The organism is Brevibacillus sp. HD3.3A (genome assembly GCF_013284375.2).
Taxonomy (GTDB): domain Bacteria; phylum Bacillota; class Bacilli; order Brevibacillales; family Brevibacillaceae; genus Brevibacillus; species Brevibacillus parabrevis.
In genome coordinates this window covers 2,090,587-2,187,500 of the sequence record NZ_CP085874.1, presented here as the reverse complement: position 1 = coordinate 2,187,500, position 96,914 = coordinate 2,090,587, and the positions used below count along the sequence as shown (strand labels likewise).

Below are 96,914 nucleotides of genomic sequence, written 5' to 3'. Positions count from 1 at the left end.
TGCTTCCTGCTTCCGACTATACCCGCAACAAAACGGTGAGACGTTTTTCACAGAAAAAAACAAGCCTTTGCTGCAATCAACAGCAACGGCTTGTCTTTTTACTAGGAAGTATAGGTCAAGAAGTGGAATCCACCCTTGCTTTGCACTTTCAGGGCAGGGTGCTTTTTCAAATAAGGAGCAAGCTCCACGTATTCATTCTCGCCGATGGCCGGATCTTTCAATAAGTGCGACAAAATAGCTGCCCGGACTTGCAGCCCTCCTGTTCCTTGTTTGAAAAGCGGTTCGACTGTCGGGAACGGGATGCCGTTGATTACAGTATCCCCATCCTCATCGCTCAGTTCCCAAGCGCGCACATTCAAGGATTGCAGAGCTTCGACCACTTGTGCGCCGTAATCTTCCACGACCAAGTCTGGCGTAAGACCGATATGGTTGACGACCGTATGCTTGGGGGTGAAATATTCGTTCAGTGTCAGCTTGAGCGCATCCCCTTCTGACAAAGGGATCACTTGCTGTGCGCTGCCTTTGCCATACGTCTTCGTTCCGACCAGCTTGGCAATGCCGTGATCGCGCAAAGCGCCGGACAGAAGCTCGGAAGCAGAAGCGGTTCCGCCATTCACCAAAATGCGTACAGGAATGCCGATGTCCCGGCCGTTGCGTACCCATGTCTCCACTTCCACACCGTTGCGGTTTGTCGTATACATGAGCAGTCCGTCTTCCATGAACAGGCTTGCGATGTCTCGCGCCGTACTCAAATAGCCGCCGCCATTGTCACGCAAGTCCAGGACAAGCCCGGTCAGCTGCTTTTGGGAGCGTGCAAATTCAAGCAGTTTGTCGCGCATTTGCACAGCGCCATCAGACCCGAACGTTTCCAGACTGATGTAGCCGACCGACCCTTTGTCAAACAACTGACCTTCCGCTTCCGGAAGTGTCATCAGCGCTCTTTTCAGCTTGACCTGAAGCTCACGCTTTTCGGAAGGGCGATATACGACCAATACGGCTTCGGTTCCTTCTGCACCTTTCAAGTAAGCATACGATTCCTCAAAGCTTTTCCCCACCAGGGAGACATCTCCCACCTTCAGCAACTGGTCGCCACGCTTGAGGACAGATGCTGCGGCCGGAGAACCGGAGACGATTTCGCGAATGATGATGTGGTCGTTTTGCATCCGCAGACGGAAGCCGAATCCGACAAACTGATTTTCCACATCAGACTGGAACAGCCGCAGTTCATCTGCTGTAAAAAAGACGGTGTGCGGATCGTCGAGCGTGGAGAGCATCCCGTCGATTGCCCATGTGTTCATCGAAGCGGCATCAAATCCACCTTTTTTCTGCCACTCAGCCAACCGTTGGACGAGTTCTCCAAATGTATCATCCTCGGCGGATACGACAAGCGGCAAATCCTTGCGCTCCTTCGCCTGTTCACTGACGGATTCGAGCGCACCTTTGACCAGCTTTGCCGCTTGCGGCTTGCTTAAATGGCTCTCCATGACGTATCGGAATACTTCTTCTGTTTCCACATAAGGATTTTCTGCTGCCTGGGCTGGCACCTGTTGCCATACCGATACAGCAAGCAGGGCAGTCAGTATCCATCGACTAAACCGCTTCATGGAGTCACCCCTTTTCGTACTTCCTCTGGAATCGACAGCTTGATGCTTTTTGCGTAATCGTATTGATCTGTGCCCGAATAGGCCACGTACTCATCGCTCGAATAAATCTCCTCGTATCGCCACGTATGCTTGACAACGCGATCAGTAGATTTGTCGATGTAGTATTTGTTCATGAACAGTGGCACATCTTTGACTTTGCCACGCTCCAGCAGCAAAGAGGCCGATTGTTCTGCAAGCACACTTCCCGGAATCCATTCCGTAATCACTTCCATCTCGCCGAAAGTCTGCTTGAAGTAGCGCGCGTGCAGCTTGTTCGCCCGCTCTGCAACCGGCAAGGCACCGACCCACTCATGCAAAAAGTCGAGATTGTTCGTGCTATGCCGATCCCATCTCTGCTTTTCGGAGTCGTACGAGTATTGGATATGTTTGCTGCCGTCTGTATAGGTAGCAAGCTTGTCCGATACCAACTTTTGCGGCGATTGATAAAATCCGTTGAGCCTGCTGCAAAGAAGTCAATTCCTGGCGCAACAGCTTGCCCAACTGAACCATTCGACTGTCGGAAGCATTCGGCTTTACGGTCGCAAGCAGGGCACTCGCCTCTTCCAACCTGCCTTCCTGGTACAAGTAATAGCAAGCGTTGAGCAGCGCTTCCGGATTGTTGGCGGAAAATTGCTTGTAGCGCTCCAACGCTTTTTCCGTTTGCCCGCTCTTGATCTCCAATGCACCGAGATAGATGGCCAACGCTTCCCACTCTTTTGAATTTGGCTTCACTTTTTGTTCATAGGTGCTTAACCGCTCCAGCACCTTCGCGAATTGCTTCTGGTCTTTCCCGGCTTGCTGCAAAGCCAAATCATACACATTGGCACTCAACAGTCTGAGCGTGTCCGGCAAAATGATTTTGTTGGCGAAATACGCGTCAATGGCACTCATCGCTTCATCCAGATTGGTGGAAATCTCTGTGCCCGGGTCCCAGCTCAAATAAAAATGAAGCCCGATCCGATTCGCAAATGTCGTGTCCGCAAGCGCTCGCAGCAATTCAAAAGTCGCTTCGGAGTCTTCATGGTTGCGAATCGCGTCAACAGCGCTGACATATGCTGCTTCCTGCTTTGACTTTGGAGCGGTGTACGTTTCGAAATAAGGGAAAAGTTCCTCAATCTCCGGAACCATCGGAAACTTCGTACCATCATAATCCAACAGCGGCAAAATCGTATCCTGCACCAAGTAAGTAATCATGCGGTCGGCAGCCGCTGCTGCCTCTCCCCGCTTCAATTTGTCCGTTCTGTCTCCTTCAAGCCACTTCCAAGCCTTGACTTCTTCCCACGCTTTGCTGCTGTCGGGCGACATCGTGAACATTTGCATGAGCTTTGCCGCTTCTTCTTGCGTAATCGGCTGGTCCGGCTTCATTTCTTCCCCCGGAAAAACTTGCTGGATCGCATTCGGGCCATACAGCCTGTCCAGTACAATCGCTACACGCAAAGTCGGATTGTACACCCACGTCAGACGATCGACGTCTTTATAAGGAAGATACGGTTGGTCAAAGCCTTCCCCTTTTGACCATTCCGCATGTTCAGACAAAAACGTCAACGGGTAGAGCTGATACTGTCCCCCGTTGTACAACCGATCCATCAACGCCAAAAATTCAGCGCGCGACATATCGCGATTCGGGTAAAAGTGCGGAGCGTCAGTACCAGCTGCAAAAAGTCCAGCCTGTACACCTCGAATAATAGACGCTTTGGCCCAATGGTTGCTAATGTCCGAATAGGGCAGAAAGCCCCCAGCCGCAGAAGCGACGCCGGGGGTGAGCAAGGCAGCGACAAGCAACCCGCTTGAGAGCGTTCGAATTAGTTTTTGCACACGAAATCCTCCTACACTTCAGCTAGACGGCAACAAAACGTTTGTGCCGACGTTTGCACTATACAAATTGAAACGGGTCCGTGTGCACAGAGGAAGCAACCACTTTTGTTTCGTAGCCATTTGCTTTCAACTGTTCCAGCAAGTAATCCGCCAGTTTTTGCTTCATGATTTTCTCGATATTGTGGCCGGCATCAATGATGGAAAGCCCGTCCGCCTGCGCATCGTGGGCGATATGGTAGCCGATATCTCCCGTCAGGAGCACATCTGCGCCTTTGAAAATCGCCTTGGAAGCAAAAGAACTGCCATCCCCGCCTACAACAGCCACCTTTTTGACCGTTTCATCGAGATTTCCAACGACGCGAAGCCCTTGCAGCGAAAAGCGTTCTTTCACCAGTTGGGCCAAATCACGCAAGGTCAGCGGAGTCGGCAAATAGCCGATTCGACCAATGCCGTACGCCTGGCCGGATTGGTCCAGCGGAATCACATCATAAGCCACTTCCTCGTAAGGATGAGCGGCTTGCATCGCTTTGATGACAGCCGCTTGTCGGGAAGCAGGCACTACCATCTCGATCCGCACTTCCTCGACATGCTCCAGCTTGCCTTGCGAGCCGATATGCGGATTGGTTTCGTCTCCTGGCAAAAAGGTTCCTGTCCCTTCCACCTGGAAGGAGCAATGGCTGTAGTTGCCGACGTGTCCTGCACCCGCCTCGGACATAGCGGTAAACACAGCCTCTTTGTGTGTCGCCGGAACGAAGACGACGAGCTTTTTCCACGCTTCTTTTTGCAGCACATCCAAAACGTCCAGGTCGACCAGTCCGATGGCTTCAGCCAGCCAATCGTTCATGCCTCCTACTGCCACATCCAGATTCGTATGAGCGGTATAGACGGCGATGTCATGTTTGATCAACTTTTCAAAAACGCGCCCTGCCGCCAGGTCTGTCCGCAAATGCTTGAGCGGGCGATAAATGACGGCGTGGTGAGCGACGATCAAGTCTACCCCTTCGGCAATAGCTTCATCCACTACGGATTCGAGCACGTCAAGCGCGACCATGACTTTTTGCACTTTCTTTTGCAGCGTGCCTACGTGGAGACCGATTTTATCCCCTTCCATCGCCAACGATTTTGGCGCCAAACGCTCTACGTACTGAATTACGGTTTGTCCGTGTGCAAGCATGCGATCACCTCATCTATCCATTTGACTTCTTGTTCGATTTCCGCAATTCTCTGGGCGGCTTCCGGCTTGTCCGACCGCTTCAGCTGGCCCAGGACCTTTTGCCACTTTTCTCTTTCATGCTGCCATTTTTCCGCGAGAATGGGCGACTTTTCTTCCCAGAGGAACGGACCGATGCGGATGAGGTCTTCTTGCGGACGATCTTTGTTTTCGTAAGGAAAAAGGGGCGCTCCCCGTTCTGCCACCAATATCTCGTAAATGATGCCGTCTTCTTGCAAAATCGTCTCGGCAACCAATTGCCAGCCTTGTTTCAGCATCCAGCGACGCACGATCTCTTCCCCTACATTCGGTTGCAGAATCAGGCGCTGGACCCCTTCCAGCTTAAGAAGTCCTTCCTCCAAAATGGAAACGATCAGTTGTCCGCCCATTCCGGCAATGCAGACGACGTCAACTTCGCCCGGTTCGAGCACGGCAAGGCCGTTTCCTTTTCTGACTGCGGCACGATCTTTGAGTTGCAGCGTATGTATTTGCTTTTTGGCTGCCTGAAAAGGACCTTCGTTCAACTCTCCGGCAATTACGAACGAGGCAATTCCTTTTACAAGCAAATAAGAAGCCAACAACGCATGATCCGACCCGATGTCGGCGACGCGGGCTCCTTCTGGACAGTAGCGGGCAATCGTTTGCAGCCGCTTGGAAATTGTTAATGATGTCATTTATGTCTTCACCTTCCGTTGCCTCTATTCTACCCTATTTGGCAGCAATTGCGAAATGCAAAATCGCTGACAGCCGTCGCGCAAAGAACGACAAAATCCTCGCCGGACGAGCAGCGAGGATTCCAGATTGTCCAAATAATGTTAGCAGCCGATTTCTCTGGCGATGACGTTGCGCAAAATTTCTGACGTACCTTCTCCGATTTCCAGCAAGCGGGCATCGCGGAAGAAACGCTCCACCTGATACTCGCGCATATAACCGTAGCCGCCGTGAATCTGAATCGCCTGATGGGTAGCGGACATCGCTACTTCCGACGCGTAAAGCTTCGCCATAGCCGCTTCTTTTGTAAACTTGCGCCCGTGGTCCTTGAGCCACGCTGCTTTGTAGACCATCGTTCTCGCCAGGTCGATTTGCATGGCCATATCAGCCAGCTTGTGCTGAATTGCCTGAAACTGGCTCAACGAATTGCCAAAAGCGGTGCGCTGCCTCGCGTATTGCAGGGCTTTGTCGTAGGCTGCCTGCGCGATTCCTACCGCCATCGCACCGATCCCGATGCGTCCGCCATCGAGCGTAATCAAAAATTGCTTGAAGCCCTCTCCGCGTTTGCCGAGTATGTTTTCTTCGGGCACACGGACATTTTCCAGCACCAGCTCTGTCGTATTGGAGCTGTGCAAGCCAAGCTTCTCGTAGTTCGCCAAAACGCTGAAGCCAGGAGCGTCTGTCGGGACGATAAAGGCAGAAATGCCCCGTGAGCCTTTATCCTTGTCCGTCACGGCTGTCAACGCCAGAAACGATGCGTAGGAAGCGTTCGTAATAAAACATTTGGAACCGTTGATCACCCATTCCCGGTCAGACAAAACGGCCGTCGTCTTCGTGCCGCCTGCATCCGAGCCTGCGTTTGGTTCTGTGAGGCCAAATGCCCCGAAGCTCTCACCGGAACAGACTTTGCTCAAATACTTCTGCTTCTGCTCCTCAGTTCCAAACAGATATAACGGAGCGCCGCCAAGCGAGATGTGCGCCGAATACGTAATCCCTGTGGAGCCGCAAGCCCGACTCAACTCTTCGACCACAATCGCAAAGCTTGTGGAGTCGCCCCCTCCTCCGCCGTACTCTTCCGGAAACGGCAGGCCCATCAAGTTCAACTCGCTCATCTGCTTGAATATTTCGACAGGAAATTGCTTGGTGCGGTCCCGCTCATCTGCGCCAGGCGCTACGACTTCATCGGCAAACTCCCGCATCATTTTTTTGAGCATTTGCTGCTCGACAGTCAAATCGAAATTCATGTTTCGCTGCCCCCTTGAAAACGCTTTAGTTAAGAAATACCAAGACAAGCACTATTATGACTGAGCGTTTGTTCAGAATACTCTTTCCATTATACACCACGATTGGCTTGTATGTGTGATTTCCACAAAAAAAACACGCCTATCGCTGGCGTGCTCCTATGAAGATCGCTCCGACAAAAGCAAGAGCGCCCAATATGTATCCGATGCTGTATGTTTTTGCACCCATCAACTGTGCAGCCGTTTCCCCCGCGAGAAAGACGACAGCCAGCAATATGCCGATCAACACCTTCGTTTTGCTCTCCAATTACCCTCACCTCATTTTCTCTCTAACCCAATTGTAACAAATCGGTCAGCCGAAAAAAACGGGAGGATCATCATAAGCGGAGCCAGGTGTACCAATAGCCGCGCGTGAAGAAAAAGAGTGCGGAAGCCAAAAAGACTTTGATGAACAACAAAAGCTGGATCACATCACGCTTCGCTTCCGAAATGTACAGCGCCTGAATCTCTGCGCCAAAGAACGAAATCAGTCCGCACACAGCAAAAACTCCCGCCCACTTCGGATTTCCGCTGTTCATTAAAAAGCCAAGCCCTGTCAGCAGGCAAGCAAGCGGAACCCAGTAAAGCTCCGATTTCCACCACGTGTAGCCTTCCCCGATGCGCTGCACGGTAGCAAAACCGTAAATAAGCGCCAAGCCGAGCATGCCGCAGTAAAGCAAATAGGCGTAGCCAAAAATGAAGGCACTCAGGCACAAAAGCACGCAAACCACGCCTAAATACAAAAGAGTCAGTGCCATGGAGCCGTTCAGTTGCTGAATGCAATAAATTCCTCCCGCGATGAGCAAGACGAAGCAAAACGTTAGAAACAAATGGGTCAGCGGGGGTGCCTGGCGGCGAAATGCGTATCCCAGAATATAGAAAACGAGAGCGAAACAGGCAAAGATGGTAATTTGCATTGGTGTCGTAAAACGGTTAAAATGAAAAGCAAGCAAGATCAAACCAGCAATAACAAAGGCGCCAAGGAGCCAGGCCATCACCATTTTTCCCGTAACCGGAGCAACCGTTCTGGTTGCGTAGGCATACGATGCAGATGGCGATGAGTTGCCTGTCGCAACCCCTGCTCCAGATGCCAGCGCATCCGCTCTCTTCCCTTCTCCCCTGCCCGCGGATGCGGGAGTGCTCGGTCGATCCCCTTCTGTATACAGGTTTAACAGGAAAATGCAGTAATGTTCAGGCAGCAGATGATTGCGCCGCCAGTTTTCAATCTCAGCTATGATGGTTCGCTTGCGCTGGTCGTCCAACGCGGCCCCTCCTTACTCGTGACAGAAAATGATGTAGAAAAAGAAAAGCCTACGTCGGCTAAAACGTAGGCCACATACTTCTTATATCGGCTATTCCAAGAAATCTTTTAAGCGTTTGCTTCTACTCGGATGACGAAGTTTGCGTAGTGCTTTCGCCTCAATTTGACGGATGCGCTCACGAGTGACGCCGAATACTTTGCCCACTTCTTCCAGTGTGCGGGTACGTCCGTCATCCAGACCGAAGCGCAAGCGAAGAACGTTTTCTTCACGATCAGTCAACGTGTCCAGCACGTCTTCGAGCTGCTCTTTCAACAGTTCATACGCAGCAGCATCAGATGGCTCCAGCGCGTCCTGATCTTCGATGAAGTCGCCCAGGTGAGAATCGTCTTCTTCCCCGATCGGCGTTTCCAGCGAAACAGGCTCTTGAGCAATCTTCATGATTTCCCGAACCTTTTCCGGGGTCAGATCCATTTTTTCCGCGATTTCTTCCGGCATCGGCTCGCGTCCAAGCTCCTGAAGAAGCTGACGGGAAACACGAATCAGCTTGTTGATGGTTTCCACCATATGCACCGGAATCCGGATCGTACGTGCCTGGTCTGCAATCGCGCGCGTAATCGCCTGACGAATCCACCAAGTCGCGTACGTACTGAACTTGTAGCCTTTGCGGTAATCAAATTTTTCTACCGCTTTAATCAGTCCCATGTTTCCTTCCTGAATCAGGTCAAGGAACAACATGCCGCGTCCTACATAACGCTTGGCAATCGATACAACCAACCGCAAGTTTGCTTCGGCCAGTCGTCTCTTCGCTTCCTCATCCCCTTGCTCAATCCGCTGGGCCAGTTTGATCTCCTCTTCTGCGGAGAGCAGAGGAACACGACCGATTTCTTTCAGGTACATCCGTACAGGGTCATTGATCTTAATTCCAGGTGGAACGGAGAGATCGTCAAAGTCGAATTCTTCGTTGTCCTCATCCTTCATGATCATTTCGTCGACTTCATCGTCGTCGTCATTCTCATTGTTGTTAATCTCGATACCTTGATCACCCAGGTATTCGAAAAACTCATCCATCTGATCGGAATCCTGTTCAAATGCTGCGAGGCGATCTGTAATTTCCTTGTACGACAAAACGCCGCGTTTCTTGCCTAATTCGACCAACTGCTCCTTCACTTGTTCGATGGACATTGCTTCCATGTCAGAAGTGATATTTTGCTTGTTCATCTACTTTCCCTCCTTCCCCGGGAATGATCTGAAGCTACCCTTCTTTTAAAGCATTTTCCAATTCAAGAATCTTCATCCCTGTTAAGGCAGCTTGAATTTCCAGTTGTTTGCGCGCATCCTCGCTGTCCGCTGCGGCCGCTTGGAGGTGTAAGCTCCGCTGCTCATCGCGCAATCGTTCCAACTCGGCACGCTTCGGGTAGTTATTCACTTGTTTGATGTAGTCACCGATCTCTAAATCGGATACGTCTTCCTTGCACTCCATCATGGCCAATCCCGAGGCTAATTGCTTTAACAAATCGTCTTGCACGTAATGTATGAACCCTCCAGGGTCTTCCGGGTTTCCCTCTGCGTAGTAGGCGTACAGGTAGGCAGCCAGCGCATCGTGTTCGTCCACTTGAAAGTGGGCGCTGCATTCCTCCTGGACGCGGGCGGCGATTTCTTCATTCCGCATCATGTAGTACAGCAGCATGCGCTCAGCCGTGTGGTAAGCGGGTGGCAGTGTTTTCGCGAGCGTAACTTTGCCATTATTTATACTATTATTCCATGCTGACGGCACTTTATCCCTTTGGCGTTCACTTTTTTGCTGTTTATAAACGCGTTTGGACTCCCATTTCAAATCGCCGAGAGTAAGGGAATATTCATCCGCCAATTGCCGCAAATACATATCCCGCTCCACCGGGCTTTCCAGCTCGTTGATGATTTCCACGGCTTTGGCGATCAAGCGGGCCTTGTCCGTCTCATCATGTATTACGATCTGGCTTCGTAAATGTTTCAAGCGAAAAGCCGTAACCGGCATCGCCTGCAGCAGCACTTGCTGAGAAAAGGCTTCAGCACCGTGCTGGCGTATGTAATCATCTGGATCGACACCTTGCGGCAAAGGAGCTACCCGAACGATGAGACCCGCCTGCTGCAGTATGTGGATTGCCTTGCTTGTCGCTTCCTGACCAGCAGCATCTCCGTCGTAGCACAGCACGACCGAATCGACATTGCGGCGAATCATCCGTGCCTGCTGCTCGGTCAAAGCGGTCCCCAGCGTAGCAACTCCTTGGGGAAAACCCGCCTGCCATGCCGAAATGACATCGACATACCCTTCAAACAGTAGTGCCTGCTTCCTCTTTCTAATATACGGACGGGCACGGTGAAGGTTGAACAGGGTAGCGCTTTTGTTAAACAAAAGGCTTTCCGGGCTGTTTAAATACTTCGGTTGAGATTTTGGCTGAGAGCCGGCCAAGAGGCGGCCGCCGAATCCGATGACATTTCCCTGGGTGTCCTGGATCGGGAACATAATTCGTCCCCGGAAGCGATCAAATACTTTTCCTCCATCGCTTTTTGCCAAGAGACCAGCGTCCACCATCAACTCCTGTGAAAAACGCCGTTTTTTCAAAAACTGCGTCACGAAATCCCAGGAATCCGGGGCAAAGCCGATCTGAAACTCGGCAATCGTCTGAGGAGACATTCCGCGCTTGGCTAAATACTTCATCGCCTCCACGCCATATGGCGTCTCCGTCAGCACGTAGTGGTACAGCTTCGCGACAAGCTGATGCGCTTCCTGCATGGCTTGCTTCGAGCGCTTTTCTGGAGATTCCTCTACTTGCTGTGTCTGGGGCACGGCGATCCCGGCACGCTCCGCCAATTTGTGCAATGCCTCTGGGAACGTCAGCTGCTCCAGTTTCATTAAAAAGGAAAAGACATCCCCACCTGCCCCGCAGCCAAAGCAATGAAAAAACTGTCGCTCTGCATTCACATTGAAGGAAGGGCTCTTTTCAGAGTGAAACGGACATAGACCGAGAAAGGCACGACCGCTTTTTCTCAGTTGAACGTACTCTCCTACAACGTCTACGATGTCGACAGCGGCACGCACTTGGTTCACAAATTCATCTGAAGTGGGACCTGTCATGTCTTTCCACCTTTTTAGGAGAATCGCACGATGAGATTATTTAGTTCGTCAAAATTCGTCAAATTCCTTCTTTGTCTTAAACTTCTTTTCTTCTTTTCTACTTTTCCACATTTCCGCGAGCAATAAACGCTCTTGCGGCTCCTGGGGAACAAACCTTTCCTAACTGATTTTCTACAAAAGTCGTCAAATTCCTTCTTTTGACCTATTTCCTTTCACTTCGGAGATTGTTTTTGCGAATGATCTCCAAAATGATGTTGGCTGTTTCCTCTACTGCCTTGTTGGAAACGTCAATGACCTTGCAGCCCAATCGGTCAATAATCCGCTTGGAGTAAGCAAGCTCCTCTGTAATCCGGTCCAGGTTCGCGTAATTGGCTTGCGCCGTCAATCCGAGCGCTTTGAGTCGTTCGGTACGAATGCCGTTCAACTGCTCCGGATTGATGGTCAACCCGATACACCGCTCCTGCGGAAGCTGGAACAGCTCTTCTGGCGGCTCCACTTCCGGGACAAGCGGAACGTTCGCCACTTTCAGGCGCTTGTTTGCCAAGTACATGGAGAGCGGCGTCTTGGAGGTGCGCGATACGCCGATCAGCACAACGTCCGCCCGCAAAAGTCCGCGTGGATCGCGTCCGTCATCGTACTTGACGGCGAACTCGATGGCGTCCACCTTGCGGAAATACTCCTCGTCCAGTCTGCGCACAAGCCCCGGCTTGCCAGTCGGCGGCTCCTTCAGCATGCCTTGCAGCGTGTTCATGAGCGGACCCATGACGTCAATGGCCGGAATGCTGTGGATCGCCGCCTGCTGGGTGATATAGGCGTTCAATTCCGGGATGACCAGCGTAAAGACGATCATCGCCTTCGATTCTTTTGCAGAGGCAATGATTTCGTCGATGGATTCCTTGTCTTCTATGTAGGGATACTTTTGCACATCGAACAAAAAACGGTCAAATTGACTGGCTCCTGCGCGAACGACAAGCTCAGCCGTTTCGCCAATGGAGTCCGAGACCACGTAGATGAGCTGTCCTTGTTGGTTACCTTGCATCCATTCTCCTCCTACACTTTCGGTTCGCTGCCCAATTCAACAAATGCTTTGGCGATCGTCGTCTTCGTAACCCGTCCCATCAATTCCATCTGTCTCGGGTCCTCATCGCTGGGTCGTACGACAGGCAAGGAATCGATCTGAAAATCGATCAGCTTCTTCGCCGCTGCGTACAAGGTTTCCTCCGGGCCACAAGTGATGATATTCGGCATCCTGGACATGATGATGCTGACCGGCACATCTTCCAGCGTCTTGTTGCCGAGCGAAGCGCGCAAAAGGTCCTTGCGGGAGATGACGCCAGCCAAATATCCTTTTTGATTGACGACGAACAACGTTCCGACATCCTCCAGAAAGAGGGTAACGATTGCATCGTAAGCGGAGGCGGACTCGGAAACTACGATCGGCACCGCCTTGTAATCATTGACGATCAGTTTGTGAAGCCGTTCACTAATGACGGAGCTTGCTGGTCTGCCGGCATAAAAATACCCGACCCGAGGTCTGGCTTCTAAATATCCTGACATCGTGAGGATGGAGAGATCAGGGCGCAAAGTAGCGCGAGTCAGATTGAGGCGCTCCGCGATATGCTCGCCCGTAATCGGCCCGTCATCCTTCACTATCTGTAAGATCTGCTCTTGACGCTTGGTAAGCTCGATGACCAATCACCCCGGTTCTGTCTTTACCTCTTCCTAGTATTACTCTATTCGACCGGATATTCCTTCTTTCGCGCGGAAAAAAGGTGCCCCCGTCTCATTATAGGACGGAGGCACCAGCCTATTCGTTGTTAGGCAAATACAATTTTCGCGAAATCGGCATAGGCGTTCAAAAGACGGGAGATGCAAAGAAGCATGCCCAGTCGGTTAGCGCGAACAGCCTGATCTTCCGCCATAACCATGACTTTATCGAAAAACGCCTGAATCGGCTCGCGCAGCGTCGAGAGCGTCGCCAAAATTTTCGCCTGATCGTCCAGCCCTTGCACTTCTTTGGCGACAGACTGGTAAGACTGGTACAGATTGCGCTCGGCTTCTTCGGCGAACAGCGCTTCGTTCACGCTGTCGGATTCCGCTTTTTGCGCGAGGTTGTTCACCCGCGTAAACTGCTCGACGATCAGCTTGAAGTCCTCAGCTGCAACAGTCGCCATCAGCGCCTTCGCTTTTGCCAGCACATCGGGAACTTTGGTCAAATCTGCGCTCAACACGGCGTCGATCACATCGTAGCGCACGTTGTTTTCTTGCAGAACGTTTTTCAGACGAAGGGCGAAGAAATCGACCAGATCCTTTTTCACTTCTTCTGCCGTCCGTTTGCTTACGCCTTGTGCACTGTAGCCTTCGAGCGCTGCATCCCACAGTTCGTCGAGGGACAGCTGCCAGTTGCGTTCCAGCAAAATGCTGACAATCCCCGCTGCCATCCGGCGCAGACCGTATGGGTCCTGGGAACCTGTCGGCACGATCCCGATGGCAAAGCAGCCGACGATCGTATCCAGCTTGTCAGCCATGCTCGCGATTGCTCCCTGTGCGGAAGCAGGCATCAGGTCGCCAGCGAAACGTGGCAAATAGTGCTCGAACACACCGCGCGCCACGAGTTCGGACTCCCCTGCCTTGCGGGCGTAATCCTCACCCATGATGCCTTGCAGTTCAGGGAACTCGCCGACCATGTTGGTCACGAGGTCGAACTTGGCGATTTCTGCGATTCGGTCTACTTGTTTGGCTTCTTCTGCACTTACTCCGAGCTTGCTTGCAATCAGACCCGCTGTTTTGCGCACGCGGCGGACCTTGTCTCCAATCGTTCCCAGCTCCTCGTGGAAAACGATTGTCTCCAGCCGCTTCAGGCAGCTGTCGATGGACAGCTTCTGGTCCTCTACATAGAAGAAACGGGCGTCAGACAGACGGGCGCGCAGCACTTTTTCGTTTCCTTTTGCTACATTTTCCAGAGCGCGGCTGTCGCCGTTGCGCACGGTAACGAAATGATTGAGCAGTTGTCCCTGCGCATTTTCCACCGGGAAGTAACGCTGATGCTCGCGCATGGAAGTGACCAGTACTTCGCGCGGAATCGTCAAAAACTCTGCTTCAAACGTGCCGTACAGCGCTGTCGGATACTCGACCAGATGGACGACTTCATCCAGAAGCCCCTCATCCATCGGGATCGTCCAGCCGTGTTCCTGCTCCAAACGGCGGATTTGCTCCACGATCGTCGCCCTGCGCTCTTGCGGGTCGACCATGACGTGCTGTTCCGCCAGCTTGCTTACGTACTCACTCGGGTGAGCGAGCGTCACTTCCGTCCCGAGGAAGCGATGGCCGCGGGAGATGCGTCCGCTTTTTACTCCTGCGATCTCCAGGTCAATCAATTCATCGCCGAACAGGGCTACCAGCCAGCGAATCGGGCGAACGTATTTCAAGTCTCTCGCGCCCCAGCGCATATTTTTCGGGAAGCTCATGCCTGCAATCACTTCGGAGAGGTGCGGCAAAATTTCTGTCGTCGCCTTGCCCGCTTCCGCTTTTCTCGCGTGCACGTATTCTACGCCGTTCACTTCTTTAAAGTACAAGTCGTTCGGGTCGACGTTGTTGCTGCGTGCGAAGCCAAGCGCTGCCTTGGACCAGTTGCCCGCTTCGTCCTGTGCGATTTTCTTTGCCGGACCTTTTGCTTCGTCGTTGCGATCCGGCTGCTTCTCAGCGAGTCCGGTAATCAGCAAGGCGAATCGGCGCGGCGTCTCCAGCGCAGTAATCTGGTCGAAGGGAACGCGCTCTGCCGTCAGCCACTTCTCCACTTTTTCCTTGAATTGCGTTGCTGCCAGGGCCACAAACCGCGCTGGCATTTCTTCCAGACCTACTTCTACGAGCAAATCGCGTTTACTCATTTGTATCCTCTCCCTTCACCTGTGCCGTTTCTTCCTCGTGTGTACCGTCTTTTTTCAAAAGCGGGAAGCCGAGACGCTCGCGCTCTGCGTAGTACGTTTGTGCCACTTCGCGGGACAAATTGCGGACACGTGCGATGTAGCCGGTGCGCTCTGTCACGCTGATCGCCCCTCTGGCGTCCAGAAGGTTGAACGTATGCGAACATTTCAGCACGTAATCGTACGCCGGATAAACCAGGCGCTCTTTCATCAGCCGTTTTGCTTCTGCTTCGTATGTGTTGTAAAGCGTGAACAGCATGTCTACGTCAGACAGCTCAAACGTGTATTTGGAGTGCTCGTATTCAGGCTGTAAGAACACGTCTCCGTACGTGTAGCCGTTGCACCATTCCAGATCGAACACATTTTCCTTTTCCTGAATGTAAGAAGCCAGGCGTTCCAGACCGTACGTCAGCTCAACGGCAACTGGCTTGCACTCCAGACCGCCGACTTGCTGGAAGTAGGTGAACTGGGTGATTTCCATACCGTCGAGCCACACTTCCCAGCCAAGCCCCCATGCGCCCAGACCCGGATGCTCCCAGTTGTCTTCCACGAAGCGGATGTCGTGCTCCAGCGGTTCAATCCCCAACTGACGCAGACTCTCCAAATACAGCTCCTGGATGTTGTCCGGCGACGGCTTCATGATCACCTGAAACTGGTGGTGCTGGTACAGACGGTTCGGGTTTTCCCCGTAGCGGCCATCCGCCGGGCGACGGGACGGCTCCACGTACGCCACGTTCCACGGCTCAGGTCCGATGGAGCGCAAAAATGTCATCGGGTTCAGTGTACCCGCTCCTTTTTCCACGTCGTACGGCTGCACGATCAGGCAATTTTGCTTGGCCCAAAAGTTTTGCAGCGTCAAAATGATGTCTTGAAATGTCATTTTCATGCTCTTTTCCTCCTCCAAAAATAAAAACCTCCCGCCTCTACACTGTCTGCAAAACGACAGTGTAGGGACGAGAGGATTCTCGCGGTTCCACCCTACTTGGCGAATACGTTCTTCGCCCACCTTCTAAAGACCAAATTGCTCCGGAATGCCCTTCATCAGCGTGGTGACCGGGCTTTCACCTTCCCCGGTTCGCTTTTTGCACACAGTGGCCGACTACTCTTTTCCTTCATGGCAACGTTCGGTATGTAAGTTTGTTCCTTATCATAACGAAAAGAAAATCGAATGTCAATCAGTCACTGTCGGACTGGGCCATCCTTTCCATTCGCTCCAGTTGTTCCAGAAATGCGCGACTTTTCAGCCTCAGATCAAGATGCTCGTCCATGAAGCTGCGAATCACATGCTTGAGCTGGCTGCGCGTCGCCGGCTTCACCTCGATGTCGCCCAAACGTTCCAAATCAAATACCTGGAACAGCCGCAACAGCTTCCAGGTAGAAGGCGTGACCGCCAGTGCATACGGGTCTGATGGCTGGCAAGACGGGCACAGCAACCCGCCCTGCGATACGCTGATCGCATAAGGCTCCCGCTGTTGTCCGCAGTTCGCACAAGCTGACAGCTGCGGCGAAATCCCGGCTACAATCAGCATCTTCACCTCGAAAATCCGGCACAAAATTTCCGGGTCCACCCCTTCGTCCAGATAGCAAAACGTCTGCAGTAATAGCTGGAACAAATACGGATTCGGCTCCCGTTCATGTGTCAATCGATCCAAAAGCTCTGCTATGTAAGCGGCATAAGCCGTCGCAGTGAGGGCTTGCCGCATGTCCCGGAAGGAATCCACGATGTCACCCTGCGACAGATCGGGCATTCCCGCTCCGGGCCCTGCCTTGCACAGAAAATAACCGTGCGAAAACAACTGGGAGACGGCGGCAAGACGGCTCTTGGTCTTTTTAGCACCGCGCGCCATCACGCCTAGCTTGCCGTTCTCCCTGGTAAACAACGTCACCACTTTGCTGGACTCGCCATAGTCCACGCTGCGAATGACAATCCCTTCCCATTTTACAAGCATGCCTGCGAGTCACCCAATTCTTCCTGGGCAAAATCAAGCAGAACGTCTTCTGAAGAGCCTTCCGCCTGATGGTGATCGCGGTAGAGAAGGTAAGCATGGATGTCACCGGTTGAAGCGAAAACTCTCCAAGAAAAGTCACGAAGCATGGAGCATCATCCTTTCCTGTATCGGGTCTATCCACTTCCTTCTTAGAATCACCTGCGCCCGTTATTATATGCCTTGGAAAAATTAACACGAATGAAAACGAAGGACAGCCATCTGCCTATTCTTCGTTGTAAAAGCCGAAGTTGCGCAGCATCCGCTCCTGGTTGCGCCAGTCCTTTTTCACCTTGATCCACAGCTCCAGGAATACTTGATCCCCCATCAGCCGCTCGATATCTTTTCTCGCCCGTCTGCCGATTTCTTTCAGCATCTGGCCTTTTTGTCCGATCAAAATGCCGCGCTGCGAATCGCGTTCCACGTAAATCGCCGCGTAAATGTACAGCGTCTTCCCGTTTTCGCCGCGCTTCATTTCCTCCACGACGACAGCAATCGAATGGGGCACTTCTTCGCGGGTCAAATGCAGAACTTTTTCGCGAATCAACTCGGCCACGACAAAACGCTCCGGATGATCGGTCACCTGGTCGGCCGGGTAGAACATCGGCCCTTCTTCCATTTCCCCCATGATCGCTTCGGTCAAGGAAGCAGTGTTGTTGCCCTCCAAGGCGGAAATCGGAACGATCTGCTTGAAATCGTACAACTGGCGGTAATCGTCGATAATCGGCAACAGCGCTTCCGGATGAACCTTGTCAATTTTGTTGATCACCAAAAATACCGGAGTCTTAACTTGCTTCAGCCGCTCGATGATGTAGTCGTCACCCGCTCCGCGCTTTTCGGTCGCGTCTACCACAAACAGCACGAGGTCGACTTCATTGAGCGTATTTTCAGCCACCGACACCATGTAGTTGCCCAGCTTGGATTGCGGCTTGTGAATCCCCGGCGTATCGATGAAGATGATTTGCCCTGCTTCCGTCGTATGAACAGCGGTGATTTTGTTGCGCGTCGTTTGCGGCTTATTGGACATGATTGCGATCTTGTGGCCGACGACGTGGTTCAGCAGCGTCGATTTCCCTACGTTCGGGCGCCCCACAATAGATACGAATCCTGATTTGAATGATTGTTTGGTCTTGCGGTTATCCACGTAAATCCTCCTTGGAAAATGCCCCCGGCAAAAGGGCAGATACTGTTGTTTCCTCGACGTCGCCTTTCAGGTTGGTCAAGTATACAGGCATGTCCGGCGGGCAAAGCTCAGCCAACACCTGACGGCACGCGCCGCACGGAGACACCGCTCCAGGGGTGTCCGCCGCCACTGCCAGCGCCTTGAACGTGCGGTCCCCCTCCGAATAAGCTTTGAACAGGGCCGTACGCTCTGCGCAGTTGCACAGCGAGTATGCAGCGTTTTCGATATTGCCGCCCAAATAAACCTTGCCGCTCTCACACAGCAGCGCTGCGCCCACCTGAAACTTGGAGTAAGGCACATACGCCAGTTCTCTTGCTTGGATCGCACCAGCAAGCAATGCTTGTTTATCCATTCTCATCATTCCTCTTATGCGTAGTCTCTACTATTTTTTCTGAAGGGGCGCATTATGGTCCATCCTGACGACGGGACGCCAAGAGACCAGACTTTACGGCCTCCCAGTAAGGCCCGTCCGGTCGTTCTCATGGCACAAACTTTGCGTTCCCCCAGTCAAATCGCTGCTTCCGGGCTACCCCGCTATTTTTTGCAACAGCGGCGGCCCGAAGACGATAAACCCGATGATGGCAGACAGGATAGCCGCTACGAGCACTGCTCCGGCGCAAGCATCCTTGGCTATTTTCGCCTTTTCATGCCACTCGGGAGAAGCGAGGTCAACGGTCGCTTCTACGGCCGTATTCACCAGCTCCAGCGAAAAAACAAGGCCGATAGAAAAAAAGACCAGCAAAACATCGCTGCGGGGAATTTGCAGCCACCAGGCCGCCGCCAAAACGATTACAGCAGCGGCTACGTGGATTTGCATGTTTCGCTGTGTCTTTACGGTATGCCCAATTCCTTGCATGGCGTACGAAAAGCTACTCGCCATTCTTCGGAGTTCTTTCAACGTAATCTCCTACCTCGTCAAGCCGATCTGCTCCAAAACCTGTTCCTGACGGGAGAACATTTCTTTCTCCTCTTCCGGCGTACCATGGTCGTAGCCGAGCAGATGGAGAAAGCCATGCACAGCGAGGAAGCCCAGCTCTCTTTCGAAAGAGTGGCCGTAGTCTTCGGCCTGCTCCTTGACTTTTTGCACAGAGATAATGATATCCCCCAGCATGTTCGGAACTTCGTCCGCTTCGCCCTCGTCGAAAAAGATTTCCATCTCGCCTTCGCCCGGCTCGTTCATGGCGAAGGACAACACGTCGGTTGGGCGATCCACGCCGCGGTAATCGCGGTTCAGCTCGTGGATTCGCTCATTGGTGACCAGAGTCACTACGACTTCTCCCTGTACGTCCTCCAGCTTTGCGCAAGCTTCGAGGCATTCGGTCATCAGTTTTTGCAAGCTTTCATCAAGCGGTTCGATTTCTTCGTGGAGGATTTCTACAGATAGCACAGATGAACGATCTCCTTTTTACACACCATTTATCAATAGCCGTGGTCGACTTCTTCTTTTGCATAGGCAGCGATAATTTTTTGCACCAGACTGTGGCGTACGACATCGCCTTCCTGGAAATGGATGAAAGCTACATCCGGTATCGCGCCTAAAATGCGCTGCGCTTCACGCAAGCCGGATTTTTTCCCTTTCGGCAAGTCCACCTGTGTTACGTCTCCGGTAATCACCATTTTGGAGCCGAAACCAAGCCTGGTCAAAAACATTTTCATTTGCTCGGGAGTGGTGTTTTGCGCCTCATCCAGAATGACAAACGAGTCCTCCAATGTACGCCCACGCATGTATGCCAAAGGAGCCACTTCAATCAGTCCGCGCTCCATCATCTTGGCTACCTGCTCGTTTCCAAGCATGTCATACAAAGCATCGTAAAGCGGACGCAGATACGGGTCTACTTTTTCTTGCAGATCGCCAGGCAAAAAGCCCAAGCTTTCTCCCGCCTCTACAGCCGGTCTGGTAAGAACGATCCGTTTGACACGTCCATTTTTCAACGCGTTTACTGCTGTGACCACTGCCAAATACGTTTTTCCCGTTCCGGCAGGCCCTATTCCGAAGACGATGTCGCGCTTCTTGATCGCCGACAAATAGTGCCGCTGTCCGAGAGTTTTGGCCCTGATTACTTTTCCGCGCTGGGTGCGCGCCACTTCCTCATCATAAACATCCAGCAGCTGGGCTGCTTCTCCCCGGCCTACGAGCATCATCGCGTACGAGATGTCTCGTTCGGACAAAGCGATTCCTCTGCGGATCAGCTGCAGCAAAACGCCGATCAGCTCGGTCAGCTTATCCACTTCCGGCTTGTCGCCGCTAATGACCAGTTCGCCTTCGCGGGTCATGATTTGGGCAGGACTTTTTTCCTCGATCAGCTTTAGGTACGCGTCGTGCGGTCCAAACAAAAGCAGAGCCTCAGATGCGTCTGAAAACGGGATTCTTACCTCATCTTGTACGTGCAACAGGCTTCCATCTCCTTGCAACGGTTATCAGCAATTGACGTCACGGATTGCCATTGTTCACGGGTGACTGGGGTACGATTGGCTGTTCAACGGCAATTTCTTCAATGACGGAAAAATGAATGCTTACGTAAACTTTACCATTCTCTGCGGTGACGTGCAAAACTTTTTCGTCCTGAATGAACGCATCTTTACCAGCTTTTTGCAAAATGTCTGCTCTGGCGAATTTTTTCGCTACTTCCGTGGCCTCTTCTGTGCTCAATTGCTTCGTAACCGGCTCGATTTGCGCATATTCGACCGTTTTCCAGCCTACTGGCGACGTGTATCCCGCATAGGAAGGAACGTAGCGTTTTTCCGACGTCTGGGCTTCGGAAAACAGCTCTTTGTTAAACGGCCACACTTGAATCGCATACGATCCCACCAGCAAATACTGCTGCTCCTGCTTCTCTCCGGTCAGCCGATAGATCGTTTGCTTCAAAGGGACAGAGGTGTTGCTTACATACCAGACTTCTCCCTGCACCTTGCCTCGCGCCGATACGGCTTGCTGGCGCGTGTCATTGCCAATGATTCCGGAGATGAGCACCTGGCCTTTTTCGACAAGCTGATTGTTCGTCACCTGGCTTTTGCCCACTTCCGGGAGAATTTTATGGATGACAGCACGCTTTTTGGCGACGAGATGGCGCGGCCCCGTCGCCAAAGGCTTGACGGGCGCTTCCTTTTCCACCACTTGCAGCCTGACCTTCGTTCCCTGGATGTCGATTCCGACCCAGGCGGCTTCCGGCAACAAGCTTAACAGCTCTTTTTGCAGCAGCAGCGGTTCCTTTAGTTTGACCTTCCATGCCCCTTGTTTAATCCCGATCTCGTCCGCAGCGCGAATGACGCGTGCAGGGTCGATGTGCTTCGTTCCCGTTACTTCCACGCTCCATACAAACGAGGAAAGCATGTACAATCCAATAAAAAACAAAACAGCGCCAATAGCCAGTCCAGCGCGCCTGCGCACGCGGAGCAGCCAGAAAGGCAATCCGTCCCTGTTTTCCACGTGGCTGCGACAGCCTGTCTCCTTCAACAGCGGCCTGAGGCGAAAATAGTCGCGAATCAGAATATCGCAGCGGCTCACCTCCGCACCGACCCTGCGAATATTCCAGATTCGAATGCCATCCCGCACGGCCATATTCAGCAAACGCTCAAACCGCTTACCCCGTACGGTGATGGTGATGTGTCCATCTACCCATTCCTTGAGTCCGTTTCGCATATGTGCCGTCCACCTTTCCTTGTGCTAGGAGCCTTGTGGCCCTGTCTCCAAAAATTTGACTCCGCCAATCCTTCCTTCGAGAAGCACCTCTTCCGGCAAAATCGCCCGGATGACAAGCTGTTCGCCTGAGACAATCATCTGGCCGTTTGTAAGCAGCAGACGCAGCTCGTGTTCGCTGAAATGCAGAACACCGCGATGATTCTCTATGTACATTTGCAAATGACCGATCATCGTAATGCGCGGGACTTCCAGGACCACATCTTGCGGCAGATCCAACACACCTCCGGCCAATTGGCGCAGACGGCGGCTCCAACGCTTCATGGATAAGCCCCCCTTCTACAGGCGCACGCGCCTCGTTTTCTGAAAATGGGTCGTGCCACTTTCGGTGCAATATCATTCTTACCTATGCGTATGCGAGCGAACGGTGCGGCATTCATACGAAAACCAGTGCACGGCATTTTGCAAAATGGACGAGTTGATCTGCGGGGAGGTTAGCATAAGGCAAACCCTCCATCTGGTTTTTCCCAGCACAAGGGTTGGTTACGACTATGGCTGCAAGCTGCTCGTTTTTTACAATCCAACAAAAAAACAGGCAAACATTTGTTTACCTGTTTTTTCTGTACGTTATTTGCTTATTTTTCGTGAACGCTGGGCAAAGTAAGAAGCTTTTGAGCGCGGCTCGCCAAAGATGAGCGCCCACTTCATTCCTTCCCGCGGATCGAGAGGAGCAGCAGACTGCGGCTTGACGCGCTGCGCCGCCGACATTTGTCTGGTCGCGCTCGATGTACGGATCGTAGAACCTGTCGAAGCGCGTACAGGCTCGGAAAATGCCCACTCCTGCTCCACTCCGACGCCTTCCATCGACTCCGCTCTCGATTCCAGCGGCTCGTATTTGGCCGTGGCCCGTACCGTTTTTCGCTCTTGCTGCGCATCTGGCGCAGGCTCGGCTGTCCAAGGTGTATCCACAGGTGTCAGGGGCTTGTTTGGCGTTCCTTGCGACATCCGCTTTCCTTTGGCTTTTTCTTTTCCCAGCAGCTTGTAGCCGATGTAACCCAAAATAACGAACCAGAACTTTCCTAGCAGAGGCAGAATCCAGTCAATCAGGTCAAGGAAAAGATCAAAGAGATCTTCCATGGCAATCGCCCTTATTCTTTCTGATCAGGCGAAGCAGGGTCCTGTTTGTCACCTGAGTGCCCGAACGATTCGCGCATTTGTGTATCGGCTGCGATGTTCTGCAGGTTGTAGTAATCCATGACGCCCATTTTGCCGCTGGTCAACGCTTCTGCCAATGCAAGTGGAACTTGTGCTTCCGCCTCGACTACTTTTGCTTTCATTTCTTGTACGCGGGCGATCATTTCTTGTTCCTGGGCAACCGCCATCGCACGACGCTCCTCGGCTTTTGCCTGCGCAATGCGCTTGTCGGCTTCCGCTTGGTCCGTTTGCAGCTGTGCCCCGATGTTTTTACCAACATCTACGTCCGCGATATCAATGGAGAGAATTTCAAACGCTGTACCAGCGTCCAGACCTTTGTTCAAAACGGTTTTGGAGATGAGATCAGGGTTTTCCAATACGTCTTTGTGGCTGTTGGAAGAACCGATCGTGGAGACAATCCCTTCACCGACACGGGCGATGATCGTTTCTTCACCAGCACCACCGACCAGACGGTCAATATTGGCGCGAACGGTTACTTTCGCTTTCGTGCGCAGCTCGATACCGTCTTTTGCCATCGCTGCTACGACAGGAGTTTCAATCACTTTCGGGTTAACGCTCATTTGCACGGCTTCCAATACATCGCGCCCTGCCAAGTCAATCGCTGCGGCGCGTTCAAAGCCGAGCGGAATATCTGCACGTTGCGCTGCTACGAGGGCGTCGACAACGCGGTCAACGTTACCGCCTGCAAGATAGTGGCTTTCCAGTTGGTTCGTGTCCAGCTGCAAGCCTGCTTTGCGAGCTTTAATCAACGGGTTCACGATGCGGGATGGAACGACCCGGCGCAAACGCATCGCCACAAGTGTAATAATCCCGATGTTCACGCCCGACGCGAGGGCGGAAATCCAGAGCATGACTGGTACAAACGAGAAGAAAATCGAAAGGGCCACGATGGCTACAGCCACCATAAAAATTAGGGGAATCAATCCGCTTTCCAACATAATGCTGTCACTCCTTTATTCTTGTTCAGACACGACGACACGCGTCCCTTCTACTTGCACGACGACAATCGCCGTTCCGGCTGCGATGAAGCCTCCGGCAGATACCGCATCGACACGCTTGCCTTCCACTTTTACGACACCAGCAGGGCGCAAAGGCGTCAGGGCAATGCCGGACTTGCCCGTGAGATCACGCTGATCTTTCGGGGCCACATAGCCTTCCTCGTTGTGCTGTGCGTCACCGAGGACGAACTTGCCAAAAAGTCCTTTGATGCCGTAACGCTTGACGAGCAGAAACGTTACAACAAGTGTAACTACAGCCGCAATTCCCAGCGAGGCGAGTCCTTGCTGCGTATCGTAGGCAGCCATCACCAGGCCAGTCACGATACTGATAAAGCCGATGGCTCCGACGATGCCGCCTGGCAGGAAAATTTCTAGAATCATGAGTAAAATTCCGATGACAAACAGACCGATGTGCAGCCAGTTTGCAAAGCCTGCGACATAATGCCCGAAGAAATACAAGCCAAACGAAACTAGCGAAATCGTTCCGGCGACGCCAAAGCCTGGTGCAAACAGTTCAACGACAATCCCGACCAGACCGATAACTAAAAGCAAGCTCATGACGTACGGGCTGGTTACCCAGCGCGCAACCTTTTCCCCGCCAGTCGGCTCGATCACATGCAGAGAGTCGCTGGAAATTCCCAGGCTGGCAAGCAGCTCCTCTTTTCCAGAAACGACGTGATCTGCGTAGCCGAGCGTTTTCGCTTGCTGCGCATCGAGCGAAAGCACGGTTCCTTTTGGCTTCAGTCCCGGAAACTCCGTATCGATTTCGACCATTGCTCGCGCCACGTCCGGATTGCGTTGGTTCAGACTGGCGGCAGCGGTCATTTTTTTGCTCCATCCCGAGATGAACTTGATGTCTGCTGCATTGCCCGCCAGATCAATCGGTGTAGCCGCTCCCATGCTGCTTCCTGGCGTCATAATGATTTCGTTAGCGTTCAAAGCGATGTATGTTCCCGCTGAGAAAGCCTGGTTATCAATATAGGCGATGGTATGCATGGGTGATTGGCGAATCAACTGGCCAATCTGATCAGCAGCGTCCACTTCGCCACCCGGCGTATTAATATGCAAAATGACAAGGTCTGCTTTTTCTTCCTGTGCATCTGCGAAAGCCCTTGCAAGGAAACTCTCCAAGCCACGCTCGATTGTGTTGTCTACCGGAATCCAGACCGCTTTCTGATAAGACTGGGCCTGAATGCCTGGCGTAAACAAAAACATCGAGAAGCCCGTGATCAGGCAAAGAAGAGACAGTAGCAATCGCATCCGCCGCAACGCTAACCTCGTTGCAGTCATGACATTTACCTCCTTCCTCGTATCAGCTTCAACTTATGCCCAATAAGGTATACGAACAAAGGAGGAGATTGTTTCAGATTTTTGTCAGCTTTTGGGGAAACAAAGAAAAAACCCAACCGTCATCCGGCTGGGCTTTTCCATTCGTATCTATATGAGGTGTTGCTTATCTACGATGGTAGTTCCTCAGATACAATCTTTTGCACGAGGTTTCCGTCTGCTCTGCCTTTCACTTTCGGCATAAGTGCTCCCATCACTTTGCCCATCTCCTTCTTGGAGGTGGCATTGGTGGCAGCAATAGCTTCCCGAACGATATCGCGAATCTCATCTTCGCTGAGCTGAGCGGGTAAGTAAGCGGAGAGCACATCGATCTCTTCGCGCGATTTTAAGGCAAGTTCTTCACGGCCTGCCTTCTCAAATTCGTGGAGGGATTCACGGCGTTGTTTTAACTCACGAGTCAAGATGGTCAGCACTTCGTCTTCAGACAAAGTTCTGCCTTTGTTAATCTCTTCATTCTTTAAAGCGGCTTTCACCATGCGAATAACAGAGAGTTTTAGAGCAGCTTTGTCTCTCATTGCTTGCTTCATATCTTGATCGAGTCGCTCCATTACACTCATGATGGGCCCTCCGTCCATTAAAACTTACGCTTACGAGCTGCTTCGGATTTCTTTTTACGCTTAATGCTAGGCTTCTCAAAGTGGCGACGTTTACGCAGTTCCGCCATCACCCCGGATTTGGCGCTCTCACGCTTGAAGCGGCGAAGTGCGCTATCCAAAGACTCGTTTTTCTTGACTCGAATTTCTGCCATTTGTCTTCCCTCCCTCCGCTAAAACCGTGGGACGCCTGAATCGTCGTACGAACAGACTGTCACACTTCATTATAGGATAGATGACTAATGAAGGTCAACCTTTAGTTCATTTTTATTCGTGAAATCCTGCCAAGAGGTGGTAATGAATATGGAAAACTTCTTGTCCGCCTTCTTTTCCGCAGTTATTAATCAGGCGAAATCCTGGCAGCTCCAGCTTTTTCGCCAATGTCTGCGCTACTTGATGAATATGGCCGATCAGCGGCAAATCTTCCGCTGTTACATCCATTAATGTCGCAATCGGCTTGCGCGGGATGATCAGCAGGTGGACGCGTGCCTTTGGCGCGATGTCGTGAATCACGATGACGTGTTCGTCTTCATATTCTACGCGGGCTGGAATTTCGCCCTCCATAATCCGGGTAAAAATGCTTTTCTCCATGTGGGAAACCCCTTTCAGCTATATAGATGGCTTCGATGTTTTGCAAAGCACAGATAGTTTCATGATAGCGGACAGCACGAAGCAAATGCAACGGCTTGTCCCGCACTTTTGTCTTGCGGCCTTCCCGGGCGCATGGTAGCATGACTTCGAGGATTCACGAGTTCGTGACCGGATGACTTCGCGATTTCACGTGCGCGTGGTCAGCTTCGAGGTTGGAGATGGATCATATAGAAAAAAGGAGTTCGTGCACATGAAACCACTTGCACTGGAACAGGCGACAATCAATGCAGAAGGACTCTTGCTGGCAGGCTCTCCGCACCTTGTCTTGTCATCGGTTCACTTTGATACCCGCCAACTGAAAGCGGGTTCTTTATTCGTGGCGCTGACAGGCGGCGCTCGCGATGGGCACGATTTTTTGCTGCAAGCAGCCGAACAAGGAGCGGTAGCCGCACTCGTATCCAATCAGGAAAAAATTCCCGCTGGCTTGCCCGAGGAGTTCGGGCTGATTCTCGTCAATGACACGCTGCGCGGTTTTCAAAAGCTGGCAGCTGCCTATCGGAAAGACTTTGCGATCCCGCATATCGCGATTACGGGCAGCATCGGGAAAACGACGGTGAAGGACATCGTAGCTCACGTATTGGAAGCGCGATCCCCTGTCTACAAGACATATAAAAACTTGAACAATCATTTGGGCGTGCCGCTTTCCTTGCTGCAAATGGAGCCGCAGCACCAGGCTGCCGTGCTGGAGCTGGGGATGAATCACGCCGGAGAGATCGACTTATTGGCTTCGCTCGTCAAGCCGGAGATCAGCGTCATTACGTATATCGGCGAGTCGCATCTGGAGTTTTTCGGCACGCGGGAAAAGCTTGCGCTCGCCAAAGCCGAGCTGCTCCCCCACACCGCCCCTGACGGCCTGGTTCTTCTCAACAAGGACTCGGAGTATTTGCCGCGAGTGGCCCATCTGTATGCCGGGGAGATCATGTACTATTCCGTGCTGGAGCCTTGTGACATCTGGGCGGAACATATTCAGCCGAATGATAATGGAACACAGTTTGACGTCTGCTTCGCGAATGGCGAACGCTTCTCCGCCTTTCTCCCGCTTCACGGCAAGCATAGCGTGCTGAACGCGCTTCCTGCGATTGCGATTGCGAAAAGACTGGGGATGGACACAGAACAAATCGTGCAAGCGCTCTCCACGGTCAAGCTCTCTGCCATGCGGTTTGAACAGGTGCATTCCAGACACGGCTCCCTGTATATCAGCGATGCATACAACGCCAGTCCGTCTTCCATGGAAGCTGCTGCCCGGACGTTCGCCGAGCTGTTTCCTGGCCGCAAAAAAGTGCTCGTCTTGGGCGACATGTACGAGATGGGCGAGCAAAGCGCTCACATGCACGCAGGAGTCGGCGAAGCGCTCAACGATCTTGTCGAGCACATCGAGCTGCTCGTCACCGTTGGCGAGGATACGCAACATCTTCATCGCGCCTATAACGGCAACAAGCTGCATGTGGCAAGCAAACCGGAGGCGCTCGCCGCCCTTCTGCCATTGCGCGATGCCAGCCACGCCTTTTTGTTCAAAGCGTCGCGCGGGATGGAGCTGTGGACGCTTTTGACTGATCTGGAACAGCACGAATAGAAAAAAAGAAAGCCGCCTCTCGGATCAGTTGAGAGACGGCTTTTTTGCGTTTGCTTGTAGGTCGTAAAATTCAGATTGCTATTCCAGCCCTTCGGCTTCCACGATGTTGCGCTGCTTATCGGCATGGCGCTCTATCGCCAGCTGCACCAGGCGGTCGATCAGCTCGCTGTAGCCCACACCTGCTGCCTGGAAAAGCATCGGGTACATGCTGAACGGGGTAAAGCCTGGCATCGTGTTTACTTCGTTAATGTACAGTTGGTCGTTTTTCTCATCCCAGAAAAAGTCGACGCGGGAAAGCCCTGAGCCGTCCAGCGCCTGAAATGCCTTTTTCGCGATATCGGAGATGCCTTCTGCGACATGCGCAGGAACGACCGCAGGAATGGACAGCTCTGTGCCCGCTCCCTTGTACTTGGCTTCGTAGTCATAAAATTCTTTGGCCGCGATAATTTCGCCGACGACAGACGTGACCAGCTCCTCGTTGCCAAGCACGCCGATCTCCAGCTCGCGCACCGAAACAAACTCCTCCACGATCAGCCTGCGGTCAAAACGGGCAGCCAGATTGATCGCGGTCACCAGTTCTGCGCGGTTCTTCGCCTTGCTGATTCCGACGCTGGAGCCCATGTTCGCTGGCTTGACAAAGCATGGGTAGCCAAGTTCACGCTCGATTGTTTCCGCCACTTCCTCGGGACCTTTTTCCCACTGGGAGCGCAAAAACCCTACGTACTTAACCTGCGGCAAGCCCGCTTGGGCAAAAACCGTCTTCATCATCCACTTGTCCATCCCGACAGCGGAAGCCATCACGCCTGTTCCCACATACGGCAGGTTGACCAGCTCCAGCAGTCCTTGAATCGTGCCATCTTCCCCGTTCGGTCCATGCACGACAGGAAAAATCACATCGACTTGCTGCGCGATATCGAACAAGGAGTCAGATTTTTTTGCCGGATCGCCGGAGGCGAGGCGCAGTGTGTCGATGTTTTGCGGCACCTGCTCAGCGAAAGCGTCTCCTTTTACCCAAGTTCCGTCCAACTGAACGTAAATGGGCGTTACCTCGTATTTATTTGCATCGACAGCCTTCATGATCGACAAGGCCGTACGCAATGAAACCTCGTGCTCCGAGGATTTTCCTCCATAAATAATTCCTAGACGGATCTTATCGTTTCCCATCCGTGCCATGCTCCTTTCCTCTGTGGCAGGCAAAGAGTCTACCCTTGAGTTTCATCTCTCTCCTATGCTATGCAAGCGCCCAGCATCTGCTCTTTGTACCGGGCAAAGCCCGTCATTTAGCATACACAAACCGACTGCCAAATACAAGAGAAGCAAGTATCACCCACGCATGAACTTTGTCATATCATGGGTAGTAAAAACACTGTCATGGAGCTATTTTGCTGGAGGGATGTCCATGAGAGACTACTTGCTTTATTGTACGTATTGCTCCACGTACACGTTGTTGCACAGCTTCGATAAAGACGCCGGAACTTTTTTGGGGGAATACTCGCTCCTGCACAATGATTACACGCGCGACAACATCGTTTTGAACAAATTTTTGCTCGCTCACCTCGGCCACACCATCCGGCCTATTCCCTCCCAGACGGATGACTATCGCCAAATTATTGGCAACGCCTCGCATTTTCTCGAAGACGACATCGATAAATACGTGGAGGAAAGCCAGCAACGGGCGAAGTTTCGGGAGCGGGATCGCAAAAGCGAGCGGGAAATCGGCCAGGTCCAGCTCTATCTCATCGAGCATTTGCTTGTTCACGAGTTGCATACGCTCAGCCAGGCGCGCGCCGCTACCCCCGCAGAAGGACAAGTCTTGCTGGGAAAAGAGCTTGGCTTCAAAAAGGCTCTCGACCTCGTCCGGCAGGTGAAAAACGACAAGCAGTTTGCGCAGTAAGCCTGACTTCGCCTAGCGGACGGGACGCTTGAATATCTGCCAGCTTGTTTGGGCAGCCGACTGGTCGCTCGAATGTCTGCCAGCTTGCCCGGGCAGCAGCCTAGCCCTGTGCGTCCCATCCTTTTCACGAAAACGCAAAAACAGCGCCAGATACGCTCCGGCGCTGTTCTCTTTTTCTACTTGCGATCGCGCACTTCAAAGATCGCGAATTTCAGGTAATGCGCTTCGTCAGCGCCGCTGATTTGCGGGTGGTCTTTGCCTGCCCCGCGCCACTCGATCAGGCGCAATATTTTTTTCGCGTCCACAGCCGCTTCCTGGATCGTTTCCAGGAACAGTTCCGGCGACATGTGGTACGAGCAGGAGGCGGTGACCAAAAAACCGCCAGGACGAACGAGCTTCATCCCGTTCAGGTTGATATCTTTGTAGCCGCGGCATGCGCCTTTGACCGCGCCGCGCGATTTGGCGAAGGCGGGCGGATCGAGAATGACGACATCCCAGCTCTTTCCTGCCTCGACATTTTCCCGCAAGTAATCAAACGCGTTTGCCACGACAAAATCGACGCGATGCAAAAAGCCGTTCAAGGTGATGTTGCGCTTCGCGGTTTCGATCGCATGCTCGGAAATGTCGAGCGCGGTTACTTTTTTCGCGCCGTGCTTGCAAGCGTTCAGCGTGAAGGAGCCGGTATGGGTGAAGCATTCCAGCACTTCTGCTCCGTCCCAGAACGGATTTTTGATCGCTTTTCCCCGCTTGTCGACTGGCATGAGCTTTTGCTCGCCGTCCACCTCGATGGTTTGCAGCGTAATGCCGTGCTTCTCGCCCCAGCCTTTCATCAATGGCGCAATCGAAGCGCGGTTCTCACGCTGGTCGTAGAAAAATCCTGTCTTTTGTCCTTCGACGATATCCACGTAATACTTCAGGCCGTTTTCCTCAATCAACACCTCGCGCGGACACTCTCCGTACAGCACTTCTTTACCTTCCGCCAAGCCTTCCAGCTTGCGCACGGGAACGTCGTTGCGCAAGTAGATGCCAGCAGGCGCAAACACTTCCACAAGCGCATCGCGAATCCACTCCATCCGCTTTTCCATGCCCAAAGACAATACCTGCACGACCAGGATGTCCTCGTAGCGATCCACGATCAGGCCAGGCAAAAAGTCTGCTTCGCCGTAAATGACGCGGCATGCGCGCGGATTGTCCACAAACCGAGTGCGAAACTCCGCCGCCTGCCTGATTTTGCGCAGGAAGAACGAATAGTCGATGTCTTCTTTTGGATCGTAGCTCAAAATGCGCACGATCATTTGCGATGCCGGATTGATGTAGCCTTTTGCCAAAAAGTGTCCTTTGTGGTTCGTCACCTCAACGATTTCACCCGGTACAACCTCGCCCTGGATTTCCAATACTTCCGATTGGAAAATCCACGGATGCCCCGCTTCCAGTCGCTTTTTCCGATGCTGATTCAGTAAGACTTTTGCCATGCGGTTGATTCTCTCCTTGTCATGCTTGCCCTCGTACAGGCATAGCGTTATAGTAACTTCCTTTACGGTTGGCCCGGCGTTCTACGGCCAGCCTCGCTTGCCATTGTAACCAAGAAGGAGGAACCCAACTTGTGATTGTCTCCATCCTCGCCCCGTTTACGATCGGGCTCTGTTTTTTTCTGTTCGGTATGTACGCCATGCGGACCGGATTTCAAAATTTGGCGGGCAAAAAAATGGAACAATGGATGGCCCGCTTTACACGCACGCCATACCACAGCTTCTGGATCGGGTTGATTGCGACTTTCGTCCTGCAAAGCTCCAGTGCCGTCACCGTCTTGACGATCGGCTTGACCAATGCGGGGATTATCCAGTTCGCGCAAACCGTCGGGATCATTCTCGGCACCAACCTGGGAACGACCGTCACGACGGAGCTGGTCGCACTCAAACTGGAGTCGTTCGCCATCCCGATGTTGCTCGTCGGCGTCGCCCTCTGGCTGATGCCGCGGCCAACTGTTCGCTGCACCGGACTGGTCATCGCCGGATTCGGGCTGATTTTCCTCGGGATTGATACACTCAAGCTGATGGCCAAGCCGCTGGAACAATCCGAAACGTTTCGGTCGCTTTTTCTGGAGAGCAGTCATTCCATCTGGATCGGGCTGATCACAGGCGTCATTTTCACTGCGCTCATCCATAGCGGCTCTGCAACGACCGTCATCACGATGGGGTTGCTCAGCCATCAAATCCTGTCCATGGAGACGGCGCTTGCCATCGTCCTCGGCGCCAATGTCGGCACATGCTTCACCGCTGTCATAGCCGCCATCGGCACGAATACGGCCTCCAAGCAGGTCGCCTGGTGCCATACGCTCTTTAATGTAGCAGGGGCTGTCGTGTTTTTGCCTTTTCTTTCCCAGCTTGCCCTGGTAAGCGCCTTTTTAACGAGCAGCCCCTCCATGCAAATCGCCCATTCGCAAACGATTTTCAATCTGATTTGCTCCATGGTCGCCCTGCCATTCGTTCCGCAGATCGCCCGGTTTATCCAATGGCTCATTCCAGACAAGCGCAAACCGCCTACACCGACTGCTGTATGGATTAAAAAGAAAACGGGATGAGGTACAGCGAGGTGACGACCCCGGCCACGATCATCGCCACACTCGATGCAGCCGTCTGCACGGGCGAGATGCGGTTCAAACTGGCTGTCCCGATCGCATGCGCACTCGTCCCTACGGCAATCCCGATCGCCCAGTCGTCCGTAATTCGCCCCCATTTGAGCACAGGGCGCGCGATCAGCACTCCAACCATTCCTGTAAGGGCGGTAAAAAAGGCTGCCAAAGCAGGCACTCCGCCTATCGAGGCAGTCAGTTCCAAAGCGATTGGCGTCGTCACCGATTTGCTCAGCATGCTTCTGAGCAAGATGTCATCCGATCCGAAGCACCAATGAATCGCGTACACCGACAAGATAGCCACGGCGCACCCTGCACTGACGCCGAGCAAAACGCCGCGCCAGATGTGGGCGAATTGCCTGATCTGTTTGGCCAAAGGAACAGCCAATGCCACTGTCGCCGGACCGAGCCAGAACGAAATCCACTGTCCTCCCGCAGAAAAAGCTTCCCAATCATCGCTCACCGCCCACCAGATCACCCAGACGAGCACGACCGCCACAAGCAGCGGCTGCACGCGGGGAAAGCGGGCGTTGACCGTCGTTGCTCCTTTGTAGCCGACAAGCGTAACGAGGATCGCCAGCCATTGACTAAGCATCGAGCGTCCTCCTCTCTGGTACGGCGGAAGCGGGTGTCTCTTGCTTCTTCTGTCTGTTCAAGTAAGCTTGTACCACGCGGCCTGTCACGAACATGACCAGCATCGGAGCCACAATCATCGACAGCGCGATCGGCCATGGCGCTTGGGCAAACCATTTGAAGTAGGAGACGACCCCCACAATAATCGGCACGAAAAACAGCATCATGTGCCGGATGAGAAACGAACTCGCCCGGTCTACCCACTCCATCCGAATCCAGCCAGTCACAAGCCCCAGCGTCAGCAAAAGCATCCCGACCAGGTTGCCGGGCAAAGGGATGTGCAGCCATGTGCTCGCAAGCACTCCCACTCCGTAAAAAGCCAGAAGAATAGCCACTCCCGTGATCATTTTCACCTGCCACACCCCTCTCCCGCTTTCTCTTTGCCTAATCTCTATCGAAAATGCTTGAAAAAGAAGGAAAAGCCCGGCCTTCCCTTGGCCAGGCTTTCTTTCGTTCCAGTCGTTCTAGTATCCGCTGCCTGTCGTTTTCGCTCCAGTCACAATCGAGATGCCAGAGCTTGTACCGATCCGGCTCGCTCCCGCCTCGATCATGGCGAGTGCTGCTTCACCGCCGCGCACGCCGCCAGATGCCTTCACTCCAATGTCAGGACCAACTGTTTTACGCATCAAAGCGATATCTTCTACCGTCGCGCCGCCCGGGCCGAAGCCAGTGGACGTTTTTACGTAATCGGCACCTGCTTCCACGCAGAGCTTGCACGCGATTTCTTTTTCCTGATCAGTCAAAAGACCTGTTTCAAGAATGACTTTCAAAAGAATGTCTCCAGCTGCATCCTTCACAGCTGCCACGTCTTGCTTCACGGTTTCCAGATCGCCGGATTTCAGGGCACCTACGTTCAGCACCATGTCGACTTCTGTTGCGCCGTTTGCAATCGCATCGCGAGTTTCTGCCACTTTTGCCGCTGTCGTATTCGCTCCCAGAGGGAAGCCGATTACGGTGCACACTTTCACATCTGTACCCGCCAACAGCTCAGCAGAACGCTTCACCCAGTAAGGGTTGACGCACACAGACATAAAATCGTGTTCTTTCGCTTCCGCGCAGAGCTTGTCGATCATCTCTTGCGTCGCTTCTGGCTTCAACAGGGTATGGTCGATAAATTTGTTCAATTGCATAAACTACACCTCAATCCCGAGTTTTTGGAAGGCCAGACGAAAAATCTCATCGTTGTTTCGGTAGCCTCTCTGGAGTTGCAGCTCCCAAGCCTCTTTTGCCGGATGCCAATGAACGTCATTGATTTCTTCCAGCTGTACCGTTATTTCTGTGTTGTAAGCCTCGACCAGATAGTAGTGGACTTCTTTGTCGACCGACTCGCCCGTCACCGGATGCGTGTAGACGTAAGTGATCCGGTCAAGCTTGGCGCCGAGACGCCCCGCCACTCCCGTCTCTTCAAGCACTTCACGCAAAGCGGTTTCTTCGATAGTCTCGCCGATCTCCTGCTTGCCTTTTGCCAAAGTCACTTTGCCATAACGGTCTTCGATCAAGAGAAGCATGTACTCTCCGTCTTGCAGCTGATAGACTACGCCTCCTGCCGAAATCTCCTTCATATGGCTCGCTCCTTCAAATAAGGCAGCATCTCAGTCTCCACAACGCGGACAAAAGTTCCCTGGCAATATTCGGAGCCTGGTTGTTCCAGCTTCACCTTGCAAATTTTCCCGATCATGCTTTCGTCTCCCGGGAAAACAACGTTCAGGTAGTTATCGGAATATCCCATCAACAGGCCGCTTTCCGGCGCATCCTTGAACGGACGCTCTGGAATGACTTCCAGCACGTCGCCGACAAACTGCTTGGAGTAAGCCATGGTCAGCTCCCGATTCAGCTCCAACAATTTCGTCACGCGCTCGTGTTTTTCCTCTTCGGGAATCTGGTCGGTCATCCGCGCAGCCGGTGTGCCTGTGCGCATCGAGTACGGGAAAACGTGCAGCTCGGCGAAGCCGATTTCTTTGATGAAGTTGTAGCCGTTCATGAATTGCTCCTCGGTTTCACCCGGGAAGCCGACAATGACGTCCGTCGTGATCGCCGCGCCTGGCAGCGCTTTGCGTACTTTCACCATTTTTTCATAAAACTCGGCTGTCGTGTATTTGCGGCGCATGCGCTTCAACACTTCATCATCGCCCGCCTGGAGCGGTACGTGCAGGTGGCGTACGACACGGTCGGAGTTGTTGATGACCTCGATGACTTCATCCGTGATCTGGCTCGCTTCGATGGAGCTGATGCGAATGCGTTTCAGTCCATCTACTTCGTGCAAATCAAGCAGCAGCTTCGCCAGGTTGTAGTCTTCCAGGTCTTCTCCGTATCCTCCGGTGTGAATCCCCGTCAGAACGATTTCCAGATAGCCTGCTTCCACCAGCTTTTTCGCCTGTTCAACGACGCTTTCCGGCTTGCGCGAGCGCATGAGACCACGCGCCCACGGAATGATGCAGAACGTGCAGAAGTTGTTGCAGCCTTCCTGAATTTTCAGGGAAGCGCGGGTTCTGTCTGTAAAGTTGGGAACATCCAGCTCCTCGAAATCACGGGCTTTCATGATGTTTCCGACCGCATTGATCGGTTGGCGCTCAGCGCGGATTTGCTTGACGTAATCGGTCAGCTTCTCGCGGCCTTGCGTGCCCACTACGATATCCACCCCAGGAATTTGTGCAATCTCGCTTGGAGAAGTTTGCGCATAGCAGCCTGTCACAGCGACGATCGCTTCCGGGTTGCGGCGAATCGCCCGGCGGATGACCTGGCGGCTCTTTTTATCACCTGTATTCGTAACGGTACAAGTATTGATCACGTAAACATCGGCGTCGTCCTGTTCAAAGTCGACTCGCTCGTAGCCATCTGCCTTGAACAATTGCCAAATCGCCTCAGTCTCATAACTGTTCACTTTGCAGCCTAATGTATGAAAAGCAACGGTAGACATTGCCATTCCTCCTTTCGCTTGCGCTTATCCTTTGCGATGTATGGAAGCTTTTCGTTCAAACTGATAGGAAGCCGCGGCAAGTACATACTGGCTGGCCGTTTCGGTGCGCAAAATACGCGGCCCGAGCGAAACAGGCAAAAATCCCTTGCTCTCTGCTTGCGCCACTTCTTCCGGGGTGAAGCCCCCTTCAGGCCCAATCAGAACGAGCAGGGAGTCTCCACTTGCCATCTGTTCCAGCACTTCATGAACAGTCGTGCTTCCTTCCTTTTCATAGGCAATAGCCAGCTGCGTATAGGCTTGACCTGCCGCAAGCGCCTCGCGAAACGAGACAGGGGCAAGCAGCTCAGGCAAAACGGCCCGGTGCGACTGCTCGGCAGCCTCCTTGACGATTTTGCGCCAGCGCTCCAGCTTTTTCGCCTCTTTTTTAGCGTCCAGTTTGACGATGGTTCTCTCGGAAGAAAACGGAAAAAAGGAGTACGCTCCGAGTTCCGTCCCCTTTTGCAAGATCCACTCCATCTTTTCGCCTTTTGGCATTCCTTGCCCAATGGTCACGCGGATCGGCAGCTCACGCTCTTCCTGGAGCATCTCGATCACCTCTGCCTGGACTTCCTTGGCAGAAAGGCTGACGAGCTTGGCTCGCGCCGATCTCCCTGCTCCGTCCGAGACGAGAATTTCATCGCCTGCCCGCGCTCGCATCACGTTTACGATATGATGAACATCGTCTCCGATAATCGTTAGCTCATGCTCATGAAAGAGATGTGGCTCGACAAAATATCGTTGCATCTCGCCAACCTCACTATTCTATCGTTTTTTTGCGGTAATTGCTACCCAGTCATCGATGAAAATCGTTTCCACGATCTCAAGCCCGGAAGCGACCAGAGCGGCTTTCACATCCGCTTCCCGCGCCGCAATAATGCCGGATGCGATGAAGGTGCCGCCTGGCAGAAGCAAGCGGAACACATCGTCTGTAAAGCGCAAAATGACTTCCGCCAAAATATTGGCGACGATCACTTCGACTTGCTCCTCGATGCCATCCAGCAAGTTGTTTTGTCTGACGACGATATGCTCATGCACGCCGTTCAGCTCGGTGTTCGCCTGTGCGGAGCGGACTGCCACCTCGTCCAAATCCATCGCGAGCACTTCTTTTGCGCCCAGCTTGATGGCGGCAATGCTCAAAATCGCCGTGCCTGTTCCCACATCGTACACGCGATCGCCTTTGGCCAAATGCTTCTCCAGCGCGCGCAGACAGAGAATCGTGGTCGGATGCGTTCCCGTGCCAAAAGCCATTCCCGGGTCCATCTCGATGATGATCTCTCCCGGATGACGCGGCTCATACTCTTCCCAAACCGGCTTGATCGTCATGTTGTCGGAGACGTGAACCGGCTTGTAATACTTTTTCCAGGCGTGGGCCCATTCGTCTTCGTGAACATCGTTTACGGCAATCGCAGCCTTGCCGATGTCCAGACCGTACTCGGTCAACTGCGCCAGCTGTTCTTTCAATTCTTCTACGACATCGATCAGCTCGCTGCTGTCAACGGGCAGGTACGCTTTGACGAATACGCCCTCGGCCGGAAAATCGTCAGGAGAGAGCTGGTAGATTTCGCCAAAGGGGGTATCCCACTCGCGATAGAGCACCTCCGGGTCTTCGATGACGACGCCGTTGGCACCCATTTCATAGAGAAGGCTGGACACCGCCTCCGTAGCCTCCGCTGTTGTATGGATACTGATTTCTGACCATTTCACGAATCTACCACTCCCCACTTTTGCTTTCCTGATGGACTTGTCAACCTGCAAGCGGACAAAACCGCGACCGATTACTCGCCGCGGAATGCCCGTTTCATTTTTTCAAAAAAGCCTTCGTCTTCCGTTCCGTGCTGGCCCGGCTTCTCGCCAGACAGCTCTGCCAGCTCGCGCAGCAGCTCTTTTTGCTTGTCGCTCAGCTTCGTCGGCGTAATGACGCGCACTTTTACATGCTGATCGCCGCGACCGTTGCCGCGCAAGTGCGGCACGCCTTTTCCACGCAAGCGGAAAAACGTCTCGGTCTGTGTGCCTGCCGGAATCTTCAGCTTCACGCGGCCATCGACCGTCGGAACCTCGATTTCATCGCCGAGCGCCGCCTGTGCATACGTAAGCGGTACTTCACAGTAAATGTCGTTGCCTTCGCGCTCGAAAAACTCGTGGCTTTTCACGCGCAGCACAACGTACAGATCGCCTGCTGGTCCGCCGTTGGCACCTGGCTCGCCTTCGCCGGAGACGCGCAATTGCGCACCGTCATCCACACCAGCCGGGATGTTGAGGTGAATTTTGCGGCGTACCTTGACACGTCCGCTACCTCGGCACGAGGAGCATTTTTCCTTGAACACTTTCCCTTTGCCTTCGCAAGTGGAGCAGACCCGTCGGTTGACGATTCGGCCGAACGGCGTGTTGGCTGCCACTTCCTGCTGACCGGTACCGCTACAAGTTTTGCACGTTTCGACGCCTGTTCCCGGCTTGGCACCAGAGCCGAGGCACGTATCGCACTCTGCCTCTTTCGGGATTTCCACGTCGGTTTCTTTTCCGAAAATCGCGTCGATAAAATCGATGCTCAGGCCAAATTGCAGATCGGCCCCTTTGCGCGGCGCGTTCGGATTCGCGCGTCTGCCGCCACCACCGAAGAACATGTCAAAAATGTCTCCGAAGCCGCCCATGCCCGACGTATCAAAACCGCCGCCGCCAAAGCCCTGATTCGGGTCCTGATGACCGAAACGGTCGTATTGCGCGCGCTTTTGCGGCTCAGACAGGACATCGTAAGCTTCCTTGACTTCCTTGAACTTTTCTTCCGCATCAGCGTCTTTATTTACATCCGGATGGTACTGGCGAGCAAGCTTCCGGTACGCTTTCTTGATTTCGTCCGCGTCGGCTTCCTTGGCTACTCCCAGAACCTCGTAGTAATCGCGTTTCATCTCCTAAATCACTCCCATGACAGTCAACTGTTATCATAGCATGTGACAGACCTGAAAAAAAGTCAAAGTCAGCTTTTGCGTGACTTTGACTTTCATGGGGTCACATCGCGAAAGAGCGAGGGGAGAAAAGCTCTCCCCTGATGCTTTCGTCGTGATTACTTTTTATCGTCTACCACTTCATAGTCAGCATCAACGACATTGTCCTTCTTCGGTTCTTGGCCTTCTGCTGCGCCCCCAGCATTTTGCTGCGCTTGTGCAGCTTGCTCATAGAGCTTCACGGAAATTTGTTGGATGATCTCGGACAGTTCGTCTTTTGCCGCTTTGATTTCCTCGATGTTGCCGCCTTCCAGCGCTTTTTTCACTTTGTCTTTCGCAGCGTTGGCGCGATCGATTTCCGCTTGGTCTACCTTGCCTTCCACTTCTTTCAGTGTTTTCTCGGTAGTGAACACGAGTTGGTCTGCTTCGTTGCGGATTTCTACTTGCTCTTTGCGCTTTTTGTCTTCTTCCGCATTCAGCTCGGCTTCTTTTACCATGCGGTCGATTTCATCGTCAGACAAACCGGAGTTGGACGTGATGGTGATGCGTTGCTCTTTTCCTGTACCCAGGTCTTTTGCACGCACGTTCACGATACCGTTGGCGTCGATGTCGAAGGAAACTTCGATTTGCGGGATACCGCGCGGCGCTGGCGGAATGTCGGACAGCGTGAAGCGGCCCAATGTTTTGTTGTCGCCCGCCATTTGGCGTTCGCCCTGGAGAACGTGGATTTCTACAGAAGTCTGGTTGTCGGCAGCTGTAGAGAACACTTGGGATTTGCTGGTCGGGATTGTCGTGTTGCGGTCGATCAGCTTGGTGAACACGCCGCCCAATGTTTCGATACCGAGCGACAGCGGAGTAACGTCGAGCAGTACGACGTCTTTCACGTCACCAGTCAGTACCCCTGCTTGCACGGCAGCGCCCAGTGCTACTACTTCGTCTGGATTCACGCCTTTGTGCGGCTCTTTTCCAGTAAATTTCTTGATCGCTTCTTGTACAGCCGGAATCCGTGTGGAACCACCCACGAGGATTACGCGGTCGATTTCGCTAGGAGTCAAGCCTGCGTCTTTCAGCGCTTGGCGAGTTGGGCCCATCGTACGCTCAACCAGTTCAGCGGAAAGCTCTTCGAATTTGGCGCGAGTCAGGTTCATCTCCAAGTGTTTTGGACCGGAAGCATCTGCTGTGATAAACGGCAGCGAGATAGTCGTAGTCAGTACGCCGGAGAGGTCTTTTTTCGCTTTTTCAGCCGCGTCTTTCAAACGTTGCTGTGCCATGCGGTCTTTGGACAGGTCAATGCCGTGCTCTTTTTTGAACTCGCTCACGAGGTAGTTCATGATCACATCGTCGAAGTCGTCTCCACCGAGCTTGTTGTCGCCGGAAGTCGCCTTTACTTCGAAGAAACCGTCGGAAAGCTCCAGGATGGAGACGTCAAACGTACCGCCGCCGAGGTCGAATACGAGAACGGTTTGATCTTCTGTCTTTTCCATACCGTATGCAAGTGCTGCTGCGGTTGGTTCGTTCACGATACGCAAAACTTCCAGACCCGCGATTTTACCAGCGTCTTTAGTCGCTTGGCGTTGGGAGTCATTGAAGTAAGCTGGAACGGTAATAACAGCTTGTGTTACTGGCTGGCCCAGGTAAGCTTCTGCATCTGCTTTCAGCTTTTGCAGGATCATGGCAGAGATTTGCTCAGGTGTGTATGGATTTCCTTCCAGTGTTTCCTTGTGGGAAGTACCCATGTGACGCTTGATGGAGATAACCGTGTTGTCAGGGTTGGTGATCGCCTGACGTTTTGCCGCTTCCCCTACGATGCGCTCGCCGTTTTTGAAAGCGACGACGGAAGGAGTGGTGCGGTTTCCTTCTGCGTTGGCAATAACGACTGGCTCGCCGCCTTCCATTACTGCTACGCAAGAGTTGGTTGTTCCAAGGTCAATACCGATTACGCGACTCATACAATATGTCCTCCTAACACTTTCTCATCTGAATGAATGATGGAATCTCGATTTATTCGTTCACTTGCACCATCGCCGGACGAACGACGCGGTCTTTGAACATATATCCTTTTTGCAATTCTGCTACGACGACGCCCGAATCAAATTCAGGGTCTTGCGTCTGCATGACAGCCTGGTGTACATGCGGATCGAACGGAGCGCCTTTTGCCTCGATCGGAGTCAAGCCTTCTTTTTCGAAAACTTGCACCATCTGGCGGTACACCATGTTGACGCCTGTCAAAAGCGACTCGACCGTCATCGATTCCTTGTCAGCAGCCAATGCCCGCTCGAAATTGTCGAGTACCGGCAAAAGCTCTTCCACGATTTTCAGGGAAGCGTACTTCGCCAGGTCTTCCTGCTCCTTGCGCACACGGCGTCTGAGGTTATCCATGTCAGCCATGGCCCGCAGCATGCGGTTTTGATGCTCCTCTGCCTGCGCCTTCCACTGGGCCGCTTCCTGCTCCCAGTTCACTTCGCCCGCGTCTTGCGCGTCGACTGCCTCATTTACTTGCTCGTCTTCAGCAGCCGGGTCTTTGGTCATTTTTTCCTCGCTCAACGTCGATACCTCCTGGGGGCTCTTGCCTGACTTGCCTTCTCGTCAGGGAGCCTTCCTCCATTTATTTCTCAAACTGCGAAGTCAGCATCCGCGATAAGCCTTCTGCCAAATAATTGAGTACGGTAATGACTTTTCCGTATTCCATTCGCGTCGGGCCAAGTATTCCCACCATTCCCACGGGCTTGCCTCCAAGCGAGTAGGATGTCGTAATAATACTGCATTGCTTGATCGCGTCCAGCTGGTTTTCCTGGCCGATGCGCACCGTCAGTCCATCTCCCGGCATCCCGATCAAATGCAGCAGTTGATCGTTTTGCTCCAGCAGTTCCAAAATATCCTTGACCTTGTCTACGTCGCGGAATTCCGGCTGATTCATGATTTTGGTGGCACCGCGTAAGTATACACGTTCCTCTTCTTGTGTCAGCGACTTGTCGAGAACTTTCAGCATCTCTTCGTACTGCTCCGCATAGCGGCGCATCTCGCCCGATATTTCCTGATAGACCCGCTGTCTCAGTTGCCACAGCGGCACGTCGGTCAGTTTGGCATTCAACAAGTTGACTAGGCGCTCGATTTCGCTTGCGCCGATGCCTTCGGGAAGGTCGATCAGCTTGTTCTCTACTCGTCCGGTATGGGTGACGACAATCGCCACCGCCTGTGTCTCGTTCAGAGGAACGATTTGAATATGTTTTAACCGATGCTCAAAAATTTCCGGTCCCAGGACAATTGCCGTGTAATTCGTCAACTGGGAAAGAATTTGAGCGGTGTATTCCACGACCTGTTCGGAGTGCAGAATACGCTCGGCAAACAACTGCTTCAGTTTGCCCAATTCGGCCTCGTTCAAGAGCTGCGGCTGAATCAGGTTGTCGACGTAAAAACGGTACCCTTTTGTAGAAGGAACTCGCCCGGCCGACGTATGAGGCTGCTCCAGGTATCCCAACTCTTCCAGATCGGACATCTCGTTACGGATGGTTGCCGAAGAAAATCCGATGTCCTCGCGTTTGGAAATGGTTCGGGAACCAACCGGTTCGGCAGAATGAATGTAATTATCGACAATCGCATTCAAAATCAGTTGTTGACGGTCAGATAACATGGATGTCGCTCGCCTCCCCGTTGAGCATAAAAGTGAAAAAAGGTATCGCCCGCAATGTCGGAGCGGTTTTGTTAGCACTCATACCTAACGAGTGCTAAATCTATTTACTAAGGTATCAATAGAAGAAGGATTTGTCAACGGACTTCCACGATATCCGCCGTCAAAATCTCACATATTTCGCCAACTGCTCCCGCTTGTTAGCGGAGAAAACGGGCAAATACCTCATTTCCGAGCGGAAGCCCCCGCTTGGTCAGCTTGAGACAGCCGTTTTGCTCTTCCAGCATGCCTTTGGCAATCTCTTCTTTTATTATCGTCCCAAAAACTTCGTGCGCAGATACGCCAAAGCGCGATGCGAACTGGGCGAGATCGACTCCTTCCCGCAGGCGCAGCCCCAAAATCATCTGTTCTTCCATCGCATCTTCCTGCGGAACGGCAAACTGTTCCACCCGCGGCAAACCTTCTTTGCATTTTTGCAAATAGATCGCAAGCGGTCCGGCGTTGACATGCCTCTCGCCGCAAACGTAGCCGTGGGCGCCTGCACCCAAACCATAGTATTCACGATTGAGCCAATACGTTTTATTATGTTTGCTCTCAAAGCCCGGCTTGGCGAAATTGCTGATCTCGTACTGCTGATAGCCGCGGCGTTCCATCTCTTCAATCAGCACCATGTACATCGCAAGCTCTGCCTCCTCGGACGGGAGCGGAAGCTGATCCTTTTGATAGAGCGTGTGAAATAGCGTATTTTCCTCGACCTTGAGACTGTATGCGGAAAAGTGCTTCGTGCCCAGCTCGAACGCTTTCTCCAGCGTCTGGCGGAAAATCTCCATCGTTTGATCCGGCAAGCCGAACATCAAGTCGATGCTGATGTTAGCGAATCCTGCTGCTTTCGCATTCTCGATGCTGCGGTACACATCGTCGCGGTCGTGAATCCGTCCCAGCCGTTTCAAAAGCGCGTTGTCAAACGACTGCACGCCGAAGCTCAGCCTGTTGACGCCAAGCTCATGCATGATGCGCAGCTTTTCGCTATCTGTCGTACCGGGATTCGCTTCCATGGAAAACTCGATATCCGCTGCCCAATGCTTGCCCAGGTGATTTTGGACCATCTGCAAAAACGCTCGCATTTGGGCATGATCGAGGAACGTAGGGGTGCCGCCGCCGACAAAGATCGTTTTGACCTCCTGCACAGGTCGCTCGCGAAACGTCAGCTCCATTTCTTTATCCAAAGCGTCCAGGTAATCCCAGATCAATTGCGGGTTGTTTGTCACGAACGAGTTGAAATCGCAGTAATAGCATTTATTCGTACAAAAGGGAATGTGGATGTAAACCGATTGCGGCGTCATATCTCTTCCCCTCCTTTTGTTCAAAATACAGGCGAATGCCTGTCTTCGTTACGCTCCGTTCCAGCGGGCGAATGGAAAAGACCTGACACGAGGTCAGGCCTACTTTTTATCATCCATGCGTGGTGCAGACATAAACGTTTCTTGCAGACCTAACGTATCCAGTTGTTGTTTGAAACGATGTTTCGCCTTGGACTGTTGGTCTTGCAAGCATTTGTAAGGGCTAAATTATCATAATGTATTTTTTCGACTCTAGTCAAACGTGTTGTGTGTCCCTCAAGAGCGCAGGTACACGGCGGGTAACGAATCTCTTATTCTCTTATTCTCTTATTAAGAAGGCAGCCATCCAATAGTAAAAAGCCACGGATGATTGTCTGGGGCTTTTCCACAGCCTGCTCTCCCCTTGGATTTCCTCTTTCCACGGATGAATGCTAGAAACAGTCCGATTGATATTTACAGAAATTAGAAATAAGTTATAATTTTTACATAAATACCTCAAGCAAGGAGGTGGATGCTATGAAAAAAGTGATCGCGATTGGCTTTGCTCTGTTTATCGTTCTGTCTCTGTCTACGAGTGCTTTTGCAGGCAATTACGGATGCCCTACCCACTTTTGCTATGATCCACGCTAGTCAAGCGAAGCGCAAACGATCAAGTCGCTCACCCGGGCGGCTTTTTTGTATGTTTTCATGAAAAAGTTTGCTGTAAAGTGAACTGGCACAAGCGGGTTACTAAAAAAAGGGACATAGCAACCATCACAGAAGGTCGCTATGTCCACCTTTTATCGAGAGCATGACCAAAGATGCTGCGAACATCTTTGCTTCATTCGCTCAAGCTCTTACTTCTTCTCATCCATGCGCAATACAGCCATAAACGCTTCTTGTGGAACCTCTACGGAACCGACGGACTTCATGCGCTTCTTTCCTTCTTTTTGCTTTTCGAGCAGCTTGCGTTTCCGCGAGATGTCCCCGCCGTAACATTTGGCAAGAACGTTTTTGCGCAGCGCGCTGATCGTCTCGCGGGCAACGACCTTGTGCCCGATTGTCGCCTGGATCGGCACCTCGAACTGCTGACGCGGAATCAGTTCCTTCAGCTTTTCGCAAATGACTTTTCCGCGCGCATAAGCGGTATCTTTGTGCACGATAAACGACAGGGCGTCGACCATCTCGCTGTTCAGGAGAATGTCCATCTTCACGAGCTTGGACGGCTTGTAGCCTGCCAGCTCGTAGTCGAAGGACGCATATCCGCGCGTACCCGACTTCAACATGTCGAAGAAGTCGTAGACGATCTCGGAGAGCGGCATGTCGTATTTCAGTTGCACGCGATTTTCGCCCATGTACTGCATGTCGAGAAACTCCCCGCGCTTGCCTTGGCAAAGCTGCATAACGTCCCCGACGTATTCTTTTGGCACCATAATCGTCGCCAGCACGTAAGGCTCCTCGATCATTTCGATCTTTTGCGCTTCCGGCATTTTGGACGGGTTGTCGATCTCGAACACTTCGCCATTCGTCCGCGTGATGCGGTAAATTACGCTCGGTGCAGTCGTGATCAGGTTGATGTTAAATTCGCGCTCGATGCGCTCCTGGATGATCTCCATGTGCAGAAGGCCCAGGAAACCGCAACGGAACCCGAAGCCGAGCGCTTGCGATGTCTCCGGCTCGAATTGCAGCGATGCGTCGTTCAGCTGGAGCTTTTCGAGTGCTTCGCGCAGATCGTTGTACTCGTTTGTCTCGATCGGGTACAGACCGCAGAAAACCATCGGGTTGATCTTGCGGTAGCCCGGCAACGGTTCAGCAGCAGGACGGGCAGCATCTGTGATCGTATCCCCGACGCTTGTGTCGCCTACTGTTTTGATCGAAGCGGCTACGTATCCTACGTCTCCGACTGTCAATTCTTCCACTTGTGTCTGGCGCGGCGTGGACGTCCCGATTTCCGTTACCTCGAAGGACTTGCCTGTCGCCATCATTTTGATCTTCATGCCTTTTTTCAGCGTACCGTTGATGACGCGAATCGAAGCGATAACGCCGCGGTACGCATCAAAGTACGAGTCGAAAATCAAAGCTTGCAGCGGCGCATCCGGATCTCCTTCTGGAGCCGGAACTTTTTGCACGACCGCTTCCAGCACTTCCTTGATCCCGATTCCCGCTTTGGCAGAGGTGAGTACCGCTTCGCTGGCATCCAGCCCGATCACGTCCTCCACCTCTTGCTTCACGCGCTCAGGCTCTGCGCTCGGCAAGTCGATTTTGTTGATAACCGGAATGATCTCCAGATTGCTGTCCAGCGCCAAATAGACGTTGGCAAGCGTCTGGGCTTCGATCCCCTGGGCGGCGTCCACGACGAGAATGGCTCCTTCACAGGCCGCCAAACTGCGGGATACTTCGTACGTAAAGTCTACGTGTCCAGGTGTGTCGATCAGGTGGAGAATGTAGTCCTCTCCGTCATCTGCTTTATAGTTCAAACGCACGGCATTCAGCTTGATTGTAATCCCGCGCTCTTTTTCCAGCTCCATCGTATCCAGAAACTGGGCTTCCATCTCACGTGCGGTAAGCGCTCCTGTCAGCTCCAAAATCCGGTCTGCCAGCGTCGACTTTCCATGGTCAATGTGGGCGATGATGGAAAAATTTCGAATCCTCTTTTGTCTTTCACGGCGATCCATGTGTTGTTCGTTCCCTCCCACGCGAATCCATTCAAACGTACAGATTGCGCCTCGCAAAAATACACTAACGGTAATTATAACAAACGCTTGATACAAAGAGCAACCAAAGAGAATACGGCACTTGCCACGTTTTTTGCTCCCGCCAAAACTTTCTTTATGATAAAGTGGTCTTAAAAAAAGGAGACTGGCATGCGAACAGAGCTTCAACAAGCGGAGCGTTTCGATTGCCTTGGCTGCCGACTGGCCTTATCCGCAGAGCCTGCCCATGTCGTCTATGAGAACGATTGGGTGACCTGCCTCTTGGATATCGATCCTTTTTCCGAGGGCCACATGCTGATTTTGCCCAAGCGGCATCTCGTTGAATGGACAGATTTGGATGCAGTGACCATGCAAAAAGTGACGGAAGCGGCGACCCTCATGTCTCAAACCATTGCAAGTGTGTACAAGCCTGCCGGAATTACGCTCTGTCAAAATGGCGGCGCTTTTAACGATCTGACCCACTTTCATCTGCACGTCATCCCGCGCTTTCCCGACGACGGTTTCGCCTGGAGCGAGCCGCGGCAGGAGCATGGAGCCGGAACGCGTCTGGCCCAAACACGTACACTGTTAGCGGAAGCGGTTAAAAACGGGAAGCAGACGGAGCTTCCTGAACGAAACGGAGACTGATCCCACGTGAAAAGCACGACCCATCGCCTGCATACTTTGTCTGCCGCTGACATTCCCGATCTGATCGCCCTCTCTGACTCAGTAGGCTGGGACTATGATGAAGCGGAAATTCGCACGATTCTGTCTATTGGTACGGTATTCGGACACAAAGATGACAGTGACAGGATCGTTTCTTCTGCGGCCATTATTGAATATGAAGAAGGGCTGGCTACGATCGGCATGGTTATCGTCCACTCCTCATGCCGCGGGCTAGGGTACGGGCGCGACCTGATGGAAGCCTGTATGAAGGCTGTTTCCGGCGATACGGCCATCATGCTGATCGCCACGCCCGATGGAGAACCGCTCTACCAGCGACTCGGTTTTGTGACAGCTACCCACATCCACAAGTTTTTGCGCCGTGGCGATACACCTGTCGTCCCCCCTGCCGCAAAAGCCGTGCCTTATCACATCGCTTCTATGGAAGAGGAAGAGACGGATTTGGAACGCGTGGTTGAACTCGATCAGGGAGCGCTTGGCAGCCGCCGCTCGCTTTTTGTGCAAATGCGCAAAGCCCAGGCGGCTCGTTGTCTGGTTGCCAAAGATGCTAATGGCACCGTTGTCGGCTACGGCTTTGCTGTCCAAGGCCCGATCAACTTGATCGCCGGGCCGATTGTCGCCCGGGACGCGGACATGGCAATCCAGCTGCTCTGTGCACTGATCCAAAACCACGACGGACAGGTGCGAATCGACGTACCGGATGGACCGGAAGCATTCCTGGCCTTTTTGGAGCAAAACGGTTTTCAAAAGGCGTCGCGGCCACCTGTCATGGTCGCAAATGCCAAAAGCTTGCCCCAGCGCAACGGCAGCTACTTCGCCATCGGGGCGCAAATTTACGGCTAGCCGTCTTCGCGCGTGCCATCGAAAAAGCGGACCTGCTCCTGTTCGGGCATGGTCCGCTTCTTTGCAAGAAAAGACATCGGCTTACCGGTTGTTCTCAAGCTGTTCCAGCACTTTTGGCGGAAAAAGCTTTTGCAAGCTGCTCATGTATCGGTTACCGTCCTCAGGCATCTGCATATTTTGCACACGGTACTTTTGCCCGTCGTAAACGATGTGAAAAACCATCGGGGCACTGACGCCAGAAGAGTGCAGCGGATTTTTGCTCAACACGTTCACCCAGGCGTAGACTGTCCGGCGCTCTGCATCCGGCGCATCCACGCCGAGCAGTTCCAGAGTAACTTGCCTGTCCGCCGCCATTATGCCCAGCTGCTTGCCTTCTGTCTCCAAATAGTTGCGGATAATTGGTTCCACCAGATCGCGATTGGCTGGCGATATCCCCTTTTTCACCTCGACAAAAACTTGCCCCACATGTTTTCCCTGAGCCAAAACTTGCAGCTTCCACACGCCCGGATCGGGCAAGGCAATCCCGGTTGGAACATGTCCGGTCGCGTCGTGCAGCGGCCCCATCACCTGGTAGCTGCCAAGCTCTACCCGTTTCCCATCCGTCCTGTAGGCGACGATCTCTACCTGTGACAATCCGCTGCCGTTCAACAGCCAGATGAAGCGTTGCGTCTGCCCTTCGTACAGCTCATTGGGATCGGTCACCGCCCGCACAGGCTTTTCACCAATGTACGAAAAAGTTTGCTCCAGGTAAGTGGCTGAGTGCTGCGGCATCGGCTTCCACAAGTCGGGTGAGGTCAATTGGCCGCCGGGCAATAGTTCAGGCACAGGCTTCCCTGCGCGCTCCCCTTGGCTAGTCGGCCCACTCAGCGAAAAGGACGACCATAGCCAAACGACCAGCAGCAAGCCCGCCACGGGCAGCGCAAACCTTTTCCAGACAATCGGCAGTCTGTCTTTTTGCCTGATCCGCTCGCGCACGCCGTTTTTCATCGCTTCCGTAAAGTGGACGTCGCGCAAAACGGTTTGATCGGCCCTGTCCTTCAAATTTGCGATCCATCGGTTGTCGTCCATTCCCACTCGCTCCCTTCCCCAAGACTCTGCTTCAGCTGTTGCCTCGCCCTGTGCAGACGGGTTCTCGCGGTCCCTTCGGATATGCGAAGGACGTCAGCTACCTCTTTGATCGACAAATCTGCGTAGTAATGCAGGACGATCACCTGACGATACAAGGGCGCAAGCTGCAACACCTCAGCCACGAGCTGATTCCGCTGCTCCTGATGCAGCACGAGGCTTTCGGTGGACAGCTCGCCATCTTTTCTGATCCAGGAGCGAGGGAGGATATGGCGGAATGACCACGACCGCAAATAGCCTTTGCATTCATTGACGGCGATCCGGTATAGCCATGTATGAACGCTGCTCTCCCCGCGAAAACGCGGAAGATGCTGGTACGCCTTCACAAACACGTCTTGGGTAATGTCCTCTGCCAAACTGTGATCCTTGACCAGAAAAGTGACAAGGCGAAGAATCCGCGTCCCGTAGTCTTGCATGATTTGTTCAAAGGCAGCTTCGACAGTCGGCTGCAATTTATCCAAGGGCGCGACCTCCTTCCCGCAAATCCTTTACTGGTTAGATGCAACCGTCCGGATTTTGTTACAGCGAAAGGGCAGAAATTTTTTTGGCAATGATCGTCCAGCGCGTCGCGGCTCCCGGTGCACCCGGCGGCTCCGCAAACGGATAGCCCCCGTGCTGCCAGCGATCCGCCTCGTATTCTTCGGTTTGTTCTGGCAGCTCGCTGTGGTGGCAGACGACATTTTCCATGCTTTGCACGATCTCGTATCCCGCCGCTTCCAAAAGCAGATGCAGCTCTCCCGGCAACAACAGCGCCAGCTCCCGCTCCACCCTGTAGCGCGGCTGTTCCATCTGCTCCAAAAACGTCTCGTACGTCAGCATGTAACGAAATTTTTGCTCGGCCAAAAGCGTTTCTCCCTCCACCTTTTGGTAAACCATCCGGTCAGGGAAAACGAATTTGCGCTGCATGACGGACCATTTGCTGTTGACCGGCGGAAGCAGCAAGTCAATCGCAACCGTCCCGTTCGCGGTCAAATGCTGTCCGATCACCGCAAGGAACTGTCGCTGCTCCGCTCTACAGGTCGCCTGCTGAAAGATGCCTTCCGGAAGCAGTATGTGCGTGAAGGTGGAATCGAGCTGCAATTCGCGTACATCTTGCTCCACGAGCACGAGCAAATCCTCCTGGTCTTTCAGCATGCGCCGTTTCTTTTTCGTCGCCATCTCCAGCATGTCCGGACTGTTGTCCACGCCGCAGACGGACAACCCACACCGCGCCAGCTCAATCGCGATCCGCCCCGTGCCTACCCCAAGCTCCAGCACAGACACGGGAGCGAGCTGCGCTTCCTGCATGAGCCAGTTGCGATAAAAGGCGATCCCCGCCTTGCCCGCGAACTGATCGTAGTAAGTGGCTTCCAGCCCGATGTATTTGGCTTCAGGCAGAGGCAGATGCCGCCCTTCTCCCTGCATGCCGCACGTCGTACAGACGGAGCCTGCCAAATGTGAAAAAGGCACCCCCGGTGGGACGCCATTTTTCGTATCGCCTAACCATTCATCATATCGAAATTTGCATACTTGGCAGCTGTAAACACTCATAACGCTTTGACCTCCTGTCGAGATTGCTCGTTGCGCAATGCTTCGGAAAAGAAATAGACGTGTTTTTTCCCTGTGCGCGGATGAGTGATTACTTCCGTTTCTACCCCGAACACATCCCGAATCAAGCCGGGTTCCAAAACCTCATCAGGGGTGCCGGAAGCGACCAGCTCACCGTCGCGGATGACGTACAGCCGATCACAGTACATCGCGGCGATGTTGAGATCGTGCAGCGATGAAAACACGGTAATTCCGAGTGTTTTGACCAAATCCATGACTTGCAGCTGATACCGGACATCCAGATGGTTGGTCGGCTCGTCGAGAACGAGAAACTCCGCTTGCTGCACCAGCGCCCTGGCAATCAAGACGCGCTGCTTTTCCCCGCCGGACAAGGAAAAAAAGCTGCGCTCGGCGTAAGCCTGCATCCCCACTCGTTCCAGCGACTCCTCGCAAATGCGGCTGTCGGCTGTCGTATCCGTTTGAAACAGCCGCTTATGCGGTGAGCGGCCCATCATGACGATCTCCATGACCGTAAAGTCAAATTCGACCGAGCTTTCCTGACGAACCACCGCCATGCGCTGTGCATTTTGCCGGGCAGACAGCTGGTACACGTTGTCATCGTCGAGCGAAATCAATCCGCTGTACGGCTTCAGCACGCGATAAATGCTTTTGAGCAAAGTCGACTTCCCGCTGCCATTCGGCCCGATCAGCCCGACGAACTCACCGGAGCGGACCGTCAGACTGATGTTGTGCAAAATCGTTTTGTTTTCCAGCCCGACTGTAATGTTCTCCACATTCAGATTCATCGTCCGCTACCTCCGAAAGAATAAGAACTGCGCAGCATCAGCCAAATAAAGAACGGGCCTCCGCACAACGCCGTGATGATCCCGATAGGAAGCTCCTCCGGGGCAAAAGCAAGCCGGGCAATCACGTCCGCCCAGATCAGAAAAATCGCTCCCAGCAAGGCGCTGACGGGCAAGACGCGTCGGTGATCGGAACCGACGATAACCCGCACGATATGCGGCATCATCAAACCGACAAATCCGATCGCTCCGCTGATCGAGACGATGACTCCCGTGAGCAGGGCCGTAATGACCAACAGCAGCTTGCGAAATTGCACCGTGTTGACCCCAAGCGTCCCGGCAGACTCCTCGCCCATCAGCATCGCATTCAACGAACGATACTGCGCCAGCAGCACGATCAGACAAATGACCACGATCAATGTCGGGATGGTCAAATACTCCCACTTGCCGCCCGCGAGACTGCCGCTCATCCAGAACAACACGGAGCGGATGCCGTGTTCGTTTGGCGCAGAAAAAATGATCAAACTGGTAATCGCCGACAAAATCGCAGAAATGGCAATCCCCGCCATGAGCAAGCGTACGGTCGAGTTTTGCCCGCCGATTCGCGACAAAGTAAAAATAAGCAGGATCGAGACAAGCGCCCCTGTGAAAGCGCCAAACGACAGGGCGAATTGTCCGTACATGCTGAATGCTCCGAACAAAATCACCAAAGTCGCTCCAGCCGATGCTCCCGAGGAAACGCCTAATATGTACGGATCTGCCAGGGAGTTGCGAACGAGAGACTGAATCGCAACCCCCACAACAGATAGACCAGCCCCGACAACTGCCCCCAACAGGACACGGGGAAACCGAATATCCCAGATAATTGTCTGCTCTCCTTTTGACCAATCCACTTCGATCCACTGATTGGTCAGCGGAAGATTCGATAAGGCAATTTTCCATACTGTCGCTGGTTTGATTTCCACCGAGCCGAGTGTTACCGCAAACGTAATCGAGACGAGCAACCCGATCAGCAGGGCAACGATGATGAAGGGCATCTTGATCTTATGCAGGGCCGTTCCCTCCTTAATTAAGCAGCCGTTCTTTATTTGAATTTATCCGGGTACAGTCCTTCGCCGAGGATTTTCAGCGCGATCGGTGCGCGTACCCCTTCGGAAGCTGCGGACAGTGGCAATACAATCAAACGTTTGTTTTGAATCGCTGGCAAGTCAGCCAGTTCCTTTTTGGCGAGCAAAAACTCTTTCTTCTGATCAATCGTTTTGTCGCCGTAATCCACGACAACGATAACGTCAGGCTTGCGGTTCACGACTTCTTCCCAGCTCACCGTTGCCCAGCCTTTTTGAATGTCGTCAAACACGTTTTTGCCGCCTGCCGCCTTGATCAGGGCAGTCATGTAGTTGTTTGCAGCTGTGAACGGCTGATCTTCTCCGCTATCGTACACAAACACGCTGAGCGGCTTGTCCACGGTACCGATTTTGCTTGTCGTTTGTTCCATTTCCGCTTTCATTTTGCCAATCAGTTCGTTCGCCTTGTCTTCCACGCGGAAAATGCGGCCGATGTTTGCAATGTCAGCGAATACGTCGTCAATAGTCGGGCCCGGCTTGTTGGAAGACTCTTGCAGGTACGATTTGACCCCTGCTTTCTCCAACTCCTCCATCGAGCCTACACCTTTATCGCCAAAGGCGCTTTTCCAGCCTGCATACACAAAGTCAGGGTTGGCAGCCATCAGCACTTCTTTCGTCGGGTACTTGTCGGACAGCACAGGCACTCTGTCGTAGTCAGCTTTCAACTCAGGCAAAATTTGATCGTCCAAATACGCAGTCCCGGCCATTTTGTCAGCCAGACCGAGAGCGAGCATAATTTCCGTCACGTGCTGGTTCATGGTGACAGCGCGTTTTGGTGCTTCCGGATAAGTCATTTCGATGCCGTTGTTGACGATTGTCACTGGCTTGTTTTCGCCAGCGGCTGGCTGAGCAGCTTGCTCCGAGCCTGGCTTGGTAGCAGCTTGTTCAGGGGCTGCCGGTGTTGCGGAACCACACGCAGACATGAGCAGCATGATTGCAGTCACAGACGCGAACCAAAATCCTTGCAAGGCTTTCTTTTTCTTAGGTGTTTTATTCATTTGTTTTGTTACCCTCTCTTCTTTTCATGTTCTCTGTGCGATGAAAACAATTGATATGTAAATCGTAATTATTACGAATTACATCTACACTATACGGAAAGCCGCTCCGTTTGGCAATACAGGAAATGGCATCTCCCCCTCTCCACGTGTTGCTGCCACGATGATACCCATAGAAAAAAGCACCCCCCAGTTTTCCAATCGGGAGGTGCTCGACATACGCAGACATATCTATAGATCCAGCGTTTGTGGAGCGCCTTTTCTAAAGATTGCTTCTACATCTGTCCCATCCTCGTGGGTCGATTGCAAATGATCTCATGGCAGGTCTCCTGGCTCACGAATCAACATGCCTAGTTCCCTTCCCATTTTTCGTCTCGCGAAAAACAGTGGTTGCTGCGTACTAGGCACTCCTCGTTTACAGTGGCGGGACCGCGCCGGATTTTCACCGGACTTCCCTATTAAGCTGGCGGAACCAAACAATTCCAGCCAGCACCATCAGATTCATATGAAATTGTGTGTTTCGTGATCGTTAGCCAATCACAGTCAATTGTTTCGGGAACTTGCTCAATACTTCCACGCCTGATTCGGTTACGAGCACATCGTCTTCAATGCGCACGCCGCCTACTCCCGGTACGTAAACGCCTGGCTCGATGGTGAACACCATGCCTGGGCGAAGCGTTTCCTGATTTTGACCATGTACGGACGGGTATTCGTGCACATCCATGCCCAAACCGTGTCCCAGTCGGTGCATGAAGTATTCGCCATAGCCCCGCGCCGCAATCAAGTCGCGAGCGGTCTTGTCGAGATGGGCAAAAGTCACGCCTGGACGAACCTCTGCAATCGCCGCCTCATTCGCCGCAAGCACTGTCTCGTAAATTTCGCGCAGTTGTTCGCTGACTTCCCCGACGGCAAACGTGCGGGTAATATCGGAAACGTAACCATCAGCTGCTACGCCGATGTCAAACAGCAGCAAATCGCCTTCCTGCACCTGGCGCGACCCTGGCGTTCCATGCGGCAATGCCGATTTTTCGCCTGCCAGTACCATCGTGGAAAAGGATGGGCCATCTGCTCCCAGACGCTTCATCTGAAATTCCAGTTCCGCGACAATCTCCATTTCGGTCTGACCGACTTTGAATTTTTTCAACGTCTCGCCAAGCGTATCTTCGATCAGTTGAACCGCATTTTTCAAACGGGCAACTTCATCTGCCGATTTGATCAGGCGCATTTCACGAAGCGGTTCTTCCACATCGGTGTAGCTCTGCGCACCGACGGCTTGTCCCATGGCTTCGAAGCGCTCTACGGTCATGTGGCTTTTCTCGATGCCCAGCTTGGACAAGCCCGCTGGCAACGCCTGCTTGAGAATCTCGTACGGATTGTCCGTATCCGTATGTGTAAGAATCGTCTGAACAAACGATGCTGCCGCCGCCGCTTCCCGATCAAGGGCAGGCACAATCAGCGAAGGCTCGCCTTGGGCCGGAATGATCAGCCCCATAAAACGCTCGTGCGGATCAGTAAAAAACCCGGTCAAATAGTAAACATGCTTGGGAGAAGTGATCAATACCGCGTCTAACTCATGGTTTGCCAAAAAATCGTGCAGCTTCGAAATACGCTCCTGGAACAACTGCGTCACCTTCTCTTTCGACAATATTCTACCCCTGAGAATACCATTTTCCTGCCTAAAAAAGAAGAGAGAAGCGGAAAATTCTCTCATGAATCCTCCAGCATATGCCCAAAGAAAATAAGCCAGCAGACGCGAAAAAAGGGGCAGCCTGGACGCTTGTGTCCCTACTGCCCTTCGCACTACAACTAATTTTTCATCCGTGGATCAAGCGCATCCCGCAAGCCGTCGCCAATCAGGTTGAAGCCAAGTACGGTCAACATGATCGACAGTCCGGGAAAAATAACCGTCCACGGCGCTTTTTGAATGTATTGACGGGAATCGGAAAGCATTTTCCCCCACTCAGGCTCCGGTGGCTGCGCACCGAGTCCAAGGAAGCCGAGTGCCGCCGCTTCAATGATCGCAGTAGCAATCCCCATCGTCCCTGTCACGATGATCGGAGCCAGGCTGTTCGGCAAAATGTGCTGCATAATGATCCGGGAATCTTTCATCCCGATCGCGCGCGCCGCCATGACGAACTCTTCTTCCTTCAAGCTGAGAACCCGCGAGCGAACCAGACGTCCAAAAGTCGGAATGTTGATAATGGCAATCGCCAACAGCGCGTTTTGCAAAGACGGCCCCAAAATCGCGACAATCGCAATCGCCAACAGGATGCTTGGGAACGCCAGCATAATATCAAAAATGCGGGAGATCAGCGTGTCAATCCATTTGCCGTAAAATCCGGCGAGCAAGCCGAGAATCGTTCCGGCGACGACCGAGCCGATGACGGAAAAGGTGCCTACCCACAAGGAAATGCGCGCCCCGTACACGACGCGGCTGAACACGTCCCGCCCGTTGTAATCCGTTCCAAACCAGTGCTCCCCCGATGGCGGCTTGTTTTTCATGACCAGCTCGCCTTCATCGTAAGGATACGGCGCGATCATCGGAGCAAACACAGCGACCGCCACGAAAAACAGGATAATCGCCAATCCGACCATCGCCAGCTTGTTCTTGCGCAACGCCCTCCACGCTTCCCGCCAAGGAGAGACTACTTCTTCATCTTTTACTTTCCAGGTCACAGTCTGTACGTGAGTTTCTGCCATATCTCCTTTGTCCCTCCTCTAGCGGTATTTAATGCGCGGGTCAATGTAAGCATACAGAAGGTCGACCAAGAGATTGATCAGTACGAAAATCGTAGCGATCACCAAGATGCCGGACTGGATCACCGGATAATCCCGGTTTCCGATGGCTGTGAAAATGTAGCGGCCGACGCCGGGCCAGCCAAAAATCGTTTCGGTCAGCACCGCTCCCCCCAGGAGCAAGCCTGTTTGCAGACCAATCACCGTCAACACGGGAATCATTGCATTTTTCAATGCATGCTTGTACACGACCCAGAACTGCGCCAAGCCTTTTGCCCGGGCTGTTCTGACGTAATCCGCACGCATCACTTCCAGCATGCTCGATCGGGTAATCCGGGCGATAATCGCCATCGGAATCGTTCCGAGAGCCACTCCGGGCAGGATCAAATGCTTGACCACTTCCCACAGCTGATCCCACTGTCCAGCCATAATCGTGTCCAGTATATAGAACTGCGTAATGGCCTCTACAGGATTACGCGAATTGTCGCGACCAACGGATGGCAGCCATTTCAGTTCTTGCGCAAAGAACCATTGCTCCATCAAACCTAGCCAAAAGATTGGCATTGAGACACCGATCAAGGCGATCAACATCGCACAGTAGTCAAACCAGGAGTTTTGCTTCCACGCAGACAAAATTCCTGCGTTCACTCCGATAATCACAGCGAAAAGCATGCTGACGATCGTCAGCTCGGTAGTAGCGGCCAAATACGGCCCGATTTCTTGCGTGATGCTTGCTCCGGAATGCAGGGAAACTCCCAAATCTCCGGTGATGATTTGCTTCAAATAGTCAAAGTATTGAATGTACCACGGATTGTTCAAGCCTAAAACTTCCCGTAAATCTTCAATCGCTTTCGGACTTGCTTTCTCTCCCAATATGGTCAGAGCCGGATCACCTGGGATGGCACGGATGATGGAAAATACGACGATGGACATGCCCAGTAGAACGGGGATGAGCATAAAAATTCTTCGGATGCTGTAGGATAGCAATGCCATCTCCTCGCTTTCCTTACAAAAAGATAATGGCTAGGTGCAAAAAGAAAGGGTAAGAAGAGGTTTTCTCCTCTTACCCTGCTTGGCTTTCACATTCCATCCGGTTTTACTGGAAGTCAACCTTTTCCAGACTCTCGGAGCCTTTTGGATGCGGCTTGTAGTTGATGATGTTCGCTTTGGCAGCCAATGCTGGCGTAGAGTGAGCCAGTGGCACCATCGGCACGTCTTTGAAGATCAGCTCTTGCACTTGCAGGTACAGCTTCTCGCGCTCTTCCTTGGTCGTAGCGGACTGAGCAGCCATCAAGAGCTTGTGCGCATCTTCATTTGCCCAGCGCGTACGGTTGTTTCCGCCGATGTTGTTTTTATCCAGCAAAGTCGCCAGGAAGTTGTCTGGGTCGCCGTTGTCGCCGGTCCAACCGAGCATGAACATTTCTTGCTCGCCTGCTTTTGTTTTTTCCAGGTAAGTCGCCCATTCCATCGTCACGATTTCAGCTTCTACGCCGATTTTTTTCAGGTCTTGCTGGATTGCCTCGGCAATTTTCACGCCATCAGGCATGTACGGACGAGCAACTGGCATTGCCCAGAACTTGATTTTGAAGCCGTTCGGGAAGCCTGCTTCGGTCAAAAGCTGCTTCGCTTTGTCAATGCTAAATTCACGATCCTTGATGTTGCCGTTGTGGCCCCAGATCGATGGTGGCATTGGGTTCACAGCCGGTTGGCCAAGTCCTGCAAAGAATGCTTCGATGATAGCTGGCTTGTTGATCGCGTATGCGAGTGCTTCACGAACTTTTGGATTGTCGAGTGGCTTTTTCTCCACGTTGAAACCGACGAAGCCGATGTTCATGGATGGACGCAGGATCAGTTGCAGATCCTTGTTGTCTTTTACCGTTTGCGCGTCATCCGGGTTCACACCGTCCATCATGTCGATTTCGCCAGAGGTCAGTGCTGTCAAGCGAGCTGTGTTTTCAGGAATAACCTTGAACACGAGTTTGTCGAGTTTAGGGAAACCAGCGTTCCAGTAGTCAGGGTTTTTCTCCAGCGTAATGGTGTCATTGCGCTTCCACTCTACGAACTTGAACGGCCCGGTTCCTACCGGATTTTCGTTGAATTTCTCAGGTCCCATATCCTGTACCGCTTTTGGCGAGGCAATCGCGAAGCAGGACATGCCCAGGTTTTGAATGAATGGCGCGAGCGGGCGGTTCAGGGTGAACTTCACCGTTTGCGCATCTACCGCTTCTACAGACTTGATGACATGGTTTTCGTCGCCTTTGTAGCCGCCGAACATGTCGTTGTAGTATTCGAAGCCTTCTTTGTTATGTTGCGGATGGCTCTTGTCGCTCCAGCGCTCGAAGTTCCATTTTACGGCTTCTGCATTAAAATCGGTGCCGTCATGGAATTTGACTCCACTGCGCAAATGGAAAGTGTACGTCAAGCCGTCCGGAGAAATTTCCCACTTTTCCGCCAGAGAAGGAACAACTTCTGTGCTTTCTTCGGCGTAACCTACCAGTGTATCGAACACGTTTTCCGTCACCTTGAACGATTCGCCATCGGTTTGAGCGATCGGGTCGAGACCGACTGTATCGCCGCCGCGGCCTACGATCAATTGCTTAGGCCCCGATTTGGCTGGCTCAGGTGCTGGAGTCGCTGCCGGAGTTTCTGTCTTTGGCTGTTCTGCCGGCGCTTGTGTCGTTTGAGAACCGCTGCATCCAGCAAGCAACATGCCCAGAGCCAACAGGCTGGTCATGGCTGCGGAGAGAACTCTCTTCTTCATGAAAACATCCCCCTCTTCTAAAATGAAAGCATGTTACATTAATCCATCATCATCCGTGTCGCTCCTGCCTCGCATCCCCCCTTTAAAAAGGCTTCCTTTTCATCAGGCGGTCATCCTCGTGTGCGGCTTTACTGTTTGTACAGATGACAGGCCACAAAATGTCCATCACCCACGTCCTGAAAAGCGGGACGAGTTGAGCGGCATTCTTCTGTCACGTGGGGGCAGCGAGTATGGAACGTACAGCCGCTCGGCGGATTCGCCGGGCTTGGCACGTCACCTTGCAAGATCACCCGTTCCCGTACATCATCCGGGTCCGGAGTCGGCACCGCAGACAATAGTGCTTTTGTATAAGGGTGGAGCGGGTTCGAGTAAAGCTGTCCGCTCGTCGTCAATTCGACAATTCGGCCGAGGTACATCACACCCACCCGATCGCTGATGTGACGCACCACGCTCAAATCATGGGCGATAAACAAGTAGGTGAGGCCCATTTCCTTTTGCAAATCTTGCATGAGATTGAGCACCTGCGACTGAATGGACACGTCAAGCGCGGACACAGGCTCATCCGCTACAATCAGCTTGGGGTTGAGCATGAGCGCTCTGGCGATGCCGATCCGCTGGCGTTGCCCGCCGCTGAACTGGTGCGGGTAGCGCCTCGCGTGGTAGCTGCTCAGCCCCACGACTTCCAGCATTTCCTGCACTCTTTTTTTGCGCTCGGAACTCGTCCCGATTTTATGTACGACAAGTGGCTCTTCCAGAATCTTCTCAATATTGTGACGAGGATTCAGAGAGGCGAACGGATCTTGAAACACGATCTGCATATCGCGCCGCATTTTGCGCATCTCATCTGTGGAAAGTGCTGTAACGTTGACACCGTCAAACGTGATTTCGCCTGCGGTAGGCTCAATCAGCCGAAGCAGCGAGCGTCCCGTCGTGGACTTGCCACAGCCGCTCTCTCCGACCAATCCGAGCGTCTCCCCGCGCTTGACGGCGAACGAGACATCATCGACGGCCTTCACCACACCTACTTCCCCGCCCAGGACGCCACCTGTGATGGGATAATACTTTTTCAAGTTTTTTACGACGAGTAGTTCTTCTGTCAACGGGCATGCTCCTTTCGGGTTATTCACTCAGCCAGCAGCGGGAAAAATGGTTGTCTCCTACCGCTTTGAGCTGCGGCATTTCGCTGCGGCAAAGGTCTGTCGCCTGATCACAACGAGGTGCAAAGCGGCATCCGACCGTGAGCGAGCCTGGGATCGGCACATTCCCCGGAATCGAGTAGAGCCTTTCCTGCGACTCTTCCAGCTTCGGCAAGGAATTGAGCAGCCCTTTTGTGTACGGATGTTTGGGCTTTTTCAAAATGGTGCGGACATCCCCTTCTTCGATGACATTGCCCGCGTACATGACGACAACTCTGTGGCACATTTCGGCAACCACGCCCAAGTCATGGGTGATGAGCAAAATCGCCGTCTGCGCTTCCCGGTTGAGCTGCCGCATCAAGTCGAGAATTTGCGCCTGAATCGTCACATCGAGAGCCGTCGTCGGCTCGTCCGCAATCAAAAGCTCCGGATTACAGGCCATAGCCATGGCAATCATGACACGCTGTCTCATCCCGCCGGAGAGCTGGTGCGGGTATTCATCGACAATCGCTTCGGCTCGCGGGATTCCCACTTTTTTCAACATGTCGATGGCGCGATCCCGCGACTGTTTTTTGCTAGCCTTTGTATGTAATCGAATGGCCTCGCCGATCTGATTCCCGATCGTGAAAACGGGGTTCAGAGATGTCATCGGCTCCTGGAAAATCATCGCGATTTCATTTCCGCGTATGTCTCTCATCCGCTTTTCATTGGCTGTTACGAGGTCTTCCCCTTTGAACTTGATTGTTCCCCCGACGATTTTTCCCGGCGGATTGGGCACCAGCTTCATGACAGACAGGGAAGTGACGCTTTTTCCACAGCCTGACTCGCCGACTATGCCCACTACTTCTCCTTTGTTAACCGTGATCGTCACGCCATCAACGGCAGGGATTTGGCCGCGGTCCGTGAAAAAGTGCGTTTGCAGGTTTTCAATTTGCAGGACAGGATCTGACACGTGGCTCACCTCTCTTACCGATATATTCAGTAGAAAAAGATCTATCAGTAGACATTATGCCATTAATACAATTTTTTGGCAACACAATAAATTCTAACTATTATATTTTTACTGACTATATAGAATATTCTCCTTCACCTTCTCCATTTCCTTCCAGAAAATGTTTTTGAAGCCCACATCTCAGACACAGTCTGCGTTATGCCGTTTGGGACATCTTGTCCGAGCCTGTCCATGCGCACAAAAAAAGCCCGTTTTGGCGGGCCTTTTGTCACTGGGGCTTTGTACACCCCTTCTTTTTGCGCGTAAACAAAATCTATGGCTCGAAAAAACTTCCTACCCAATCGACAAACATTTGCGCACCGTTTTTGATGCTGTCACCCAGTGTCAGTCCCACCCGGCTCACGTAATTGACCATTTTCTCCGGCCCGGCAGTCTGGACCTGCTTGCCCATCACCGCGATTTCCATCTGGCCTTGATCCACTTTTTTGATGTAAAAGGTTTGCGCCTTTTCTTCCGGCACACCGCTTACTTTGGATATGCCCCGCTCCGCCGTTTGCAGCCCAAGCACCACACCGATCAAAAGGACGACCAAAAGCCCCGTCAGCTTCACCGTCACGTTCATGCCCATCACCTCTTCGCAGGCTCTTGCGATTCCGTTTTGCTTACCTTCTCAGCCTGCAAGTAATAAGCGGCAAAAACATCGGCCAGCGCCTCCGCCGTATTCAGGCTTTCCTGCAACGTATTTCCCGTTCCACCTATTTCCATTAACATGCTTCCCGAAGAGATGGACTGATTATACTCGCCGTGATCGGTTTTTCCGCCTTTTTCCATCACTCCGCGTGACAGCTCAGGGTACATTTTCTCCATCAGATTGTGCAGGTCTGTCGCAAACGCTTCGTTCTTCTCGTAGCTTTTGTTGCGCTTGCCGATGACGAACATGACTCTTGCGTATGTTTTGCCTTTGATCGTTACGGTAGTAGTTTCGCGCGGAGCCGTGTCGCGGTGCAGGTCGAAAAAGTAGTGCAGCTCGCGATTTTTTTCCACGGCAGCCTTGACCACCTGCAACGATTGGGCGTATGACAGGGCGTAGTCCATTTTCTTGTTCAACAGTTGCTGGTAAATGTCGTCCTTGCTAACCTCCGAGCCGATCCCCCGCTCGTTCAGTTCTTCGCTCAGACGCTGGCTGACCAAAGAGATGTTTCGCGTAGGATGATCGACAGCCGTTCCTACAGGCTTTGTCTCACTAAACCACGACTCGCGGTTGTGCGAATTGTAGACGAACACGATTTTCTTGCCGCCTGTCGACACCGGCTTTGCTACCGGAGCCGGAGCGGGCTTCTCTTCTTCCTGCTTCGCCGCTTCTTGTGTCGCTGGCTCTACAACCGGAACGAGCTGGGAAGTATCCGCCACTCGCGTTGGGTACTCTACGTAAAAATCAGCCAACGACGCACCTTTTCCCTGAACGACAAAGCGGGCGTCTTCTGTCGTTACCATCCCCGGCAGCTCTCTGCCAAGCAGACTGCGCAAATCTCCGGGTTGAATGTTCGTCGCGAGCTGAAAAAGAAAGCCCGTCACGCTGTTGGATCTGGCATCGCCCGAAGCTTGCACGGTGGCAGACAACGCTGGAATCTCCTGCCCCATCCAGTTGAGTATCGCCAGGCTCGATATATGCGAAGCCGCCTGCTGGATGGCGGAGGAGGTGATTGCGAGGCGATTTCCTCCCAGCGAAAACACACCCGTCATGACGAACAAAAAAGCGGTTATGAATGAAAGAACAGCGAATTGGCGTTGGACTAGGGTCGCCATCAGTCTCACTCCTCTGGCTGTAGCATGGACAAGCACGCATGCTTTCTTTCACGCTTGTCTATGCTTTAGCCTATGAGCCTCATAGAGACGATAGAACCCTTTTCTAGCTCAACTCTCCCAATCTAGTTATTTTCATCCTTCAGCCGTCTAGTGAGTGTAGGCGGCGCTATTATCTTCATTCACAGCCTGATGCAGAGATCGATTCAAGCCTGTGGCAATCACATTGGCAACTCCTTCAATGAAGTCATCCACTTCTTTGGGCGTGACGACCAAATCTTGCCCCAGCGGCCGCAGCACTTCGTGGATCAGTTGCCGCTTTTCTTCTTCCGGAAGCGATCCGACCAGCCCCATGAACGTCTTGCGTGATTCCATATCAGGCAAATCATCCTCCGTATACGGTTCCTTGCGTTCGGGAACGGTACTCAGCGACAGCTTGTTGAACGCTCGCTTGCTCTCGACCATGGATTGTCCAAAATGCCCGAGCAAATACGTAATCGCGTCGTTGACGATGGTAGAAGCAAAAACAACGGTCGGCACTCCGACCGCAATGACCGGAATCCCGAGAGTAGCCTGATCAATCGATTTTCGCTTGTTGCCCACGCCTGAGCCGGGGTGTATGCCCGTGTCGGATACTTGAATCGTCGTGTTTACGCGATGCAGAGCGCGAGAGGCCAGCGCATCGATACAGATGACGAAGTCCGGCTTGCTTTTTTCTACGACCCCAAACACGATCTCGCTCGTCTCGATCCCGGTAATGCCCAAAACACCCGGCGACAGGGCACTGACCTCGCGATAGCCTTCACCCACTGTTTCCGGCGCCAGCTTGTACAAGTGGCGTGTAACGAGCAGATTTTCCACCACCATCGGGCCGAGCGCGTCCGGGGTCACATTCCAGTTGCCGAGCCCCACGACGAGCGCTTTCTTGTCTTTCGTGATCCCCATCTGTTCCAGAAAAGCGGCAAACTCCATCGCGAATCGCTTCGCCACTTGCTCTTCTATGGAAGTATCGTTGTCGCGCAGCTTTGGTACTTCCATCGTCAAATAGCGCCCCGGCAGCTTGCCGATTTGCTTGCCTGCCGCTTCGGTCTGCACGTGCAGTCGCGTCACTTTGATATTCGGCTCACTGTCGTCTGCTTGCAGCCAAATGCCTTCGATGTTGCTTTCGTTTTGCTGCTGGGCCAGCTCGTGAGCCTCCACCGCCAGATCGGTTCGAATCGAGTAGCCTGACAAATCAATGTTGTGCGCCATGTTCCATCGACTCCCTTCACGAAGTAAAAACGGCCATGACCGTTTTCTTCCTGCTACTAGGTTGCTTGAATCCTTTATTTTTATTCCGAATCCTTTCTTGCAAATGGTGTTGGCGCATGCTAGAATTACTTTGTTGTATGACTGTATGTCTATGGTCGTCTAAGGAGGTGACACACATGCCAAACATTAAATCCGCGATTAAACGCACCAAAACAATCGAAAAGCGCCGCGCACACCGTGCTTCTCAAAAGTCTGATCTGCGCACTTCCATCAAGAGCTTTGAGAAAGCTGTCGCCGCTTCTGATGTAGCATTGGCGAAATCCACTCTTCTGGTGGCTGTGAAAAAGCTGGACAAGGCCGCTTCGAAAGGTCTCATTCATAAAAACGCAGCAAACCGTCAAAAGTCTCGTTTGATGAAAAAGCTCAACGTTCTGAGCGCTCCTGTAGCGTAAGAGACCAGCCGAAAAAACCCCGCGAACAATTTGTTCATGGGGTTTTTTTATTGGCTGATTGACCCTAGGCACTACCCGGTCGTCCGCTGCCGCTCTGCATGCGCCCGCGCAACAAACAGCTCCAGGGCAAGCCGCTTGTCCACTTGTCCGGACTTCATGCGAAAATCTTCTTCCGCCAAAATGTGCAGCAGCTTTTTCAAGGAATCCTCGGAAAAATGCCGCGCCTGCTCTATCGCTTTTTTCACCGCATACGGATGCATCTTGATCATCCCGGCCATTTGCTGTTGCGAGTAACCGCGCGGTGCCAATTGCTTGACATGCAACAGCATGCGGAACTGTCTGGCCAGCAAGGCAATCAGCTTGATCGGCTCCTCGCCCGTCTTCATGCAGTCGTACATCATGCGCAATGCCCTGTCCAGCTTGCCTGACGCTACTTGCTCAATCAGCCCGAACACGTCCTGCTCCAGCGTCCGTGCGCCAAGCATTTCGATTATCTCATCCGTAATGCTTCCCCCGACGCCTACATACAAGGCCAGCTTCTCCACTTCCTTGTCCAGAAGCCGCAATTCTTGCCCTACGCGTTCCACCAGCTTCATCGCCTGCTGACGTCCGATTTTGGCCTGATACTTGTCCGCTTGCCGTTCCACCCAACCGTACAAGTCAGCATCTTTCAGCAACGGAAACGGAATGACTTTTGCTTTTTGTTGCAGCGTTTTGACGAGCTTTTTCCGTTCGTCCAGCTTCTCTGACTCCGTATGTAAAATCAAGGTCGTATACGGAGGCGGATTTTGCAGATACCCCAGCAAGGCATCCGGATCGCTTTCCACTTTCGTCTGCGGCTTGCTCCCCGTCAAAAAATAAGCCTGTCTGGCGATAACCAGCCGATGCTCGCCCAAAAACGGCAACGTCTCCGCGTCTTGCAAAATGTCTGTCAGCCCCGTCTCCGTGCAATCGTATACGCTCATGTTCAGATCGCGAAACTGCGGATCAATCATCTGATTTTTCGCCAGTGTCAAAAATTCTTCGGCCAGAAATGCCTCCGGGCCATACAACACATAGACCGGCGAAAATTGCTTTTGCCTGATTTCCCGAATCGCCGAGAGGAGTGGCATGCCTGTTCCCTCCCTTTCCTTGCTCTTTCCTGCGTAATTATAGCACAAAACGCTCACCGTGGTTTGCTGTTCGTTGCTCCAGGCACAATCAATCGGCCGCCTGCTTTTTGCGAGCCTGCAACCGCGTTCATCGGTGCAGCAGATGGCGAACCAGCCGCAAGCAGCGATTTTGAACAGAAAAAAACCGCTACCTGTTCGGTCGGCAGCGGTTTTTCCATCCGTTGGCACCTCTATGTAAACGTTCAGGGAAAAGCCCCGGGATTCCTCCTCCCCAAACGGTAAGCAGGGGGTGCTTGATAATGTACTTTACGCACGAATCCCCTTAGTGGTGCCAGTCCCGTTTGAAAAACCACGTTTGCATGTGCAAAGCAGGAGAGACCTTTTTATCAATCGTCGTTCTCTTTATTGCTCTCCCGCTCTTCCTGCTTGTTGTCTTTCTTGTTGTCTTTCTCCTCGTCCTTGTCCCCGTCATCTTTTTCACGCGCAGACTTGTTGTCATCTTCGTCCGATTTCTCTTCCAGTCCAACCGGGAATGACGGTGGCTTATCCTCTGTCACTACTACAGGCTTTGGAACATTTGCGGGCGCTTTATTTGGCGGAGTCGCATTAGCAGCAGGCGGCTTGGCAGGTGGCTTATACTCGGTCTTTGCTGGTGGCTTGTGTGTTTGTTTCTTCGGTGGCGCCTTTTCGGACTTCTTCTCCTCTTCCTTTTTATTCAATGGAGATGGATTAGTGCTTGGAGTAGGAGCTTCCGGGCCGTAAACAACCGGATCTTTCGTCACGACAGGCGGTGTGCTGTCCGCACCATTTTGAAACGCATCCGGCTGCAGCGGCTTTTCTTCACTCCCCGAAAACAGCACGCCAACCAGCAAGCAGGCAGCGACTGCCGTACTGCCAATACCAGCCAGCCACACTTTCACTCGCTTCCACTTTTTCGATTCCGCCAGGGAAGACGACTTGCGCTTAACTTCGAGAGTAGGCAAGGATTCCTCTAGCACAGCAGATTGCACAACCGCAGGCTTCGCTGCGGCGGATTCCAGACGCGGCAGAATCGAATCTACAATGCTGATTGAGGGTACGACAGGGGGCAACTGCTCTAGCTTTTGCGACACAGTTTTCAGACGGTTGTACATAAGTTGCAGGTCAGCATCTTTTTGGATGAGGTTGCGCAGCACTTGCTGTTCTTGCACTGACAAATCCCCATCCAGATCCCGCTGCATGCATTCCCAAATTTCTTCGTTGGTCATCAACCGATCCCCCCTTTCTGGTAGTCGTACAACAGTTCCTGCAACTGTTGCCTAGCCCGAAACAAATACGATTTTACCGTGTTAAGCGGCAAATCCAATGCTTCCGCGATTTCCTGGTAAGACAAGTCTTCCAGATAGCGGAGAACTACTACCATCCTGTACTGCCTAGGCAGTTTTCCGATGGCTTCCTGGATGTCGTTTGACAGTCCGGTGAGAAGGATTTCATCTTCTACGTTGTTTCGATCAGGTATGATCAGCTCGTGTTCGTCGATTGAGACCGTTTCCTTCTTCGCGCGAAATTTATCCATACAGACGTTGCTGACGATGCGTTGTACCCAGGTCGAAAACTTCGCCTTTTCCTGATAAGTGTCCAATTTTCGATAAATGCGTATGAGCACTTCCTGAGCCGCATCGAGCGCGTCCTGTTCATTTCCCAGAATGTAATAAGCGCTTCGGTAAACGGAGGTCTCAATGGATCGAAGCAGCTCGACAAGCGCATCATGATCCCCGGTTTGCGCCAGCCTGATCAATTCTGCTTCCTGCATAATCTCCTCTCCCCCCTACAGACGGGTCGCTCATATAAAAGGTTGCAACCATGTTATGTATCCAATTGTTGGGTCTTCCAAATCAGTCCCGCAGACGAGATAATCAGCGTAACCGCCCCTTGCTGATCCGTTCGGTAAACGGCAGCACCGCAGCTTTCCAGACGATGCAGTACCTCGCTCGCAGGATGTCCGTACCGATTGTTCACGCCAACCGAAATGACCGCTGCCTCGGGAGAAACAGCTGCCAGCAGTTCGTCGGTACTGGAGCTTTTGCTGCCGTGATGGGCGACTTTCAAAACGTCGACGGGCGTCAAGCCGTTTTGCACAAGGACCGCCTCTCCGTCCTTTTCCACATCTCCCGTAAATAAGACCGTTTTGTTGTATGCCGTCAGCTGAAGCACGACGGACGCATCATTGCCGCGAAGAGTCGTTTTTCCAGGATGAAGCCATTTCCATTCGATTTCCGGCCCATCCGACCACACCTGACCAGGGGTGCCAGTCGTAATGGGAACGCCTTTTTGCTGGAACATCTGGAGAATCTCCGTCTCTTTCTCCTCCGGTGTTGCAGCATTCACCATCACTTCTCCAAAAGAAAAGCGGGGCACCAGCGCTTTCATTCCACCGATATGGTCCCAATCGCCATGCGTCATGATGACACGGTCAATTTTCTCAATCCCGCGCGACATCAGAAACGGGAGGACGACGTCTTTGCCCACTTCAAACGGGTCGCGCTTTTCCATCCATGGCTCCGCTGCCGGATGGCGCATTGTCCCACCCGCATCCATTAAGTATACCTTCTGATTGCCAATTTCGACAACGATGGAATCCCCTTGCCCGACATCCAGGAACGTGATTCGCACTTCATCGCTGCCTGCGAACGGTTGTCTCGCCGCCGCCAAAAGCCCGAGAAATAAGGCCAAACAGAGCACGACGTCGCGTTTCCGATGAAAACCGAGCTTCCACAAACTGGGCATGCTCCCGAGAAAACAGGCATACAGGAGGAGCCACCACCATTCCGGATGCGGCCAGTAGGTAAATGGAATCAGCCACTGATCCATAGCCAGGAGCGGTTCGTGTACCCAGCTGAGCAAATGGGTAGCCACCCAGACAGGGAGCGTCGCCAGCGCCGGGTGAAGCAAATCAAGCACGATCGCCGCATATCCGAGCGGCAAGACAGAAAAAGACAGCACAGGCGTCACAATCAGATTGACCAGCCAGGAAAGCGGAGAAAACTGGTGGAAATGGTACAGCAGAAACGGAAAAGAGACGAGCTGGGCGGAAACCGTCACAGCCACAAGTGTTCTGATCCACGCAGGCACGCGGACAGCTACTTGCTGGCTGTACGGCACAAACAAAATAAGCCCCAGTGTAACGGCAAAAGACAGTTGGAAGCCGACATGCCACAACTGATACGGATTCGTGGCGAGCATGCCGAGGAGCGCGCCTGCCCAAACCTCTTTTCCATCCAGTCTTTTTCCCACGACCTGACAGACAAGGCCCACTCCTCCCATCAAGCCGGCTCGCACAGCGGAAGCACTGGCGCCAACGAGCAGTACGTAACCCACAAGCAGCAAGACCGTCGCACATAAGCCCCAGCGACGGCTGACGCCCGCTTTTTCCAGCGTCCACAAAAACATCGAGGTCACCAGTGTCACATGCAAGCCGGATATGGCGAGAATATGGCTCAGGCCCAAATTGGTGTACATGGACGCAAGCTGGGGCGTCACCTCCTGACTGACCCCAAGCAGCAACGACTTCATGTATCCCGCCGTTTCTTGATCGGGAAACAAGCGGTCAATCCGGCTCGCTCCCGCCTCCTGCCACTCCTGAAAGCTCCCCCATACGCTTGCCACCGCTTCTGTGCGCACCTCGCCAAATGATGTGTCGCCTGTGACGTGTACCCCTTGCCAATGCAAATAGCGGGCATAGTCAAAAGCATGCGGGTTACGCGCCCCACTCGGCAAAGCCAGCCGGACAAAGGCCGTCAGCTGGCTGCCCGTCCGCCACTTTTCAATCGCAGCTGCTTCCTCAGCCGTACCTAATTGGACGCGAAGAACTATTTTTTCGTTACTGGCAAGCGGTCGCAACCGCTCTTTTTCCTCCCCCCATTCGCTGATGGTGGCAAAAAAACGGGCAGCATCGCCGTCCCGCTTGACGACAGAAGCAATCTCTCCACGAACCCAGACAGCCGCTTGCTGTTCAGCTGATGCTTTCAGCGTGGACGCATGGAGAATCTCGTACCCATAAAAATAGAGACCTGCTAGAATAGAGAGGAAGCAGTAAAAAGCGAGCCGCCTTCGGTAGACAAGCGAAGAAAACGCCAGGACTGCTGCCCATGCGCCGAGAACGCCCGCCATCCAAAAGGGCTGGACGTAGGCAGCCAGGAGAAAACCGCTCATTACGGCCAGACTAGCGTTCCAAAGTGACATAGTCTCTCCCTCCGTTCTTTGTCGAACTGTTCTTTTCTTTAGGAGAGTATATCCCTTGGCGTGCGGACAAAAATAGAAGAGACGAGAGTCCTTTTTCCTTAGGCTGTACGACTGTTTTGCGTACAGTCCCAGGCATTCAGAAGAGATTGCGCCAGCTTGCGATACGTGATAGAGTTAGCAGGAGCAATCCAGTGAGAGGAAGAGTCATTTCATATGTGTGGAATCGTAACACTCTACAACAAGCGGCAAATGCCAGTTAGGCAAGAAGCGATCAGCGCGATGACCGGTATCATCCTGCACCGTGGTCCAGACGACGATGGTTTTCATCTCGAAGACAACATCGCCCTGGGCTTTCGTCGTTTAAGCATCATTGACGTGGAAGGCGGGCATCAACCGCTGTTTAACGAAACACGTGACATCTGGATTATTGGCAACGGTGAAGTGTACAACTACAAGGAATTGCAACAATGGTTAAAAGACATCGGTCACGTTTTCCATACCGATTCTGATATTGAAACCATCCTGCACCTCTACGAGGAGGTAGGAACAGAAGCACCTAAACATTTGCGCGGCATGTTCGGCTTTACCATTTACGACTCCCGCAAAAAACGGTTGTTCGGCGCACGCGACCACTTCGGGATCAAGCCGCTCTACTACGTGGAGACGCAAGATTCCATCGGGGTCGCCAGCGAAATCAAAAGCTTGCTGGAGATTCCTGGCTTTACGCGCGAAGTAAACCACAACGGTTTTTATCATTACTTGACTTTCCAATACGTGCCTGATCCGGAAACGATGTATCAAGGCATCTATCGCATCCCGCCAGCGCATTCGTTCATCGTCGAAAACGACCAGATCAAGCTGGAACGCTACTGGGACGTGGAGTTCAAGCCGGATGAGAGCAAGCCGTTCTCCTATTTCGTCGAAGGAACCCGCGATGTGATGATGGAGTCGATCGACAAGCACCGGATTAGCGAAGTGCCGCGCGGAGCTTTCCTCTCCAGCGGCGTCGATTCCAGCAGTATCGTCGCCATGCTGCGCACCTTTGAGCCGGTGAAAACTTTTTCCGTCGGATCAGACATCCCTGGCTACAGCGAGCTTGATTTCGCCAAGCGCACGGCTGGCTTTTTGGGAACCGAGCACTTCGAGCGGGTAATCAACGCCCAGCAATACATGGACGAATTACCGCGTCTCATCTGGCATCAGGATGAGCCGGTGGCAGACCCTTCTGCGATCTTGCTCTACTTCGTTGCGCAAATGGCAAGCGAGCACGTCACCGTCGTCTTGTCTGGCGAAGGTGCCGACGAATTTTTTGGCGGGTACAACATCTACAGAGAACCTAGCTCTCTCAAAATGTTTTCCGGCATGCCGGGCTGGATGCGCCAGTCCATCGGCTACATGGCCCATCGCCTGCCTGATCAGGTAAAAGGGAAAAACTTCCTCATCCGCGGTTCGAAAACGGTTGAGCAACGCTTTTTCGGAAACGCCCTGATCTTCAGCGAAGAGATGAAAAGACGCGTCGTGATGGACGACATCGCACGCTCTGAATCGTACGTTTCGCCGTTTACGATCACCGAAGACATTTACAAGCGCGCCTCCCAGTACGATGATGTAACGAAAATGCAGTATCTGGACATTCACACTTGGCTGCGCGGAAACATTTTGATGAAAGCCGACAAAATGACGATGGCCAACTCCCTGGAGCTGCGCGTTCCGTTCATCGATCTGAAAGTGTTCGAATTTGCTGCGACCATTCCAACGAAGTACAAGATCGCCAACGGCACGACCAAACACGTTCTGCGCGAGGCGATGAAAGACTTCTTGCCGCAGGAAATCAAATCGAAGAAGAAACTGGGCTTCCCGGTTCCGACGCGCCATTGGCTGAAAAACGAGTTTTACAAATGGGCCAAAGAGATCATTTTCGAATCGAAGGTCGACAATTTGATCAACAAGGCTTACGTGCTCTACATGCTTGACGAGCATCGCGAAGGCAATGCCGACTACAGCCGCAAAATCTGGACGATTCTCGTCTTCATGCTGTGGCACCAGATTTTCATCGAGCAAAAATATACGTTTGATCCGTATGTCAGTCCAAACGTAGACATTCGCCGCAAAAAAAATTCCTTGCAGCACATCGGTTAACTTAACTGGCAAGGAGCGAGTGAAAAAAATTTGCAGACCCTCTCTTACTTTTCGTAGATTGTGACTAGAGCGATTTCACAATCACGCGCGGGGTAAGGGAGGGTCTTTTGTCATGCTTCTCGATTGGTGGGAACGTTATCGCCGTCTCATTCTGATCGTTGCGGCCATCGCTTTTTTGGCGCTCAGCTTTTGGCTTTATCAGCGAGACAACCGCGAAGGGACGGTTGGCGTGCCGATCGCTGCGTCTGCCTATGCGCAGGGCGCAGCGGAGCCGAAAGCGCCATCCGTTGCCACCGCGCCAGCGGAGCAAAGAGCCGCACCTGACGCGTCGGTGCCTGCTTCGGCTTCCAGGCAGCTTGCAGCCGGGGCGGCACAAGAGCAAGCTGCTCCGTCTCTTTACGTCGACGTGAAAGGAAAAGTGAAAAAACCGGGGCTGTATCGCTTTGCGCCTGGCAAGCGGGTCGCAGATGCGATCGAAGAGGCTGGCGGAGCGCTTCCACAGGCAGACCTCGATCAAATCAATCTGGCTCAGCCACTCGCTGACGGCACGGCCTTGATCATTCCGGCAAAAGGCAGCAGCGGCACTTCTCCCCTGCCCGGCGTAGGCTTGCCCTCCCCCGCTTCTGTCCAGGTGGGCGGGAATGGTGCTCCTAGCGCGGGGAGCAGCAAGCAACCAGGCAAAACGGTCAATCTCAACTCGGCCACAGTCCAGGAGCTGATGACGTTGCCTGGGATCGGCGAGTCGCGGGCAGCAGCGATCCTGGAATACCGCACGCAAGTCGGTCGTTTTCGCTCGGTCGACGAGTTGAAAAAGGTATCGGGGATCGGGGCCAAGATGTTCGAAAAGATCAAAGACCACATCGTTGCGCAATAAACGATCATCCGGTCATGATTGGCAAAATTGCCACATAGAATGGGAAAAGAATATCGGAGGGAGGTATGCCCATGGATAAAATCGGGTTCATTGGTACGGGCAGCATGGGCAGTATCTTAATTGAAGCATTGCTGTCCGCCAAAGCGCTGTCTCCCAGCCAAATGATCATCACCAATCGCACAATCGAAAAAGCCGAACAGCTCGCAAAGCGGCTTGGCGGGCTGGCGGTCGCTCATAGCAACGCAGACTTGGCCAGAGAAGCCAACATCATCGTGTTGTGCGTCAAGCCGCTGGAATACAGCGAGTTGCTTGCCCAACTCGCCCCTGTTTTGACGGAGGTACATCTGTTCATCACCATTACCAGCCCGATCAAACTGGAGCATTTGGAATCGAAAGTGCCATGCGCCATCGCCCGGGTCGTGCCCAGCATTACCAATGCCGCACAAAGCGGAGTCAGTCTATGCGAGTTCGGGTCGCGCGTTAGCGAGGAGCAACGTCATTACATCCGCAATCTTTTCGCCCACATCAGTACCCCGGTCGAAATCAGCGAACCGTTTTTGCGCATCACTTCGGACATCGCCAGTTGCGGCCCTGCTTTTCTCAGCTACATTTTGCAGCAGATGATTCAAGATGCCGTGGAGGAGACAAACATTTCTCCAGAGGCTGCTACGTATTTGACCTCGCAGATGCTGATCGGCGTGGCTGACTTGCTTCGGGAAGAAAAATTTACCCTCCCTTCCTTGCAGCAACGGGTCTGCGTCCCGGGAGGCATCACCGGAGAAGGTTTGATTCCTTTGCAAAGTAAGTTTCCAGGCATTTTCAGAGAAGTATTCCAGCGCACACGAGCGAAATTTTCCGAGGATCAGGAACTGCTTGACCGTTACTTGAATGAGCAGCCGCAGTAGCTTGCATATGTGCTGATCGTTGCACAGGTCGATAAAAGATCGCGTGACGGGTACGCTTGACCAGGCGCGTGATAGGCTGCGTGACAGTACGCTTGATCAGGCGCCGCGTGACAGGCTTGCTTGCCGGACCCGCACGCAGATAATCAAAAAGGAGTGGGACGCCTGTCGATGCAGGCTCCACTCCTTTTTTTCCGTTTGGATTATCATGCTCCCTCTTCTAACCAGCAGTGATTGCTAAAGACAGAAGTAGCAAGCAAATAATCTTGTATGGTTGTTCACTCGAATCGCTTAGCGAACGACGATGTTGACCAGTTTGCCAGGAACGGCAATGATTTTGACGATCGTTTTGCCATCGATCAGTTCTTTGATCAAGTCGTTGTTAAGCGCCAGCTCTTCCATTTGTTCCTTGGTCGAATCGGAAGCGATCAGCAACTTCTCTTTGTTCTTGCCGTTGATCTGGATGACGATTTCCACTTCGTCCTCCACCAGCTTCGACTCATCGTAAGTTGGCCATGCTTCGTAGGAGATCGTTTCTTTGTGTCCGAGCTTCTCCCACAGTTCTTCACCCAGGTGCGGAGCGATTGGCGACAACATTTTTACGAAGTCTTCCATGTACGATTTCGGCAGAACGTCTGCTTTGTACGCTTCGTTCACGAATACCATCAGTTGGGAGATACCTGTGTTGAAACGCAGGCCCTCGTAGTCTTCGGTTACTTTTTTCACGGTTTGATGGTAAACGCGCTCCATGCTCGTCGCTTTTTTCGTATCGACGATTTTCTCGTTCAGCTGGCCGTTGTCTTGCACGAACAGGCGGTATACGCGGTCCAGGAAGCGGCGCGCACCATCGAGGCCTTTTGTCGACCAGGCGATGGAAGCATCCAGCGGCCCCATGAACATCTCGTACAGGCGGAGCGTATCGGCGCCGTGGCTGTGTACGATATCGTCAGGGTTGACGACGTTGCCTTTGGATTTGCTCATTTTTTCGTTGTTTTCGCCGAGGATCATTCCTTGGTTAAACAGCTTTTGGAATGGCTCCTTGGTAGGTACGACGCCGATGTCGTACAGGAATTTGTGCCAGAAACGGGAGTACAGCAAGTGCAGTACCGCGTGCTCTGCTCCACCGATGTAGATGTCGACTGGCAGCCATTCTTTCAGCTTTTCCGGATCAGCCATGGCTTGATCGTTGTGCGGATCGATAAAGCGCAGGAAGTACCAGCAGCTGCCCGCCCATTGCGGCATCGTGTTGGTTTCGCGGCGCGCTTTCATGCCTGTTTCCGGATCGACGGTGTTCAGCCAGTCGGTAATGTTGGCAAGCGGCGATTCGCCCGTGCCGGATGGCTTGATTTCTTTTGTTTTTGGCAGCATGATCGGCAGTTCGGATGCTGGAACAGCTTTCATCGTGCCATCTTCGAGGTGCAAAATCGGAATCGGCTCACCCCAGTAGCGTTGACGGCTGAACAGCCAGTCGCGCAGACGGTAGGTCACTTTGCGATTTCCTTTGCCTTCGGCTTCCAGCCATTCGATCATTTTGTTGATCGCCTGCTCTTTGTTCAGACCGTCGAGCATGCCGGAATTGATATGCTCTCCGTCGCCTGTGTATGCTTCTTTGGAAATGTCTCCGCCCGCGATTACTGCTTTGATCGGCAGGTCGAATGTTTTTGCAAATTCATAGTCGCGCTCGTCGTGTGCAGGTACCGCCATGATCGAGCCGGTTCCATAGCTGATCAGCACGTAGTCTGCGATCCAGATCGGCAGGCGCTCGCCGTTTACCGGATTGATAGCGTATGCCCCGGTGAATACCCCTGTCTTTTCTTTTGCCAGGTCTGTACGTTCCAGATCGCTTTTGTGTTTGGCTTGCTCCAAATAAGCTTCTACGGCTGCTTTTTGCTCTGGGCTGGTAATCTGCTCAACCAGTTTGTGTTCTGGAGCGAGTACCGCGTAAGTAGCGCCGTAGAGCGTGTCCGGGCGCGTCGTGAAGACGGTAAAGCTTTGATCGTGTCCGTCGACGGCAAAAGTAACTTCTGCCCCTTCGGAGCGGCCAATCCAGTTGCGCTGCATTTCCTTGATGCTCTCCGGCCAATCCAGCTCTTCCAGGTCTTGCAGCAGTCTTTCCGCATAGGCCGTAATTTTCAGCACCCATTGCTTCATTGGACGGCGCTCGACTGGATGTCCGCCGCGCTCGCTCTTGCCATCGATGACTTCTTCGTTTGCCAGCACCGTTCCCAGTGCAGGGCACCAGTTTACAGCTACTTCGTCAATGTACGCCAAGCCGTGCTCATACAGCTTCGTGAAAATCCACTGGGTCCATTTGTAGTAGTGCGGGTCAGTCGTGTTGATCTCTCTGTCCCAATCGTAGGAGAAGCCCAAAGACTTGATTTGGCGGCGGAACGTGTTGATATTTTTTTCCGTGAACTCCGCAGGGTCATTGCCTGTGTCGAGCGCGTATTGCTCAGCAGGCAGACCAAACGCATCCCACCCCATTGGGTGAAGCACGTTGTAGCCTTGCATCCGCTTCATGCGGGACAAAATATCGGTAGCCGTATAGCCTTCCGGGTGTCCGACGTGCAGCCCTGCACCGGAAGGGTACGGGAACATATCGAGAGCGTAAAACTTTTGCTTGCCTGGGTCTTCTGATGTTTTAAAGGTTTTGTTTTGCTCCCAGTATTGTTGCCATTTTTTTTCGACTTCACGATGACTGAAAACCATGGTAGAGCACTCCCATCTTGAAATAGGTAAAAAAGTAGAAAACTTGGCTATGCCAAGCTGTTGCCAACATCATGATCCAAACTGCCTTTCGGCCATATAAAGAAAACCTCACGCCCCAATCGCTTGAACGAAAGGGACGAGAGGTTTGTTTATACTCCCGCGGTACCACCCACATTGGCGAATGCAAAGCATCCACCCACTTAAATCCGTAACGGGGATGAGCCGCCCACCCTTACACAACCATCCAAAAATGGCCTTCAAGGCGAGTGCTGAGAGGCGAGTTCGGACGATCCCGGGTTGACTTGCACCTGCCGTCAACTCTCTGTATGCTCGCGGGGCATATTCCTACTATTCCTCTTAAACGCGTCGAAATTTGCAGTTATAACGCCATTATAGTCAATTGGAACCAACCATGTCAAACTTTATGGCTTGCGTGCGGAAAAAAACAGGCGCTCGCTCGCTTCCTGCGGTGGCAAGTCCGAATAGTCTGCCGTAATGACGATGTCCGTGAACCCGGCCTCCGCGAGCCAGCGCATCAGTTGCACAGGCTGGTAAGCTCTTTGCCAGTGCTCCTCCTCCATCCGCTCGTACAAGCCGTTTGGCTGGCGGATGAAAAAGGTCAGCTGATGCTCTACTTCCAGGCGAAGCGGGTCGCAGAAACATTGCCAAATGTACGAAACCTCGTCGTCGACGTAGGTGAACGTCTCGTCTCCGAAAACGTGCAGCATCTTGTACGGACTGTGCACATCAAACAAGAAGCTTCCCCCTGGAGCAAGATGAGCGAACACGCGTCGGAACGTCTCCTGCACGTCCGCCTCTTCCGTCAGGTAGCTGAGAGAGTCGCACAAGGAAATGACCGCATCGGCTTCCGGCAAGGAAAGCTCGCGCATATCTTGTTCCACCCACGCTACCTCTACTTGCTCCTGACGCATTTTATCGTAGGCAATCGCCAGCATTTCGGCTGAGAGGTCGACACCTGTGACACGATAGCCCCGCTTCGCCAGCGGAATGGCGATCGTCCCTGTCCCGCAGCCGAGATCGATAATCCGCTTGGGTGCGCTGCCTTTTTGCCAGCTACGCTCAATCCAGTCGAGCCACTGATCGTAGGGGGTGTCTGCCATCAACGCATCGTAGACGGCGGCCATGTGTGCGTAGGCCATCTTTATTACCCTTGCACAGCGAAGGAAACCTCTTCTGCATCCTTCCACAGGCGCTCCAGGTTGTAAAACTCGCGATCTTCCCGGTGGAAGACGTGAATGACGATATCTCCCAGGTCAACCAGCACCCAGCGACCTTCGTCTGCCCCTTCAATCCCGCGAACATCATAGCCGTTTTTATGGGCCTGGTCGCGAATCTCGCGCACGATTGCCTGTACTTGGCGCTCGTTGTTTCCGTGGCAAATCATGAAGTAATCTGCAATGACGGACAGCTTGCTGATGTCCAGCACCTTGAGATTTTCTGCCTTTTTGTCATCGGCTGCCTTCACTACCAAGCGAGCCAACTCTTCTACTGTTTTAACCATCAAAACCCTCCTTCTCTCCCTTTGCGGGATACCAAATCGTTATAGGCAATCAGCGTCAACGGATAAACCGTTTTCTGCTTTTCTATCAAAAACTGAATGGTGCCGCCCAAAGCTAGTGCCAAGGCTTGATCCAAATTCTTTTCAGCCAGCGCGCGAATCTCGTCGACACCAGGAAAAATGCGGTTCGGTTCTATATAGTCTGCCACACAAACGACTTTTTCTAACAGGGACATCCCCGCTCGCCCCGTCGTGTGGTAGCGAACGGCTTGCAAAATATCCGTATCTGTCACACCGAGATCCGTCTGGATGACGATCGCCCCGGCAAAAGCGTGCCACAGCTCTTTTTCCCCTTCCAGAAGCTCTGTCGGCATATCGTGGCGAACGAGAATTTCGAACATTTTCTCCACGGGCCAGCATTTGCAGTAGTCGTGCAACAGCCCTGCAAGCTCCGCTTTGTCCGGGTCAGCCCCGTAGCGAACGGCAAGGTTGCGAGCTGACTGGGCGACTCCGAGCGTGTGGTTGAAGCGCTTTTCATGCATTTGCGCCCGAATGCGGGCAAGCAGTTCTTCCCGATTAGTCAAGAGTTTCATAGAATCGGTTCTCCTTTATATAGCGCTCCACAGCAGCTGGCACCAAGTAGCGGATGCTTTTGCCCGCAGCCGCCTTTTCGCGGATCAACGTGGAAGAGATGTCCCAAACCGGCATCTCCACAAACGTGACGTACTCGCTTGCCTCCCGATCCAGCTCGGTGCCCGGCCGGGCGAGTCCTATAAAGCGTACCATGCGAAGCAGCTCTTGGAACTGGTACCATTTGGGCAAGATTTTGACCATGTCTCCCCCAATAATAAAAGAAAACTGACAATCAGGGAACTGCTGTGTTAGCTGAACCATTGTGTCGTAGGTGTAGGAGGGGCCTTCTCTTCTCAGCTCGATATCCGTGACGCGAAAAGCCTCGTGATCGGCCACAGCCATCTGAACCATGTTCAGGCGATGCTCTGCCAATGTCAGACTGTCCCTCTGTTTGTGCGGAGGAATGTGCGTCGGCATGAACCAGATTTCATCAAGCCCGGCCTGTTCCCTGGCTTGTTCTGCTGCCAGCAAATGACCGCAGTGGATCGGATCGAATGTCCCGCCCATCATCCCTACTTTTTTGACGGCATGCTTCATGGCGGTAGTCCTTATGGTTACGGCAGCTTGATGGTCTTGTGCTCCCGGGACTCTTTGTACAAGACAACCGTATGGCCGATCAGCTGTACCAGCTCGGCACCCGCACCTGCTGCCAAATCTTCTGCTACCTCATGTTTGTCATCGCTGTTGTTTTGCAAGATCGCTACTTTGATCAATTCGCGCACTTCCAGCGCCTCTTTGATCTGGGTGATCATATTTTCATTCACGCCCCCTTTTCCTACTTGGAAAATCGGGGTGAGATGGTGTGCTTCTGCGCGCAAAAAGCGCTTTTGCTTGCCGGTCAACATCGGCATGCCTCCTTTTAGTTCCTGCAATCAAGATTGATCAGGTTGTTTTCGTCAGTTGCTGCAAGACAATCTCACGCATGACATCTGTCGGTGCGTCTGTACCCGTCCACAGCTCAAATGCCAGTGCCCCCTGGTTTACGAACATCCCGACGCCGGAGTGGACAGTCGCGCCGATTTCTTTCGCTTCACGCAACAGGCGCGTCTCCAGCGGGTTGTAGATCAGATCGCTGACAGTCAGGCCGGGATGGAGCCATTCTGCTGGCACAGGGGTTTCCTGCACGTTTGGCAGCATGCCGATGGAAGTCGTATTGATTAACAGGGATGAGTCTGCGATGGCGTCTTTGCCTTCCCCTTGCTCCACGATCCGCGTCGGGACGATTGTTCCCACATGCTCTGCCAGTACAGCCGCTCTTTCCCGCGAGCGGTTGATGATGCGAATTTCCTTGACGCCTTTTTCCGCCAAAGTAAACGCAACAGCACGGGCAGCTCCGCCCGCGCCCATCATCGTAACAATTTGTTTGTCCAGCACGATCCCCGTCTCCGCTACAAGCGAGCGGACGTAGCCCATGCCGTCCGTATTGTAACCGATCAGCCTGCCATCCTTGCTTACGACCGTATTGACCGCGCCGATGCGCTTCGCCAGCGGATCGATTTCATCGAGCATCGGCATGATCGCCACCTTGTGGGGAATCGTCACGTTAATCCCGCGCAAGCCCAATGCGCGAATCCCCGCTACCGCGTCCGCCAAGTCTTCCGGGTCTACGTCAAACGCCGCATAAGCGAATCCAAGTCCGGTCTCGGAAAAAGCAGCATTGTGCATCATCGGAGATTGGGAATGGGAAACCGGATGTCCGAACAGGCCAACCAACTGCGTTTTGCTTGTAATCATGGAGCATTTCCTCCCCCGTAGCTTCTCTCTCTAGCATATGGCACGAAAAAGGGAGCGCCATACGCGGATACTTGTTGGACTGGCTAGATCAGCCCGCGGCGCATGCCCACGCTTACTCCTTTTGGCGCGTGAACCACGACGTTCGCTTCGTACTTGCCTTGAATGGTCACCCAGCCCAGCCCGGAGATGACGATATCCGTAGACATTTGCGATTGGGTCACCTTGAAGGAATGCTTGACGAACGGCGGGAGCGCTTTTGCCGCTTCTTCTCCTGTCGGAGGCACCAGCAGCGTGCCGTGATGCTTTTCCATCACTTCGTCCGCTTTTTCCAGCTTCGTGCGATGAATGTACAGGTCGTTGTCTACATAAACGACAAACGGCTGTTTAGATCCACGCACAAAGTCGATGCGTGCCAAGCCGCCGAGAAACAGAGTTTGTCCAGCTTCGAGCTGGTATACTTTGGAGTTGATCCGGCTTTTCGGAGTGATTTTGCGCAAATCGGCTGGCGACACCATATGTCCAATCTGATCGCGGTTGATGATGCCCGGCGTATCGTAAATGGAGCGGCCGTCTTCCAGCGGAATTTCGATTTTATCGAGCGTCGTGCCAGGGAACGGCGATGTCGTGATCTCCAGCTCTGCGGCTCCGTAATCGTGCAGGATGCGGTTGATCATCGTCGATTTGCCGACATTGGTCACTCCGACGATGTACACGTCGCGCCCTTTGCGCAGCTCCCCGATCCGATTCAACAGTTCGTCGATATGCAGTCCTTTTTGCGCGCTGATCAGCACGATGTCTTCCGGGCGCAAGCCGCGCTCTTTTGCTTCATGCTGCATCCAGTTGCGCACGCGGTTCAGGTTGATGTTTTTCGGCAGCAAGTCCACTTTGTTGCCCACGAGCAAAATCGGGTTTTTCCCGACAAAGCGCGGCAGCCCTCTGAGCCAGGAGCCTTGAAAGTCAAAAATATCGACGACCATGACGACCAGCGATTGCGTAGAGCCGATGCCATCCAAAATTTTCAGGAAGTCGTCGTCACCCATTCCTACCGGAGCGACTTCATTGTAATGCTTGATGCGATAGCAGCGCTGACAGATGACGACCTTGCGCCCCAATGCCGACTCCGGCGCATAGCCGGGCTTTTTCGCATCCTCTGTCTGAATCGCGATCCCACATCCGGCACAAGAGCCGAGTGTTTGTTCCGTCATGCTTTTCTCCTCCACGAAACCATTCCTTTCCTTTCCATCCAGCTTAAAGCCACGCGCTCCATCTGACGGTTAAAGCGCGTCCAGAAACCGTCCGTCTGGGCCACAGGCACGACCAGGATCGTATGAAACCCCAGTCGATTTCCCCCCAGCACATCAGTAAACAATTGATCGCCAATCACGACAGTCTCGGCGATGGTCACGTTCATTTGCCGAACTGCCTGCAAAAAGGCACGGTTGGTCGGCTTTTTCGCCGCACAAATAAAACCGAGATCGAGTGGTGCACAGAAGCGGTGTACGCGCTCCTTGTTGTTGTTGGACACAACGGTGACCTGAATGCCTGCTTCCTGCATCCGGGCCAGCCAGTCGATTACCTCCGGAGTAGCCTCCGGCCTGTCCCACTCCACCAACGTATTGTCCAGGTCTGTTATCACCGCACGGATTTTATTTCGTTTCAATTGATCTATATCAATGTGATGGATTGACTCTACGAACTGACTGGGCATCAGCTTGTTTAAAAACACGGGGCACCTCCAAATGATGTGCAGCCATTAACCGCGATTTCGGCACCTACTATACCATAATCGACCACTCTGTTGCAAAAGAAAAAGCTTGCGCCGCCCCTTGCCACGGACAATCAGAGTGTGTCATAATGGCGGTACTTATAAAACTGTTTTTGTTTAAATAGTTTTCACCCGTAAGTCAGGCAGGGGGTCGCTGAAGATGAAAGACCGAATCATGAAAGGTTTTATTGAAGAGATCAGAGAAAAAGGCATGAAGTTTTCCATGGACGACCTGGCGCGCAGGCTGGGGATCAGCAAGCGAACGCTGTATGAGCATTTTTCTTCCAAAGTGGAGATTCTCGAAACAATCATCTCCCAGACGTTTGCCGAGGGCGATGAAAAAACCCGGCAAATTCTCGCTGACGACAGTCTTTCTCTCCTCGATAAAATCAAAGGGGTCATGCTGGTGTTGCCGACACACTACGAGTTTTACGATTTGCGCATTCTTGAACAGATGAAGCGCTACTACCCGGAGCAATGGGCTCTGGTCGACTCCGCGCTCTCGGACGATTGGCAGACGCTGCGCGCCCTGATTGAACAAGGGGTCAAAGAGGGGCTGATCGTCAACATGAACGTGACATTAGTGATGAAGCTGATCATCGACGCCGTCAATTCGACACTGGATCAGCGCTTTTACATGAAAAACCAGATTACGGTTTCCGAAGCTTTGGCGGCGATTGTCGATGTTCTGTTGTACGGCCTGATCCCTGTGGATAAAAGGTAGCCCCTTTTATTCTCTTTTTTTGCGAAAACCAATAAAACAAAAATAGTTTTTCGAGTACACGACTTGAAAGAGGTGTTCACCATGGCTGTTTTTACCCAAATGACAAAAGCGCAACGCACTGGCTTGCTGTTCGTGATTCTGATTTTGTTCATCGATATGCTGCTCTACAGTCTGTTGATTCCAATCGTCCCTTATTTTTCCGAGACGCTAAAGCCCTCCTCTACCATGATGGGCATTCTGTTCAGCAGCTATGCGGTCGCCATGCTGCTCGCCACTCCGATCTTCGGCCCGATCTCGGACCGCTTGGGCAGACGTGCCGTGCTGTTGGTCGGCTTGATTGGGCTGGCAGCTTCCACGCTGCTGTTCGCGTTCTCTGACACCATGGCCCTGTTGATTACTGCCCGCTTCGTGCAAGGGATTGCAGCGGCTGCGACTTGGCCGACCGCTCTCGCCCTGCTCGCCGACCTGTTCCCTCCGAAAATGCGCGGAGCGGTCATGGGAACGGCGTTGACCGCTATTTCTACAGGCACTTTGCTCGGCGCACCGATCGGCGGCTGGCTGTTTGAGATCAGCGATCACCGGATGCCGTTTCTCGCCGCTGCGGCCTTTACGGTCATCAACATCGTACTCGTCTTTTTGTTCCTGAAGGAAGAAGCGGCTCGTACAGCCAGCGAAAAGCTTGCGGTAGGCGGATTTTTGCGCAATCCACAGGTCGTCTTCATCGCCGGAATCGTCCTGCTGGCGGAAGTATCGCTCTGTCTCTTGGAGCCGACGCTGCCCGTCTTTTTAACGCAAAAGTTCAGCATCACCCCGACTGCGATCGGCTTGCTGTTTGCGGCGATGACTTTGGCCTACGGATTGATTGCCCCGGTAGCAGGCTCGCTGTCCAACCGTTTTAATCCGTATAAGCTGATGTTCGCCGGAATCGTCATCCTCGCTGTCTTCATGCCTTCACTGGTATGGGCTGGCTCGCTGTGGCAGGCGGGAATTGCGATGGCGCTTGTCGGCGCAGGCGTAGGCTTTACGCTGTCACCCACGCTCCCGACTTTGGGCAGCATCATCGACCAAGGGGGAAGCGGCGCCTATGGCACAGCCTACGCTTTGTTCAACATGTTCCACGGGATCGGCATGGTAGCCGGGCCGTTGGCAGGCGGCATTTTGACGGATTTGTTGCCTGTATCGTCTGCCATCCTCGTTGTGGCAGCAGCCGTGCTTGGCTTCGGCATCATGCTGTTCCTCCAGCTCAAAGCGAGTGGAGCCGTGCGTGTCTCTTCGTCAAAAGGCGAGATGCATTCGTCTTAATGTCTAAAGGAAACGCACAGACGAATGCTGCGGCAGCGACTGGGTGACCAAGCCACTGACGAAGCAACCACATGCTCCAGCCAAACAAACGACACCCCCGCTGTCACGCTAGTACGTGGCCATCGGGGGTGTCGTCTTTTATTCGCTATCGAACGGTTGTTGTCTCGTCTCCATCAAACGTTTGACCCGCTCCGTCGGAGTCCAGCACTGAAAACGGTAGTCCGGACGCGTCTCGTACGTCAGCCGCGAACAGCGATAAGTCACGCCGCCGGGCGCTTTTTCCACGCGAAAATGCGTACAGGTCGCACAACAATGAAACGGGTTCTCCTCGCCCATTGCCCCTCCTCCTATCTCCCCAGCTTCCAAGGAAACATGGACAATTGCTCGTAGCGCTCCTGTTTCGGCTCGGCAAAATTGGAAAAGCCAACTCCGACCAGCCTGACACCCGGCGAGTAATCAAACGCATCGAGCAAATCGTCCAGAAGTTCTTGCCAGTTGGCCCCTGCGACTGCCTTGTGCTGTTTGGTCCGTTGCGTAAAATCGGCGTACTTGATCTTGAGCGTAATCGTCTGCGGCTCGACCCCATCCTGGCGCACGTCCTCTTCGACTTCCCGCAGCAAGGAATAGGCAATCGGCGCGATCGACTCGCGGTCATACAAGTCAAAAGACAGTGTCGTCTCGCGGCTCGTCGACTTCGGTGCGCGGTCCATCACGATCTCCCGGCTGTCTTCCCCTCTGGAGCGGTCGTACAGCGAGCGGCCAAACTTGCCGAACAGTTGCACGACCTCGTCCAGAGACAGTTGCCAAAAGTCCTCGACCGTAGCAATGCCCTTTTTGGCGAGCAATTCCTGCGATTTTTTTCCGACGCCGTGCAGCGTTCCGATCGGCAAAGGGCGCAGTACGTCCAGCGCCTGCTCGGGACGAATGATGACAAAAGCATCCGGCTTTTTCAAATCACTGGCGATTTTCGCCAGCGACATATTATAGGAAAGACCGATACTACAGGTTAATCCTGTCTCCCGTTTGATTCGCCGCTTGAGCTCGCGCGCGACGGGAACGGCATTCTCGTAGTCCGTGACGTCCAGGTAGGCTTCGTCCAACCCGACCGTTTGGTAACGCGCCGTATAGGAAGTGAAAATCTCCCTGACTTCCGCCGATTTCTCGATGTAACGCCCATAGCGGACGGGGAGGTACACACCCTGCGGGCATTTTTTTCTCGCCATCGCGACAGGCATGGCAGAGCGAACACCGTACTTGCGCGCCTCGTAGCTGCACGTCGAGACGACGCCGCGATTGGCTGTTCCCCCGACGATGACCGGCTTGCCGCGCAACTCGGGGCGGTCAAGCTGCTCTACACTGGCGAAAAACGCGTCGATATCCAGATGAAGGAATTTTTTCATAGCGGATAACCACCAAACATACATTCTCATTTGTACTTGTATTATCCTTGTTTTGGCCCTTCAATGCAAGCGGATATCTCCCCAACCGCCGTTCGCCCGTTATTGCTCTTGCGCTTCCATGACCCGAAGCAGCTCGGATACGGGAGGATTGCCTTTTTTCGCGTAGACGATCGTCCCGTCTTTGCCGATGATATAGACGATTCGCTGCTGGAAAAACAACCCGAGGATTTTTCCTACATCATATGCCTCGCGAATTTTTTGGCCTTCATCGACGATCAAAGGAAATTCATACTGAAATTTCGTTGCAAACGCCTGCTTTTTGTCCAGTTCACCCGGATTGATGCCAAACACGACCGTATTTTTTTGCTGCAATGTGCCGTAGTTGTCCTGAAGGGCGCACAGTTGCTTCGTGCATACCGGGGTATCATCTCCCGGGTAAAAGACCAGCACGATCGTTTGCTTGCCTACATAGTCGCGCAAATCGACCGGGCCTTTTGTGCTTTTGGCGGAAAAGAAAGGGGCTTTTGCTCCAATTGGCAACATTTCACTCACCTCTAAGCCCAGTATACATCGAAAATCGTTTTGCGATTGCAAAAAGCCGCCCTGCGCAAGTGCAGAACGGCTTTTCGTTTAGTTGGCTTGCAGCTTTTGCTGTTTTACCCGGGCAATAAATGCCTGGGCGATTTTAAACATCTGGCTATCGTGCGACCACATCCGCTCGGGATGCCATTGCACACCGATGTACAGCCCGTTTTGACTCTCAATCGCTTCAATCACTCCGTCAGCCGCGCATCCTGTCATCTGGAAGCCTGGCGCTACGTCCTTGACTGCCTGATGGTGGGACGTATTGACCAACACTTCTTGTTGTCCGAGAGCGTCCGCCAAAAATCCCGGTTGCAGCGTGACTTTGTGTGCGCCGTACTGGCGCGAGCCTTTTTGCGCGTGCTGGAAGGCTCCCGGAACCTGGCTCGGAATATCCTGGATGAGCGTGCCGCCACACGCTACATTCAAAATCTGCATTCCGCGGCAAATGCCCAAAATCGGCTTTTTCAGCTCCAGCGCCAGCTTGATTACCGCAAGCTCGGCCAAGTCCCGCTCGTATTCGATATCGCCCAGCCCTTGCAGCGGTTCCTCCCCGTACAAGTGAGGGGCAGGATCATCTCCGCCCGTCAAAATCAGGCCGTCGAGCGACTCGACCATTTCCCGAAACGGCGCTTCCTGTACCGTCAAAAGCGGCAGGATAAGCGGTATCCCGCCTGCGCGGGCCACTCCGTCCACATAGCCTGAGCCGACGTAAAAAAATTGATCCAGATTGTTATTCGGGAAATACATTTTCGTACACGCGACACCAATAATCGGACGCACGCAAAGTCACTCCCTTATCGCTACCTTGGTTTATTTGACGTTTGAAGCGTACTTGAAGTCGATGAACCCGAGAGCGTCCACGACGACGTCTTTTACGCTGTCTTGCTTCACCCACGCATAGGTGAAATAGTAGATCGGCAATGCAGGCATTTCATCCATGACGATGGCGTCCGCCTTTTGCAAAATTTCTTTGCGCTTTGCCAGATCGCCTTCCTTGGCAGACTGGGCAAGCAGGTCGAGGAACTCTTTGTTCTCCCATTTCGATGTGTTCAAGCCGCCCTTGAATACTTCCAGGAAGTTGATCGGATCGTTAAAGTCGCCGATCCAGCTGGCGCGGCCGATCGTGAAGTTGCCTTCTTTCATTTGCTCGCGGTGGACTTTGTTCTCTTTGTTCACCAGCTTGACTTCGATGCCAAACGCTTTTCTCCACTGATCCTGGATCACAGTGGCAATACGCTGGTTCACTTCTGTCGTATTGTAGGCGATCGTCAACTCAGGCAACTGGGTCAAGCCTGCTTCCTTCATTCCTTCGGCCAGCAGCTTTTTCGCTGTTTCCACGTCGCCATCCTTGATGTAGCCATCCGGATTGAGCGCCATGGTTGGCGGGAGGATTCCCAGCGCTGGCGTGCTCTTGAACGGCACTACGTTTTCCGAGATTTCCTTGCGGTTGACAGCAGTTGCGAACGCCTGGCGAATTTTTTTGTTGTCGAACGGCTTTTGCGTCGTGTTGAAAATGTACCAGTACGTGCCTGCTGTCGCCTGGGACTGCATTTTCCCGGAATTTTTCAGCGAGTCCAGCGCATCGAGCGGCAAGTCGCCGAGCGGAGAGCCAGCCCAGTCCAGATCGCCTTTTTCGAACATGGACAGCTCGGTATTCGCATCTTCAATCATGTTGATCGTCAAAGTAGACAGTTGCACAGCGTCTTTATCCCAGTAGGAGTCGTTCTTCGCAAACTCGATCAGCGATTTGTGCTCCCATTTTTTCAGGACAAACGGGCCGTTGCCGATGTACGTTTCTGGCTTCGCAGCCCAATCCTTGCCGGCTTCGACCGCCTTTTTATTGACTGGGAAATAAGTGACGGACGCCACCAGCTCAGGGAAGAATGGAGCCGGATTTTCCAGTGTCACGACCAATGTTTTGTCATCGGTCGCCTTCACGCCGACATCGTCCGCTTTCGCCTTCTTGGCGTTGAACGCTTCCCCGTTTTTCAAATAGTACAGCTGATACGCATAGCCGGACGCTGTCTCGGGATCGAGCACCCGTTTCCAGGCGTATTCAAAATCGTGGGCCGTAACGGGATCGCCGTTGGACCATTTGGAATCGCGCAGATGGAACGTGTAGGTCAAGCCATCAGCGGAAACTTCGTACTTCTCGGCGACCGCCTCTTTCAGCTCGCCTTTTGCATTCAGGCGCAGGAGGCCATCAAATGCTGCACGGGCAACAGACATCGAAGGGATATCTTCTGCCAGTCCAGGGTCGATCGTGTTCGGCTCACCTGTGTTCAGGTTGACCTGCATTGTTTGCGGCGCGCTTTTCTGCTCCTCTTGCGCACCTGGCGCTTTCTCTGGCGTGCCGGCTTGCGGCGTTCCACAGCCAGCAAACACCAAGCTGGTCAGCAAAACGGCGCAAAATGATAGATTCTTCAACTTTTTCACAACAAAACCCCCGTCTTTGGAATAATTCTTCTTGATTGTTAGGAGCATGACTAAATAATATTATCTTGAGAAAATTTTGTCTACACGAATAAAAAGGAGATGGGTTTGATGCTATCCAGTCTGTTTACCCCTGTTTCAGAACTTTTGGAAGCTGCTGGCGGTGAGTGGGGAGTCTATCTGGAAGATTTACAGACAAACGAAAAGCTCGCGATCAACGAGAACGAACGGTTTTATGCGGCAAGCGTCATCAAGGTGCCGATCATGACAGCCGTGTTCGCGGAAGCGTATGCCGGAAAGCTCGCTCTCGAAGACAAAATCAAGCTGCGCCAGGAAGATCTCGTCGGCGGGGCAGGCGTTCTTCAGCACATGACACCCGGAACCGAGTTCACCGTGTACGATCTCGTCACCTTGATGATCATCCAGAGTGACAACACAGCCACGAACATGATGATCGATCTCGTCGGGACAGACAGCATCCGCAACGCCATGCGCAAGACAGGCATGGAAAACAGCTCCTTTTACAACAAACTGATGGTCGTGCCCGCCGAACTGGAAGGCTACAACGAGATTACAGCAGCAGATATCGGCAGCCACCTCCGCTATTTGGCGACTGGCAAAGTCATCTCCTACGACAGCTGTCTGAAAATGATTGCGATCTTGAAGCAGCAACAGCATCGCGACCGTTTTCCGTTCCTCTTGCCCGATCCGGATGGCGAAATCATCGGCATGGTTCCCAAATGGGAGTTCGCCAACAAGACAGGCTCGGTTACCAAAATCACGCATGATGTCGGAATTTTCTACACAGGTCCGCACGCGATCAGCGTCTCCCTGCTCAACAAAGGTCTTGCGCAAAAAGATGCAGCTGCTGTCATGGCCCGCATCGGCAGTCTTTTGTATGACGCGTACGGTCCAAAAGCGTAGCTTGCCACTGCCCGCCCGCTTCGTCTGGCGGGCTTTTCTGCGCCCACGCGAAAAAACGGGTCTTTCCTCTCGCAACGAAAAGGAATGACCCGCTTACTTTTACTTATCTTTTTCCAAAATCAGGTTGGACACTTGCCATGCGCTGGAGAAGGACAGCTCGGACAACTGGCCTTGCCCTTCACACCAGTCTCCTGCAAAGAACAGGTTGCGGTAGTCCGGGAAGAAGGTCGGCATTGGCTTTTGATTCATCGTCCATTTGATCTCCTGTACCACTGCGCGGGCGGAAACACGCGGAACAACCAATTGCTCGCGCCAGCCCGGGAAGTGCTTGTCGTACAGGTTCTCGATCTCTTGCTTGCGGATATCTGCCGCTTCCTTGTTGCCGACGTCGGCCTGACGCATGTACGCAGTCGCCTGCAACAGCTGTCCGCCCTCCGGCACACAAGTGCGGTCGTAGTAAGAGATGTCGGTGATAAAAATATTGTTCTGCTTGTCGTAGATGTAGGAGAACGGCACGTCAATGCGCTCTTTCAAACCAATGTCGTATACCATGACGACTGTCGGCTCGTATTCCGCATGCTGGGCCACTGCGTGCTCCAGACGCGTTTCTGCGAATACTTTTGCCAACTCTTTCGGCGGAATACAGCAGACGAACTCATCAGCCGTAAACTCGCCCTCCGGCGTCACCACTCCAACCACGCGATCGTTCTCTACGAGGAACTTTTCTACTTTGTTCTTGAGCATGATGGTTCCCTGGTTTGCTTCGATCACGCGAACAAATTCGTCGATCAGAGCTTGCCAGCCGCCACCGATATAAGCTACAGGCTTGTTCGTGGTGAACAAACGGCTGTAGTACGTGAAGAACACATCCGACGGAATTTTTTCCGGTTCACGGGTAAAGAAGTTGGAGGAGGCGAGTGTCAGCATCATATCTTGCACTTCTTCGCTGACATGCTTTTTTTCCATCCACTTTTGGATCGACATGTGCGGATGGCCTTTTTCCACTTTGAGCATCGTTTTCAGGATTTCAAATGTGAACAACACCTTGTCCATCCCTTTGAGCAGCTTTGTTTGGAAAAGTCCTTGCACGTTGGAAGGAACCGCAGTCAGATCGCTTCCGATATCGTACTTCGCTTTTGTCGGATTGAAATCTTGCCAGTCAATGTTGAGTCCGAGTTCTTTTTCAAACGTTCTCAATACAGAGCTGTCGCGAGCATAAATGGCGTGAGCACCGAAGTTGAAGTTAAAGCCTTTGATCTTCAATGTAACGGCACGTCCACCCAATTGTCCGCGCTCCAAAACTAAAACTTTTTTACCTTTAGACGACAGGTAGGCAGCACTGGAAAGACCAGCCAGTCCGGCACCTACAATAACAACGTCATAGTGATTGGTTGTCATACACAATCTCCCCTACGCACTAGCGATGTTGATTCATGAGCTAAACCCTACAATAGAATAAGGGATGGATAAGGTGGAAGTCAACTATTATTGAACTGTGTCTATTTTTATACTGTCTGATACCATTTTTTACCTAGATCGGCTGTGCTATGATGAAGAAAAACGCAAAAGGTGGTTGCCACATGGACTGGAATACCCCGATTCCTCCGGCGCAAAAAGAGGCAGACACGCTCCCTGCCATCTGTGAAAACAACGATCCGCTCATTTCTCTCAAGCAGTATGCCCCACAGTTCGAGGTATATCCGGCCTACCACATCCAGGAATTGGACGGAGCCACAGCGGATTGCCTGATCAGAAAAGGGGTCGCAGACAAGCTTTTGCAAGCCGCGAAGCTGCTCCCGCCCACTCTTCGCTTCGTCGTGCTGGACGGATACCGCCCGATCCGGGTGCAGCAAGCCTTGTACGATCGTTTCAAAGCGCAGCTTCTCGCCCAAGGCTTCGTCGAAGGCGAGGAATTGTACACGGAGCTGCACCGCTTTGTGGCCCGCCCCACGCACGATCCGGCAAAACCGCCACGTCACCTGACCGGAGGGGCCATTGACCTGACGATTGCCGGGCCTGATGGCTGGCTGGAGATGGGAACCGCTTTTGATGACTTTTCACCGCGCGCCTGTACGCGCTATTTTGAAAGCAACGAACTCACTGACGAGTCCGACAGACAAGCGCAGGCCAACCGCCGCTTGCTGTATGCGGTGATGACAGGCGTAGGATTCACCAATTACCCAGACGAATGGTGGCATTTTGACTACGGCAACCAGGCATGGGCGGCTCAAACCGGGCAGGCATGCGCCATGTACGGCGGCGTGTAGCTTGCAAGCAAAAAACTCTATCGCGGCTTCCCCGAATCGGAAGCCGCGATAGAGCGATTAGTCGTTGCGTCTTGTCATCTGCTGCCAAACTGTACCGCTGGCAGCTTCTCCCCGTTCGATCCGCTGTACAGCCATTTGCACCTGCAAGCTGACTTCGAACTCAGGATCGTTCTGGGCAGCGTGCAGGGCTTCCAGGGCTGTCTCGTCGCCTACTTCAAACAAATAGCGAGCGGCACGCCAGCGCACCAGCTTGTTCCGATCTTTGAGTGCCTCACACATCGGCCCAATCGCCCGGACATCGCCCAAATCGGACAGCGTGTCGCCAGCCGTCCTTCTCACGGAGACGGAGTCATCCCGCAGCGCCTCGAACAACAACGGGAACACATTATCGCCGCCCACCATGCCGAGGTAGACGACAGCCAGCCTGCGAATGGAAGGCTTGGGATCGCGGAGCGCTTTTTCCAGGACAGGCAAGTCTGCCTCTGTCGGCTCCATCCGATCCAGCGCTTCATAGCGGTTTCGCCAATCCGGGTCGTCCAGCATCTCAAGCGTGACGACTTTTTTCTCGCGCTCCACTTCTTGCGGCGCTTCCCCAGGACCAAGCAGCATCGCCTGCTGGACGATTTCCTCCACGCGGCTTGGCGGGTAAGTCGCATCGACCTCTTGCGCTACTTCTTCGCCAATTTCGCGCAAATCGCCGTAACGCACGCCATGCTCCACCCATTTTCGCTCCATGATCAAGTTCGGTGAAGCAGATCCAGCCTGTACAGCAGCCTGTCCGAATCGCTCAGGCAGAGCTGCGCGAATTTGCTCCGTTCCCATCGTTACTTTCACTTGCATCGGCACGCCGCGAAACATCTGGACGAATACTTGCGCCTCGCCGTAGGCTCCCGCCTGCTCAGCGGAGACGACAGGAATTGCCGTTCCTTTTCCTGCCTGCAAAATCTCCCGCGCTTCTGTCAAAATGCGCTGCCAGTCGGCATTCGACTTGCGCTCCAACGCCAGGAAGTCCGCCGTGTGAAAAATCGACGTCACTCCGTCAATGGCGAGCAGCTCCTGCATCAGTTCCGGCGCTTTCGCTGCTTCCGCCTTTGTATAAACATGTTGCACGCCGCCTGGCAGAGTCTCGTCCACGTTCAGCTTCATCACGTTCGGACTCGGCGTCGGTTCGATCGACAACAGTTTCATCTTTCGTCACTCCTTTTTCCGCAATGCTACCTCTACCCTATGGTAGCACGGAAGCTCCTGCGTTTGCCAATCCGCAGGTGCAAGCAAAAGCAGTTTGCCTGCTACAGATTCAGCCTGTAGTAATCGTTGGCAGACTTCACGACGAAGCCGCAAGATTCGTACAGCCCCAGCGCCTTGCTGTTCTCACAGGCGACTTCCAGAGAGACGTGCTTGTAGCCTTCCTCTTCGATCAGCCGAATCGTTTGCGCCAACGCCTGACGGCCGTAGCCTTTGCCTTGATGGTCGGGATGGACGCAAAATCCGTAAATGAACGCCTTCGCATCTTTGCGGCTCACACTGATTTTGCCGACCGCTTCCTCTTCTACAATCACCAAGTATGTACGGGAGTTGAGATCGCTTGCCATCATCTCGGCCATCTCTCGCACTTGTTGTTCTTCCATTTGAAAACCGTGCACGTTGAGTTGAATCAGCGTCTCGTAATCGTCAGCCGTTTCCGGGCGGATTCGCAACGTGTCGTTACAGGTCTGACGCCCGCCTTCGCCCAAGTCCATCCAGTGCTCCGAATGTTCGTACGTCGCGCCGATTTGCTGCATGTACGCTGCTCCTGACTGCGAGTTGTGCTGGACGATAAAGAGGATCGAAGGAATTTCCCGTTGTTTGCACGCTTCTTCGGCAGCTCGCTGCAAACTGGAAAAAATTCCTTTTCGGCGATAGTCAGGGTGTACCATGCCGCTCGCTTCTGCCTCTTTCCTGTGGAAAACGTACAAGCCGAGGAATCCGACCAGTTTGCCGTCCGCGTAGCAGAGAAAATCTTCCGTATGTTTGCCTGAGCGGTTTCGCAGCATGTCCGGGTTGATTTTCAGATCAATCCCGTCATGTTCGTTGCATAATCGAACCAATTCGTTAATTTGCGCCAATTCCTCTGCGGTCAATGTTTGTTTCGCTACGATCTCGTATGTCAAAAGCCTCGCTCCTTTTTCGTTAAAAATAATGCCTTCTCATTTCTTCGATCATTTCATCCAAGTTGTTTGCCACTTGCGGAATCGTGTAGCCGACGTACAGGGGCGACGTCACAAAGCGCGGGATGGCTTTCGCAATCAGCTTTTCTTTCCATTGATAAAAGAAAAAATTGTAGCTCTGGTTGCGCGGATTGACGTGATGCAAAATCCAGTGCGCCAATATTTGCAAGTATTCGGCCATTTTGGGCAGCCGATCCAAGTCCTCCAAAATGACATTGTATTCAAAAAAGCCCGCTCGCGGATGCGTGGAGAGGGTGCAGGAAACCCCTGCTTCCTTGTCGATCGTAATGCCCATAAAGTCGCTGTCCTTCACTTGCGAGCGATAGTCGTAGCCAGTCAGGCCGACAATCTGCATGTGCGGATGGCGAATGCTCCCGCCGGAATACGGGCCGTGGTTTTTGAAAAACAAAACCGAGCGAAAAGAACCGCTTCTCTCCATCTCCAGCCATTTCTCGACGCCAAAGGAGAGCAAAGCGTGCACATGCTCCCGGGAATACGTCGACCAGTCGCCGTTGCACTCCTCTGATTCAATCAACACTGTCTGATGCGTGTCTTGCAGGACGGGAAATTTGTTCATCAGCCAGATCATGGAACCTCGCTGCTCCAGGACGTCAGTCAAACTGCCGCGATCACAGAAAGGACACGCTGTTTCCCGATTGATTACGCTCTCCGGCTTCTTTTTTCCGATGTGCATGTTAAAGTGCAAATGTGTCTGCGCCATACAAAGCGTCCCTCCATTTTCTGGATACTTTCACTTTACACTGAATTGTTTTGAAAATCATGCCGTAATTTCGCTCGCGGCACATTTTGGCCACAGAGAAAGCCTATTTTCCTTGATCTACGCGCTCGTTTCTTTTTTTACCCCAAATGGGTTGCATATAATGGGAGCAGTGAAAACCGGAAAGGTGTTGGATGCGATGGAAAAATCATTCTATTACCCGGTGAGCTGGAGCGAAGCACACCATTACAAGGCACTGCTCGATCAGGAGGGCGTTCCTTACGAGATTCAGTCTCCGCTCGACCTGCCCATTTTGGAAGAAGGGAAGCTGGCGATTGTCTTCCCGTCCATTCCGTTGCGTCTGTACGCCTGGGTGCGCACCTTGTTCTACCGCGACGGCTTGCGCTACCCTGATACCTTTTCTTCCTTCCGCTAAAAAGAAACCCGCGTACCTCTCCCGCCGTCTCACATACGATAGTAGCAACGATGTCGAGGGCGGCTGCCAAAGGGAGGTGAGGGAATGCCTGCATACAACATTCGCATCTCGATCAGAAGACTAAAGCTCGATTTGTACGACGGCAATACGTTGATCCGCTCCTATCCGGTTGCGCTCGGCAAGATCGCGACGGAAACACCTCGTGGCGATTTTACGATCATCAACAAGGTTCCTTATCCCGACTCGTACCCGGGAGGACCGCTCAGCGTTTTCGGAACATACTGGCTGGGGCTGAGCAAACCTCATTACGGCATACACGGCACAAACAACCCATCCTCGATCGGGCACTACGTCTCGCACGGCTGCATTCGCATGTACAATCAGGATGTCAACGAACTGGCCAAAATCGTTCCCATCGGCACACCTGTCCGAATCCGCCTGCAATAAATGGCCGCGTGCACAGGCAAAGACCCGCCTCTTCATTTTCGAAAAGGCGGGTCTTTTTTACATGAGGTGCTTATCCGTTTCATCGACCGTTTTTTGGTCATTCGTCTCCAAGTATACGAGAAATCTTCTGGCTTGCTTGTACATAATCGAAAGCGTCATTTCCCTGATTTTGTTCATGATCGCTTCTTTGTCCTTCGGATGGACTTCACAAGCGAGCCTTTCTTCTTGCAATACGAGGTAAGACATCACCCATTCCGGGTCCAGCTTATAGGCAGGCAACGACAGCGACTCCTCTACTCTAGTAATCCTCTCTAGTCTACAGGAGATCGGCGTTGCTTTCCCAGCCTCAATAACTGGCTAGACAAACAGAGATTGGCACCCTGCCAATTACTTCCCTTGCTCCAACTCTTCGATCAGGGCAGACAACTCCGCCCAGCGCTCTACTGCCGCTTCCAGATCGGCAGTCACTTGCTGTTCTTCCGCAAACAGCTTTTCTACCTTGCCGTAGTCGCTGCCCGCTCCGGCAATTTCTTTTTTGAGCGTCGCGATCCGTTCTTCAAGAGCTGCAATTTTGCCTTCGATCGTATCCCAATCCTTCTGATCCTTGTACGAAAGCTTTTTCGTGCGGTTGTTGCCGCGCGTCGCCTGACTGCTCGCCTGCTTCTCGACGGATGGCTGCTGCCCCACGGAAGCTGTTGCTGCTGCGGTGTCCTCCACTCGCTTTTCTTCCAGATACTCGGAGTAATTGCCGATAAAATGGCGAATTTGTCCGTCTCCTTCAAAAGCAAACAGGTGGTCGACCGTGCGATCAAGGAAGTAGCGGTCATGGGAAACCG

Annotated in this window: 99 protein-coding genes, 1 riboswitch and 1 other annotated feature (1 of these 101 running past the window's edge); of the genes, 15 read left to right on the top strand and 84 right to left on the bottom strand. The window is 52.9% G+C overall.

Going from position 1 to position 96,914, the window contains the following annotated elements:
* Nucleotides 1-101: 101 nt before the first annotated feature.
* The 29 genes from HP435_RS10715 to HP435_RS10575 form a co-directional block, all read right to left on the bottom strand.
* Nucleotides 102-1,604: a S41 family peptidase gene (locus HP435_RS10715; RefSeq protein WP_173598579.1), complete on the bottom strand. Its 1,503-nt coding sequence runs from the start codon at nt 1,602-1,604 to the stop codon at nt 102-104.
* On the bottom strand, nt 1,601-1,939 hold the full coding sequence (locus tag HP435_RS10710) for a hypothetical protein (RefSeq protein WP_229049896.1): 339 nt from the start codon (nt 1,937-1,939) through the stop codon (nt 1,601-1,603). Before HP435_RS10710 ends, HP435_RS10715 begins: the two co-directional genes overlap by 4 nt.
* A gap of 40 nt (nt 1,940-1,979) precedes the next feature.
* On the bottom strand, nt 1,980-3,458 hold the full coding sequence (locus tag HP435_RS10705; RefSeq protein WP_229049895.1) for an S-layer homology domain-containing protein: 1,479 nt from the start codon (nt 3,456-3,458) through the stop codon (nt 1,980-1,982).
* Between the two features lie 58 nt (nt 3,459-3,516).
* Entirely contained in the window at nt 3,517-4,632 is a 1,116-nt protein-coding gene (locus HP435_RS10700) for a Nif3-like dinuclear metal center hexameric protein (RefSeq protein WP_173598580.1), read from the bottom strand.
* Entirely contained in the window at nt 4,608-5,342 is a 735-nt protein-coding gene (locus HP435_RS10695; protein WP_122964080.1) for a tRNA (adenine(22)-N(1))-methyltransferase, read from the bottom strand. Before HP435_RS10695 ends, HP435_RS10700 begins: the two co-directional genes overlap by 25 nt.
* Nucleotides 5,343-5,483: 141 nt before the next feature.
* Nucleotides 5,484-6,623, bottom strand: a complete 1,140-nt coding sequence (locus HP435_RS10690; protein WP_173598581.1) for an acyl-CoA dehydrogenase — start codon at nt 6,621-6,623, stop codon at nt 5,484-5,486.
* Between the two features lie 139 nt (nt 6,624-6,762).
* Nucleotides 6,763-6,927, bottom strand: coding sequence for a hypothetical protein (locus tag HP435_RS10685; protein ID WP_167470280.1), 165 nt, complete (start codon nt 6,925-6,927; stop codon nt 6,763-6,765).
* Between the two features lie 70 nt (nt 6,928-6,997).
* The gene (locus HP435_RS10680) at nt 6,998-7,921 is read right to left on the bottom strand and encodes a hypothetical protein (RefSeq protein ID WP_122964081.1); all 924 of its coding nucleotides are present in this window, start codon (nt 7,919-7,921) and stop codon (nt 6,998-7,000) included.
* Between the two features lie 90 nt (nt 7,922-8,011).
* Entirely contained in the window at nt 8,012-9,139 is a 1,128-nt protein-coding gene (gene rpoD / locus HP435_RS10675; protein ID WP_063231413.1) for an RNA polymerase sigma factor RpoD, read from the bottom strand.
* A gap of 34 nt (nt 9,140-9,173) precedes the next feature.
* A complete protein-coding gene (dnaG, locus tag HP435_RS10670) occupies nt 9,174-11,036 on the bottom strand; it encodes a DNA primase (protein WP_122964082.1) in 1,863 nt (620 codons plus the stop codon).
* Between the two features lie 202 nt (nt 11,037-11,238).
* Nucleotides 11,239-12,075: a pyruvate, water dikinase regulatory protein gene (locus HP435_RS10665; RefSeq protein WP_063231411.1), complete on the bottom strand. Its 837-nt coding sequence runs from the start codon at nt 12,073-12,075 to the stop codon at nt 11,239-11,241.
* An 11-nt stretch (nt 12,076-12,086) separates the two neighbouring features.
* Nucleotides 12,087-12,731: a transcriptional regulator CcpN gene (locus HP435_RS10660; RefSeq protein ID WP_063231410.1), complete on the bottom strand. Its 645-nt coding sequence runs from the start codon at nt 12,729-12,731 to the stop codon at nt 12,087-12,089.
* Between the two features lie 122 nt (nt 12,732-12,853).
* Nucleotides 12,854-14,923, bottom strand: a complete 2,070-nt coding sequence (glyS, locus tag HP435_RS10655) for a glycine--tRNA ligase subunit beta (RefSeq protein WP_173597407.1) — start codon at nt 14,921-14,923, stop codon at nt 12,854-12,856.
* Complete coding sequence (gene glyQ / locus HP435_RS10650; protein WP_063231428.1) at nt 14,916-15,839, bottom strand: glycine--tRNA ligase subunit alpha; 924 nt, start codon at nt 15,837-15,839, stop codon at nt 14,916-14,918. The genes glyS and glyQ overlap by 8 nt, the downstream gene beginning before the upstream one ends.
* Before the next feature lie 295 nt (nt 15,840-16,134).
* Nucleotides 16,135-16,908 (bottom strand): DNA repair protein RecO, encoded by a 774-nt coding sequence (recO, locus tag HP435_RS10645; RefSeq protein ID WP_173597408.1) that lies wholly within the window; start codon nt 16,906-16,908, stop codon nt 16,135-16,137.
* Nucleotides 16,899-17,054 carry a YqzL family protein gene (locus tag HP435_RS10640; protein ID WP_083955823.1) on the bottom strand — a complete coding sequence of 52 codons (156 nt, stop codon included), beginning with the start codon at nt 17,052-17,054 and terminating at the stop codon, nt 16,899-16,901. Before HP435_RS10640 ends, recO begins: the two co-directional genes overlap by 10 nt.
* A 116-nt stretch (nt 17,055-17,170) precedes the next feature.
* A complete protein-coding gene (era, locus tag HP435_RS10635) occupies nt 17,171-18,088 on the bottom strand; it encodes a GTPase Era (RefSeq protein WP_122964085.1) in 918 nt (305 codons plus the stop codon).
* Nucleotides 18,081-18,479 carry a cytidine deaminase gene (gene cdd, locus HP435_RS10630; RefSeq protein WP_063231406.1) on the bottom strand — a complete coding sequence of 133 codons (399 nt, stop codon included), beginning with the start codon at nt 18,477-18,479 and terminating at the stop codon, nt 18,081-18,083. The genes era and cdd overlap by 8 nt, the downstream gene beginning before the upstream one ends.
* A gap of 174 nt (nt 18,480-18,653) precedes the next feature.
* Nucleotides 18,654-19,025 (bottom strand): diacylglycerol kinase family protein, encoded by a 372-nt coding sequence (locus HP435_RS10625; protein WP_122964086.1) that lies wholly within the window; start codon nt 19,023-19,025, stop codon nt 18,654-18,656.
* A gap of 9 nt (nt 19,026-19,034) precedes the next feature.
* A complete protein-coding gene (gene ybeY / locus HP435_RS10620) occupies nt 19,035-19,514 on the bottom strand; it encodes an rRNA maturation RNase YbeY (RefSeq protein ID WP_122964087.1) in 480 nt (159 codons plus the stop codon).
* A gap of 32 nt (nt 19,515-19,546) precedes the next feature.
* Nucleotides 19,547-20,518, bottom strand: coding sequence for a PhoH family protein (locus HP435_RS10615; protein WP_122964088.1), 972 nt, complete (start codon nt 20,516-20,518; stop codon nt 19,547-19,549).
* A 40-nt stretch (nt 20,519-20,558) separates the two neighbouring features.
* Nucleotides 20,559-21,767, bottom strand: a complete 1,209-nt coding sequence (yqfD, locus tag HP435_RS10610) for a sporulation protein YqfD (RefSeq protein ID WP_122964089.1) — start codon at nt 21,765-21,767, stop codon at nt 20,559-20,561.
* Nucleotides 21,768-21,791: 24 nt separating this feature from the next.
* The gene (yqfC, locus tag HP435_RS10605) at nt 21,792-22,088 is read right to left on the bottom strand and encodes a sporulation protein YqfC (RefSeq protein WP_007777585.1); all 297 of its coding nucleotides are present in this window, start codon (nt 22,086-22,088) and stop codon (nt 21,792-21,794) included.
* Between the two features lie 303 nt (nt 22,089-22,391).
* The gene (locus tag HP435_RS10600; RefSeq protein ID WP_173598582.1) at nt 22,392-22,901 is read right to left on the bottom strand and encodes a hypothetical protein; all 510 of its coding nucleotides are present in this window, start codon (nt 22,899-22,901) and stop codon (nt 22,392-22,394) included.
* An 11-nt stretch (nt 22,902-22,912) separates the two neighbouring features.
* On the bottom strand, nt 22,913-23,917 hold the full coding sequence (gene floA, locus HP435_RS10595) for a flotillin-like protein FloA (protein WP_122964091.1): 1,005 nt from the start codon (nt 23,915-23,917) through the stop codon (nt 22,913-22,915).
* Nucleotides 23,918-23,932: 15 nt separating this feature from the next.
* Complete coding sequence (locus tag HP435_RS10590; RefSeq protein ID WP_122964092.1) at nt 23,933-25,267, bottom strand: NfeD family protein; 1,335 nt, start codon at nt 25,265-25,267, stop codon at nt 23,933-23,935.
* A 167-nt stretch (nt 25,268-25,434) separates the two neighbouring features.
* A complete protein-coding gene (locus HP435_RS10585; protein ID WP_063231398.1) occupies nt 25,435-25,881 on the bottom strand; it encodes a GatB/YqeY domain-containing protein in 447 nt (148 codons plus the stop codon).
* Between the two features lie 17 nt (nt 25,882-25,898).
* A complete protein-coding gene (rpsU, locus tag HP435_RS10580; protein ID WP_007727630.1) occupies nt 25,899-26,072 on the bottom strand; it encodes a 30S ribosomal protein S21 in 174 nt (57 codons plus the stop codon).
* A gap of 112 nt (nt 26,073-26,184) precedes the next feature.
* A complete protein-coding gene (locus tag HP435_RS10575; RefSeq protein WP_122964093.1) occupies nt 26,185-26,508 on the bottom strand; it encodes a histidine triad nucleotide-binding protein in 324 nt (107 codons plus the stop codon).
* Nucleotides 26,509-26,758: 250 nt separating this feature from the next.
* Between HP435_RS10575 and murF the strand changes: the two genes are divergently transcribed.
* Complete coding sequence (gene murF / locus HP435_RS10570; RefSeq protein WP_173597410.1) at nt 26,759-28,141, top strand: UDP-N-acetylmuramoyl-tripeptide--D-alanyl-D-alanine ligase; 1,383 nt, start codon at nt 26,759-26,761, stop codon at nt 28,139-28,141.
* A 78-nt stretch (nt 28,142-28,219) separates the two neighbouring features.
* Here the strand turns inward: murF and HP435_RS10565 are convergent, their stop codons facing one another.
* Complete coding sequence (locus tag HP435_RS10565) at nt 28,220-29,305, bottom strand: D-alanine--D-alanine ligase (RefSeq protein ID WP_122964095.1); 1,086 nt, start codon at nt 29,303-29,305, stop codon at nt 28,220-28,222.
* Nucleotides 29,306-29,540: 235 nt separating this feature from the next.
* On the opposite strand from HP435_RS10565, the gene HP435_RS10560 reads away from it, so the two are divergent.
* Nucleotides 29,541-30,035, top strand: a complete 495-nt coding sequence (locus HP435_RS10560; RefSeq protein WP_122964096.1) for a hypothetical protein — start codon at nt 29,541-29,543, stop codon at nt 30,033-30,035.
* 176 nt (nt 30,036-30,211) lie between these two features.
* On the opposite strand, the gene HP435_RS10555 is transcribed toward HP435_RS10560, so the two are convergent.
* Nucleotides 30,212-31,507, bottom strand: coding sequence for a class I SAM-dependent rRNA methyltransferase (locus HP435_RS10555; protein ID WP_122964097.1), 1,296 nt, complete (start codon nt 31,505-31,507; stop codon nt 30,212-30,214).
* A 131-nt stretch (nt 31,508-31,638) separates the two neighbouring features.
* Between HP435_RS10555 and HP435_RS10550 the strand changes: the two genes are divergently transcribed.
* Entirely contained in the window at nt 31,639-32,616 is a 978-nt protein-coding gene (locus tag HP435_RS10550) for a Na/Pi cotransporter family protein (RefSeq protein WP_122964098.1), read from the top strand.
* Here the strand turns inward: HP435_RS10550 and HP435_RS10545 are convergent.
* The 13 genes from HP435_RS10545 to lepA all read right to left on the bottom strand — a co-directional run bounded on the left by HP435_RS10545 (nt 32,597) and on the right by lepA (nt 46,817).
* On the bottom strand, nt 32,597-33,262 hold the full coding sequence (locus HP435_RS10545; protein ID WP_173598583.1) for an LrgB family protein: 666 nt from the start codon (nt 33,260-33,262) through the stop codon (nt 32,597-32,599). The two genes, HP435_RS10550 and HP435_RS10545, sit on opposite strands and share 20 nt — an antisense overlap.
* Nucleotides 33,255-33,647 (bottom strand): CidA/LrgA family protein, encoded by a 393-nt coding sequence (locus HP435_RS10540; RefSeq protein WP_217365650.1) that lies wholly within the window; start codon nt 33,645-33,647, stop codon nt 33,255-33,257. The genes HP435_RS10545 and HP435_RS10540 overlap by 8 nt, the downstream gene beginning before the upstream one ends.
* 117 nt (nt 33,648-33,764) lie before the next feature.
* The gene (deoC, locus tag HP435_RS10535; RefSeq protein WP_063231389.1) at nt 33,765-34,430 is read right to left on the bottom strand and encodes a deoxyribose-phosphate aldolase; all 666 of its coding nucleotides are present in this window, start codon (nt 34,428-34,430) and stop codon (nt 33,765-33,767) included.
* A gap of 3 nt (nt 34,431-34,433) precedes the next feature.
* Complete coding sequence (locus HP435_RS10530; RefSeq protein WP_122964101.1) at nt 34,434-34,862, bottom strand: NUDIX hydrolase; 429 nt, start codon at nt 34,860-34,862, stop codon at nt 34,434-34,436.
* Nucleotides 34,859-36,217 (bottom strand): tRNA (N(6)-L-threonylcarbamoyladenosine(37)-C(2))-methylthiotransferase MtaB, encoded by a 1,359-nt coding sequence (mtaB, locus tag HP435_RS10525; protein WP_122964102.1) that lies wholly within the window; start codon nt 36,215-36,217, stop codon nt 34,859-34,861. The genes HP435_RS10530 and mtaB overlap by 4 nt, the downstream gene beginning before the upstream one ends.
* 24 nt (nt 36,218-36,241) lie before the next feature.
* The gene (locus HP435_RS10520) at nt 36,242-37,000 is read right to left on the bottom strand and encodes a 16S rRNA (uracil(1498)-N(3))-methyltransferase (RefSeq protein WP_063231386.1); all 759 of its coding nucleotides are present in this window, start codon (nt 36,998-37,000) and stop codon (nt 36,242-36,244) included.
* A gap of 18 nt (nt 37,001-37,018) precedes the next feature.
* Nucleotides 37,019-37,960 (bottom strand): 50S ribosomal protein L11 methyltransferase, encoded by a 942-nt coding sequence (gene prmA, locus HP435_RS10515; RefSeq protein ID WP_122964103.1) that lies wholly within the window; start codon nt 37,958-37,960, stop codon nt 37,019-37,021.
* Nucleotides 37,961-38,031: 71 nt separating this feature from the next.
* Nucleotides 38,032-39,159 carry a molecular chaperone DnaJ gene (dnaJ, locus tag HP435_RS10510; RefSeq protein WP_122964104.1) on the bottom strand — a complete coding sequence of 376 codons (1,128 nt, stop codon included), beginning with the start codon at nt 39,157-39,159 and terminating at the stop codon, nt 38,032-38,034.
* 155 nt (nt 39,160-39,314) lie between these two features.
* A complete protein-coding gene (gene dnaK / locus HP435_RS10505; RefSeq protein WP_122964105.1) occupies nt 39,315-41,144 on the bottom strand; it encodes a molecular chaperone DnaK in 1,830 nt (609 codons plus the stop codon).
* A 52-nt stretch (nt 41,145-41,196) separates the two neighbouring features.
* Complete coding sequence (gene grpE / locus HP435_RS10500) at nt 41,197-41,724, bottom strand: nucleotide exchange factor GrpE (RefSeq protein ID WP_229049944.1); 528 nt, start codon at nt 41,722-41,724, stop codon at nt 41,197-41,199.
* A 76-nt stretch (nt 41,725-41,800) separates the two neighbouring features.
* Nucleotides 41,801-42,826, bottom strand: coding sequence for a heat-inducible transcriptional repressor HrcA (gene hrcA, locus HP435_RS10495; protein WP_063231382.1), 1,026 nt, complete (start codon nt 42,824-42,826; stop codon nt 41,801-41,803).
* A 197-nt stretch (nt 42,827-43,023) separates the two neighbouring features.
* Nucleotides 43,024-44,166, bottom strand: a complete 1,143-nt coding sequence (gene hemW, locus HP435_RS10490) for a radical SAM family heme chaperone HemW (protein ID WP_173597413.1) — start codon at nt 44,164-44,166, stop codon at nt 43,024-43,026.
* Nucleotides 44,167-44,999: 833 nt separating this feature from the next.
* A complete protein-coding gene (gene lepA / locus HP435_RS10485; RefSeq protein WP_063231378.1) occupies nt 45,000-46,817 on the bottom strand; it encodes a translation elongation factor 4 in 1,818 nt (605 codons plus the stop codon).
* Nucleotides 46,818-47,006: 189 nt separating this feature from the next.
* On the opposite strand from lepA, the gene HP435_RS10480 reads away from it, so the two are divergent.
* Both HP435_RS10480 and HP435_RS10475 read left to right on the top strand, forming a co-directional pair.
* Nucleotides 47,007-47,483: an HIT family protein gene (locus tag HP435_RS10480; protein WP_122964108.1), complete on the top strand. Its 477-nt coding sequence runs from the start codon at nt 47,007-47,009 to the stop codon at nt 47,481-47,483.
* A gap of 6 nt (nt 47,484-47,489) precedes the next feature.
* Complete coding sequence (locus HP435_RS10475; protein ID WP_122964109.1) at nt 47,490-48,362, top strand: GNAT family N-acetyltransferase; 873 nt, start codon at nt 47,490-47,492, stop codon at nt 48,360-48,362.
* A gap of 81 nt (nt 48,363-48,443) precedes the next feature.
* On the opposite strand, the gene HP435_RS10470 is transcribed toward HP435_RS10475, so the two are convergent.
* The 15 genes from HP435_RS10470 to gpr form a co-directional block, all read right to left on the bottom strand.
* The gene (locus tag HP435_RS10470; RefSeq protein ID WP_173598585.1) at nt 48,444-49,430 is read right to left on the bottom strand and encodes a hypothetical protein; all 987 of its coding nucleotides are present in this window, start codon (nt 49,428-49,430) and stop codon (nt 48,444-48,446) included.
* Nucleotides 49,400-49,948, bottom strand: a complete 549-nt coding sequence (locus HP435_RS10465) for a sigma-70 family RNA polymerase sigma factor (RefSeq protein ID WP_173598586.1) — start codon at nt 49,946-49,948, stop codon at nt 49,400-49,402. Before HP435_RS10465 ends, HP435_RS10470 begins: the two co-directional genes overlap by 31 nt.
* A 58-nt stretch (nt 49,949-50,006) precedes the next feature.
* Entirely contained in the window at nt 50,007-51,017 is a 1,011-nt protein-coding gene (locus tag HP435_RS10460) for a methyltransferase domain-containing protein (protein ID WP_173598587.1), read from the bottom strand.
* A complete protein-coding gene (locus HP435_RS10455) occupies nt 51,014-51,820 on the bottom strand; it encodes a heme ABC transporter ATP-binding protein (RefSeq protein ID WP_173598588.1) in 807 nt (268 codons plus the stop codon). Before HP435_RS10455 ends, HP435_RS10460 begins: the two co-directional genes overlap by 4 nt.
* Nucleotides 51,817-52,854, bottom strand: coding sequence for a FecCD family ABC transporter permease (locus HP435_RS10450; RefSeq protein ID WP_063231372.1), 1,038 nt, complete (start codon nt 52,852-52,854; stop codon nt 51,817-51,819). Before HP435_RS10450 ends, HP435_RS10455 begins: the two co-directional genes overlap by 4 nt.
* 47 nt (nt 52,855-52,901) lie before the next feature.
* Nucleotides 52,902-53,939, bottom strand: coding sequence for an ABC transporter substrate-binding protein (locus HP435_RS10445; RefSeq protein ID WP_173598589.1), 1,038 nt, complete (start codon nt 53,937-53,939; stop codon nt 52,902-52,904).
* 298 nt (nt 53,940-54,237) lie between these two features.
* Nucleotides 54,238-54,448, bottom strand: a riboswitch (cobalamin riboswitch).
* 17 nt (nt 54,449-54,465) lie between these two features.
* A complete protein-coding gene (locus HP435_RS10440) occupies nt 54,466-55,557 on the bottom strand; it encodes a M24 family metallopeptidase (RefSeq protein ID WP_338076128.1) in 1,092 nt (363 codons plus the stop codon).
* A 185-nt stretch (nt 55,558-55,742) separates the two neighbouring features.
* On the bottom strand, nt 55,743-56,636 hold the full coding sequence (locus HP435_RS10435; protein WP_122964116.1) for an ABC transporter permease: 894 nt from the start codon (nt 56,634-56,636) through the stop codon (nt 55,743-55,745).
* 18 nt (nt 56,637-56,654) lie between these two features.
* Nucleotides 56,655-57,665 carry an ABC transporter permease gene (locus HP435_RS10430; RefSeq protein WP_122964117.1) on the bottom strand — a complete coding sequence of 337 codons (1,011 nt, stop codon included), beginning with the start codon at nt 57,663-57,665 and terminating at the stop codon, nt 56,655-56,657.
* 103 nt (nt 57,666-57,768) lie between these two features.
* Nucleotides 57,769-59,433: an ABC transporter substrate-binding protein gene (locus HP435_RS10425; protein WP_122964118.1), complete on the bottom strand. Its 1,665-nt coding sequence runs from the start codon at nt 59,431-59,433 to the stop codon at nt 57,769-57,771.
* A 128-nt stretch (nt 59,434-59,561) separates the two neighbouring features.
* Nucleotides 59,562-60,533, bottom strand: coding sequence for an ABC transporter ATP-binding protein (locus HP435_RS10420; protein ID WP_122964119.1), 972 nt, complete (start codon nt 60,531-60,533; stop codon nt 59,562-59,564).
* Nucleotides 60,534-60,552: 19 nt separating this feature from the next.
* Nucleotides 60,553-61,521, bottom strand: a complete 969-nt coding sequence (locus tag HP435_RS10415) for an ABC transporter ATP-binding protein (RefSeq protein WP_122964120.1) — start codon at nt 61,519-61,521, stop codon at nt 60,553-60,555.
* A gap of 313 nt (nt 61,522-61,834) precedes the next feature.
* The gene (locus HP435_RS10410; RefSeq protein ID WP_063231364.1) at nt 61,835-62,143 is read right to left on the bottom strand and encodes a DUF3679 domain-containing protein; all 309 of its coding nucleotides are present in this window, start codon (nt 62,141-62,143) and stop codon (nt 61,835-61,837) included.
* 5 nt (nt 62,144-62,148) lie between these two features.
* Nucleotides 62,149-63,327, bottom strand: a complete 1,179-nt coding sequence (locus tag HP435_RS10405; protein WP_122964121.1) for a stage II sporulation protein P — start codon at nt 63,325-63,327, stop codon at nt 62,149-62,151.
* Nucleotides 63,328-63,474: 147 nt separating this feature from the next.
* A complete protein-coding gene (gpr, locus tag HP435_RS10400) occupies nt 63,475-64,575 on the bottom strand; it encodes a GPR endopeptidase (protein ID WP_122964122.1) in 1,101 nt (366 codons plus the stop codon).
* A gap of 176 nt (nt 64,576-64,751) precedes the next feature.
* Here gpr and rpsT point away from each other — a divergent pair, with 176 nt between their 5' ends.
* Nucleotides 64,752-65,027: a 30S ribosomal protein S20 gene (gene rpsT / locus HP435_RS10395; RefSeq protein WP_005833151.1), complete on the top strand. Its 276-nt coding sequence runs from the start codon at nt 64,752-64,754 to the stop codon at nt 65,025-65,027.
* Between the two features lie 71 nt (nt 65,028-65,098).
* Here rpsT and holA read toward each other — a convergent pair whose 3' ends face one another.
* The 5 genes from holA to HP435_RS10370 all read right to left on the bottom strand — a co-directional run bounded on the left by holA (nt 65,099) and on the right by HP435_RS10370 (nt 70,360).
* Nucleotides 65,099-66,139 carry a DNA polymerase III subunit delta gene (gene holA, locus HP435_RS10390; protein WP_122964123.1) on the bottom strand — a complete coding sequence of 347 codons (1,041 nt, stop codon included), beginning with the start codon at nt 66,137-66,139 and terminating at the stop codon, nt 65,099-65,101.
* A gap of 53 nt (nt 66,140-66,192) precedes the next feature.
* Nucleotides 66,193-66,357 (bottom strand): hypothetical protein, encoded by a 165-nt coding sequence (locus HP435_RS10385; RefSeq protein WP_167470281.1) that lies wholly within the window; start codon nt 66,355-66,357, stop codon nt 66,193-66,195.
* A 168-nt stretch (nt 66,358-66,525) separates the two neighbouring features.
* Nucleotides 66,526-67,386, bottom strand: coding sequence for a hypothetical protein (locus HP435_RS10380; protein WP_122964124.1), 861 nt, complete (start codon nt 67,384-67,386; stop codon nt 66,526-66,528).
* Nucleotides 67,386-67,931 carry an RNA polymerase sigma factor gene (locus HP435_RS10375; RefSeq protein ID WP_063231360.1) on the bottom strand — a complete coding sequence of 182 codons (546 nt, stop codon included), beginning with the start codon at nt 67,929-67,931 and terminating at the stop codon, nt 67,386-67,388. Before HP435_RS10375 ends, HP435_RS10380 begins: the two co-directional genes overlap by 1 nt.
* A 53-nt stretch (nt 67,932-67,984) precedes the next feature.
* Nucleotides 67,985-70,360, bottom strand: a complete 2,376-nt coding sequence (locus HP435_RS10370; RefSeq protein ID WP_173598591.1) for a DNA internalization-related competence protein ComEC/Rec2 — start codon at nt 70,358-70,360, stop codon at nt 67,985-67,987.
* A gap of 213 nt (nt 70,361-70,573) precedes the next feature.
* Between HP435_RS10370 and asnB the strand changes: the two genes are divergently transcribed.
* From asnB to comER, 3 genes are all read left to right on the top strand, one after another.
* On the top strand, nt 70,574-72,499 hold the full coding sequence (gene asnB, locus HP435_RS10365) for an asparagine synthase (glutamine-hydrolyzing) (RefSeq protein WP_122964126.1): 1,926 nt from the start codon (nt 70,574-70,576) through the stop codon (nt 72,497-72,499).
* 112 nt (nt 72,500-72,611) lie between these two features.
* On the top strand, nt 72,612-73,373 hold the full coding sequence (locus HP435_RS10360) for a helix-hairpin-helix domain-containing protein (RefSeq protein WP_173598592.1): 762 nt from the start codon (nt 72,612-72,614) through the stop codon (nt 73,371-73,373).
* A gap of 71 nt (nt 73,374-73,444) precedes the next feature.
* On the top strand, nt 73,445-74,278 hold the full coding sequence (comER, locus tag HP435_RS10355) for a late competence protein ComER (protein ID WP_173598593.1): 834 nt from the start codon (nt 73,445-73,447) through the stop codon (nt 74,276-74,278).
* A 288-nt stretch (nt 74,279-74,566) separates the two neighbouring features.
* On the opposite strand, the gene leuS is transcribed toward comER, so the two are convergent.
* The 9 genes from leuS to HP435_RS10310 form a co-directional block, all read right to left on the bottom strand.
* On the bottom strand, nt 74,567-76,984 hold the full coding sequence (leuS, locus tag HP435_RS10350) for a leucine--tRNA ligase (protein WP_173598594.1): 2,418 nt from the start codon (nt 76,982-76,984) through the stop codon (nt 74,567-74,569).
* A 129-nt stretch (nt 76,985-77,113) separates the two neighbouring features.
* Nucleotides 77,114-77,355 (bottom strand) — a binding site (T-box leader).
* Nucleotides 77,356-77,406: 51 nt separating this feature from the next.
* The gene (locus tag HP435_RS10345; protein WP_173598595.1) at nt 77,407-78,144 is read right to left on the bottom strand and encodes a class I SAM-dependent DNA methyltransferase; all 738 of its coding nucleotides are present in this window, start codon (nt 78,142-78,144) and stop codon (nt 77,407-77,409) included.
* Between the two features lie 5 nt (nt 78,145-78,149).
* Complete coding sequence (gene rsfS / locus HP435_RS10340; RefSeq protein WP_063231353.1) at nt 78,150-78,506, bottom strand: ribosome silencing factor; 357 nt, start codon at nt 78,504-78,506, stop codon at nt 78,150-78,152.
* On the bottom strand, nt 78,506-79,096 hold the full coding sequence (gene yqeK, locus HP435_RS10335) for a bis(5'-nucleosyl)-tetraphosphatase (symmetrical) YqeK (protein WP_122964131.1): 591 nt from the start codon (nt 79,094-79,096) through the stop codon (nt 78,506-78,508). The genes rsfS and yqeK overlap by 1 nt, the downstream gene beginning before the upstream one ends.
* The gene (locus HP435_RS10330) at nt 79,080-79,673 is read right to left on the bottom strand and encodes a nicotinate-nucleotide adenylyltransferase (protein WP_122964132.1); all 594 of its coding nucleotides are present in this window, start codon (nt 79,671-79,673) and stop codon (nt 79,080-79,082) included. Before HP435_RS10330 ends, yqeK begins: the two co-directional genes overlap by 17 nt.
* A gap of 17 nt (nt 79,674-79,690) precedes the next feature.
* The gene (gene yhbY, locus HP435_RS10325; protein WP_122964133.1) at nt 79,691-79,981 is read right to left on the bottom strand and encodes a ribosome assembly RNA-binding protein YhbY; all 291 of its coding nucleotides are present in this window, start codon (nt 79,979-79,981) and stop codon (nt 79,691-79,693) included.
* Nucleotides 79,982-80,018: 37 nt separating this feature from the next.
* Nucleotides 80,019-80,870 carry a shikimate dehydrogenase gene (locus HP435_RS10320; RefSeq protein ID WP_122964134.1) on the bottom strand — a complete coding sequence of 284 codons (852 nt, stop codon included), beginning with the start codon at nt 80,868-80,870 and terminating at the stop codon, nt 80,019-80,021.
* Nucleotides 80,871-80,953: 83 nt separating this feature from the next.
* Complete coding sequence (gene yqeH / locus HP435_RS10315) at nt 80,954-82,075, bottom strand: ribosome biogenesis GTPase YqeH (protein ID WP_122964135.1); 1,122 nt, start codon at nt 82,073-82,075, stop codon at nt 80,954-80,956.
* Nucleotides 82,072-82,596, bottom strand: coding sequence for a YqeG family HAD IIIA-type phosphatase (locus HP435_RS10310; RefSeq protein WP_122964136.1), 525 nt, complete (start codon nt 82,594-82,596; stop codon nt 82,072-82,074). Before HP435_RS10310 ends, yqeH begins: the two co-directional genes overlap by 4 nt.
* A 199-nt stretch (nt 82,597-82,795) precedes the next feature.
* Here HP435_RS10310 and HP435_RS10305 point away from each other — a divergent pair, with 199 nt between their 5' ends.
* Nucleotides 82,796-83,359: a TetR/AcrR family transcriptional regulator gene (locus tag HP435_RS10305; RefSeq protein WP_173597427.1), complete on the top strand. Its 564-nt coding sequence runs from the start codon at nt 82,796-82,798 to the stop codon at nt 83,357-83,359.
* An 81-nt stretch (nt 83,360-83,440) separates the two neighbouring features.
* Nucleotides 83,441-84,661, top strand: a complete 1,221-nt coding sequence (locus HP435_RS10300; RefSeq protein WP_173597428.1) for an MFS transporter — start codon at nt 83,441-83,443, stop codon at nt 84,659-84,661.
* A gap of 138 nt (nt 84,662-84,799) precedes the next feature.
* Here the strand turns inward: HP435_RS10300 and HP435_RS10295 are convergent, their stop codons facing one another.
* From HP435_RS10295 to HP435_RS10275, 5 genes are all read right to left on the bottom strand, one after another.
* On the bottom strand, nt 84,800-84,997 hold the full coding sequence (locus tag HP435_RS10295) for a hypothetical protein (protein ID WP_122964139.1): 198 nt from the start codon (nt 84,995-84,997) through the stop codon (nt 84,800-84,802).
* 11 nt (nt 84,998-85,008) lie between these two features.
* A complete protein-coding gene (locus HP435_RS10290; protein ID WP_122964140.1) occupies nt 85,009-86,061 on the bottom strand; it encodes a DNA polymerase IV in 1,053 nt (350 codons plus the stop codon).
* Between the two features lie 99 nt (nt 86,062-86,160).
* Nucleotides 86,161-86,604 carry a peroxiredoxin gene (locus tag HP435_RS10285; protein ID WP_122964141.1) on the bottom strand — a complete coding sequence of 148 codons (444 nt, stop codon included), beginning with the start codon at nt 86,602-86,604 and terminating at the stop codon, nt 86,161-86,163.
* A gap of 87 nt (nt 86,605-86,691) precedes the next feature.
* Complete coding sequence (locus HP435_RS10280; protein WP_122964142.1) at nt 86,692-87,426, bottom strand: gamma-glutamyl-gamma-aminobutyrate hydrolase family protein; 735 nt, start codon at nt 87,424-87,426, stop codon at nt 86,692-86,694.
* Nucleotides 87,427-87,456: 30 nt separating this feature from the next.
* Entirely contained in the window at nt 87,457-89,082 is a 1,626-nt protein-coding gene (locus tag HP435_RS10275; protein ID WP_122964143.1) for a peptide ABC transporter substrate-binding protein, read from the bottom strand.
* 108 nt (nt 89,083-89,190) lie between these two features.
* On the opposite strand from HP435_RS10275, the gene HP435_RS10270 reads away from it, so the two are divergent.
* A complete protein-coding gene (locus tag HP435_RS10270; RefSeq protein ID WP_122964144.1) occupies nt 89,191-90,003 on the top strand; it encodes a serine hydrolase in 813 nt (270 codons plus the stop codon).
* Nucleotides 90,004-90,102: 99 nt separating this feature from the next.
* Here the strand turns inward: HP435_RS10270 and HP435_RS10265 are convergent, their stop codons facing one another.
* On the bottom strand, nt 90,103-91,401 hold the full coding sequence (locus tag HP435_RS10265) for a phytoene desaturase family protein (protein WP_122964145.1): 1,299 nt from the start codon (nt 91,399-91,401) through the stop codon (nt 90,103-90,105).
* Nucleotides 91,402-91,583: 182 nt separating this feature from the next.
* On the opposite strand from HP435_RS10265, the gene HP435_RS10260 reads away from it, so the two are divergent.
* Complete coding sequence (locus tag HP435_RS10260) at nt 91,584-92,270, top strand: M15 family metallopeptidase (protein ID WP_173598596.1); 687 nt, start codon at nt 91,584-91,586, stop codon at nt 92,268-92,270.
* 57 nt (nt 92,271-92,327) lie between these two features.
* Here the strand turns inward: HP435_RS10260 and HP435_RS10255 are convergent, their stop codons facing one another.
* The 3 genes from HP435_RS10255 to HP435_RS10245 form a co-directional block, all read right to left on the bottom strand.
* Nucleotides 92,328-93,458, bottom strand: a complete 1,131-nt coding sequence (locus HP435_RS10255; protein WP_122964147.1) for a virulence factor — start codon at nt 93,456-93,458, stop codon at nt 92,328-92,330.
* A 101-nt stretch (nt 93,459-93,559) separates the two neighbouring features.
* On the bottom strand, nt 93,560-94,420 hold the full coding sequence (locus tag HP435_RS10250; protein ID WP_122964148.1) for a GNAT family N-acetyltransferase: 861 nt from the start codon (nt 94,418-94,420) through the stop codon (nt 93,560-93,562).
* A 19-nt stretch (nt 94,421-94,439) separates the two neighbouring features.
* Nucleotides 94,440-95,198 (bottom strand): DUF4931 domain-containing protein, encoded by a 759-nt coding sequence (locus HP435_RS10245; protein WP_063231335.1) that lies wholly within the window; start codon nt 95,196-95,198, stop codon nt 94,440-94,442.
* Between the two features lie 196 nt (nt 95,199-95,394).
* Here HP435_RS10245 and HP435_RS10240 point away from each other — a divergent pair, with 196 nt between their 5' ends.
* Both HP435_RS10240 and HP435_RS10235 read left to right on the top strand, forming a co-directional pair.
* Nucleotides 95,395-95,631, top strand: coding sequence for a hypothetical protein (locus HP435_RS10240; protein WP_122904675.1), 237 nt, complete (start codon nt 95,395-95,397; stop codon nt 95,629-95,631).
* Nucleotides 95,632-95,715: 84 nt separating this feature from the next.
* Entirely contained in the window at nt 95,716-96,078 is a 363-nt protein-coding gene (locus HP435_RS10235) for a L,D-transpeptidase (RefSeq protein WP_173598597.1), read from the top strand.
* A 57-nt stretch (nt 96,079-96,135) separates the two neighbouring features.
* Here HP435_RS10235 and HP435_RS10230 read toward each other — a convergent pair whose 3' ends face one another.
* On the bottom strand, nt 96,136-96,357 hold the full coding sequence (locus HP435_RS10230; protein WP_122964150.1) for a hypothetical protein: 222 nt from the start codon (nt 96,355-96,357) through the stop codon (nt 96,136-96,138).
* A gap of 108 nt (nt 96,358-96,465) precedes the next feature.
* Nucleotides 96,466-96,914: the 3' portion of an ABC-F family ATP-binding cassette domain-containing protein gene (locus HP435_RS10225; protein ID WP_173598598.1), read on the bottom strand. It continues 1,474 nt past the right edge of the window; only the last 449 of its 1,923 coding nucleotides appear in the window; its start codon lies off the right edge, out of view — the gene reads right to left on this strand; the stop codon is at nt 96,466-96,468.

Coding starts and splice junctions, on each gene's coding strand:
- HP435_RS10540 (WP_217365650.1), bottom strand. CDS start 33,647: ATGATCACGGGAGTGGCTATTCTTCTGGCTTTTTACGGAGTGGGAGTG.
- HP435_RS10235 (WP_173598597.1), top strand. CDS start 95,716: ATGCCTGCATACAACATTCGCATCTCGATCAGAAGACTAAAGCTCGAT.
- HP435_RS10520 (WP_063231386.1), bottom strand. CDS start 37,000: ATGCAACGATATTTTGTCGAGCCACATCTCTTTCATGAGCATGAGCTA.
- dnaJ (WP_122964104.1), bottom strand. CDS start 39,159: ATGAAACGCGATTACTACGAGGTTCTGGGAGTAGCCAAGGAAGCCGAC.
- HP435_RS10470 (WP_173598585.1), bottom strand. CDS start 49,430: ATGGACGACAACCGATGGATCGCAAATTTGAAGGACAGGGCCGATCAA.
- rpsU (WP_007727630.1), bottom strand. CDS start 26,072: ATGGCAGAAATTCGAGTCAAGAAAAACGAGTCTTTGGATAGCGCACTT.
- HP435_RS10370 (WP_173598591.1), bottom strand. CDS start 70,360: ATGTCACTTTGGAACGCTAGTCTGGCCGTAATGAGCGGTTTTCTCCTG.
- lepA (WP_063231378.1), bottom strand. CDS start 46,817: ATGGATCGCCGTGAAAGACAAAAGAGGATTCGAAATTTTTCCATCATC.
- HP435_RS10600 (WP_173598582.1), bottom strand. CDS start 22,901: ATGGAAGATCTCTTTGATCTTTTCCTTGACCTGATTGACTGGATTCTG.
- rpoD (WP_063231413.1), bottom strand. CDS start 9,139: ATGAACAAGCAAAATATCACTTCTGACATGGAAGCAATGTCCATCGAA.
- yqeH (WP_122964135.1), bottom strand. CDS start 82,075: ATGACGGAACAAACACTCGGCTCTTGTGCCGGATGTGGGATCGCGATT.
- rpsT (WP_005833151.1), top strand. CDS start 64,752: ATGCCAAACATTAAATCCGCGATTAAACGCACCAAAACAATCGAAAAG.
- HP435_RS10290 (WP_122964140.1), bottom strand. CDS start 86,061: ATGAAAAAATTCCTTCATCTGGATATCGACGCGTTTTTCGCCAGTGTA.
- HP435_RS10445 (WP_173598589.1), bottom strand. CDS start 53,939: ATGAATAAAACACCTAAGAAAAAGAAAGCCTTGCAAGGATTTTGGTTC.
- HP435_RS10590 (WP_122964092.1), bottom strand. CDS start 25,267: ATGACTGCAACGAGGTTAGCGTTGCGGCGGATGCGATTGCTACTGTCT.
- comER (WP_173598593.1), top strand. CDS start 73,445: ATGGATAAAATCGGGTTCATTGGTACGGGCAGCATGGGCAGTATCTTA.
- HP435_RS10695 (WP_122964080.1), bottom strand. CDS start 5,342: ATGACATCATTAACAATTTCCAAGCGGCTGCAAACGATTGCCCGCTAC.
- HP435_RS10255 (WP_122964147.1), bottom strand. CDS start 93,458: ATGAAACTGTTGTCGATCGAACCGACGCCGAGTCCGAACGTGATGAAG.
- HP435_RS10715 (WP_173598579.1), bottom strand. CDS start 1,604: ATGAAGCGGTTTAGTCGATGGATACTGACTGCCCTGCTTGCTGTATCG.
- HP435_RS10385 (WP_167470281.1), bottom strand. CDS start 66,357: ATGGAAAAACCGCTGCCGACCGAACAGGTAGCGGTTTTTTTCTGTTCA.
- HP435_RS10700 (WP_173598580.1), bottom strand. CDS start 4,632: ATGCTTGCACACGGACAAACCGTAATTCAGTACGTAGAGCGTTTGGCG.
- HP435_RS10560 (WP_122964096.1), top strand. CDS start 29,541: ATGAGAGACTACTTGCTTTATTGTACGTATTGCTCCACGTACACGTTG.
- HP435_RS10545 (WP_173598583.1), bottom strand. CDS start 33,262: ATGCTTAGTCAATGGCTGGCGATCCTCGTTACGCTTGTCGGCTACAAA.
- rsfS (WP_063231353.1), bottom strand. CDS start 78,506: ATGGTTAAAACAGTAGAAGAGTTGGCTCGCTTGGTAGTGAAGGCAGCC.
- HP435_RS10575 (WP_122964093.1), bottom strand. CDS start 26,508: ATGGAGAAAAGCATTTTTACCCGGATTATGGAGGGCGAAATTCCAGCC.
- HP435_RS10425 (WP_122964118.1), bottom strand. CDS start 59,433: ATGAAGAAGAGAGTTCTCTCCGCAGCCATGACCAGCCTGTTGGCTCTG.
- deoC (WP_063231389.1), bottom strand. CDS start 34,430: ATGCAATTGAACAAATTTATCGACCATACCCTGTTGAAGCCAGAAGCG.
- dnaG (WP_122964082.1), bottom strand. CDS start 11,036: ATGACAGGTCCCACTTCAGATGAATTTGTGAACCAAGTGCGTGCCGCT.
- cdd (WP_063231406.1), bottom strand. CDS start 18,479: ATGGATAAACAAGCATTGCTTGCTGGTGCGATCCAAGCAAGAGAACTG.
- HP435_RS10455 (WP_173598588.1), bottom strand. CDS start 51,820: ATGAATCTGAATGTGGAGAACATTACAGTCGGGCTGGAAAACAAAACG.
- glyQ (WP_063231428.1), bottom strand. CDS start 15,839: ATGACATTTCAAGACATCATTTTGACGCTGCAAAACTTTTGGGCCAAG.
- HP435_RS10565 (WP_122964095.1), bottom strand. CDS start 29,305: ATGGGAAACGATAAGATCCGTCTAGGAATTATTTATGGAGGAAAATCC.
- asnB (WP_122964126.1), top strand. CDS start 70,574: ATGTGTGGAATCGTAACACTCTACAACAAGCGGCAAATGCCAGTTAGG.
- HP435_RS10640 (WP_083955823.1), bottom strand. CDS start 17,054: ATGCTTCGTGACTTTTCTTGGAGAGTTTTCGCTTCAACCGGTGACATC.
- HP435_RS10585 (WP_063231398.1), bottom strand. CDS start 25,881: ATGAGTGTAATGGAGCGACTCGATCAAGATATGAAGCAAGCAATGAGA.
- yqfD (WP_122964089.1), bottom strand. CDS start 21,767: ATGCGAAACGGACTCAAGGAATGGGTAGATGGACACATCACCATCACC.
- HP435_RS10305 (WP_173597427.1), top strand. CDS start 82,796: ATGAAAGACCGAATCATGAAAGGTTTTATTGAAGAGATCAGAGAAAAA.
- yhbY (WP_122964133.1), bottom strand. CDS start 79,981: ATGTTGACCGGCAAGCAAAAGCGCTTTTTGCGCGCAGAAGCACACCAT.
- HP435_RS10405 (WP_122964121.1), bottom strand. CDS start 63,327: ATGGCGACCCTAGTCCAACGCCAATTCGCTGTTCTTTCATTCATAACC.
- HP435_RS10480 (WP_122964108.1), top strand. CDS start 47,007: ATGCGAACAGAGCTTCAACAAGCGGAGCGTTTCGATTGCCTTGGCTGC.
- HP435_RS10265 (WP_122964145.1), bottom strand. CDS start 91,401: ATGACAACCAATCACTATGACGTTGTTATTGTAGGTGCCGGACTGGCT.
- grpE (WP_229049944.1), bottom strand. CDS start 41,724: ATGACCAAAGACCCGGCTGCTGAAGACGAGCAAGTAAATGAGGCAGTC.
- mtaB (WP_122964102.1), bottom strand. CDS start 36,217: ATGTCTACCGTTGCTTTTCATACATTAGGCTGCAAAGTGAACAGTTAT.
- HP435_RS10435 (WP_122964116.1), bottom strand. CDS start 56,636: ATGGCAGAAACTCACGTACAGACTGTGACCTGGAAAGTAAAAGATGAA.
- HP435_RS10375 (WP_063231360.1), bottom strand. CDS start 67,931: ATGCAGGAAGCAGAATTGATCAGGCTGGCGCAAACCGGGGATCATGAT.
- HP435_RS10320 (WP_122964134.1), bottom strand. CDS start 80,870: ATGATTACAAGCAAAACGCAGTTGGTTGGCCTGTTCGGACATCCGGTT.
- HP435_RS10345 (WP_173598595.1), bottom strand. CDS start 78,144: ATGGCCTACGCACACATGGCCGCCGTCTACGATGCGTTGATGGCAGAC.
- HP435_RS10555 (WP_122964097.1), bottom strand. CDS start 31,507: ATGGCAAAAGTCTTACTGAATCAGCATCGGAAAAAGCGACTGGAAGCG.
- HP435_RS10330 (WP_122964132.1), bottom strand. CDS start 79,673: ATGAAGCATGCCGTCAAAAAAGTAGGGATGATGGGCGGGACATTCGAT.
- HP435_RS10690 (WP_173598581.1), bottom strand. CDS start 6,623: ATGAATTTCGATTTGACTGTCGAGCAGCAAATGCTCAAAAAAATGATG.
- HP435_RS10285 (WP_122964141.1), bottom strand. CDS start 86,604: ATGTTGCCAATTGGAGCAAAAGCCCCTTTCTTTTCCGCCAAAAGCACA.
- HP435_RS10410 (WP_063231364.1), bottom strand. CDS start 62,143: ATGAACGTGACGGTGAAGCTGACGGGGCTTTTGGTCGTCCTTTTGATC.
- HP435_RS10460 (WP_173598587.1), bottom strand. CDS start 51,017: ATGAGTGTTTACAGCTGCCAAGTATGCAAATTTCGATATGATGAATGG.
- HP435_RS10450 (WP_063231372.1), bottom strand. CDS start 52,854: ATGCCCTTCATCATCGTTGCCCTGCTGATCGGGTTGCTCGTCTCGATT.
- murF (WP_173597410.1), top strand. CDS start 26,759: ATGAAACCACTTGCACTGGAACAGGCGACAATCAATGCAGAAGGACTC.
- HP435_RS10300 (WP_173597428.1), top strand. CDS start 83,441: ATGGCTGTTTTTACCCAAATGACAAAAGCGCAACGCACTGGCTTGCTG.
- HP435_RS10530 (WP_122964101.1), bottom strand. CDS start 34,862: ATGAAGGAGATTTCGGCAGGAGGCGTAGTCTATCAGCTGCAAGACGGA.
- hrcA (WP_063231382.1), bottom strand. CDS start 42,826: ATGTTATCTGACCGTCAACAACTGATTTTGAATGCGATTGTCGATAAT.
- yqfC (WP_007777585.1), bottom strand. CDS start 22,088: ATGAAGCGTTGGAGCCGCCGTCTGCGCCAATTGGCCGGAGGTGTGTTG.
- hemW (WP_173597413.1), bottom strand. CDS start 44,166: ATGACGCCGCAATCGGTTTACATCCACATTCCCTTTTGTACGAATAAA.
- HP435_RS10270 (WP_122964144.1), top strand. CDS start 89,191: ATGCTATCCAGTCTGTTTACCCCTGTTTCAGAACTTTTGGAAGCTGCT.
- holA (WP_122964123.1), bottom strand. CDS start 66,139: ATGCCACTCCTCTCGGCGATTCGGGAAATCAGGCAAAAGCAATTTTCG.
- HP435_RS10295 (WP_122964139.1), bottom strand. CDS start 84,997: ATGGGCGAGGAGAACCCGTTTCATTGTTGTGCGACCTGTACGCATTTT.
- recO (WP_173597408.1), bottom strand. CDS start 16,908: ATGCTTGTAAAATGGGAAGGGATTGTCATTCGCAGCGTGGACTATGGC.
- HP435_RS10380 (WP_122964124.1), bottom strand. CDS start 67,386: ATGACCAACGAAGAAATTTGGGAATGCATGCAGCGGGATCTGGATGGG.
- dnaK (WP_122964105.1), bottom strand. CDS start 41,144: ATGAGTCGCGTAATCGGTATTGACCTTGGAACAACCAACTCTTGCGTA.
- HP435_RS10360 (WP_173598592.1), top strand. CDS start 72,612: ATGCTTCTCGATTGGTGGGAACGTTATCGCCGTCTCATTCTGATCGTT.
- HP435_RS10240 (WP_122904675.1), top strand. CDS start 95,395: ATGGAAAAATCATTCTATTACCCGGTGAGCTGGAGCGAAGCACACCAT.
- leuS (WP_173598594.1), bottom strand. CDS start 76,984: ATGGTTTTCAGTCATCGTGAAGTCGAAAAAAAATGGCAACAATACTGG.
- HP435_RS10245 (WP_063231335.1), bottom strand. CDS start 95,198: ATGGCGCAGACACATTTGCACTTTAACATGCACATCGGAAAAAAGAAG.
- HP435_RS10430 (WP_122964117.1), bottom strand. CDS start 57,665: ATGGCATTGCTATCCTACAGCATCCGAAGAATTTTTATGCTCATCCCC.
- HP435_RS10665 (WP_063231411.1), bottom strand. CDS start 12,075: ATGCAAGGTAACCAACAAGGACAGCTCATCTACGTGGTCTCGGACTCC.
- yqeK (WP_122964131.1), bottom strand. CDS start 79,096: ATGAAACTCTTGACTAATCGGGAAGAACTGCTTGCCCGCATTCGGGCG.
- glyS (WP_173597407.1), bottom strand. CDS start 14,923: ATGAGTAAACGCGATTTGCTCGTAGAAGTAGGTCTGGAAGAAATGCCA.
- gpr (WP_122964122.1), bottom strand. CDS start 64,575: ATGGCGCACAACATTGATTTGTCAGGCTACTCGATTCGAACCGATCTG.
- HP435_RS10260 (WP_173598596.1), top strand. CDS start 91,584: ATGGACTGGAATACCCCGATTCCTCCGGCGCAAAAAGAGGCAGACACG.
- floA (WP_122964091.1), bottom strand. CDS start 23,917: ATGTTGGAAAGCGGATTGATTCCCCTAATTTTTATGGTGGCTGTAGCC.